The organism is Streptomyces sp. NPDC006691 (assembly GCF_042869955.1).
In the GTDB taxonomy this organism is placed as follows: Bacteria; Actinomycetota; Actinomycetes; order Streptomycetales; family Streptomycetaceae; genus Streptomyces.
Map to the genome: position 1 here is coordinate 170,623 of NZ_JBIAGW010000004.1, position 110,651 is coordinate 281,273.

108 protein-coding genes, 1 pseudogene and 1 riboswitch (1 of these 110 running past the window's edge) are annotated in these 110,651 nt (G+C 71.4%); of the genes and pseudogenes, 55 read left to right on the forward strand and 54 right to left on the reverse strand.

Translation table 11 applies throughout. The features are described from left to right. Window positions 1-130: 130 nt before the first annotated feature. A complete protein-coding gene (locus tag ACFYNP_RS10820) occupies window positions 131-790 on the reverse strand; it encodes a DNA polymerase ligase N-terminal domain-containing protein (RefSeq protein WP_388784594.1) in 660 nt (219 codons plus the stop codon). Between ACFYNP_RS10820 and ACFYNP_RS10825 the strand changes: the two genes are divergently transcribed. The 5 genes from ACFYNP_RS10825 to ACFYNP_RS10845 all read left to right on the forward strand — a co-directional run bounded on the left by ACFYNP_RS10825 (window position 789) and on the right by ACFYNP_RS10845 (window position 5,819). Then, window positions 789-1,025 (forward strand): chaplin, encoded by a 237-nt coding sequence (locus ACFYNP_RS10825; RefSeq protein ID WP_388784598.1) that lies wholly within the window; start codon window positions 789-791, stop codon window positions 1,023-1,025. The genes ACFYNP_RS10820 and ACFYNP_RS10825 overlap by 2 nt on opposite strands. Window positions 1,026-1,259: 234 nt before the next feature. Continuing rightward, a complete protein-coding gene (locus ACFYNP_RS10830) occupies window positions 1,260-2,675 on the forward strand; it encodes an NAD-dependent succinate-semialdehyde dehydrogenase (protein WP_388784601.1) in 1,416 nt (471 codons plus the stop codon). Between the two features lie 134 nt (window positions 2,676-2,809). After that, window positions 2,810-3,637: an aldo/keto reductase gene (locus tag ACFYNP_RS10835; protein ID WP_388784604.1), complete on the forward strand. Its 828-nt coding sequence runs from the start codon at window positions 2,810-2,812 to the stop codon at window positions 3,635-3,637. Window positions 3,638-4,021: 384 nt separating this feature from the next. Then, entirely contained in the window at window positions 4,022-5,302 is a 1,281-nt protein-coding gene (locus ACFYNP_RS10840) for a molybdopterin-dependent oxidoreductase (RefSeq protein WP_388785264.1), read from the forward strand. A gap of 19 nt (window positions 5,303-5,321) precedes the next feature. Beyond that, a complete protein-coding gene (locus ACFYNP_RS10845) occupies window positions 5,322-5,819 on the forward strand; it encodes a hypothetical protein (protein WP_388784606.1) in 498 nt (165 codons plus the stop codon). Window positions 5,820-5,834: 15 nt separating this feature from the next. Here the strand turns inward: ACFYNP_RS10845 and ACFYNP_RS10850 are convergent, their stop codons facing one another. The 3 genes from ACFYNP_RS10850 to ACFYNP_RS10860 all read right to left on the reverse strand — a co-directional run bounded on the left by ACFYNP_RS10850 (window position 5,835) and on the right by ACFYNP_RS10860 (window position 8,630). Continuing rightward, window positions 5,835-6,320: a hypothetical protein gene (locus ACFYNP_RS10850; RefSeq protein ID WP_388784609.1), complete on the reverse strand. Its 486-nt coding sequence runs from the start codon at window positions 6,318-6,320 to the stop codon at window positions 5,835-5,837. 87 nt (window positions 6,321-6,407) lie between these two features. Next, entirely contained in the window at window positions 6,408-6,965 is a 558-nt protein-coding gene (locus tag ACFYNP_RS10855; protein ID WP_388410593.1) for a hypothetical protein, read from the reverse strand. A 360-nt stretch (window positions 6,966-7,325) separates the two neighbouring features. Then, window positions 7,326-8,630: a phosphatase PAP2 family protein gene (locus ACFYNP_RS10860; protein WP_388784612.1), complete on the reverse strand. Its 1,305-nt coding sequence runs from the start codon at window positions 8,628-8,630 to the stop codon at window positions 7,326-7,328. 325 nt (window positions 8,631-8,955) lie between these two features. Here ACFYNP_RS10860 and ACFYNP_RS10865 point away from each other — a divergent pair, with 325 nt between their 5' ends. Together ACFYNP_RS10865 and ACFYNP_RS10870 are read left to right on the forward strand one after the other, a co-directional pair. Continuing rightward, complete coding sequence (locus ACFYNP_RS10865) at window positions 8,956-9,156, forward strand: DUF6229 family protein (protein ID WP_100576164.1); 201 nt, start codon at window positions 8,956-8,958, stop codon at window positions 9,154-9,156. A gap of 132 nt (window positions 9,157-9,288) precedes the next feature. After that, window positions 9,289-12,138, forward strand: coding sequence for a type 2 lanthipeptide synthetase LanM family protein (locus tag ACFYNP_RS10870; protein ID WP_388784614.1), 2,850 nt, complete (start codon window positions 9,289-9,291; stop codon window positions 12,136-12,138). A 34-nt stretch (window positions 12,139-12,172) separates the two neighbouring features. On the opposite strand, the gene ACFYNP_RS10875 is transcribed toward ACFYNP_RS10870, so the two are convergent. Then, window positions 12,173-13,405: an aromatic acid exporter family protein gene (locus tag ACFYNP_RS10875; RefSeq protein WP_388410584.1), complete on the reverse strand. Its 1,233-nt coding sequence runs from the start codon at window positions 13,403-13,405 to the stop codon at window positions 12,173-12,175. A gap of 164 nt (window positions 13,406-13,569) precedes the next feature. On the opposite strand from ACFYNP_RS10875, the gene ACFYNP_RS10880 reads away from it, so the two are divergent. Both ACFYNP_RS10880 and ACFYNP_RS10885 read left to right on the forward strand, forming a co-directional pair. Continuing rightward, window positions 13,570-15,732: a hypothetical protein gene (locus ACFYNP_RS10880; RefSeq protein WP_388784616.1), complete on the forward strand. Its 2,163-nt coding sequence runs from the start codon at window positions 13,570-13,572 to the stop codon at window positions 15,730-15,732. A gap of 198 nt (window positions 15,733-15,930) precedes the next feature. Next, window positions 15,931-16,434, forward strand: a complete 504-nt coding sequence (locus ACFYNP_RS10885; RefSeq protein WP_388784619.1) for a GNAT family N-acetyltransferase — start codon at window positions 15,931-15,933, stop codon at window positions 16,432-16,434. 73 nt (window positions 16,435-16,507) lie between these two features. On the opposite strand, the gene ACFYNP_RS10890 is transcribed toward ACFYNP_RS10885, so the two are convergent. From ACFYNP_RS10890 to ACFYNP_RS10910, 5 genes are all read right to left on the reverse strand, one after another. Then, entirely contained in the window at window positions 16,508-16,747 is a 240-nt protein-coding gene (locus ACFYNP_RS10890; protein ID WP_388410576.1) for a hypothetical protein, read from the reverse strand. A gap of 191 nt (window positions 16,748-16,938) precedes the next feature. Beyond that, the gene (locus tag ACFYNP_RS10895; RefSeq protein WP_388784622.1) at window positions 16,939-19,536 is read right to left on the reverse strand and encodes a hypothetical protein; all 2,598 of its coding nucleotides are present in this window, start codon (window positions 19,534-19,536) and stop codon (window positions 16,939-16,941) included. 250 nt (window positions 19,537-19,786) lie between these two features. Continuing rightward, window positions 19,787-20,224 carry an ATP-binding protein gene (locus ACFYNP_RS10900; RefSeq protein WP_388410571.1) on the reverse strand — a complete coding sequence of 146 codons (438 nt, stop codon included), beginning with the start codon at window positions 20,222-20,224 and terminating at the stop codon, window positions 19,787-19,789. Window positions 20,225-20,317: 93 nt separating this feature from the next. Continuing rightward, window positions 20,318-21,553 (reverse strand): PP2C family protein-serine/threonine phosphatase, encoded by a 1,236-nt coding sequence (locus ACFYNP_RS10905; protein ID WP_388784625.1) that lies wholly within the window; start codon window positions 21,551-21,553, stop codon window positions 20,318-20,320. Beyond that, entirely contained in the window at window positions 21,550-23,157 is a 1,608-nt protein-coding gene (locus ACFYNP_RS10910; RefSeq protein WP_388784628.1) for a CHASE3 domain-containing protein, read from the reverse strand. Before ACFYNP_RS10910 ends, ACFYNP_RS10905 begins: the two co-directional genes overlap by 4 nt. Before the next feature lie 114 nt (window positions 23,158-23,271). Here ACFYNP_RS10910 and ACFYNP_RS10915 point away from each other — a divergent pair, with 114 nt between their 5' ends. Further along, window positions 23,272-24,045: a response regulator gene (locus ACFYNP_RS10915; protein ID WP_388784631.1), complete on the forward strand. Its 774-nt coding sequence runs from the start codon at window positions 23,272-23,274 to the stop codon at window positions 24,043-24,045. A gap of 91 nt (window positions 24,046-24,136) precedes the next feature. On the opposite strand, the gene ACFYNP_RS10920 is transcribed toward ACFYNP_RS10915, so the two are convergent. Next, window positions 24,137-24,883, reverse strand: a complete 747-nt coding sequence (locus tag ACFYNP_RS10920; protein ID WP_388785265.1) for an endonuclease/exonuclease/phosphatase family protein — start codon at window positions 24,881-24,883, stop codon at window positions 24,137-24,139. A gap of 342 nt (window positions 24,884-25,225) precedes the next feature. Here ACFYNP_RS10920 and ACFYNP_RS10925 point away from each other — a divergent pair, with 342 nt between their 5' ends. Then, a complete protein-coding gene (locus ACFYNP_RS10925; RefSeq protein ID WP_388784634.1) occupies window positions 25,226-25,567 on the forward strand; it encodes a cyclic-phosphate processing receiver domain-containing protein in 342 nt (113 codons plus the stop codon). Between the two features lie 47 nt (window positions 25,568-25,614). On the opposite strand, the gene ACFYNP_RS10930 is transcribed toward ACFYNP_RS10925, so the two are convergent. After that, entirely contained in the window at window positions 25,615-26,019 is a 405-nt protein-coding gene (locus ACFYNP_RS10930; RefSeq protein WP_388784637.1) for a hypothetical protein, read from the reverse strand. 190 nt (window positions 26,020-26,209) lie between these two features. Here ACFYNP_RS10930 and ACFYNP_RS10935 point away from each other — a divergent pair, with 190 nt between their 5' ends. Beyond that, on the forward strand, window positions 26,210-26,917 hold the full coding sequence (locus ACFYNP_RS10935; RefSeq protein WP_388784639.1) for a DUF5701 family protein: 708 nt from the start codon (window positions 26,210-26,212) through the stop codon (window positions 26,915-26,917). 111 nt (window positions 26,918-27,028) lie between these two features. On the opposite strand, the gene ACFYNP_RS10940 is transcribed toward ACFYNP_RS10935, so the two are convergent. After that, the gene (locus ACFYNP_RS10940) at window positions 27,029-27,454 is read right to left on the reverse strand and encodes a hypothetical protein (RefSeq protein ID WP_388784642.1); all 426 of its coding nucleotides are present in this window, start codon (window positions 27,452-27,454) and stop codon (window positions 27,029-27,031) included. Between the two features lie 290 nt (window positions 27,455-27,744). Here ACFYNP_RS10940 and ACFYNP_RS10945 point away from each other — a divergent pair, with 290 nt between their 5' ends. Further along, window positions 27,745-28,635, forward strand: coding sequence for a SigB/SigF/SigG family RNA polymerase sigma factor (locus tag ACFYNP_RS10945; protein WP_388410891.1), 891 nt, complete (start codon window positions 27,745-27,747; stop codon window positions 28,633-28,635). Window positions 28,636-28,903: 268 nt separating this feature from the next. Here the strand turns inward: ACFYNP_RS10945 and ACFYNP_RS10950 are convergent, their stop codons facing one another. From ACFYNP_RS10950 to ACFYNP_RS10960, 3 genes are read right to left on the reverse strand one after another with little or no spacing between them, the layout of a single operon-like run. Next, window positions 28,904-29,374: a hypothetical protein gene (locus ACFYNP_RS10950; RefSeq protein WP_388410549.1), complete on the reverse strand. Its 471-nt coding sequence runs from the start codon at window positions 29,372-29,374 to the stop codon at window positions 28,904-28,906. 57 nt (window positions 29,375-29,431) lie between these two features. Continuing rightward, a complete protein-coding gene (locus tag ACFYNP_RS10955; RefSeq protein WP_388784645.1) occupies window positions 29,432-30,193 on the reverse strand; it encodes a polysaccharide deacetylase family protein in 762 nt (253 codons plus the stop codon). Further along, window positions 30,190-31,584: a glycosyltransferase gene (locus ACFYNP_RS10960; RefSeq protein WP_388784648.1), complete on the reverse strand. Its 1,395-nt coding sequence runs from the start codon at window positions 31,582-31,584 to the stop codon at window positions 30,190-30,192. The genes ACFYNP_RS10955 and ACFYNP_RS10960 overlap by 4 nt, the downstream gene beginning before the upstream one ends. 175 nt (window positions 31,585-31,759) lie before the next feature. Between ACFYNP_RS10960 and ACFYNP_RS10965 the strand changes: the two genes are divergently transcribed. Then, window positions 31,760-32,185, forward strand: coding sequence for a BlaI/MecI/CopY family transcriptional regulator (locus ACFYNP_RS10965; protein WP_388784651.1), 426 nt, complete (start codon window positions 31,760-31,762; stop codon window positions 32,183-32,185). Between the two features lie 4 nt (window positions 32,186-32,189). After that, window positions 32,190-33,197 carry a M56 family metallopeptidase gene (locus tag ACFYNP_RS10970; RefSeq protein WP_388784654.1) on the forward strand — a complete coding sequence of 336 codons (1,008 nt, stop codon included), beginning with the start codon at window positions 32,190-32,192 and terminating at the stop codon, window positions 33,195-33,197. A 120-nt stretch (window positions 33,198-33,317) separates the two neighbouring features. On the opposite strand, the gene ACFYNP_RS10975 is transcribed toward ACFYNP_RS10970, so the two are convergent. Together ACFYNP_RS10975 and ACFYNP_RS10980 are read right to left on the reverse strand one after the other, a co-directional pair. Then, window positions 33,318-34,016 (reverse strand): TetR/AcrR family transcriptional regulator, encoded by a 699-nt coding sequence (locus ACFYNP_RS10975; RefSeq protein WP_388784657.1) that lies wholly within the window; start codon window positions 34,014-34,016, stop codon window positions 33,318-33,320. After that, window positions 34,013-34,684, reverse strand: a complete 672-nt coding sequence (locus ACFYNP_RS10980; protein WP_388410531.1) for a DUF998 domain-containing protein — start codon at window positions 34,682-34,684, stop codon at window positions 34,013-34,015. Before ACFYNP_RS10980 ends, ACFYNP_RS10975 begins: the two co-directional genes overlap by 4 nt. 170 nt (window positions 34,685-34,854) lie before the next feature. On the opposite strand from ACFYNP_RS10980, the gene ACFYNP_RS10985 reads away from it, so the two are divergent. Beyond that, on the forward strand, window positions 34,855-35,655 hold the full coding sequence (locus tag ACFYNP_RS10985) for an inositol monophosphatase family protein (protein WP_388784659.1): 801 nt from the start codon (window positions 34,855-34,857) through the stop codon (window positions 35,653-35,655). 24 nt (window positions 35,656-35,679) lie between these two features. On the opposite strand, the gene ACFYNP_RS10990 is transcribed toward ACFYNP_RS10985, so the two are convergent. Then, on the reverse strand, window positions 35,680-36,237 hold the full coding sequence (locus ACFYNP_RS10990; RefSeq protein ID WP_388410526.1) for a quercetin 2,3-dioxygenase: 558 nt from the start codon (window positions 36,235-36,237) through the stop codon (window positions 35,680-35,682). 200 nt (window positions 36,238-36,437) lie between these two features. On the opposite strand from ACFYNP_RS10990, the gene ACFYNP_RS10995 reads away from it, so the two are divergent. Both ACFYNP_RS10995 and ACFYNP_RS11000 read left to right on the forward strand, forming a co-directional pair. Continuing rightward, the gene (locus ACFYNP_RS10995) at window positions 36,438-36,878 is read left to right on the forward strand and encodes a MarR family winged helix-turn-helix transcriptional regulator (protein WP_388410523.1); all 441 of its coding nucleotides are present in this window, start codon (window positions 36,438-36,440) and stop codon (window positions 36,876-36,878) included. A gap of 80 nt (window positions 36,879-36,958) precedes the next feature. Next, window positions 36,959-37,849, forward strand: coding sequence for a YihY/virulence factor BrkB family protein (locus ACFYNP_RS11000; protein ID WP_388410520.1), 891 nt, complete (start codon window positions 36,959-36,961; stop codon window positions 37,847-37,849). 41 nt (window positions 37,850-37,890) lie between these two features. On the opposite strand, the pseudogene ACFYNP_RS11005 reads toward ACFYNP_RS11000, so the two are convergent. The 3 genes and pseudogenes from ACFYNP_RS11005 to ACFYNP_RS11015 all read right to left on the reverse strand — a co-directional run. Beyond that, a pseudogene (locus tag ACFYNP_RS11005) lies at window positions 37,891-38,058 on the reverse strand (MerR family DNA-binding transcriptional regulator); the annotation flags it as partial. A 111-nt stretch (window positions 38,059-38,169) separates the two neighbouring features. Further along, window positions 38,170-38,388, reverse strand: coding sequence for a hypothetical protein (locus tag ACFYNP_RS11010; protein WP_388784662.1), 219 nt, complete (start codon window positions 38,386-38,388; stop codon window positions 38,170-38,172). A 27-nt stretch (window positions 38,389-38,415) separates the two neighbouring features. Beyond that, window positions 38,416-39,642, reverse strand: a complete 1,227-nt coding sequence (locus ACFYNP_RS11015) for an alpha/beta hydrolase family protein (RefSeq protein ID WP_388784664.1) — start codon at window positions 39,640-39,642, stop codon at window positions 38,416-38,418. Window positions 39,643-39,954: 312 nt separating this feature from the next. On the opposite strand from ACFYNP_RS11015, the gene ACFYNP_RS11020 reads away from it, so the two are divergent. Then, on the forward strand, window positions 39,955-41,172 hold the full coding sequence (locus ACFYNP_RS11020) for a low temperature requirement protein A (RefSeq protein WP_388410513.1): 1,218 nt from the start codon (window positions 39,955-39,957) through the stop codon (window positions 41,170-41,172). Between the two features lie 270 nt (window positions 41,173-41,442). Then, entirely contained in the window at window positions 41,443-42,312 is an 870-nt protein-coding gene (locus tag ACFYNP_RS11025; protein WP_388784667.1) for an RNA polymerase sigma factor SigF, read from the forward strand. A gap of 116 nt (window positions 42,313-42,428) precedes the next feature. Here ACFYNP_RS11025 and ACFYNP_RS11030 read toward each other — a convergent pair whose 3' ends face one another. The 3 genes from ACFYNP_RS11030 to ACFYNP_RS11040 form a co-directional block, all read right to left on the reverse strand. Next, a complete protein-coding gene (locus ACFYNP_RS11030) occupies window positions 42,429-42,878 on the reverse strand; it encodes an ATP-binding protein (RefSeq protein ID WP_388410510.1) in 450 nt (149 codons plus the stop codon). 127 nt (window positions 42,879-43,005) lie between these two features. Next, window positions 43,006-43,353 carry an STAS domain-containing protein gene (locus ACFYNP_RS11035; protein WP_388410507.1) on the reverse strand — a complete coding sequence of 116 codons (348 nt, stop codon included), beginning with the start codon at window positions 43,351-43,353 and terminating at the stop codon, window positions 43,006-43,008. A gap of 243 nt (window positions 43,354-43,596) precedes the next feature. After that, window positions 43,597-43,758, reverse strand: coding sequence for a hydrophobic protein (locus tag ACFYNP_RS11040; RefSeq protein WP_100575597.1), 162 nt, complete (start codon window positions 43,756-43,758; stop codon window positions 43,597-43,599). 249 nt (window positions 43,759-44,007) lie between these two features. On the opposite strand from ACFYNP_RS11040, the gene ACFYNP_RS11045 reads away from it, so the two are divergent. The 15 genes from ACFYNP_RS11045 to ACFYNP_RS11115 all read left to right on the forward strand — a co-directional run bounded on the left by ACFYNP_RS11045 (window position 44,008) and on the right by ACFYNP_RS11115 (window position 58,283). Beyond that, complete coding sequence (locus ACFYNP_RS11045; RefSeq protein WP_167151788.1) at window positions 44,008-44,181, forward strand: CsbD family protein; 174 nt, start codon at window positions 44,008-44,010, stop codon at window positions 44,179-44,181. A 226-nt stretch (window positions 44,182-44,407) separates the two neighbouring features. Continuing rightward, window positions 44,408-44,602 carry a hypothetical protein gene (locus ACFYNP_RS11050; protein WP_388784670.1) on the forward strand — a complete coding sequence of 65 codons (195 nt, stop codon included), beginning with the start codon at window positions 44,408-44,410 and terminating at the stop codon, window positions 44,600-44,602. 213 nt (window positions 44,603-44,815) lie between these two features. Continuing rightward, a complete protein-coding gene (locus ACFYNP_RS11055; RefSeq protein WP_388785267.1) occupies window positions 44,816-45,448 on the forward strand; it encodes a transcriptional regulator in 633 nt (210 codons plus the stop codon). A 127-nt stretch (window positions 45,449-45,575) separates the two neighbouring features. Beyond that, window positions 45,576-46,784 carry a DSD1 family PLP-dependent enzyme gene (locus ACFYNP_RS11060; protein ID WP_388784673.1) on the forward strand — a complete coding sequence of 403 codons (1,209 nt, stop codon included), beginning with the start codon at window positions 45,576-45,578 and terminating at the stop codon, window positions 46,782-46,784. 567 nt (window positions 46,785-47,351) lie between these two features. After that, window positions 47,352-48,842, forward strand: a complete 1,491-nt coding sequence (locus ACFYNP_RS11065) for a UDP-N-acetylmuramoyl-L-alanyl-D-glutamate--2,6-diaminopimelate ligase (RefSeq protein WP_388784676.1) — start codon at window positions 47,352-47,354, stop codon at window positions 48,840-48,842. A 387-nt stretch (window positions 48,843-49,229) separates the two neighbouring features. Next, on the forward strand, window positions 49,230-50,618 hold the full coding sequence (locus ACFYNP_RS11070) for an adenylosuccinate lyase family protein (RefSeq protein WP_388784679.1): 1,389 nt from the start codon (window positions 49,230-49,232) through the stop codon (window positions 50,616-50,618). A gap of 127 nt (window positions 50,619-50,745) precedes the next feature. After that, on the forward strand, window positions 50,746-51,219 hold the full coding sequence (locus ACFYNP_RS11075; protein WP_388410887.1) for an ATP-binding protein: 474 nt from the start codon (window positions 50,746-50,748) through the stop codon (window positions 51,217-51,219). 167 nt (window positions 51,220-51,386) lie between these two features. Then, complete coding sequence (locus tag ACFYNP_RS11080; protein ID WP_388784681.1) at window positions 51,387-52,238, forward strand: STAS domain-containing protein; 852 nt, start codon at window positions 51,387-51,389, stop codon at window positions 52,236-52,238. Continuing rightward, window positions 52,235-52,606, forward strand: coding sequence for an STAS domain-containing protein (locus ACFYNP_RS11085; RefSeq protein ID WP_100576132.1), 372 nt, complete (start codon window positions 52,235-52,237; stop codon window positions 52,604-52,606). The genes ACFYNP_RS11080 and ACFYNP_RS11085 overlap by 4 nt, the downstream gene beginning before the upstream one ends. Then, on the forward strand, window positions 52,603-53,025 hold the full coding sequence (locus ACFYNP_RS11090; protein WP_388410491.1) for an anti-sigma regulatory factor: 423 nt from the start codon (window positions 52,603-52,605) through the stop codon (window positions 53,023-53,025). Before ACFYNP_RS11085 ends, ACFYNP_RS11090 begins: the two co-directional genes overlap by 4 nt. Continuing rightward, complete coding sequence (locus ACFYNP_RS11095) at window positions 53,013-54,074, forward strand: ATP-binding SpoIIE family protein phosphatase (RefSeq protein ID WP_388784684.1); 1,062 nt, start codon at window positions 53,013-53,015, stop codon at window positions 54,072-54,074. The genes ACFYNP_RS11090 and ACFYNP_RS11095 overlap by 13 nt, the downstream gene beginning before the upstream one ends. A 78-nt stretch (window positions 54,075-54,152) precedes the next feature. After that, window positions 54,153-55,541, forward strand: coding sequence for a sensor histidine kinase (locus ACFYNP_RS11100; protein WP_388410884.1), 1,389 nt, complete (start codon window positions 54,153-54,155; stop codon window positions 55,539-55,541). Further along, window positions 55,538-57,142 (forward strand): SpoIIE family protein phosphatase, encoded by a 1,605-nt coding sequence (locus tag ACFYNP_RS11105; protein WP_388784687.1) that lies wholly within the window; start codon window positions 55,538-55,540, stop codon window positions 57,140-57,142. The genes ACFYNP_RS11100 and ACFYNP_RS11105 overlap by 4 nt, the downstream gene beginning before the upstream one ends. Window positions 57,143-57,328: 186 nt before the next feature. Beyond that, on the forward strand, window positions 57,329-57,598 hold the full coding sequence (locus tag ACFYNP_RS11110) for a hypothetical protein (RefSeq protein WP_388410483.1): 270 nt from the start codon (window positions 57,329-57,331) through the stop codon (window positions 57,596-57,598). A gap of 286 nt (window positions 57,599-57,884) precedes the next feature. Further along, complete coding sequence (locus ACFYNP_RS11115) at window positions 57,885-58,283, forward strand: peptidase inhibitor family I36 protein (RefSeq protein ID WP_388410480.1); 399 nt, start codon at window positions 57,885-57,887, stop codon at window positions 58,281-58,283. Between the two features lie 131 nt (window positions 58,284-58,414). Here ACFYNP_RS11115 and ACFYNP_RS11120 read toward each other — a convergent pair whose 3' ends face one another. From ACFYNP_RS11120 to ACFYNP_RS11180, 13 genes are all read right to left on the reverse strand, one after another. Further along, window positions 58,415-59,680 carry an MFS transporter gene (locus ACFYNP_RS11120; RefSeq protein ID WP_388784689.1) on the reverse strand — a complete coding sequence of 422 codons (1,266 nt, stop codon included), beginning with the start codon at window positions 59,678-59,680 and terminating at the stop codon, window positions 58,415-58,417. After that, window positions 59,671-60,216: a MarR family winged helix-turn-helix transcriptional regulator gene (locus ACFYNP_RS11125; protein WP_388784692.1), complete on the reverse strand. Its 546-nt coding sequence runs from the start codon at window positions 60,214-60,216 to the stop codon at window positions 59,671-59,673. Before ACFYNP_RS11125 ends, ACFYNP_RS11120 begins: the two co-directional genes overlap by 10 nt. 163 nt (window positions 60,217-60,379) lie before the next feature. After that, a complete protein-coding gene (locus ACFYNP_RS11130; RefSeq protein ID WP_388784695.1) occupies window positions 60,380-62,005 on the reverse strand; it encodes a purple acid phosphatase family protein in 1,626 nt (541 codons plus the stop codon). Between the two features lie 254 nt (window positions 62,006-62,259). Further along, a complete protein-coding gene (locus ACFYNP_RS11135) occupies window positions 62,260-62,646 on the reverse strand; it encodes a WhiB family transcriptional regulator (protein WP_388784699.1) in 387 nt (128 codons plus the stop codon). Between the two features lie 311 nt (window positions 62,647-62,957). Then, on the reverse strand, window positions 62,958-63,119 hold the full coding sequence (locus ACFYNP_RS11140) for a hydrophobic protein (protein WP_100575597.1): 162 nt from the start codon (window positions 63,117-63,119) through the stop codon (window positions 62,958-62,960). Between the two features lie 189 nt (window positions 63,120-63,308). Next, a complete protein-coding gene (locus tag ACFYNP_RS11145; RefSeq protein ID WP_388784702.1) occupies window positions 63,309-65,138 on the reverse strand; it encodes a TOMM precursor leader peptide-binding protein in 1,830 nt (609 codons plus the stop codon). Window positions 65,139-65,283: 145 nt separating this feature from the next. After that, window positions 65,284-66,732 carry a hypothetical protein gene (locus ACFYNP_RS11150; protein ID WP_388784705.1) on the reverse strand — a complete coding sequence of 483 codons (1,449 nt, stop codon included), beginning with the start codon at window positions 66,730-66,732 and terminating at the stop codon, window positions 65,284-65,286. A gap of 49 nt (window positions 66,733-66,781) precedes the next feature. Next, a complete protein-coding gene (locus tag ACFYNP_RS11155; RefSeq protein ID WP_388784707.1) occupies window positions 66,782-68,104 on the reverse strand; it encodes a hypothetical protein in 1,323 nt (440 codons plus the stop codon). Next, window positions 68,101-69,537, reverse strand: coding sequence for a thiopeptide maturation pyridine synthase (locus ACFYNP_RS11160; RefSeq protein ID WP_388784710.1), 1,437 nt, complete (start codon window positions 69,535-69,537; stop codon window positions 68,101-68,103). The genes ACFYNP_RS11155 and ACFYNP_RS11160 overlap by 4 nt, the downstream gene beginning before the upstream one ends. After that, complete coding sequence (locus tag ACFYNP_RS11165) at window positions 69,534-70,541, reverse strand: lantibiotic dehydratase C-terminal domain-containing protein (protein WP_388784713.1); 1,008 nt, start codon at window positions 70,539-70,541, stop codon at window positions 69,534-69,536. Before ACFYNP_RS11165 ends, ACFYNP_RS11160 begins: the two co-directional genes overlap by 4 nt. After that, window positions 70,535-73,228, reverse strand: a complete 2,694-nt coding sequence (locus ACFYNP_RS11170; protein WP_388784715.1) for a lantibiotic dehydratase — start codon at window positions 73,226-73,228, stop codon at window positions 70,535-70,537. Before ACFYNP_RS11170 ends, ACFYNP_RS11165 begins: the two co-directional genes overlap by 7 nt. After that, the gene (locus tag ACFYNP_RS11175; protein ID WP_388784718.1) at window positions 73,228-74,616 is read right to left on the reverse strand and encodes a nitroreductase family protein; all 1,389 of its coding nucleotides are present in this window, start codon (window positions 74,614-74,616) and stop codon (window positions 73,228-73,230) included. Before ACFYNP_RS11175 ends, ACFYNP_RS11170 begins: the two co-directional genes overlap by 1 nt. Next, window positions 74,613-75,623 (reverse strand): hypothetical protein, encoded by a 1,011-nt coding sequence (locus ACFYNP_RS11180; protein WP_388784721.1) that lies wholly within the window; start codon window positions 75,621-75,623, stop codon window positions 74,613-74,615. Before ACFYNP_RS11180 ends, ACFYNP_RS11175 begins: the two co-directional genes overlap by 4 nt. Window positions 75,624-75,884: 261 nt before the next feature. On the opposite strand from ACFYNP_RS11180, the gene ACFYNP_RS11185 reads away from it, so the two are divergent. Then, on the forward strand, window positions 75,885-76,076 hold the full coding sequence (locus ACFYNP_RS11185; protein WP_382584850.1) for a thiomuracin/GE37468 family thiazolyl RiPP peptide: 192 nt from the start codon (window positions 75,885-75,887) through the stop codon (window positions 76,074-76,076). 242 nt (window positions 76,077-76,318) lie between these two features. On the opposite strand, the gene ACFYNP_RS11190 is transcribed toward ACFYNP_RS11185, so the two are convergent. Together ACFYNP_RS11190 and ACFYNP_RS11195 are read right to left on the reverse strand one after the other, a co-directional pair. Next, entirely contained in the window at window positions 76,319-77,260 is a 942-nt protein-coding gene (locus ACFYNP_RS11190) for a phospholipase (protein WP_388784724.1), read from the reverse strand. 350 nt (window positions 77,261-77,610) lie between these two features. Next, entirely contained in the window at window positions 77,611-78,456 is an 846-nt protein-coding gene (locus ACFYNP_RS11195; RefSeq protein ID WP_388784727.1) for a helix-turn-helix transcriptional regulator, read from the reverse strand. Between the two features lie 140 nt (window positions 78,457-78,596). Here ACFYNP_RS11195 and ACFYNP_RS11200 point away from each other — a divergent pair, with 140 nt between their 5' ends. Continuing rightward, window positions 78,597-79,499 carry an MBL fold metallo-hydrolase gene (locus ACFYNP_RS11200; protein WP_388784730.1) on the forward strand — a complete coding sequence of 301 codons (903 nt, stop codon included), beginning with the start codon at window positions 78,597-78,599 and terminating at the stop codon, window positions 79,497-79,499. A 119-nt stretch (window positions 79,500-79,618) separates the two neighbouring features. After that, window positions 79,619-81,055, forward strand: a complete 1,437-nt coding sequence (locus ACFYNP_RS11205; RefSeq protein WP_388784733.1) for a carboxylesterase/lipase family protein — start codon at window positions 79,619-79,621, stop codon at window positions 81,053-81,055. Between the two features lie 18 nt (window positions 81,056-81,073). Here ACFYNP_RS11205 and ACFYNP_RS11210 read toward each other — a convergent pair whose 3' ends face one another. The 6 genes from ACFYNP_RS11210 to ACFYNP_RS11235 form a co-directional block, all read right to left on the reverse strand. Beyond that, window positions 81,074-81,787 carry a family 16 glycosylhydrolase gene (locus ACFYNP_RS11210; protein WP_388410431.1) on the reverse strand — a complete coding sequence of 238 codons (714 nt, stop codon included), beginning with the start codon at window positions 81,785-81,787 and terminating at the stop codon, window positions 81,074-81,076. Window positions 81,788-81,950: 163 nt separating this feature from the next. Then, window positions 81,951-83,426 carry a radical SAM protein gene (locus ACFYNP_RS11215; protein ID WP_388410428.1) on the reverse strand — a complete coding sequence of 492 codons (1,476 nt, stop codon included), beginning with the start codon at window positions 83,424-83,426 and terminating at the stop codon, window positions 81,951-81,953. 153 nt (window positions 83,427-83,579) lie between these two features. Next, window positions 83,580-83,732 carry a hypothetical protein gene (locus ACFYNP_RS11220; protein ID WP_388784736.1) on the reverse strand — a complete coding sequence of 51 codons (153 nt, stop codon included), beginning with the start codon at window positions 83,730-83,732 and terminating at the stop codon, window positions 83,580-83,582. Between the two features lie 123 nt (window positions 83,733-83,855). After that, entirely contained in the window at window positions 83,856-84,860 is a 1,005-nt protein-coding gene (locus tag ACFYNP_RS11225) for an RNA polymerase sigma factor (protein WP_388784739.1), read from the reverse strand. A 163-nt stretch (window positions 84,861-85,023) separates the two neighbouring features. Continuing rightward, entirely contained in the window at window positions 85,024-85,725 is a 702-nt protein-coding gene (locus ACFYNP_RS11230) for an alpha/beta fold hydrolase (protein WP_388784742.1), read from the reverse strand. A 100-nt stretch (window positions 85,726-85,825) separates the two neighbouring features. Then, the gene (locus ACFYNP_RS11235; protein WP_388784744.1) at window positions 85,826-86,764 is read right to left on the reverse strand and encodes a ribosome-inactivating family protein; all 939 of its coding nucleotides are present in this window, start codon (window positions 86,762-86,764) and stop codon (window positions 85,826-85,828) included. Window positions 86,765-87,001: 237 nt separating this feature from the next. On the opposite strand from ACFYNP_RS11235, the gene ACFYNP_RS11240 reads away from it, so the two are divergent. Continuing rightward, complete coding sequence (locus ACFYNP_RS11240; RefSeq protein ID WP_388784747.1) at window positions 87,002-87,514, forward strand: hypothetical protein; 513 nt, start codon at window positions 87,002-87,004, stop codon at window positions 87,512-87,514. 127 nt (window positions 87,515-87,641) lie between these two features. On the opposite strand, the gene ACFYNP_RS11245 is transcribed toward ACFYNP_RS11240, so the two are convergent. Then, window positions 87,642-88,892 (reverse strand): serine hydrolase domain-containing protein, encoded by a 1,251-nt coding sequence (locus ACFYNP_RS11245; protein ID WP_388784749.1) that lies wholly within the window; start codon window positions 88,890-88,892, stop codon window positions 87,642-87,644. A gap of 283 nt (window positions 88,893-89,175) precedes the next feature. Here ACFYNP_RS11245 and ACFYNP_RS11250 point away from each other — a divergent pair, with 283 nt between their 5' ends. Both ACFYNP_RS11250 and ACFYNP_RS11255 read left to right on the forward strand, forming a co-directional pair. After that, on the forward strand, window positions 89,176-89,964 hold the full coding sequence (locus tag ACFYNP_RS11250; protein ID WP_388784752.1) for an isocitrate lyase/phosphoenolpyruvate mutase family protein: 789 nt from the start codon (window positions 89,176-89,178) through the stop codon (window positions 89,962-89,964). Window positions 89,965-90,296: 332 nt separating this feature from the next. Further along, the gene (locus tag ACFYNP_RS11255) at window positions 90,297-92,363 is read left to right on the forward strand and encodes a SpoIIE family protein phosphatase (RefSeq protein ID WP_388784755.1); all 2,067 of its coding nucleotides are present in this window, start codon (window positions 90,297-90,299) and stop codon (window positions 92,361-92,363) included. A 33-nt stretch (window positions 92,364-92,396) separates the two neighbouring features. Here the strand turns inward: ACFYNP_RS11255 and ACFYNP_RS11260 are convergent, their stop codons facing one another. Both ACFYNP_RS11260 and ACFYNP_RS11265 read right to left on the reverse strand, forming a co-directional pair. Further along, window positions 92,397-92,759, reverse strand: coding sequence for an ATP-binding protein (locus tag ACFYNP_RS11260; protein WP_388410412.1), 363 nt, complete (start codon window positions 92,757-92,759; stop codon window positions 92,397-92,399). 200 nt (window positions 92,760-92,959) lie between these two features. Continuing rightward, a complete protein-coding gene (locus tag ACFYNP_RS11265; protein WP_388784758.1) occupies window positions 92,960-93,832 on the reverse strand; it encodes a UbiA family prenyltransferase in 873 nt (290 codons plus the stop codon). An 81-nt stretch (window positions 93,833-93,913) separates the two neighbouring features. On the opposite strand from ACFYNP_RS11265, the gene ACFYNP_RS11270 reads away from it, so the two are divergent. The 8 genes from ACFYNP_RS11270 (at window position 93,914) to ACFYNP_RS11305 (ending at window position 101,071) form a co-directional block, all read left to right on the forward strand. Then, the gene (locus tag ACFYNP_RS11270) at window positions 93,914-94,978 is read left to right on the forward strand and encodes a type III polyketide synthase (RefSeq protein ID WP_388784761.1); all 1,065 of its coding nucleotides are present in this window, start codon (window positions 93,914-93,916) and stop codon (window positions 94,976-94,978) included. A 6-nt stretch (window positions 94,979-94,984) separates the two neighbouring features. After that, window positions 94,985-95,506: an isoprenylcysteine carboxyl methyltransferase family protein gene (locus ACFYNP_RS11275; RefSeq protein ID WP_388784763.1), complete on the forward strand. Its 522-nt coding sequence runs from the start codon at window positions 94,985-94,987 to the stop codon at window positions 95,504-95,506. After that, the gene (locus ACFYNP_RS11280; RefSeq protein WP_388784766.1) at window positions 95,503-96,516 is read left to right on the forward strand and encodes an NAD(P)/FAD-dependent oxidoreductase; all 1,014 of its coding nucleotides are present in this window, start codon (window positions 95,503-95,505) and stop codon (window positions 96,514-96,516) included. Before ACFYNP_RS11275 ends, ACFYNP_RS11280 begins: the two co-directional genes overlap by 4 nt. Window positions 96,517-96,978: 462 nt before the next feature. Continuing rightward, window positions 96,979-98,106, forward strand: coding sequence for a globin domain-containing protein (locus ACFYNP_RS11285; RefSeq protein ID WP_388410397.1), 1,128 nt, complete (start codon window positions 96,979-96,981; stop codon window positions 98,104-98,106). After that, entirely contained in the window at window positions 98,103-98,768 is a 666-nt protein-coding gene (locus tag ACFYNP_RS11290) for a pyridoxamine 5'-phosphate oxidase family protein (RefSeq protein ID WP_388784768.1), read from the forward strand. The genes ACFYNP_RS11285 and ACFYNP_RS11290 overlap by 4 nt, the downstream gene beginning before the upstream one ends. Window positions 98,769-98,885: 117 nt before the next feature. Next, a complete protein-coding gene (locus ACFYNP_RS11295; protein WP_388784770.1) occupies window positions 98,886-99,266 on the forward strand; it encodes a hypothetical protein in 381 nt (126 codons plus the stop codon). A gap of 154 nt (window positions 99,267-99,420) precedes the next feature. Beyond that, window positions 99,421-100,005, forward strand: a complete 585-nt coding sequence (locus ACFYNP_RS11300) for a TerD family protein (protein ID WP_100579078.1) — start codon at window positions 99,421-99,423, stop codon at window positions 100,003-100,005. 250 nt (window positions 100,006-100,255) lie between these two features. Beyond that, entirely contained in the window at window positions 100,256-101,071 is an 816-nt protein-coding gene (locus tag ACFYNP_RS11305; protein WP_388784773.1) for a DUF427 domain-containing protein, read from the forward strand. 52 nt (window positions 101,072-101,123) lie between these two features. Here ACFYNP_RS11305 and ACFYNP_RS11310 read toward each other — a convergent pair whose 3' ends face one another. Both ACFYNP_RS11310 and ACFYNP_RS11315 read right to left on the reverse strand, forming a co-directional pair. Then, the gene (locus ACFYNP_RS11310; protein ID WP_388784775.1) at window positions 101,124-101,795 is read right to left on the reverse strand and encodes a glutathione S-transferase C-terminal domain-containing protein; all 672 of its coding nucleotides are present in this window, start codon (window positions 101,793-101,795) and stop codon (window positions 101,124-101,126) included. A gap of 203 nt (window positions 101,796-101,998) precedes the next feature. Beyond that, window positions 101,999-102,079: a putative leader peptide gene (locus ACFYNP_RS11315; RefSeq protein ID WP_351968519.1), complete on the reverse strand. Its 81-nt coding sequence runs from the start codon at window positions 102,077-102,079 to the stop codon at window positions 101,999-102,001. Window positions 102,080-102,100: 21 nt separating this feature from the next. Continuing rightward, window positions 102,101-102,245, reverse strand: a riboswitch (SAM riboswitch). 187 nt (window positions 102,246-102,432) lie between these two features. Here ACFYNP_RS11315 and ACFYNP_RS11320 point away from each other — a divergent pair. From ACFYNP_RS11320 to ACFYNP_RS11345, 6 genes are all read left to right on the forward strand, one after another. Further along, the gene (locus tag ACFYNP_RS11320; protein ID WP_345254400.1) at window positions 102,433-102,561 is read left to right on the forward strand and encodes a hypothetical protein; all 129 of its coding nucleotides are present in this window, start codon (window positions 102,433-102,435) and stop codon (window positions 102,559-102,561) included. A gap of 169 nt (window positions 102,562-102,730) precedes the next feature. After that, window positions 102,731-103,522 carry a GNAT family N-acetyltransferase gene (locus ACFYNP_RS11325; RefSeq protein ID WP_388784778.1) on the forward strand — a complete coding sequence of 264 codons (792 nt, stop codon included), beginning with the start codon at window positions 102,731-102,733 and terminating at the stop codon, window positions 103,520-103,522. Window positions 103,523-103,629: 107 nt separating this feature from the next. Further along, the gene (locus ACFYNP_RS11330; protein WP_388785269.1) at window positions 103,630-103,743 is read left to right on the forward strand and encodes a putative leader peptide; all 114 of its coding nucleotides are present in this window, start codon (window positions 103,630-103,632) and stop codon (window positions 103,741-103,743) included. 73 nt (window positions 103,744-103,816) lie between these two features. Beyond that, on the forward strand, window positions 103,817-105,028 hold the full coding sequence (locus ACFYNP_RS11335; RefSeq protein ID WP_388784781.1) for an LLM class flavin-dependent oxidoreductase: 1,212 nt from the start codon (window positions 103,817-103,819) through the stop codon (window positions 105,026-105,028). 21 nt (window positions 105,029-105,049) lie between these two features. Next, complete coding sequence (locus tag ACFYNP_RS11340; RefSeq protein WP_388410374.1) at window positions 105,050-106,423, forward strand: NtaA/DmoA family FMN-dependent monooxygenase; 1,374 nt, start codon at window positions 105,050-105,052, stop codon at window positions 106,421-106,423. After that, complete coding sequence (locus tag ACFYNP_RS11345) at window positions 106,420-107,550, forward strand: LLM class flavin-dependent oxidoreductase (protein WP_388410371.1); 1,131 nt, start codon at window positions 106,420-106,422, stop codon at window positions 107,548-107,550. Before ACFYNP_RS11340 ends, ACFYNP_RS11345 begins: the two co-directional genes overlap by 4 nt. Window positions 107,551-107,618: 68 nt before the next feature. Here the strand turns inward: ACFYNP_RS11345 and ACFYNP_RS11350 are convergent, their stop codons facing one another. The 3 genes from ACFYNP_RS11350 to ACFYNP_RS11360 form a co-directional block, all read right to left on the reverse strand. Continuing rightward, the gene (locus tag ACFYNP_RS11350; protein WP_388785270.1) at window positions 107,619-108,761 is read right to left on the reverse strand and encodes a homoserine O-acetyltransferase; all 1,143 of its coding nucleotides are present in this window, start codon (window positions 108,759-108,761) and stop codon (window positions 107,619-107,621) included. Window positions 108,762-108,766: 5 nt separating this feature from the next. Continuing rightward, window positions 108,767-110,128, reverse strand: a complete 1,362-nt coding sequence (locus ACFYNP_RS11355) for a bifunctional o-acetylhomoserine/o-acetylserine sulfhydrylase (RefSeq protein WP_388410368.1) — start codon at window positions 110,126-110,128, stop codon at window positions 108,767-108,769. Between the two features lie 446 nt (window positions 110,129-110,574). Beyond that, window positions 110,575-110,651, reverse strand: the end of a protein-coding gene (locus tag ACFYNP_RS11360) for an FAD-dependent oxidoreductase (RefSeq protein WP_388784784.1). The gene runs 1,060 nt beyond the window's last position; only the last 77 of its 1,137 coding nucleotides appear in the window; its start codon lies off the right edge, out of view; the stop codon is at window positions 110,575-110,577.

Genomic DNA, 110,651 nt, shown 5'->3' on the forward strand with positions numbered 1-110,651 from the left:
CTCCGGACGGCCCTCACGAGAGAGGCCCGGCGTCGGCCGGGGCCGGTCGCGCAGGGCACTCGAACGCCGCGTGCCGGGGGGCCGGGCGGCGAGGAGGCAGGCCTACGCGTGGGTGAACCCGGTATGGGGCTCATCGGCCGTCCTCCGCGACCTGCTTGAGGGTGCGCCCGCTGAGCGCGGACCGGGCGCGGGCGGGATCGGTGGTGGTGTGCGCGGACGCGTGCCGGTCGTCCTCCTTGGCCAGCAGCCAGGCCTCGCGGCCGCCCTCCGCCGAGCCGCGGATCCTGGTCGGCGCATAGCCGCCGTGCAGCTTCGTGCCGTCCATCCAGAACGAGACGTGGCCCTGCCCCAGGGCCTCGGCGAAGGGCACCCCGTGATGGCGGCGGTCGGTGGCCAGGCTTCGACAGGTGCCCGAGTCCCAGACGATCACGGTCCCCGCGCCGTATCCCTCGCCGACGACGCCCTCGAAGTCGGCGTACGCCATCGGATGGTCCTCGGTCGGCATCGCGAGCCGCCTGTCGTGCGGGTCGCTGGAGGGCCCGCGGTCTTCGAGAAGTCGCGTCTGCGGCGGTACTCGCTGAGCCCGTCCTTCGGCTCGCCCTTCTTCGCCACGGTGGGACCCTCCGCGGACCATTTCACACCGGTGCGCGGATACCCGCCAGCCGGCTCCGGAACGGCCGTCCCGTGCCGGGAGCGACACGCGACCGGTGTGGTGAATGCGGCTTTTTCGATCATGCTTCGGGGTCTCATATCGGCTCAGCGTTCTTTCGATCATGTGGGAGACAGACATGCGTATGCGAACCGCGATCGCCGCCGCCGCCCTCGCCGTGGCCGGTGTCCTGGCCGGCAGTGCCAGTGCCGTCGCCGACGCCGGTGCTCAGGGCGTCGCCGCTCACTCTCCTGGCGTCGCCTCCGGCAACCTCGTCCAGATTCCGGTGCACGTGCCGATCAACATCTGCGGCAACACCATCAGCGTGGCCGGCGCCCTCAACCCGGCCGCCGGCACCACCTGCGTCAACTCCTGACGCCGGCCCCGGGCCGGGGTCCGCGCGTAGGACCCCGCTGAGCCCGTAGCCCTCGACCCCGCCCCGGTGCCGGCCGTCTCGTCGGCACCGGGGCGGGGTCCGGGGCGCTCTTTCCACCAGCTTTGCTCCACGGCGATCCGGGACCGTTTGCGCCTGCGCGAGACGGTTACCCGAAGAGGGACGGAACGTGCCATTCCGCAGCACTTCCTCCCCTTTCATCGTTCTGGAGATTGCATGTCAGACCAGCGCAAGAGCCCATTCGCGACCGTGAGTCCGGCCACCGGGGAGACCGTCGCGGAATTCGACGCCATCGAGGGCGAAGAAGTCGACGCCCGGCTCGACGTCGCCAACCGCGCGTTCGAAGCCTGGCGACAGCGGCCGATCGAAGAACGGGCCGCCGTCGTCGGCCGGGCCGGCGCCCTCATGCGGGAACGCAAGGAGGAGCTGGCTCAGCTCATCACCCTGGAGATGGGCAAGCTCATCTCGGAGGCGCGCGGTGAGGTGGACCTCGCCGCGTCGATCCTGGAGTACTACGCGGAGAACGGCCCGGCCTTCGCAGCCGCCGAGCCGCTCGACGTCGACGAGGGCGAGGCGTACCTCCTCAGCGAGCCCCTCGGTGTCCTTCTGGGTGTCATGCCGTGGAACTTCCCGCTCTACCAGGTGGTCCGCTTCGCCGGACCCAACCTGGTGCTGGGCAACACCGTGCTGGTCAAGCACGCCGGGATCTGCCCGCAGTCGGCGCTCGCCCTGGAGTCGTTGTTCTTCGACGCGGGCGCTCCCGAGGGCGTCTACACGAACCTGTTCGCGGGCCACCAGGAGATCTCGCGCATCATCGACAGCCCGGTGGTCCGCGGCGCTTCGCTGACCGGCAGCGAGAAGGCGGGCGCGCAGGTCGCCGAGCGGGCCGGGCGGAACATGAAGCCCAGCCTCCTGGAGCTGGGCGGGAGCGATGTCTTCATCGTTCTCGACGGGGAGCGCCTTGAGCGGACCGTCGGTGCCGCGGTGGCCGGCCGGATGGCCAACACGGGGCAGAGCTGTGTGGCCTCGAAGCGCTTCATCGTCCTCGCGGACGTCTACGAGGACTTCGTGGCCGGTCTGCGCCGGGAGTTCGAGGCCCTGCGACCGGGCGACCCGGCCGACGAGTCGACCACCCTGGGGCCGCTCTCCTCCGAGCGGGCGGCCGCCGATCTCGTCGACCAGATCCGCGAGACGGTCGAGCAGGGCGCGGAACTCGTCACCGGCGGTCACCGGATCGACCGGCCGGGTGCCTTCGTCGAGCCCACCATCCTCACCGGAGTCAAGCCGGGGATGCGTGCCTACGCCGAGGAGCTCTTCGGCCCGGCCGCGGTGGTCTACCGCGTCGCCGACGAGGACGAGGCCGTCGCGCTGGCCAACGACAGCCAGTACGGCCTCGGCGGGACCGTGTTCTGCGCCGACGTGGAGCGCGGCCGCAAGGTTGCGGAGCGGGTGGAGACGGGCATGGTCTGGGTCAACCACCCGACGTCGACCCAGCCCGACCTCCCCTTCGGCGGCATCAAGCGATCCGGCTACGGCCGCGAACTCTCGAAGCTCGGCATGCGGGAGTTCGTGAACCGGAAGCTGGTCCGCGTCCTGCCGCCCGACGCCGAGCTGCGCGGAATCGCCGGCTGACCCGCCTCGGCGACGCCGTACAGCCGTACACGCGAAGACGCCCGAGCGGCGCACACCGGCGAAGACGCCCGAGCGGCGCACCCACGCGACAACACCCGATCGGGCACACCGATCGACGAGATCAGGAGAGCAGCATGACGTCAGTACCCACGATCACCCTCAACAACGGCGTGCGGATCCCGCAGCTCGGCTTCGGGACCTTCCAGATCCCCAAGGACGAGACGCGGGAGACCACGCTGGCCGCACTGGAGGCCGGATACCGGCACATCGACACGGCGCAGATGTACGGGAACGAGAAGGAGGTCGGCCAGGCGGTCCGGGACTCCGGGCTCGACCGCGGCGACGTCTTCGTGACCAGCAAGCTCAACAACGACGCCCACGCGCACGACGACGCGCTCGCCGCGTTCGACCGCACCATGGAGGAGTTGGGCCTCGACCACCTCGACCTCTTCCTCATCCACTGGCCGCTGCCCGGCAAGGGCGACTTCACGGAGACGTGGAAGGCCATGGAGGAGATCTACGGCTCCGGACGCGCCAAGGCCATCGGAGTCTCCAACTTCCAGCCGCACCACCTGCGTCGGCTCATGGAGAACGGCGTGGTCGTGCCCGCGGTCAACCAGATCGAGGTGCACCCCTACCTCACCCAGGACGACGTCAGGGCCTTCGGCGCCGAGCACGGCATCGCGACCGAGGCCTGGTCGCCCATCGCCCAGGGCAAGGTGCTCGACGACCCGGCCATCAACCGCATCGCCGAACGCGTGGGCAAGTCCCCGGCGCAGGTCACGCTGCGCTGGCACATCCAGCGCGGCGACATCGTCTTCCCCAAGTCGGTGACGCGGAAGCGCATCGAGGAGAACGTCGACCTCTTCGAATTCGAACTGACCGAAGGGGATCTCGGCGAGATCTCCGCCCTCAACCGCGACGAGCGGACCGGTCCCGACCCGGACCGCTTCAACGGCTGAGGCCTCAACGCACCGTCCGCCAGGGCAGGTTGAGGCGGATCGCTCAGACCCCCGCCGGGTCCCACCGGGGCCCGGCACCGGTCGGGGCGGGTGTCCGCGCGCGCTCCGGCCGGTTGGGCCGTTCGGCTGCCTCTCCGGTGCGATACGGAGTGTCAGCGCGGCTGGGGGAGCCGGGGGCGGAAGTTTCACCCGAAGTGCGTGGCGCTCGGCCGGCGCCCGGTGGAACAGGGGACTCTCATGAATGGCGGCCCAGGCGAGCAGCCCCTCCCGGAGGGCCCCCACCCCGGGCCCGAGGATCACCACCCCGGGCCGGAGGGGCCCCAAGGTGGGGGTGCTTCAACCAGCCTAGATTCCGGGCCGGTTGGCGATCGTGGATGGCGACGGCTGCGTAGCGTCCTCGCGTCGGGGCCGCCTCCGGGCCCGACGCGGCCGGAGTTCTGGCGCAGTCCCCTCCGCGGGCCGTGGCTGACCGCCGTGTTCGGTCTGACCCTGCTGTGCGGGGTGAGCGTCCTGTTCGTGACCGGGCTGCTCTCGTACGCCGCGTACGACCCCGATCTGGCGCGGATCAACGACCAGACGCCGGACAAGGGGATCCTGGGTTTCTATCTGTTCACCTGGCCCACGTCCCCGCACTGGGGATACCGGCTCAGCCAAGGTGTGCACGTCACGCTCGGGATCGTGCTGATCCCCGTGCTCCTGGGCAAGCTGTGGTCGGTGATCCCCAAGCTCTTCGAGTGGCCGCCGGTGCGCTCGGTCAGCCACGCCGTGGAGCGCCTGTCCCTGCTCCTGCTCGTGGGCGGGGCCGGATTCGAGTTCGCCACCGGCGTTCTCAACGTGCAGCTGCACTACGTCTTCCCGGGCTCCTTCTACGTCCTGCACTTCTACGGGGCGTGGGTGTTCATCGGCGCGTTCGTCGTGCACGTCGTCTTCCGTCTCAGGCGGGCGGTGATCGCGGTCGTCAAGGGCCCGCGCGCCGAAGAAGGGCACCGGGCACGGCCGCTCGGTGTGGACGGGACGGGCCTCGTCACGCCGCGCCCGGCCGAGCCCACGATGTCCCGGCGTGGCGCCGTGCTGCTGGTGGGCGCGGGGTCGGCGGCACTGCTCGTGGTGACGGTGGGCCAGAGCATCGGCGGTTGGCTGCGCCGGACCGCGCTGCTCGCTCCGCACGGCCAGGACCCCGGTGCCGGACCGAACGGGTTCCAGATCAACAAGACCGCCGCCTCGGTCGGGATCAGGCCCAGCGACATCGGGCCCGCCTGGCGCCTGACCGTCCGCGCCGGCGGGCGCCAGACCGTACTGACCCGGGACGAGCTGAACGCGTTGCCGAGGCGGACGTCCCGGCTCCCCATCGCCTGTGTGGAGGGCTGGTCCACTCCCGACCAACAGTGGGGCGGCGTACGGCTCGTCGATCTCGCGGCGCTGGTGGGCCTGACACACGACGTGCCGCGGCTGCTCGTCGAGTCGGTGCAGCGCGGCGGATCCTTCAGCTCCGTGGTCCTGGCCGCCAACCAGGTGCGTGACACCCGCTCGCTCCTCGCCCTGGAGGTCAACGGGGCCGCGCTCTCCCCTGATCACGGCTACCCCGCGCGGGTCATCGTCCCGAACGCCCCCGGGGTCCACAACACCAAGTGGGTCACGCGCCTCACCTTCGGAGAGCCGACGTGAACCGGTTCGGAGAGCTGACGTGAACGGTTTCCGTACCCGCTACGGCGCCTCCCCGCTGCATCTGACGCTGGTCCTGTGCTCCTTCGCGCTCGCCGGGTACGCCGGGGTGCGTCTCCTGCACGGCGACACCCTGGGGGTCATCGTCTGGTTCGTCGGCGCGGCGCTCCTGCACGACCTGGTGCTGCTGCCGCTCTACTCCTCGGCCGACCGCGCTCTCCAACGCCTGCTGCCCGCGACGGGCCGACGCGGGGCGCACGATGCGGGGAGGCGAGTGGCGGGTGTCAACCACGTCAGGGTCCCGGCGTTCGTGTCCGGAGTGCTCCTCCTGGTGTGGTGGCCGCTCGTCCTCGGGCAGGTCGACGGCTTCACCGCCGCCACCGCGCTGCCGGGCGATGTGTTCCTCGGTCGCTGGCTGCTGGTGACGGCGGGACTCTTCGCCGGGTCCGCTCTGTGCGCGCTCGCGCGCGTGGGGCGGCACTCATACCACGAGCGCCGGCTTCGGGACCGGTCCGAGTGATCCGCCGGCCGGCTGTCACGTGCTGAGCAGGCGGTTGAAGAACGAGCGGTACTGCTGGAGGGCGACGCGCAGATCCTCGGTGGCCACCTCCTCACCCCGGTGCCACTGGCCTTCCAGGTCGCGCTTGTGGGCGGAGAAGGTCGTGGCGAGCGCCTGCATCGTCTCGGCGACCAGTTGATCGGCCGCGTTGACGGAATCCCTGGGGTCGTCGACGAATTGGCTCTGGATCCGCTGCCACCGTGCCCGGAACTCCTCCTGCTCCGCGCCGAGGAGCGGTTCGTCCTCCCCGACCGGCTCCGCTTCCGCGCGGCCGTCGCCGGGGCCCCGGCCGCCGGTGTCCTGCGGCCGGTCCGCCCGGTCGGCGGTGGCCTCTCCGGGGTACGTCGGCGAGGCATCGGCGAATCCCGGAGCCTCGTCCTCGGTGTCCTGCTGCCTGGTGGCGGCCAGATCCTCCGTGGACAGCGCGCCCGCGTCGGGTCGGGGTGTCTCCTCGTTGCGCATCTCTTCACTTCCCGTCCGTCATCCGTCATCCGTCGCGGTCGGCGACGGCCTGGCCGGTCCGGCACTCGGCTGCCAGGGGCCGCGCGTTCATGCCGCGCTCCGGCCCGGCCGGTCTCCGTTGTGGAGCAACTCCTCGAACAGCGCGCGGTAGTGCACCATCGCGCCCCGCAGCTCCTCCGTGGTCGCCTCGTGGCGGCTGCTGCGTTCGTTGACGTCGTGGGCCGCGCGGTAGTGCTCCAGGGTTTCTCCGTGCTCGACGGACAGGTCCTTGAGCTGCTGTTCGTACCCTTCCGTCGGGTAGCCGCGCTCGCTCATGAGCGTGGTCACCAGCCGGTCGGCATCGTGGACGGCGTCGTCGGGGCGGTCGACGAACTGCTCCTGCACCCGGCCCCAGTCCTGGGCGTAGCGGTCGCGTGCGGCGGCGGGCAGCGGCTTGATGTCGAGCGCGTCATGACGCTCCTGGCGATCGCGCAGCTCCTGTTCGGCGGCCCGCCGGTCATCCTGCTCCGCCACGGTGCGCTCGTACTCGGGGCCGAACCGCTCTCGCAGCTTGCGGCGGCGCACCGAGACCATGCTTGCTGCCACCGCGCACGCGATGAGGACCACCACGACGGCGATGATGATGACGAGGACGGTGAGGGACATCGAGTCCTCCGCTCGTTGGCCGAGCCCGTACAGGGGCCGGTAGGGGCATGGGCCCGCCACATGGGCTGCCGCGCCCGGCAGGGAGGGGGCCGTGCCCACGGGCGGGATGCTCCCGCTGTCCTGGTGCGGACGAGGGTGGGCGCGGTCATGGCAGTCGTAGTGGTACGCGACCGCGATGGCTGTGCGGCAGTGGCCTCCGACGATGCGGAAGCTCTGCTTCCGTTCTGTCTCCATCGTGCGCCCTGTCGCTCCCGGCGACAAGGGCCTGGCCGCCGGGCGTTGTGCGGGGTGCGCCGCACCGGGGAGCATCCCCGGGGCCCTCCGTATCGGATCCTGCCCGCGACCCGGCTCGGACCTGCTCTAGACCGGCTCGGGCTGAGGATCCCGCAGGAGTGCGGGGGCGGTACTCGGCGCCGCCCAGGCTCTGGTGGTGCGCAGGTAGCCGTGGATGACCGAGCCCATCGCCAGGAGGACCAGCGGTCCGAACAGCCAGGGGTGGGTGGCCATGTCCACCGGGAGCCAGCGGTACGACACCAGGAGCGCGGCGAAGACCGCCGTGCCGTGGGCCACCAGTAGCACCCCCGAGCGGTCCCAGCCGCGGTCGAACGTGCGCAGGGCCGCCTCGACGGTGAGCGAGAACACCACGCCGGCGACCAGGTCCACGCCGTAGTGGTAGCCGAACCCCAGCGTCGCGCTCAACGTGGCGATCAGCCAGAACGTCCCCGCGTAGCGCAGGAGTCGGGGTCCCGTACGGGTGTGTATGAAGATCGCGGTCGCCCAGGCGGTGTGCAGGCTGGGCATGCAGTTGCGCGGGGTGATGCCGTCGTACGGCACCGGGTGGGGCAGCGCGATCGACGGTGGTGTGTGCGGCCACAGGTTGGCCACCGCCCATTCCACACCGCCGGTGCCGGACGCGCCGGGACCGTACGCGAAGACCGGGCCGACCACCGGGAAGACCATGTAGACCGCCGGCCCGAGAAGGCCGATCAGCAGGAAGGTGCGCACCAGGTGGTGGCGGGGGAAGCGGCGCTCGGCCGCCACCTTGCGCAGCTGGTACAGGGCGACCACGATCGCGGCCACCGCGAGCTGGGCGTAGATGAGGCCGAGGGGGTTGGAGGCGACCGGGCCGATGGCGTCGAGTGCGCGGCCCGCCAGCCACGACGGATTGCCCAGAGCGTGGTCGGCCGTCGCCACGTAGGGGTCGAGCACGGTGGGGCGGGTCTTCGAGGTGATGAGCAGCCAGCTGTCACCGACCTTGCGGCCGGTCACCAGGAGCAGCCCCAGGCCGACGCCCTTGAGGAGCAGCGCCCGGTCGCGGCCGGTGCGGCGGGTGAGCGCGAAGACCGCGCAGCCCAGCATCGCCCACAGCGCGCCATTGCCGAAGAGGTGCCCCTCCTCCACCTGGACGCCGCACGCCCACCGGCCGAGCACGAAGACGGCGTCGACACCGATCGCGACACCGGCCGTGATGAACCTCTGCCGCCAGGTGAGCACCACCATCATCAGGGCGAGACCGCCGTACAAGGGCCCCGGTTTTGGCGCGAACACCACCTCGCGCACCTGGGTGGTGAGCGGCCCCGGCACACCCGCGGAGCGGCGCGAGACGATCTCCAGGCCGACGAGGAACGCGATGGCCACCACGCCCGCCGTCGTCCACAGAACCACCCGCGGCCGGCGCCAGGGAGCGGACTCGATGATGCGGCGTATTCGTGCGTTTCTCGGTGAAAGTCCAGATATCAATTGTTCTGCCGATGTGTTGGTTGCCGGAGGGCAGGCTGGGGCGGGCGCATGTCGAGCATCGATCATGCCACCGCCCGATACGGGCGACTTCGCGGGGATCGGGATCCGCTCCGCGGCCACCCCGCCGGTAGGTGTGCCGCGCATCTCCGACCCTCTGACTTTGGCTGGATTCGTCGTCTGCCGGGTGTTCGGGCATGGCCATACTCGGGGCTGGGCGATCCGTCCCGATCCCTCTGTCCGGAGGCCGCTGATGCCGCAGACCAGTGTTCCCGCAAGCACCGTGCTCAACGCCTGGCTCTCGGGTGCCGAAAGCGCTTACGGCCAGCTCAACCCGGCCGGTCCGCTCTACGTCGGCGGCGCTGCCGCCGAGGCGGGGCTCACCGACTCCAGTGACTCCCTCTACGGCTTCTGCTCCAGCCCGAGCGGTTCGCACGGGAGCTGGTGTTGCTGATCGTGGATGACCAAGGGCGGGCCCTTCGTGGAGCGACTTCCGGCGAGGGGCCCGCCGCTTCACCGACCGCCCGCCGCGCGGGCCCTCAGGCGCCCCGGGGCGCGCGAACTCGTGCTGGGACGGGGACGGTTGATGGTGAGCACAGCGGTGCCGGGACCATCGGACGGGACGCAGCACTTCGCTCGGCCCGTACAGAGCATCGCCCGCCCTTGGCGCGACCAACTGGCCCGCAGGCTGGCCGAGTTGACCTCCTTGAGTGCGGCGGAGCGAGACGTCCTGCTCGAAGCGGGCCACACGGCCCTGCTCCGGTCCCTGCACGCGAAGCTCTCCCGGCTGTTCCTGATCGAACTGCACGCGCTGCGCCTCTCCGACCCGGGCGCGGACACCGGGTCCGGTGCCGGTTCTGATGCCGGTGCCGGGTCGGGCCGGGCGACCTGGGACGCCTTCATCGAGCAGGCCTGCGCGGACGGCTACCTCGCCGGGCTGAGCGGCCGGTACCCGAGTCTCGGCGCCCGCATCACGGCCGTGGCACGGCTGGCGGTGGCGGGCACCGCGGACCTCGCCGGGCGGATCGCCGCGGACCGCACCCTGCTCGGCCCGCTCCTCGGGGCGCCCGCCGGGGAGGTACGGGCCGTCGAGTTCGGGGCGGGCGACTCCCACCAGGGAGGTCTGACGGTGAGCCGGGTCGACTTCGCCGGCGGCACCGTGATGTACAAGCCCCGCCCGTCCGAGGCCGACGTGGCGCTGGGCGCGCTCCTGGAGGACCTGTTCCAGGACCTCCCCGGGGCCCCGGCGCCGGACCGCCGGATCCGGGTACCCAGAACACTGGCCCGCGACGGCTACGGATGGGCCGAGTTCATCGGGCACCGCTACTGCGCGGACGAGGCCGAACTGGCCGCGTTCTACCGCAACCTCGGGCACTGGCTCGCCGTCCTCCGGTTCACCGGCGGCACCGACATGCACGCCGAGAACATGATCGCGGCGGGGCCGGTGCCGGTGATCGTGGACGCCGAGACGCTCTTCGACGCCCCCGCCCCCTTCCCGCCAAGCGGCCGGGGCGACGCGGTGGACGCTGCCGCCGCCGCCATCCGCCGCACCGTACTGCGCACCGGCCTCCTTCCCGTGCGCGGCACCGGCTTCGCGCTCGGCGGCGTCGACATCTCCGGGATCGGCGCGCTCCCCGGGCAGCAGCCGTTGATCCCGCACCCGGTGATCGCCGGAGCAGGCACCGCCGCGGCCCGCTTCGAGGTCGACCTGGTGGCCATGCCCGTCGCGGGCAACCACCCCGCCGCCACTCCGGTCCTGAGCGCCTACTGGGACCGGGTGCTCGCCGGCTTCCGCGAGATGACCGCACACCTGCGGCGGCCCGGTCTCGACCCGTACCGTCTCCTCGCCCGCTTCGCAGGGACCCGGGCCCGGCGGATCCTGCGGCCCACCCAGGCGTACGTCGACATCGGCCGCATGCTGTGGCACCCGGCCTCGCTGCACGACGAGCCGGCGGCCATCGAGCGCGCCCGGGACATCCTGCGGCGCAACGCCGACGCGTTGCCCGGCGCGCCGACCGACCGCGTGGCCATCGACGCCGAGATAGCCGACCTGCTGGTGGGTGATGTGCCGATGTTCGGCTTCACGGTCGACGCCCCGGCCGTGCGCGCCACCGTGGCGGACTGGCGCGGTGCGGACCTGGCCTTCGAGGAGTCGGTGATCCAGGACGCGCTGGTCGGGGCCTACCTGAACGAACGCTCGCTGCCCGCCCGGGTGCGGACGGCGGCCCACGGTCCACATGCCCGCGACCGGGAGCGCCGCCGCCGTGAACTGGCCGCGCAGATGGTGCGCAGACTGTGCGACGGCGCGGTGCGCGGCGAGGACGGCACGGTCACCTGGATCAGCCCCGTCTTCACCCCGGCCGGCTGGTCGATCCGGGTGCTGCCCGCCGACCTCTACACCGGGCAGGGCGGAGTGGCGCTCACCCTGGCCGAGTACGACCGCGAGGTGGGAGCCGGGCGGGCCGAGGACGTCCCGGGCGTACGCGAGACGTTCGATGGCGCCCTGCGCGTGCTGATCGGCACCGAGGACCGTACCCCCACGCCGTCGGCCGGGGCCTTCAGCGGCGCGGCCTCACAGGTGTGGACGTGGTTGGCGCTGCACCGGGTGCGCGGCGAGGACTGGTTGCTGAAGCGGGCGGCCGAGCGGGCCCTGCTGCTCACCGACGGGCCACTGGTCGACGAGGACGTGGAGGTGGACCTCCTCAACGGCGCCGCAGGCGCGATCGTCCCGCTGCTCGACCTCGCCGCCGCGACCGGGCAGACCCGCTGGCTGGACGCGGCGGCGCACATCGGCCACCGTCTTGCCCAGTGCGGTGTGTCCGACGCCGGGGGAGTCCGGTGGCCGACCCGGCTCAATCCGGAGGGCATAGGCGGCTTCGCCCACGGCGCCACCGGCATCGGCTGGGCCTTGACCCGGCTCGCGCTCTCGGAGGCGGGCTCGGCGGCCGAGCGCGGTGACTGGCACCGCCTCGGCGAGCGGGCCTTCGCGTTCCAGGAGTCCCTTTACCGCCCCGGCGAAGGCAACTGGCTCGACGTGCGCATCGGCGCCGAGGAGGACTTCTTCACCAGCTGGTGCCACGGCAGCGCGGGCATCGGCATCGGCATGCTGGACCTCCACCGCCGCACCGGCGACCCGGCCCGTCTCGACATGGCCCGGCGGGCCGCGGCAGCGTGCGCCGCGGAGGGCTTCGGGTGGAGCCACACCCTGTGCCACGGTGACCTGGGTCTGTGGGAGTTCCTCACTTCCATCGGATCGGGCGCCCCCGAGGACCTCGACGCCGAGCTCCTCACCGGCCTCGAACAGCGCGGCCCGGTCGGCGGTCTGGCCCGTGAGGCGTTCTCGCCGAGCCTCATGTCCGGTCTGGCCGGAGTCCTCCACACCCTGCTCCGGATGCACCCCGAGGCCGACCTCCCCAACCCGCTGCTGCTCGACTGAGGGAGGACCCGAAGGCCGCGCCGGCCGCTGCGCCTCAGGGCCGCCGGTCCTCGGGTTCCGCAAGGCGCAGGGCCTGCTGGGCCCGGCTGCGGATCCGGCGCAGGACGTGCCACCGCTGCCGCTGTTCCCGCGACAGCCGGTCCAGCTCCTCGACCAGGCGCTGGGACCGCTTCTCCACGTCGAGTTCGTCCAGGATCCGGTCGACCTCGGCGAGCAGCGCCCCGTGCAGTTGCCACTGCCTGGGGTGCCGCTGGACCTCGGCGAGCAGCAGGTCGGCGACCCGGTCCCGGCTGGCGCGGCCCGCCGTCAGCTCATCGGTCAGCCGCTGTTCCGCCTCCTCGGCGTTGGCGCTGACCTGCGTGGTGATGAGGACCGCGAAACTCTCGATGGCCCGGGCGAGATGCTCGAAGACGTCCCGCAGCGCGAGCCCCACGTCCGCGTCGAAGAGATGCTCCTGCGTGCGCTCCTTGGCGAGGTCCGTGAGTGACCGGCACACCACGCGCAGCACCACCGCCGAGATCTCCAGGGTGTCGAGACCGGTGCGCAGCACCACGCGCGACAGCAGCCCCTCCTTGACACGCGGGTTGAGCCTGAGACTGTCCTCGGCCTGCCGCAGGGAGACGTCCACCTGGGCGATGTCGTGGTCGAGCCGCCGTGCCTCGTGCAGCCGGGCGGCCGCCTGTGCCACGGGGGTGTGCCCACCTACCTCGTCCCCGAGGTCCACCAGCAGCCGCCGCATGCGCGCGGCCAGTTCCTCGATGGCGCCTCCCGCGGAATCCACCCACACCGGGGGCGCGAGCAGCATGTTGAACAGCATGCCGACGCCCGCGCCGATCAGCGTCTCCAGGACGCGGTCCCAGGCGGTCGCCGAGACCCGGGTGACACCGAGGACGAGCATCGCGCTGATGGCCACTTCCGGGACGAACTCACCGACCTTGACGAACCGTCCGACCACCAGGGCCGCCAGGATGATCAGCCCCAGGCTCCACCAGGTGAGGCCGACGAGCGAGCTGAACCCGACGGCGAGCAGTACGCCGACCACGACGGAGTTCACTCTGCGCACGGCGGTCACGAGTGTGGTGTAGAGGGTGACCTGCACGACGAGCAGCGCGGTCAGCGGGGCGGTGAGGGGCGCGGGCTCGCTGCTCAGACGCAGGGCCACGACATAGGAGATGACCGCCGCCGCGGTGGATCGCAGGGTCTGCACCACCGCGGGCTCACGACGGCGGCGAGCGAAATCGAACAGAGGATCAGTGAACTCCCACACCTCCCACCCCTTCCCCCACAGCGGGATTCACACGCAGCCGCGTACGGCACCTGGGCGCCCCCGCCCCTCTCCCAGGGGTGGGATCTCCCAGGGGTGGGAGGGGGTGGCAGGGGCTCACGGAAACCCGAATGCGCCGGTTCACGGGGCTCTGGGACCATGCTGTGATGATCCACCCCCTCGAACCCCTGGTCGTCCGGCACACCCACCGTCTTCCCGCCCCCCGCGGAGCCGCCGGGCAAGGCGGCGTCGCCGCGCGGCAGTTCGACGCCGTGCTGATGTCCGTGGGCTTCAAGCTGTCCGCGGAGCTGCTGGAGCACCTCGCGGCGCTGGCGGAGGAAACCGTCATCGACACGGCCGTGCGCACCCTGGACACGGTCCGCACGATGGCCGGCGACCACGTCCGGCACAACACCTACTTCATCGACTTCCCGGCCCATGTGCCGGACACCCACGCCTTCTGGCGGCAGTGCGTCGTCGACGCACTGGGCAGGGGAGCCGACGTCACGCGGCTCGGCGACGGGGTGGTGGACCTGCTGTCCCTTCCGGCGTACGGCACGTACCAGCACACGTACGCCGAAATGCTCGCCGCGCACCGGGAGTTGATCGCCACCGCGGGCGACCGCCTGACCGTCCTGCACCTGGGCGGCGCGCCGGAGGACGAGGTGGCCGCCCTGTACCTCGCCCTGGCGGGGAGCAGCACACCGCTGGGAGACGCGGGCCTGCTCGACCTGGCGGTGCTCGCCGGGCACTGCGTGGACGGGCCGCGGCCGCCGACGATCCCGGTGCGGGAGAACCGTGCCGTGGTGAACCGCGCCCGCATCGAGGCCGGCGCCGCTCCCCTGCTCGACACGGTCACCGACGCGCTCCGGCTCGCGTGCGCCCTGTCGGACGGCGATGTCACGCTGGTGCAGCCGACCCGGTTCCGCTCGCCGTCCCGACGGGTTCGCCGGCTGCTGCTCGCCGGACTCGACGCCGTCGTCTCGGCGAACCCGGCCAAGCTCGCCGACGTATCCGCACATCGCGAGGCGTTCAAACGCCTGGGGGAGCGGCTGCACGCGCACGAATACGCGGCGCGCTGGCCGCACGCCGCCGACGTGTTCGCGGTGGCTCGGGGCGAGAAGCAGGCACGTTCCCTGGACAGCCGGGTTGAGGAAAGGCTCGCGGCCGGCGATGTCCTGGGCGCGGCACGGCTGTTGGAAACCGCACCGGGCAGGCTCTTCCGCGCCCTGGACCGGCTGCTGCGCGCCTGCGCCTCGGACGCCGAGCGTGACGCGCTGGCCGACGCGGTCACCCGGCTCGCTCCGGAGGTGTCGGGCCGGGTCTTGCTGTCGGTGCGCGAGCACTTGCTGAACCGGGCGCGGGGGAGTGGCTCGCGCCGCGTCTTCGTCAACCGGCTCGGCCGCGCCTGGGCCACCGACGACTCGCGCTCCCCGTTGCCCGAGGACGCGCGAGTCCGTCTGATGGCCGCCCTCGACGCTGAGACGAGCCGCCGACTGCCCGACCCCGGACACCTGTTGATCGACCCGGACGTCCTCGATGTCGCGCTCCCGCTCAGCGGCCGGGCGACCGCGGCCGGGCTCGGCGTGCTGCCGCGCGGCTCCCTTTCGCCGGTCGACGGCGAACTGCTGCGGTTCTTCGTCCACTGGAAGCAGACGAAGGAGCCCACCGACTTCGACCTGTCGGCCCTGATGCTCGACTCCGGCCACGAGACCGTCGGTTGGCTCTCCTACACCGCTCTGACCGGGGTCGAGGGCGAGCACTCCGGCGACATCACCGACGCACCCGACGGGGCGTCGGAATTCATCAACCTGCGCCTGGGGGCCGTGCGCGGTACCTACATCGTCCCGCAGGTCAACATCTTCTCCGGGGAGGGCTTCGAGGAGGTCGACGAGTCGTTCTTCGGCTTCATGCTGCGCGACGGGGACCAGCTGGGCCGTCCCTTCGAACCGCGCACCGTCCGCATGAAGTCGGAGCTGCGCGGCCCCGGCCGCGTCGCGCTGCCGTTGGTCTTCATCCGCGGGGATGACGGCACCTGGCGCGCGAAGTGGCTCCACGTGTACCTCAGGGGAACGCCAAGGAGGAACCGGGTGGAGGGAAACAGGGTCTCGGTCGCGGCCCTGGTACGGGGCTTCGTCGAGCGTGACCATCTCACGGTGCGCCACCTCACCGGCCTGATGGCCGACCGGGCCGCCGCCACCACCCGGTGGGACGGCCGGACGGTCCCGGACGGCCCGGTGACGTACATCGGCCTTGAGCGACCGGACGGACTGCACCCCGACTCGTGCGTCGTCACCCCGGAAAACCTGCGCGACCTGATCCCCGGGTGACTGCTACGGTTGAGGCCGGTGAGGCCATGAACGGACTTCCTTCTTCCTCTTCAACGACTCAGTCCGCTCGCTTTCCTCACCGTCGACATGACGTCGGGCTGCCGCAAGGCATCCCGGCGTTCGTCGTTTCGGGCCCGTACCGAAACGTCAGGGCAGTCCGGCCGAGGGCCTGGGGGCGTGATGGTGCACGTGCGGAAGATGAGTGAGAGCGACGTCGAGGCCGTCTCGGCGATCCGGGTGCGGGGCTGGCAGACCGCGTACGCCGGGATCCTCCCCGGGTCCTACCTGGAGGCGATGACGGTCGAGAGCGACGCCGACCAGCGGCGGCAGTGGTTCTCGCTGCCGCATCGGCAGTCGGCCGACCTCGTCGCTGTCGACGCGGGCGTCCCGGTGGGGTGGGTCAACTACGGGCCCTCCCGGAGCGAGGAGCCCGGCGAGCGCGGCGTCCGGACCGGGGAGATCAACGCGTTGTACGTCCGCCCGGACCTCACCGGCCGGGGGATCGGCCGAGCGCTGCTCGGCGAGGCACACGCGCGGTTGCGGAGCCGGGGGTTCGGGGCCGTGGTCCTGTGGGTGCTCGACGGCAACCGGGGCGCCCGGCGGTTCTACGAGCGGGCCGGCTATCGGGCGGACGGGCACACGCGGACCGATGTCTACGACGGCCTCGCCGTCGCCGAACTCCGCTACCGGCACGGGTGGTAGGACGGCCGGTGGGCCGGTGGGGCCGACAGCGGTGTCGGCCCCACCGGCCCGACAGCGGGTCCGCAGGGAGCGGTTAGAACCCGTTCAGCCGGTGGTGGAAGCCACGGCCGGGGTACATGCCCTCCCACTGGGAGTGCATACAGCCGGAGCCCCAGGCGGCGTGGCCCCCGCTCGCGCCGGCGAACGAGCCGCAGGCGCCGGTCTCGCCGCGGGAGTGGTGGTCGTCCCGGTCGTGGGCCAGGGCGGTGCCGGTGCTGCCGAGGATCGCGGCGATGGCGAGAGCGCCGGCGGCGAGGGTGGTGCGCATACGCATGTCTGCTCCTGTCTGGGCGATTGGGAGGGGAACGGGGTGATCAGTCCCCGGTGCCCGCAGGTCGTGAAACCTGTGTCACCCGACCGCCGACACGAGCGGACCCGGGGCCGGCGCCGGCCCTGCCGCACGCACACACCACCCGGTCGCGCACGTGAGGGGCTTGGTCACCATGCCGCTGACGGACCTGGGCGTCAGCCGCTCGGCGACTGCTCGGGGCGGGCCGGCACGACGCAGTTGTCCTCGTGGCCCGGCGCGTGACCGGTCGGCCAGGCCACGCCCTCGAACACCAGCTGTCGCGAGCCGGGATCCAGACGCACCACCGACAGCGCCTTGTTGTACGGGTTTCCCGCGTTCGTCAGGCAGATCCAGCCGCCGGCGCCCCGCACCCGCAGGTCGGAGTTGAGCTTGCCGAGGTCCCTGACCACGCGGTCGGCCGTCGGCACCTCAAGGCCACTGGTGTGGACCGCGCGTGCCAGCGCGCGGCTCGCCGTCAGGACGACGTCGTACGTGACGATGGTCCGCCCGTCGTCGAGGTTCACCGGCCCGATGGGCCCCGACTGGTCCGCGATGCCCCGGCGCAGGGCGTCCATCGAGTCCTGCGCCTCCCGCAGGTACAGCGGAGGGCCCTGCCCCTTCGTCTTCGGGTCGTTCCGCCACTTGGCCAGCTCGGTGCGCCAGGCGTCGGGGTGTGCCGGGGCGGCGTAGCGGATGCTGACGGACGGCTTGCCCGAGCCCGGGTCGCCCCGCAGCAGGGCCCGGTCGTGATCGTCCAGGCGCTCGTCGAGAGTGGTGGCGTCGGACCCGGTGATCACGGTGTACGACGCCTTCTCGCGGCAGTACGTGGTGGCCAGCTTCTCCACGAAGAGCTTGAGGTGGAAGGCCCGCCCGGCGAAGTAGACGACGTGGGTGTTGGAGCGGCAGATGTTCCCCGCGAAGTCCTCGAACTCGTTCGGGGTGACACCCGCTTCCTCGACGCCCGGGGACTCGAAGCGCATGTCCTGAACTCCGCCGCCGCCCTCGTTCTTCCTGGCTTGCGCGAAGGCGTCCCGCAGCGAACGGTCGTAGTCGTCGCCCGGCCGGTCATCGGTGACCAACGCGGTCTGCGATCCTGCCAGTTGGGGATCGAACGCGAGCAGTGCCCGCGCCTGCTCGCGGGAGGTCGACACCACGCGGGCGAGCCCCGGGTAGGGGACGGTGTCCGTGCCCTCGGGGTTGGCGAAGTCGTCGGCCGTCACGACGCTGGCCACCGCCGGAAGGTGCAGCGTGTTGGTCACGTAGGTGAGGGCTTCCTTGGTCTTGTCCAGGCTCAGATTGAAGCCCACGACGACCCGCAAGTCCGGTTCCTGCGAAGTGAGTTGATCAATCGTTCCGCGCCAGCGACCGTAGCCCTCGCCCGGGTTGGCCAGGACCAGCCGGATGGCGGGTTTCACCGAATCGGCACCGTTCGCCGCCATCTGCGCAAGATACGCGCCCTGCACCTCGCTGAGGATCTGCCGCCGCACCGCGGCGTTGGCGGACTGCATCGGGATCAGCAGGGCCACGGTCGCGTGCTTGCGGCCCTCGACCGCCTTGTTCTGCTCGGCGACGCGCTCGAAGACCTCCGGCATTCCCTTGACGTCGGGCATGAACACCCCGGTCCCGTCGGAGACGCCCACGCATTCGCCCCCGTGGATCTCAAGTCCCTTCCCGCAGAAGGCCGGTTCGCGGAAGAAGGAGACATACGCACCGAGTCCCGCGGCGAGGAGCGCGACCGCCGTGACCGTCGCGGTCGCCGGGCCCAGGAGCCGCAGGCCCGGCCGGCGGGGTCCGGGCGCGGAGGCCTCGTCCAGGACGATCTGGACGAGCGGACTCGGCAGCGGTTCGTTCCCGCCGCGGCTCCGCGACGCGGCCACCTCCCTGCCCTCCCGGAAGCGGCGCGGGATCTCCTCGGCGAGGCGGTCCGCCGGCACCGCGGGCCGTCCGCCCACCACCGGGTCCGCCCCGCCCGGCCGCGACGTGGTGACGACCACGGGGTGCACCCGCAGGTCCCGGGCCCTGCCGCCGTACGCCTCCAGGATCCTGTCCCGGATGATGCGCCGCGTCCGTACGGTGTCCACGTCCGGCAGGAGGATGACGGGACGGCGGGCCCGGTTGAGGCGCCGCAGCACGCCGTAGTGTGCGTCCACATCGGCCAGCAGTGCCTCGACGAGCAGCTGTTGCTTCTCGTGTGCGGGCCTGGCGCGCCAGCCGTCCAGTTCCTCGCAGACCGCCTCGAAGGTGCGAAGGCCCGGGAACCTGGACTTGCGGAACCAGCGCTTCGTACGGAGCCACGGGAACCGCAGAGCCTGGGCGATCTTCAGCAACAAGCCCAGCAGGCCGCCCAGTTGCTGGGTGACGTATGCGTCCTGGACCAGTGGGTCGAGCCGGGTACGGGCCTGCGGCATGGTGTGCCGGCGCTCTTGCGCGATCGCGTCCTCGATCTGTCGCTTGAGGGCGCCCATCCGCCGGGCCCGGGAATGGTCGTGCGTCGGTTCCCAGTCGTACAGCGCGGTGCGGGCGGCCGCGAAGCGGGGGAAGACGATCGGCAGCCCGCGGGCCACGACGCCGCCGTAGCCGCAGCCCTCGGCGATCGCCTGCAACTGATCGAGGACCTGTCGCTCCGACTCGTGCTCGGGATCGACATCGCTCGGATGGTTCACCGGGACGATGCCGCGACAGTCCTTGAGCAGCTGGGCGAGCCACTGCCGCACGGGATCGCTCCCGCCCTCGATCTGCAACACCAGCGCCCCGGCGCCCCGTTCGAAGCGCACCCTCTTGCGGGCGAACCTCTCCCTGAACGTGAGTTGCCCAATGACCGCTTCCAGCCGCACCCTTGCTCCCCGTTGCCGTGGTCCCGACGCTGGCCGCGCACCCGGTGGCGGCCGTCGTCGTTGTCGGACGACGTCGAATCGGTGAGCACTATAGGTGTCAATTCCCCGCCATCTACGGTGAGTTGCTCATTCCTCGCCCAAGTGTTCAAGAACGGTCGGTGCTGGACAGGCGGTGCGCACCCGGTCGGTCCTAACCGCCGCCGACCGCCTCGGGGTGGGCGGGCGCGGGCGGCTGGAAGCAGGCGGTGACGTTCTTGCCCCGGGGACACGGATAGGCGTACCAGTCGTCGGCGAGGACGTCGATCAGGAGCAGGCCACGCCCTCCCAGGGCATCGGCCTCGGGGTCGCGTTGCTCGGGCAGCCGCGGTGAGGCGTCGTGCACGGTGACGTGCAGGCACTTCTCGTCCCAGGCGAGGATCAGTTGCGCTGCGCTGCGGGCATGGACATGAGCATTGGTGACCAGCTCGGACACGGTGAGCAGCACCGCGTCGACCACGTCCGGCGCCGTCCGTGACCAGTCCAGCGTCGCGAGATGCTCACGCGTCCAGTCCCTGGCCTCCTTGACGCTGCTGCTCAGCGGAAGGGAGCGCGCCCATCCCACGGCCTTCAACGACGAGTCCTTCGCCACGGTCTCTCCTCGGTTCGACGGACGGCTTCCTGTCCCGTCTGCCCCGAAAACCGAAGAGCACGTGGGCGGAGCAGGCAGGCGGACCGCCTCCCGTCAGGCCGGGACGCTCCCCGCCGGGCTCCCGGGGGCCGGGCGTGCGGGCTGCTTCCAGTCGAGGCGCAGCACGGCGACGTCGTCGGAGTGGCGGCCCGCGTTCAGCGCGGAGGTCTCCTTGATGAGGAGGTCGACGTGGGCGGCGGGGTCCGGTTGCGGCAGCCGGTCGATCAGGGTGACCAGGCCGTCCACGCCGAGCCGGCCCCGCGACGAACCGTTGTGCCCCTCGGTCAGGCCGTCGGTGTACAGGGTCAGCGCCCCGGCGGCCGGGAGCGGGACGACGGTCGGCGGCCAGTTGCTCACCCGGGGGTCGATGCCGAGGGCGATGCCGTGCCGGGCGGTGACTTCGCGGGTTGCCCCGGCCGTGGTGAGCAGGGGCCCGTGGTGGCCGGCCAGATGCAGCTCGGCGGTGGCGGCACCGTGGTCGAGGGTGAGGAGGGCGCAGGTCGCGAAGAGCGGACGGTCGCCGCGTTCGGCGATCAGGATCCGTTCCATCAGCTGGAGGAGCTCCCTGCCGCGGTGGCCGCCGAGGATCAGTGAGCGCCAGGCGATCCGCAGGCACACGCCGAGCGCGGCGGCGTCGGGCCCATGACCGCTGACATCGCCGACGACCGCGTGCAGCAGCCCGTCGTCGCCCTCCACGACGTCGAGGAAGTCCCCGCCGAGCAGGGCCAGTTCGGTGCCCGGGAGATAGCGGGTGGTCACCGTGACGGACGACGTGGACAGGAGCGGTTGGGGCAGCAGCCCGCGCTCAAGACGGGAGTTCTCCTCGGCCCGCAGGGTGGCCGCCTGGGTCTGGGCGTTCGCCCGTTCGGTCTGGCTGCGGTAGACGGCGTAGCGGACCGCCCGGTGCAGCAGATCCGCGTCCACCTTGCCCTTGACCAGGTAGTCCTGCGCGCCGGCGGCCATGGCGTCGCTGCCCGCCCGGGCCTCGGACAGGCCGGTCAGGACGATGACCGCGGTGTGCGGCGCGGCCGCCCGTACCGCCGCGACCGCCTTGGTGCCGGAGACGTCGGGCAGGTGCAGATCGAGCAGGATGCAGTCGGCCGTGCGCAGGGCCGGCTCGGTGCGGGCGTCGGCGAGGCTCGCACACGTGGTGAGCTCGAACCGCAGCCCGGTGTCGAGGAGCAGTTCCTCGACCAGAACGGCGTCCGCCAGATCGTCCTCGATGAGGACGACGCGATAGGTCTGCTGCTCCGGTGTCGCGCCTGCGGGGTCCGTCACGAAGGTGGTCATGACACCGGCACCACCTGCGAGGCGTCGGAGCCGACGACTTCGGCCGGCCCGGGGCGTTCCGGCGGCTCGGGGGCGAGGGTGAACGTGATGCGGGTGCCGTCCGCGCAGGCGGGGTCGATGGCGATGGTGCCGCCGTGGAACTCGACGATCTTCTTGCACATCGCGAGTCCGATGCCGCTGCCGCTGTAGGCGTCCTTGGTGTGCAGCCGCTGGAAGATCACGAAGACCTTGTCGGCGTACTCGGGGGCGATTCCGATGCCGTTGTCGGTGACGGTGAACCGCCACAGCACGTCTTCGCGTACGGCCGACACATGGATGCGTGGCGGCTCGCCGGGGCGGCGGAACTTGACGGCGTTCCCGATCAGGTTCTGCCACAGCATGCCCATCTGGGTGGCATCGGCGACGAGGGTCGGCAGCGGGTCGTACGTGATCTCCGCCTCGGCCTCCTCGATGCTGAGGCTCAGCGAGGACAGGGCCCGGTCCAGCGCCCTGCCCAGGTCGACGGCCTGATGGGTGTTGTGGACCCGGCCCACCCGGGAGAACTCCAGCAGATCGTTGATCAGGGTCTGCATGCGGTTCGCGCCGTCGACGGCGAAATCGATGTACTGGTCGGCCCGTTCGTCGAGCTGACCGCCGTAGCGCCGCTGGAGGAGCTGGGTGAAGCTGGAGACCTTGCGCAGCGGCTCCTGGAGGTCGTGCGAGGCGACGTACGCGAACTGCTCCAGCTCGGTGTTGGACCGCCGCAGATCCGCGGACTGGGCGTCCAGGCGCCGGCGCGCCTCCTCGCTGAACGCGAGCTCGTGCACGAGTCGTCGGCGCATGAGGTCGATCTCGTCGCTCAGCCGTTTCAGGTCGGCCGGGCCGGTGGCCGTGATGGGGTGTGTGAAGTCGCCGCCGGTGATGATGCGCGCCTGGGTACCGAGCCGTTCCAGCGGCTCGTTGATGCCGCGGCGCAGCCCCTCGAAGACCAGCCCGGCCAGGATCAGGATGAACAGGGCGATCGCCGCGAACACCCAGTTCCGCTGGCGCATCATGTCCGCCAGGTCGGCCCGTGCGCGCGCCTGTTCGGCACGCAGGTGGTCCTGCTGGACGCTCACGGCCGACCGCACCCTGTCGAAGGCCCGCTTGCCCTCCGTGGCGCGTTCCGCAGCCAGCGCGGAGGGCGCCCCCGGTGGGGACGCGGCGACCGGCCCCCCGATCCGGGCCCGCCAGGCCTCCATGGCGTCCTGCACGGCCTTGACGTCCCGGAGACCGGCGCTGTCGTCGTGCAGCAGCTTCGACAACTGCGCGACGTCCGCCGCCTGCTCGGCACGGCCCTGCTGGTAGGGGGTCAGGAAGTCCGCGGTGCCGGTGAGACCGTAACCGCGGACGCCGGTCTCCTGGTTCAGGAGGGCCGACTCCAGCCGGATCGCGGTCGTCACCGCGGGAGACTTGACGTCCACCAGGTCCTGGCTGATCGACGCCGTCCGGCCCAGCATCCATGCTCCCGCCACACCGAGCAGGGCGAGGACGGCCAGCGCCCCGGCCATTCCCGTACGGAGCCACTGCCGCGTCGTCCACGCCGAGAGGCCCCGTCCGCCCGCCCGCTGCTCGTTACCAGCCATCCCCTGAACTCCTCGCTGCGACGACCGCATGGAAAGGGTCGCGGCCCGCATACTCTAAAGGCCGATCGACAACCATTGTTGTCGGCTGCCGTACGGGGGCCTAAGGTTCCAGGCATGGCTGGCAAGAACTTCGCATTGCGGACCACACCGCTGGAGACGGCCGCCGTCACGGACGCCGCGATCGGTGCCCTTGCGCGGCGCCTCACACGTCAACTGCTCGACGCCCCATCATGCCCGTCCCCGGCCGGCCCGGAGGAGGCACTGGCGCTGCTGCACGTGCTGGACCAACTGCGAAGATCGGCCGAGCAGCTTCAGCGGGCCGCGGCCACGGCCGCCGCACGCGCGGGCGCCGGCTACCCGCAGATCGGCGAGGCCTGCGGAATGACCCGCCAAGGAGCCCGCCGCCGTTGGCCGGGGCTCTTCCACCACTCCACCGAAGCACCTACGGAGCAACCGACCATGACCACCCCCGCCCGCGCCTTCGATGTCCTGCTCGTCGAGGACGACGTCGCCGACGCCCTGCTCATCGAGGAAGCCCTCTCCGAACGCGGGGCCCGCAATCTGGTCCAGGTCACGGACGGAGTGGCCGCCCTGGAATACCTGCGCGCCCCGGGGAGTGTGCGCCCGGACCTCATCGTGCTCGACCTCAACATGCCGCGCATGAACGGGCGCGACCTGCTGAAGGTGCTCAAGTCCGACAAGGATCTGCACACCATCCCCGTGGTGATCCTCACCACGTCCTCGGCCCCCGACGACGTCTCCGGTGCGTACGACAGCCACGCCAACGCCTATGTCACCAAGCCGGTGAACCTGGAGGACTTCGAGCAGGCGGTGCAGAACATCGACTCCTTCTACCTCGACACCGCGACGCAGCCGCCGCGCGCCTGAGGGCCCCGGACCGGGGGACACGGAGGCGGGGGGGCACCAGTGTCCGGCCGGTCGCGGCCGGGGCGCGTCGGAGAGGCAGGCGGGACCCGTTCTACGAGGCGGGAACCCGCAGTGCGGCCAGTACGGGCAGGTGATCCGTGGCTGCGCGGAGGTCTCGTTCCTCGACGTGGGGGAGCCCCATCGGCACCCCGCAGCCCAGCACTTCCACGCCTTCCGTCGCGAGGACCACGTCGATGCGCTGAAGGGGATCGCCGAGCCGCGTGGTGTGCTCGCGCCCCCAGGGCTTGGTGGCCCAGCCGTCCTGGAGGGCGTCCGCGAGCAGGCCGAAGGTACGCCCGTCGGGCCGGTCGTTGAGGTCGCCCGCGGCGACGGCGTACGGCACGTCCATGGCCGACAACCGGTCGAGAAGCAGCCGCCCCTGCCCGTAACGCTCCCAGTCCTCCACGCTCAAGTGGCAGCTGAGCACGCCGAGTCGGGCCCGGCCGAACCGCAGGACGGCGGTGGCGAAGCCGCGTTGGTGCAGGCCGGGGGTGCGCGGCAGCAGGACGTCCTCGGTGCGCTCGACGTGGGCGCGGAGCGAGGAAAGGATCATGGGCCCGGAGGCGGTGGCGCCGCCCGCGACGTAGACGAGGCCGGACGTCCGGGCGAGCCGGGCGGCGGCCTTGCGCCAGCGGAAGAACCGCGGCGCTTCCTGCACGCAGACGACATCGGGCCGACAGGCCGCGATGACCCGGGCGAGCGCCGCGGTGTCGTCACGCATGGAGCGGATGTTGTAGCTGAGCACGCGAACGATCACGGAGCCATCGGCTTCCGTCGTCGATTCGGGTAGGTCCTGCAAGTCCGGCACGCTGCCCCTCTCCCTGCTTCCCCTTGCCGCCGCGACACCATGACGCGCCGCGGCGCGGTCGGCGGGTCCCAGCCCCGACAAGCAGTCCGGACACCGCCGGAAGGCACCGTAGTGGATTCACGGCGGCTTCACCGGTGCGGGTCCGGTCGCCCCATGGCGTGGTACGGCCTCGTGACGCTTCTCCGGGTCGTGGCCGGGGCCGAGGATCGCGTGGGCCGGTCCGGGCGCGGCCGGCCGCACGGGCGAGCGGAGTCGGACCGGCGCGGCTTCAGGGCTGGTCCGGAGCGCCGAAACCCGTGGTTCTCGTGGCCGCCCCGCTGCGATGATGATCAGGTGACTCACGATTCCACCGTGCGCCGGACGCCCGTCATCCTCGGCATCGACGACCTCCGGGCGCTGCCCTGGGCCACGCGGATCGCCCGTACCAGCCGCGAAGGCGTTCAGCTCCTGCACGAGCACCGCGACTGCTTCGTCGACGAACTCTGGCTCGACCACGATCTCGGCGGCGACGACAGCATCCTGCCCGTGGTGACCGTGCTGGAAGAAGTCGCGTTCCACGGGCGGCCTTTCCACATCGGTACGGTCGTCGTGCACAGCGCCAACCCGATCGGCGCCGAGACCGTCGTTCGGTCGCTCACCCGCTGGAACTACCGAGTCCGGCGGGCAACGGCCTGAGTCCGGCGGCTGCCCCGGGGCGGTGACGGTGACCCGGGGCCGGAGCGCTATCCGGCGGCCATGTCCGGGCCGGGCAGGAGAGTCTCGTCCAAGTGGTAGCCGAGTTGCTGTAGTCCGCGCGCGATGGCGACCGCCCGGCGGTGGCGTTCCGCGAGTTCAGGAGACTGGTCCGTCTTCTCGGCCGGCCCCGCCCCGGGATCGGGCGGAGGCGGAGTGGCTTCCTGCACGGCGTCCCACGCCGCCCGCGCGACATCCTCCGCCGTCCTGTCGTCGATGCGGTCACTGTTCTTCGCGGACTCCGGGCTCGCCGCGGTGTCGAGTTCCCCTTCGGGACTCGTCGAACCGTCCGGCCGTGCGGGCGTCCCCGTACGCCTCACATACTCCGCGATCGCAAGGCGCGCCTCGCGGACGTCGTTCGATTCATCCGTGCCGCGTTCCGGTTCTGACGTCATGGGACGCAAAATATCGGCGACCTCGGCCGGGCGGCGCGCGCCACGCGCGGCCACCTGGTCGGGACCCATGACCCACGGGCCTCCGGCCACCTGGTCGGGACCCATGACCCACGGGCCTCCGTCTGCCGGGAACACTTCGGCGGGCCGTCTCGTTTGATCTCAGGCCCGCTGCCCCGAACCGAGGAGTGCCGTGCCCGATACCACTGCCACCGCCGTCACCGCGTCCCCACTGCCACCGCTCGCGACTCAGGCGGAACGCCTGATTGAGCTCGGGGTGCACGAGCTCGCCGGGATTCCCGCCGACGACCTTCGCAGCTTCGCCGAAGCCGCCTTTCGCGGAGCCGCCGCGCTCGAAGGCGACGGGCTCGGAGGCGACGGGCTCATAGGCTCCGACGCGCTGCTCGCCGTCCACCCGGACCGCGTCCCCGCCTCGGCCCTCGCGCCGCTGCTCCGCCGGGACGGCAAACCCGGGTTCGTGGTCGTCGACATGGCTGACGTCGACCGGTTCGCCCCTTGCGGCGTCGAGTTGCCCGACTCTCCGCTCTACCTCGTCACCGGCCTCGATCGCGGTGACCACCTGGCCAATTGGAGCCCCGAGGAGGCGCTGCCCGCCCTCACCGAGGACGGCCGTACCCCGCTGCTGCTCTCCGAAGGCATCCACTGGTTGCTCCAGCAGCCGGAGGTGCTGGAGCGGAACCGCTGCTTCATGACCATCGGCTCCCGGTTGCGCAAGGCGAACGGCGTCCTGGACGCCCGCACGCCGGCGATCTGGATCAGCAACGGCACGGGGCGGGACGGACGGGAGCGGCGCGACGCCCCGAAGATCGGCTGGTGCTGGTGGGGCAACCGCCACGCCTGGCTGGGCTTCGCGTCCGCTGTGGGACGCGGGGGCCGGTAGCGCTCGGCGACGGGCCCCGATGCGACGGTGGCCCGGGGCCCTGAACACCAGGGCCCCGGGCCACCACCCGCCACCCGCCGCGCGCTGGCGCACGGTGACGCTGAACGCGTGCTACCGCACGGTGACGCTGAAGACGGCGGAGGCCGTGCTGCCACTGACGATGCGCAGCTCGTTCTTGCCCTTGAGGCCCAGCTTGACGCCGAGGGAGTACGAGCCGTTGCGGGAGACGGGCGCGGACGCGGGCAGCGTGACCCACTTGCCGTTCTGCTTCTGCTGAAGCGTCACCTTGCTGCCCGTCTTGAGTCCGGTGGTGGTACCGGTCACGCGGAACAGCTGCCAGGCGCCGACCGACGTGGCCGACGGCTTGGCGGTGATGGCCGCCTTGACGGCAGCGGCCTGCTGAACGGCGGGGGTGGACGCGGCGGGGGAGGTGGCGGGGGAGGTGGCCGCCATCGCGGTGCCCGCCAGTGCGACGCAGGCGGCGCTGAGGGCCCCGACGGTGGCGATGCGAAGGGAGTGTCGCTTGGTGACGTTCATGGTTGTGTCCCTCTCGACATGGAGCATCCGGTTTCGCGCCGAAGGCGAGCTAAGTGATCTAAGTACTCTTGGCGCGGTCTCACCAGGAATGACGGGCCGTTGCCCGAATGCGTTGTCGGCGCTCTGTCACCGTCTCGTAACAGCAGTGCCGCCCGGCTCTCAGGTCGCCGTGACTCCCCCTTCGCGTCTCCCGTCCCCGGCTCGGGGAAAGCCGGCCGCCGGCACATGGATGTCGAGCGAGCGGGCAGGAGGTGCACACATTGATTTCCATCAAAGGCGGCACCGTGACCCTGTCCGTGAGCACCGCTGCAACCGCTTCGACCCGCCGGGCAACGCCCACGGGCCAGGACGAACTGCCGTGGATCGAGGACGGCTCCGCTGTCGCTCCCAAGGACGCCCGAGTGCTGTCCAGGCTGTTCCTGGACCGCCTCCAGGTGCTCGAAGAAGGCACGCGTGAGTACCAGTACGCGCGCAACACGTTGATCGAGATGAACCTGTCCCTCGTACGGTTCGCGGCCGGCCGGTTCCGCAACCGTGGCAGCGGCGAGATGGAGGACGTGGTGCAGGTCGGAACGGTCGGCCTGATCAAGGCGATCGACCGCTTCGACCTGTCCCGCGAGGTCGAGTTCACCTCCTTCGCGATTCCCTACATCGTGGGCGAGATCAAGCGGTTCTTCCGCGACACGACCTGGTCCGTGCACGTGCCGCGCCGGCTCCAGGAGCTCCGGTCGGAGCTGGCCAAGGCCAAGGAGCACCTGGCCGTTGAGCTGGACCGCGACCCGACGCCGCGGGAACTCGCCGCGCACCTGGGCCGGGACGAGGAGGAGATCATCGACGGCATCGTCGCGGCCAACGGGTACACGGCCGGCTCCCTCGACACGTCCGCCGAGAGCCAGGAGTCCGGGCAGACCGCGAGCGGCAAGGCCCGTACGCTCTCGGACTTCATAGGCGCCGAGGATCCCGGCATGGAACGGGTCGAGGACCTGAACTCGCTGGGGCCGCTCATGGAACAACTCAGCGACCGCGAACGCCGCATAGTGAGCATGCGGTTCGGCCAGGAGCTGACGCAGGCGCAGATCGGTACCGAACTCGGCGTCTCCCAGATGCAGGTCTCCCGGCTGCTCAGCAAGATCCTCGCGAAGCTCCGCACGGGCCTGGTCGACGACCCCGCCACCGCGTAGTCCGCCTGGTCCGAGCCGCCTGGCTCAGCATCCACCGGTCGTATCCACCGGTCCAGTGCAGGCGCCAGTACGTCCAGCGGCGTCTCCGCCCCCGCGCTGTCCGCCCGTGCGTACCGTACGTACAGCACGGCGGTCAGCGCTTCTTCACGACCTCGCTTCTTCACGACCTCGTCCCGTACGGAACCCCCAAATGGGGAGGACACGACTGTCGCCCCCGCACGCGCGAACTCGTGTGTGCGTGCGGCCGGCTGCGTCCGGGATGCGGGCGTCACCCCTCACCATGCGCACAGGCACGGTCGGTCCGGCCGGCCGGGATACGCATGCGTCGCAGGAGGTCGCGGCGGCTGCGCAGGGTCCGGTTGCTGCTGCGCCAGGTGATGCCGGGGTGGCGGGATCGCAGGTGGGACAGTGCGCGGGTGTCGAGCCCGGTGCGGTGGAGGTCCTCGTCGATGTCGATGCCGGTGATCATGCCCTCGGCACACTGGCCGCAGGTGCGGTAGTGGATCTGGCCGACGACTCGGCGAATGTGCACCAGGAGCAGCCGTTCCTCGCCGGGGCCCGGCGCGCCCGGGACATGGGTGGAGAGGAACTCGATGTCGCGGTAGGCGAAGAGCCTGCGGCGAAGCCGCCTGCCCAGCCCCCTGCGGCGCCGGTGCCGCCCTGCCTGGGAGGACGCCTCCTCCACCATGGGGGCAGGACGGTGGAGGACGCTCGTAGGACGTGCGTGTAGTCCGGACATGGATTCCGGGTACCCAGCGGACGGAGCCTGATTCGGGGCCACCGTCGAAGGGTGCGTTCAGCGATGCGGCTGCGCCCGGGCGGTACGCCCCGCCGGCATCCCGTGGTCGCTCAGCCTCCCCACCTGGAACCCCCGCTCCTTGCACGTATCGAGGATGCGGGGCAGCGCGCCCAGGGCGGAGCGCCAGGCGCCGGGGGCCGAGGTGCAGTCGGAGTCGTGAAGGAGGACGGTGCCGCCGCCCGTCAGGTCGCGGGTGACGGTGCGGTGGACGGACTCCGGGGTGGCACGAGCCGTCCAGTCCTCGCCCCAGCACGTCCACAGCACCGGTGTGAGGCCGAGCCGCCGGGCGGCGAGGTGTGCCGCACCGGACATGACTCCGTACGGCGGCCGGAAGAGCGTGGGCCGCTGCCCGGTGATCGTCGCCACCGTGTCCCGGGCGCGGACGAGGTCGTCGTACGTGGCGCGTGGGCCGCGCAGAACAAGGGGGCGGTGCCGCCAGCCGTGGATGCCGATCTCGTGGCCCGCGGCCGCCATCTCGCTGACCAGGCCGGGCGAGCGGTGCACCTGAGTGCCGAGCAGGAAGAAGGTGGCATGCGTCTCGCGCCGGGCAAGTAGCCTGAGGAACAGGGGAGTTGAGAGGAAGTCCGGTCCGTCGTCGAAGGTCAGGGCGATGTGGTCCGGGCGGCCCACCCCCGCGAGCCGGGGCAGTACGCGGTTGCGCAGCGGCCCGAACGTCGAGATGACCGGGGCCGTGTGGACGGCGGCGAGGGCGGGCAGCGTGGCCAGGGCGGCCGTGCGCAGGGGGCGGGCGAGGCTCACGAGTGACGGCCTTCCGAGTGGACACCGGGGTGCCGGGCGAAGTCGTCCAGATCGAGGCCGTGCCCGATGGCGCGGGCGAGGACCGGTTCCCCGTACGACGTGGCGACCGCGGTGCCGACGGCACCGGCCCACACGGCACACGCGACCACGCCGGTCACGGCGAGCCGGCGCGACGCGCGGCGCCGACGGCGGGGGGCGGCGGGCGGTACGGCGGCCCGGCTGAGGCCGGCCCGGTACACCCGGGCTATCTCGGCCGCCGGACCTTCGGCCGCCGACCCGGCGAACAGCGCGAGGCCCGCCGCTCGCCGTTCGGGCCCGAGCGCCCCGTCGATCAGATCGTTCAGTACGGTCTTGAGGTCGGCGGGGTTCTCGATCCACACCGCCGCACCCGCCTCGTCCAGGGCCGCGGCATTGGTGAGGCCGTGGCCGGGTATGCAGCGGTAGCTCGCGACCGGCAGGCCCGCGGCGAACGCCTCCAGGGAGGTGAGGCCGCCCGCGTTCTGGACGAGGACGTCGGCGGCGTGCATCAGGCCGGGCATGTCGTCCACCCAGCCGTAGACGTGCTCGATGCCGTCGGCCCGCAGTCGGGCGGCGAGCGTCTCGTTCCGGCCGCAGACCACGACCGGTACCGCGGCGCCGCAGTCGCGCACTTCCCGTGCCACCTGCCGGACCGGGCCGACGCCCCAGGATCCGGCGACCAGCAGGGCGAGCGGGCTGTGCGGCGGGAGTCCGAAGCGGGCCCGCGCCCGAAGGCGTTCCCGGCGGTCGCACGGCCGGAAGCGCGGGTCGGCGACGGGGCCGCTCACCCGCACGTCCAGGGCACCGACGGACCGCGCCTGGAAGGCGGGTACGGCGTGGGCCGCGAGGTGTACGTCCACGCCGTCCGCCACCCACAGGGGGTGCACGGAGAAGTCGGTGAGATAGGTGAGGACCGGGACGTTCAGCCGCCCGGACCGGCGCAGATTGCCCAGCACTCGGCTGGCTCCGGGGTAGGTGGACACGACCGCGCCGGTGTCCGGGTGCAGGGCGCCCAGCACGCGGCTCTCCGCCGTGCGCAGCAGCGCGCGTGCCACCGGACCGCCCCCTCCGGCGCGCTCGGTGCCGGCGTAGATGCGCTGGTAGGCCCACGGCGCCCGGACGAGCAACCGGTGGTACCCCTCCTGGACTGCCAGTCCGAAGCGAGCGGGCAGCAGGTCCAGGAGGTCGTGCCGGTCGACCGTGAAGCCGTCGGCCATGAGGCGGCGGGCCAGCTCGGCGGCCGCGCCGTCATGCCCCGCGCCGATGCTCGCGGAGACGATCGCGATCCGGCCGGAGAGGCTCGCCTCGCCCCGCGGGCGCGGTGGGGGGCCCGCGGGCGCGGGCCGGGTGAGAGTGCGTCCGGCTTGGGGCATGGGTGGTCCTCCGCCCATCGGAAGAGCGCGCCAACTCTACAAGATGTAGTAGGTCGCAGGTCGAAGCCCGGAGCATACCTCCTACAGCTAGTAGGAGGTGCTCGGGGTAGCCTGACGGCTCGATCGAAGACGTGCGGTCGGACAGCGACGGCAAGGGCGACGGGAGGCGGTGGCGGTGAACGGCCCGAAGAGGGACGAGCCTGCCGGGTCCGGCAGGCGGGCGCGCGGCGCGCTGGAGAGCGATGTGCTGGCCGCGCTGTGGGCGGCCGACGGCCCGCTGACAGCCCGCCAGGTCATGGAACGGCTGCCGGGCGAGCTGGCCTACACGACCGTGCTCACCATCCTGTCCCGTCTCCATGACAAGGCCATGCTCGTACGGCAGCGGGAAGGGCGCGGATACGCCTACGCACCCGTCCGGGACGAGGCGACGCACACCGCCCGCCGTATGCGCTCCGTCCTTGAGGAGGGCTCCGACCGCGAGGCGGTACTGGCTCGCTTCGTGTCCGAACTCTCCGCCCAGGACGAGGAGTTGCTACAGCAGCTGCTGTCCGGACACGACGTCGGGGACGCCGGGGGCGAACGCTTCGACGGCGGACGGTGAGCCCGTGCTGATCAGCGTCTACATACCGTTCGTCGTCACGACCGTGCTCACCGTGCTCGCGCCGCCCATGGCGCGCGGGCTCACCCCGCGCCCCGCCGCATGGGCCCTGGCCTGCGCCGCACTCGTCACGGCTGTCGGCTGGGCGGGCTCACTCGCCCTTCTGGCGTTCACCGGCATCGCGCAGATCCCCCAAGTCGCGGCCGAGGGCCACTGGTCGGCGGCCGCGGTACGCGCGCAGGACCCCGTGTACGTCACCGTCGCGGTCGCCGGGGCGCTCGTTCTGGCAGCCGGTGTCGGCAACTTGAGCGTGGCCGCCTTCCGTCAGGTCCGCCAGATCGTACGGTTCCGCAAGGAGTGCGCCGACCTGCCCGGCGACACTGAGCTGAGCGTGCTCGACGACGACGCCCCGCGGGCGTTCGCCCTGCCCGGCGCGCCCGGCCGGATCGTCGTGTCCCGAGGGATGCTCCGTCGGCTCGGCAACGAGGAACGCGCGGCCCTGCTGGCACACGAGCGGGCCCATCTGCGCGGCAGGCACTACCTCTTCCTCGGCCTCTGGCAGCTCACCGCCGCGCTCAACCCCCTGCTGCGCCCGCTGGCCAAGGCCGGCGCCTTCGCCCTGGAACGCTGGGCCGACGAGGAGGCCGCGGTAAGGGTCGGCGACCGGGCGGTCGTGGCCCGAGCCGTGGGGCGCGCCGCCCTCGCGTCCGCCGGCGCGGCGAGCCCCGGAGTCCTCGCGGCCACCGGTGGTGAAGTGCCGCAGCGGGTAAGGGCGTTGCTCGCGCCGCCCCCCGCCCGTCGCAGTCTGCCCTTCGCGGCGGGCGCCCTGCTGCTGGCCGTGTGCTGCGCGAGCCTGGCCAACGCCGCCTCGGACAGCGACGAACTCGTCGACAGCGCGAAGCGGGTGCGGTGCGCGGAACTTCTGGGGGCGACGGCCGCACAGCCCACGGGTGCACCCCGGCCCGCGTCCGCCTTCCACTGCGGCCCCCACCACGAGGGCGAACACCGCTCCTAGCGGCCCACGGCCCACGGCTCCCGGCGGCCGACCGCCCGTCGTGGCCGCCCGCCCGCCTCGGCCGGGCGCCCGTCGTGGCATCCTCCTCCGCCCAGGTGCCGTCGGGGTGGTCCGAGCCGGTTAGGCCCGGCCGCCTCGGCCGGTGTCCTCCGTCGGCCGGGCGGTGGGCTCGGGCCAGGTCCGTCGTACCTGGGCATCGGTCATCGCCGAGGTGTGTGCGACGGGGCCCTGGCGCAGGCCGAAGCCGAGCAACAGGACTTCGGCGTAGCGCCGCCAGGCGTCGGGGGCGATGTCGTGGGTGCGGTCGGCGACGGCGCCGATCATGTACAGGAAGGCGTACACGTCGGCGCTCGCGAAGTCCTCGCGCACCGCGCCCGCCGTGACCGCGTCCCGTACCAGGGCGTCCACATGTCGTCCGAGGTCGTCCCGCATGCGGGCGATCGGCTCCGCGTCGGTGCCCGCGTGCGCGAGGACGGTCTCCAACACCCGGTCCTCGGCCCGCCATTGGGCCGCTTCCAGCAAGTAGTGACGCAATGCCTGTCCCGGATCGGCGTGCTGCCCGGCCGCCGCCGCGAGTCGCAGGAACGTCGTGAACCGTTCCGTGAACAGCGCGTCGATCAGGGCCTGGAGGTCCGGGAAGCGCCGGTACACCGTGCCGACTCCGACGCCGGCCTCGCGCGCGATCTCATTGAGGGTGACGGCCGGCCCCCGTCGCGCGATCAGACGCTCTGCCGTCCGCATGATCAGCCGGCGGTTTCGTTCCGCGTCCGCTCGTAGCGGGCGCTGCGGCTCGGGGGGCTCGGCGGGCTCGGGGGTCACACCGCGACATTCTCCACCACGCCCGACCGGCGCGGCTGCCCGGCCAGGAGCAGGACCCCCGTCACGGAACTCCACAGCAGCCACGAGTACACACCGCCGCGCTCGAACACCCCGGCCGTGCCGGCCGAGGCCCCCACGAACGCCTCGCTGAGCAGTCCCAGCGCCCCGAGCACGATGCTGAAGACGCGGTACGCCCTGGGGAGAGCGAGGGAGCGCAGTGACCCGGCGATGATCGCCAGCGCGTTGGCGCACAGGATGCCGACCGCGGCACCACCACCGTGGATGGCCAGGCCGACGCTCACCCCGCCGCGCGAGCCGTGGAACAGCCCGACCAGCACCATGCCCGCCCCGTGGGCCAGGGCCAGGGCGACGACGAGGCGCCGGGTGCGCCCTGTGACCAGGTGGGCGAGCAGGACGACGCCGAAAGCGAACAGGATTCCTTCGGCGATGAAGGACGTGTTCATCAGCGCGTGGTCCGGCGAGCAGATGTCGCGACCCTGGAACTGCGTGCCGCAGTCGGGCACGCCGAGGTCGCTGATGTAGTTGGCCGCGTAGCTGTACGGAGGATCGCTCCAGGCCGCCGCGGCGACCGCTTCGCTGACCACCCACTGCACGGCATTCACCACTAGGACGGCCGCAGCCAGCGGAAGCCGAACTCTGCGCTGCATGGGCGCTCCACTCCGGGCGTCGGGGCTCTGTCGGCGGACTGGGAAAACTGTAGCACTAAGTGGATAGATTGATCCGGTTAGGAGTCGCGGCGGCCGGGGCCATCGCAGGACGATCGTGAGCGATCCACTGGCCGCCGGCCCCGGTGAGCGGCCTCGATAGTCTGCTCGGCGTGATCAACTCATACGAGAACGCTGACGACGCGGCCGTCGCGACAGCCGGGGCGCGGGCGGGCGCGGACGTGGTCCGCGCGCTGTACGGCCGGCGGCTCGACCGCATCGACAAGGGAGCGGGGGACTTCGCCACCGCCGCCGATGTGGAGGCCGAGCAGGCGATCCTCGCCGTCATCCGTGCCGCACGCCCCGGTGACGCGGTGCTCGGCGAGGAAGGCGGACAGTGGGGCGCCGACGGCGCCGAGCGCCAGTGGTTGGTGGACCCCCTGTGCGGCACGCTCAACTACGCCGTCGGCAACATGCTGGTGGCCGTCAACGTGGCCCTGCGCGGCGGCGCGGCGGCGACGACGGACCCGTTCGGCGGCGAGACCTTCTTCACCGACGGGGAGAGCGCGTGGATGCGTCGGGACGGAGCCGACGACACCCCTCTGACGCCCTCGTCCGCGACGTGCCTCGTGGACGTCAACCTGGATCCGCCGTTCCCAAGTGCGCCCGGATTCCGGGCAGTTGACCTGCTCGCCCACCCCGGATTCATTGAGCGTTTCCGCCCCCGGGTCGTCTCCACGACCCTGGCGCTCGCCTGGGTCGCGGCCGGAAGGCGCGCGGCGTACGTCACCGATGGCGGTGATCTCTCGGGGAGCGTGCACTTCGCGGCCGGGGTGGCGCTGTGCCGGGCCGCCGGGTGCGTCGTCACCGGGATCGACGGCGCCCCGCTCGGTACGGCGGGGCGTGGGTTGCTGGCCGCCGCCGACGAGGAAACCCACGCGCTGCTGATGTCGATGATGCGCGGCCGGACCTGACGGGGTGCCCCCGAAGCGCTCCGGTCAGTGCGTCAGCCAGTGATGGTCCGGCAGGAACCGTACGTCGTACCGCTCGGGAACCGTCGCGAACTTCTCGCGCCCCGGAATGACCGGCTCCGGCGGGAGGCCGTGCTGGGTGGTCGGAGCGCCGAGGTTCTCGAAGAACCGCTCGAACGTGCCGCCTGGGCCCGCCGCGACACCGACGACCTGGCTGTGGTGGCGCTCCATGCGATAGGCGTGGGCGCAGTTCTGCGGCACGAAGCCGAAGTCGCCCGGTGTGAGCAGCTTCTCCTGCTGGTTGCCCTCGGTGTCCTCGACGAACAGCCGGACCGCGCCATGCGTGACGTAGAAGACCTCGTGCGTATCGGGGTGCAGATGGGCCGGGATCAGATCGCCCTTGGGGCCTTCGACGGTGAAGAAGTTGAAGGCGTTGCCGGTCTGCTCCCCGCCCGCGTAGATGGTGATCAGATCACCGAAGAGGTGGGCCCGGTCGCCCTCGCCCTTCTCGATGAAGTACGGCTTGGTCGGATCGTTCGGTATCCGCGAAGCGCTCCGGTAGCGGGTGGTGTACTCGATGGTCATGCCGGCTCCTCGATCGACTGCCCAAAGGAATGTCAGGTAGCCTGACATTAGAAGGGGTGCGCGGGCAAGTGGGACCGCGGCAGGCGGCCGGGTGCGGGCCCCGGGTAGGTGGCCCGGCCGGAGGGCCGACCCGGCCGCCCTTCCAGTACCGCCGTAGCGTCCGTCTCGTCGCCCCGTGTCGCCGAAACCGTGAGGACCCCATGGATTCCACCCGCCGGAGCCTGCCCCAGCTTTTGACCGACGCCAGGCGCTGGTTCGAGGACGGGCTGCTCAGCGCCATGGAGGCGACGGGCGCCACACCGGTGTCGCCGGCCCAGGCGCAACTCTTCGCCGTCCTCGACGACCACGGCACGACCGTCTCCGAACTGGCGCGACGCACAGGGGTGACCCGCCAGACCGCACACCAGGCCGTGCACGGCCTGGTCGAGGCCGGGCTCCTCGTCCAGCTTCCCGATCCGGGCTCTGCCCGGCGGCGGCTGATCCGGCGCACCGCCGAAGGCGAGCGCGCACATCACCGGGCGACCGCCGTCCTCGACCGGCTCGAAGGCCAGCTCGCCGAGCGGATCGGCAAGGACGCGGCCGACGCACTGCGCGCGGCGCTTGAGGCGCCCTGGGGCGAGCCGCCCGCTTCGGTGCGTTGACGCGTCCAACAGCGCATGGAACAGACTGTGGGGGCTACTCGAATGGCCACGCTCCCCTGCATGAAAAGAGAAACAGGCACGTGCCTCCACCGTCCCGTTCAGCCGCCCTCGGTCGCCCTCGCCTCGCCGCCACGGCCAGGCGGCTGCGTACCGCGCTGCGCGACACCGCCGTGGCCGTCTGGAACGACAACCTGTCCGACTGGGCCGCGTCGCTCACCTACTACGCGCTCCTCGCCCTGGTGCCCGCGCTCCTGGTCACGGTTTCGGCGATCGGCCTGGCCGCCCCGCAGGCGACCGGGCAGCTCATCGACGACCTCACCGCCTACGCGCCGGCCCAATCGGCAAGCGCCCTGCGCGACGCGCTCCGGCAGATGACCGCCACCCAGTCCACCGTGTGGGTCCTGGTGGTGACCGGCGCGGTGAGCGCCCTGTGGTCGGCCTCCAGCTACCTCGCGGTGTTCCGGCGGGCGCTGCACGCGATGCACCAGATGCCCGACACCCGGCCCACCCTGCGCAGGGCCCACACCATCGTCGCCACCGCGCTCCTCCTGCTCGCCCTGCTGCTGACCGGCTCGGCGGTGATCGTGCTCTCGGGCCCGGTCGCCCGGCGGGCCGCCTCACTGGTGGGAGTGCACGGGAACGACGCATGGGCCGCGTTGCGTTGGCCCGTGCTGCTGTGCGTCGTGGCGGTCCTGGTGCTCATGCTCTTCCGCACCGGCCCCGCCGAGGCGAGGGGCGTTCGTCGCGGACTGCCCGGGGGAGTGCTGGCCGTGGTCCTCTGGTACACGGCATCCGCGCTCTTCACCCTCTACGCGAGCCACATCGCCTCGTACACCCGGCTCTACGGTTCGCTGGCCGGTGTGGTCGTCTTCCTCATCTGGCTCTGGTTCACCAACCTCGCCCTCCTGATCGGCGCCCAGTTCAACGCGAGCCGCAGCCGACTGCCCCGGGTGGGCCGCGCATCGTCGTGAACCGGTCGGGCATCGGGCTTGTGGGCGGCGGCTGTTGACCCCTTGAGCGCGATGACGCGGTTGAGGCGGGCCAGCTGCCGGCCCGTGTAGCAGCGGTAGCCGGTGGCCGGGTCGACATGGGCGGGGCGCAGCAGACCGGTCGCGTCGTAGTGACGCAGCATCCGGACCGATACGCGGCCGTGCCGGGCGAAGTCTCCGATGGTGAACATGATGTCTCCGAGTTCAGCGCCCGACACGGTGTGGGGCGGTCACCACGATGTGCCCGACCGTACGGACCGTGGGACTGGGTTCGTGACCTGTTTCGGCGCCGGCCGCAGGTGTCAGTGGCGTACCGCGGCGCCCGTGTTCTGGTCGCCCTGCGTGACGTGGTCGGGGTATGTGCGGGAGCAGTGGAGCATGCCGACGATGGCGAGCGCGACCAGGGCCGCGACGGTGCCGGCCAGGGCGGCGTAGCCGAAGTGCTGGGACGGCAGGCTGCGGGCCAGGAACGAGAAGACGGTCAGGGGGAGGAAGGCGAGGACGAGCGCGGACGCCTTCATGGGATCCGCCTCGGAAAGCGCCGGGAATCAGGCGGTGGCGGCCGGAAGGTGGTCGGCGAGGTAGTCGAGCATGGCCGTGTGGGTCAACCGCCGTCCCGTGGGCTGGCAGTGCCAGTTGGTTCCCGAATCGTCGGTGAACTCCATGATCTGCTTCTCGCCGGGCAGCAGGTCGAACAGCTCTCGCGGCTGACCGGGGAAGAACTGCTCGTCCGCCGGGTCCAGGACGAGCAGGGGGGTGGTGATCCGGCCGACGACATCACGGACCTGGTAGGCACGAACTTCGTTGAGCAGGTCGAAGAGGTTGTCCGACACGTAGGGCTTGCTGCGGAAGGCCAGGGTCCGAGCCCGGGCCGGATCGGCGTGCGCGCGCACCGCCGCGTCGAACTCCTCCCGGCGGCCGGCGTCCAGCAGCTTCAGCAGGGGCTCGGGCAGGGCCGCCGTCCACGACGCGCCGACGTCGACCACGCCCGGGTCGGCCACCGCGGCCCGCAGCCGGTGCTCGAACGCGAGCGCACGGGTGAGCCAGTAACCGCCCTGGCTGATGCCGTATCCGACCAGCGCCTCACCGTCGACGTCCGCCCGGCCCACGAGCGTGTCGATGACGGGGGTGAGGACTGCTTCCCAGTCGGGTCGGAACCGTATCTCGTGCTCGAAGAGCATCGACTGCTGACCGGGGCCGTCGAAGAGGAAGGCGTTATAGCCGCGCGCCAGCGCCTCCCCGGCCCCGTAGCTCAGCAGGCTGGGCAGGGTGCCGTCGCTGCCGTTGGTCACCACCAAGGTGGGACGTGCGGCTCCCGAGGCGTCGGGGCGCAGCAGATAGCCGGGCAGTTCACGCCCCTCGTAGGGGATGGAAACCCGGACGTGGTGGCCGTCGGAGGCGTCGACGGCACGGTCCCAGCAGGCACGGTGCGTGCGGAAGGTGGGCAGGAACGCGGACTGGTCGGCCATGCCGTCGATGAAGACCACGGCCTTGCCGTAGTACTGGGAAGCGGCCACCAGTGCCCATCGGGCGGTGTCTGCGTGCCCCGCGGCGAGCGCGGCGTCGCCGCGGGCGGCGAAGTCGGCCGCCAGATCGCTCCAGGCCACGAACCAGCTGTGCGCGTCACCGTCGGCGATACGGTCGATCGTCGCCAGCACCGGTCCGACGTCCCCGGTTCCGCAAGCCGTCGCCCCCAGCATGATGCGCGTCTCGTAATCGAAGTCGGCGTCCTCGAAGAAACCGCCCCGGGCAGTGAGACGCCTCGTCAGTGCCATGGCCGACCCGTATCCCGGGCCGCGCACTCGACACCGTCGTGCCCCGAACACACGCGGTCGGCCGCCCGCCCGTCCTGGAGAAGAGGACGAATATCCCCCATTCAGAGTAGTGCGGGCGGCGACCGAGCGCGCTTCGAGCCGCTCCGAAGACGTCGGCACCGGCAGGGGCGCCGGGGACGCCCGCCGTCGTGTCTCGGAAAAGTCCGGTCGGACCACGAGGCCGTGGGGGCTCCGGCCGAGGTACGGGAGCTGTCGCGCGGGACGGGGCCGCGCTTCGGCGATCGGCGCCCAAGGGGGCACTACGGTCGGAACGTGCACCAACCGACCACTGCACCGCCCGCCCCGCTCCCGGCAGGAGCCCGGCACGCCTCCTGGCTGGAGCTGTTCTTCGACCTGGTAGCGGTCGCCGGTGTCGCACAGCTGGCCCACCTGCTGTACGGCGACCCCGATGCTCACGACATCGCCTTGTATCTCCTGCTCTTCGCAGCCTTCTGGACGGTGTGGATCTCCTACACCCTGTACGGCAACGTGGCGGCGGAACGCACCCGGACCCGCACGCTGCTGCTGGGCATGGCGGCTCTGACGGCCATGGCGGCAGCCGTGCACGGCGTGCAGGAAGGGGACCGGAGCCGTTCCTTCGCCCTCGCCTACGTGCTGGCCCGGCTCTTGGCCGGCCGCGTCTGGCAACACCGCCACCAAAGGGTGCAAGGCTGGCCGGCCGCGCGCTCCACCGCGGGCGTCGCACCCTGGATCGCCTCAATGTGGGCCGAGGAGCCGGCCCGCCTCTGGCTGTGGGCCGCCGGACTGGCGATCGACCTCGCACTCGGCGTAGCGATCGCCGCGCGCCACACTGCCGGGCGATCGTCCGACCGCAGCGAAGACAGGCGGCCGCTTCCCGGCGGCGCCGACGGGAGCGGGGACGACGGCGCGGGTCCGCCGGACGCGGACAACGAGCCGGCGGTCGCCCGGATCGACGCCCCGCACCTCGCCGAGAGGCTGGGGCTCTTCATCCTCATCGTCCTGGGCGAGGGCATCTACCAACTGGTCGACGCTCTCTCCGAGGGCCCAGGGACGCCCGGCCGCCGCCTCAGCGCCTCCGCGGCCTTCCTCACCCTCGTCCTCATGTGGTCGCTCTGCCTGCGACGCGGCCTGGGTGGCATCCCTATGCTCCGCACCGCCCCCACCTTCGGCGCCATACTGGCCCTGCACTGCTGCACGGCGGCGGCCGTCGCCGCGCTGGGCGCCGGACTCGGAGGAGCCGTCGTCGGCCCCGGCAGCACACGACCGGACCAGAGTCTGCTCATGGCAGCGGGTGCTGGTGCCTATGTCGTGATCGCGGCAGGCATGGGCACTCGGCACGCTTCCCGCAAGCGGATCTGGCTCCTGGCAGGAGCCCTCCCCTCCGCCGCGCTGTGCGCCACAGTCGCACTGACCGCACACGACCTGCCTGCCAGACACCAGACCTGGCTGATCATGACATCCATCGCCTGGCTGTCCGCCACCGCCCGCATCATGTCCCGGGAACCATGAAACCGCACCTGCGGGACCCGTTGACTGTTGACCGGCCTGCTCTGGTGGCCAGGGAGGCGCCGACCGCCGCTCTCCGCTCAGGCCTGCGGGTCACGCATGGGAAATGGCGTGACGATCCCGCTGTTCGAACGCACCCAACCCGATCACGCAGGCCCGGCCGTCCTTCCATGGGACTTGGGCATGGATGCAAAATACGGGGGTAATCGGGCCGCGTCGACGGCGGCGCAGGGTCGGCGACGGCAGCCGGCTTCGTAGGGCGGAAGGGGTGTCATGGCGCTCAGCGGCGCGACGGCGACGGCAGGATCCGGGACGAGCATGCGGGTGCGCGAGCCCGCAGAGCTGCCGCTTGTGGCCGATGCCTCCCGCCTGGCCCCGAAGGATGCCCGGGAGATGTCCCGGCTGTTCTTCGACCGGCTCGCGCTCCTGGAGGAGGGGACGCCCGAGTACCAGTACGCGCGGAACACGCTGATCGAGATGAACATGTCCCTGGTCCGCTTCGCGGCCGCCCGCTTCCGCAGCCGCGGTGACCTGGAGATGGACGACATCGTCCAGGTCGGCATGATCGGCCTGATCAAGGCGATCGACCGCTTCGACCTGTCCCGCGAGGCCGAGTTCACCTCGATCGCCGTTCCCTACATCACGGGCGAGATCAAGCGGTTCTTCCGCGACACCACCTGGGCCGTGCACGTACCGCGGCGGTTGCAGGAAGCCCGCGTGCAGCTCGCGCGTGCCACGGAGGAACTGCACAGCAGGCTCGGCCGCACTCCGACGGTGAAGGAACTGTCGGACCTGATGAGCCTTCCCGAGGAAGAGGTGCGCGAGGCGCGCATCGCCTCCAACGGCTACAACGCCGCCTCGCTGGACGCGACCATCGGCGGCAGTGCATCCGGTGAAGCAGTCCTGCGGGACTTCATCGGAGCCGAGGACCAGGCGCTGGAACTGGTCGAGGACGTCCACTCGTTGGCTCCGCTGCTCGCCGAACTCGACGAGCGGGACCGGGAGATCATCCACATGCGGTTCGTCGAAGAGCTCACCCAGGGCCAGATCGGTGAGCGTCTCGGCATCTCGCAGATGCAGGTGTCCCGACTGCTCTCGCGTACTCTCACCCGGCTGCGCGCCGGCATGCTCGCGCCACACTGACGAACCGGCACCGGTGGCCGCCCGATATCGGAACGGGTAGGCGGCGCAGGCAGGTTGACGACTCCGAGAGGTCGCCGGATTTGATGAGGCGGAGTCGGATTCGATGAGGCGGAGGGCTAGGCGGAAGCCGCGCCGAGACGGAGGTGGGCGACGATCTGCTTGCCGTCGTCCAGGGGGACGGTACGCAGCTGCTCGCACAGGCGGGTGACCAGGATGAGGCCGTGCCCGCCGATGCGCCGGGGGTTGGGGGTCCGCGGTTCGGGCGGGTCGAGACAGCCGTCCCGCACGGTGATGCGCAGCAGAGCGGCGTCCGGCAGAACCTCCAGAGCGAGATGTCCCGGGCCCGGCGCGTGGCGCAGCGCGTTCGTCACCAGCTCGCTCACCACGAGCTGGGCGTCCTGGGCCGACCGTCCATCGGGCTCGTGCCCCGCCCGGACCAGCAGGGCGCGTACGGCCGCCCGGGTGTCGGAGATCGACAGCTCTGTCGTGTTCCAGGCCGCGCTGTAACGCAGAGACGCCGTGAAGTCCTCTGTGCCCGATGCGCGATTCCTCAGCGGGGTGACCATAGAGCTCCTCTTACGGGTCGGTCCTCGGTCTTCCATTACGGGACTTCATTACTGGCTGTCGTCACTAATGGTTGTCCTTCGCGCAGGTTCGCTTACCCACTGTCGTCCCATCCATGAGGCCCGGGTGCTAGCTGATCGGAGCGGGGCCGGTGTCGGCGATGGTGAAGTAGTCGTGCATGCCGGTGACGGCGAGCAGCCGGGTGACGGCCGGCTGGAGCGGGCCGACCAGAATGAGGTCGCGGCCGTCGGCCTCGTGCCGGCGCCTGGCGTTGAGCAGCGCTCCCAGAAGCATGCTGTCGCCGAAGGTGACCTGGGTCAGATCCACCGCCGTCGTGGGCAGGGCCGCGAGGTCGGCCGCGTCCCAGGCGGCTTGGAACGCCTCCGCGTCGTCGTAGTCCATCTCGCCGCGCACGGTGATCAGGCAGACCTGCCCATGCTGCGCGACGTGCACTTTCTCCTCGAAGGCCGCATGCATGGTGCCATCCTCACATCAGGGCCAGACATCGGACCAAACCCCTCTCGCCAGCCAGTTTCTGCCTCGGAGTGCCCGGGAATGGACGGCCTATTCCTCCTGAGGGGCGAGGTGACTGCGGGTGACCGCATGTGATCGCTCCGCGTCGTGTCCACGACTCGACATGAGTGTGGGCTCCCCGCCTCTCGATCGGGCGGGGAGCCCACATGTGCCGTGTGTTGGGTTGGTGTGCCGGGTGGCTGGTGCTTACCAGCGGTACCAGCGGCCGCTTCCTCCCTTGGGGCGGGCGACGAAGCCGACCAGCCAGACGACGAGCACGATGATCGCGATCCACCACAGGGCCTTCAGGGCGAAGCCCGCGCCGAAGAGGATCAGAGCCAGCAGAAGAACGAGAAGCAGGGGAACCATGATTATCAACCTCCGAGCCGGCGAATTCCCCCGTGCGACGAGCCCACACGGGCCCAGCGCCTGTTTCGAGAAATTCCTGGCCGGGAATCGCCTTTTCCCTCTTCAGCGAAGTGGCGGGCGGAGTGGATCGCAGGGGCGGCGGGCCCGGTCGCGAAGGGAAGGGGAGCCGCCCCGTTTGCGGCGCTGGATCGGGGACATCCGGCTCCTTGAGCGGAAACCCCCCACCGTGGTTCAAGGGAGTTGATTGTTGTGGCAGGCGACGAGAAGGCGAAGTCCAAGGTCGAGCAGGCCAAGGGCAAGGTCAAGGAGAAGGCCGGAAGCGCGGTCGGCAACGAGCGCCTTGAGGCCGAAGGCCGGGGCGAGCAGGTGAAGGGCGACGCCCGGGGCGCCAAGGAAAAGGTCAAGGACGTCCTGAAGGACTGACGACCGACGGATACCGCTCCGAAAAACATGCATGTGGCCGGGCCCGCGTCGATCGACGCGGGCCCGGCCACATGCATGTTCCGGGAATTCCGCGGATTGCCACCTGGCCGTGTCAAGTTGTGACGAGACGTCAACAGGGCTGTGGGACGAATGCAGTTGGCTTGTACCCCGGTGAAAGACTTCGGACGAGCGAAGACTTCGGACGAGTTCGGATGAGGTGGAGAACATGGTCGGGCTGGTATTGGTCGTCCTGCTGGTGCTCGTCGTCGGCGGGTGCGTCTGTGTGGTGTGGGCGGAGCGCGGCGGGCCCCGGTGGGTTCGCGGAGTGTCGGCGGCGACGCTCGCCGCGGGTCAGCTCGTACGTCACTCGCGGAAGAACCGCCGCCGGGGCTGGAAGGGAACGTCCGGCGAGGGCGACTAGGGACCACGCGGTGATCGGTCCGTCGGTCGGCACCGCCCCGGGGCCGAGTTCCTCCGCGACCTGACGAGCCCCGTCCCCTCCCGGGCTGCGCGCGCTGGACTTGTCGTCTAGAGTTGTGGAAGAAGTCCAGATGGCAGGTTCGAGGGTGGGGGTCTGGTGGCACGCACGGTGAACGGTGGGCCGGAGTCGGGCGGGCGCGAGAGCGCCGTCCCGATGCCGTCCAAGGACGAGGACGAGCACCTCATTCGTGAGGCGGAGGGGATCGCCGTAGCGCTGGGCCGCATGTTCCCGGGCCTGTGCGAGGTGGTGCTGCACGACCTGCGCGATCCGCAGCACGCGATCCGGGTGATCGAGAACAACCTCTCGGGCCGCGAGGTCGGCGACTCCGCCACCGAACTGGGCCTCGCTCGTATCGAGGACCCCGCATACCCCAGCGTGATCCAGAACTACCCCAACCGCTTCCCCGACGGCCGCCCGGCCAAGAGCACGTCCATCGGGATCAAGAACGCCGCCGGTCGGTACATCGCGGCGCTCTGCCTCAATCTCGACGTCTCCGTGCTGTCACCCGTCACGCTCGCGCTGACGAACCTCGTGGCCACGGACACCCAGTACCGCGAGCAGCCCGTGGAGACCCTGCGGGACCGCAACGCCCGGGCGTTGCGCCGGGCGGTGGAGGAACTGGCCGCCGAGCGCGGTGCGACGCCCCGTTCGCTGGGGCGCGAGGACAAGAAGGCGCTGGTGCGGCAGCTGCACCAGGACGGCTATTTCGACTCGCGGGATGCCGCGCAGGCCATCGCGGACCTGCTCGGCGTATCCCGGGCGACCGTCTACAACTACGCCAAGTGAAGGGGCACTTCGTGACCGCCCCAGGACGTACGGACGACAGTGACATCACGGTCTTCGGCAGCTCCGCAACCGGCTGCCAGGACCTGTACTCGGGCCCCGCCCTCCTGAAGAAGACGGACATCTCCCTGTGAACACCCCCGCCCACACGGCCCGTTCCGAAGCTGCCGGCCCCGACTCCGCCGGCTCCCAAGCCGCCAGGACCCTGGCCGATCCCGATACCCCCTTCGCCGTCGTCGATGTGCACAAGATGCGCCGCAACATCGACCGGCTCGCGACTCGGGCCGACGGCTTGGGAGTCGGCCTCCGCCCTCATGTGAAGACGGCCAAGTCCCTCGGCGTGGCTGCCTTCCTGCACCACGGCGCCCCCGGCCCCGTCACCGTCTCCACGCTCGCCGAGGCGGAGGCGTTCGCCGACGGCGGTTACACCGACATCACGTACGCCGTGGGCATCGATCCCCGCAAACTCCCGCGCGTCCTCGCGCTGTTGGGCCGCGGAGTCACGTTGCGCATCCTGCTGGACAGTGCGGAGCAGGCGGAGTCCGTGGCCCGTGCCTCGCACGAGGCCGGCCTTCGCGTCCCCACGCAGATCGAGATCGACTGTGACGGCCATCGTGGTGGCCTCAAGCCCGACGCGCCCGAGCTCATCGAGATCGGGCGCGTCCTGCACGAAATGGGCTGTCTGGACGGGGTGTTGACCCACGCGGGGGAGTCGTATTTCGCCTTCACCGCCGAGGAGCGGCGTCTGGCGGCGAAGAGCGAACGCGACAGCGCCGTCGGCGCGGCAGAGCGGCTGCGGGCGGCCGGTCTGCCCGTGGCCACCGTCAGCGTGGGGTCCACTCCGACCGCGCACGCGGCCGAGGATCTCACCGGCGTCACCGAACTGCGCGCCGGCAACTACGTCTTCTTCGACCTGGTGATGGCCGGCCTCGGTGTCTGCCGTGTCGACGACCTCGCCCTGTCGGTCGTCGTCACCGTCATCGGCCACCGCCCCGAATACGGATGGCTGGTCACGGACGGCGGCTGGATGGCCATGTCCCGCGATCGCGGCACCTCCGCCCAGGCGCAGGACCAGGGCTACGGCCTGGTCGCCGACCTCGACGGCAACCTCATCCCGGACGTGGTCATGACGGCCGCCAGCCAGGAGCACGGCACCCTCACCGCCCGCGACGGCGCCTGCCTGCCCGAGCTGCCCATCGGCACCCGGCTGCGGATCCTGCCCAATCACGCCTGCGCCACCGCCGCCCAGCACCGTGGCTACCACGTCGTTGACAGCACCCGGAGCACGGAAACCGTGCCGGAGATCCAGGACTTCTGGACGCGCGTGACCGGCTGGTGAGCCGCGACCGCCCGAGCGTCCCCGACCGGGTGCGCACGGGTGTTTCCACGCTTCCGGCCCGATGCGTTCCCGGCCCGATGCCGGTGGCCCGTGCCGCACGCGACGCGCACCACCGCACGCGGGCACCACATGGGCCGGGTGCGCCGGCCGGCCTCGGGGGTGGGATCCGGGCGGCCCCCTGGGACGTACACTCCACCCATGGGTTGCACATGCGTGGTGAGGGAGTGCCTGAGTGGCGCCCCGCGCGCGCTGTGCCCCACCGCGCCGCGCATCCGCTGTCGCGCGCTGCACGGCTTTGGCTAGCTTGAGGCAGCCGTTTCCCCACGGACCCGGTTCCGGTCCTCCTTTCCGTACGCAGAGCGCTGTCGGCCCCTCCGGGCCCCCGCTCCCGTACGCGTTCCCTTCTCCGGTTGTTCGCGTGCTTTCCCCGGTCGCTCACACCACCGAGCCGTCCGTCGCGCACCTCCCGCACGCTTCCGCACCGTTCCCGCGGCCCTCGGCGCGTGCCGTCACCGTTGTCGGTGACGGCCGGACGTCCGGCTGGACCGCACCATCGAGAGGACCTCCATGAAGTTGACCGAATTGCTGGCCGGGCACGACCACGAGGTCCTCCTGGGGGATCCGGGGACGCACATCACGGCCGGTACGTGCTTCGACGCGCACCGCGTCTCGCCGGGGGCCCTGTTCATCGCGGTGCCGGGACACCGCGAGGGCGGCCCCGAAGCCGTAGGTCCGGCCCTCGCGCGCGGGGCCGTCGCCGTGCTCGTCGACAGCGCGACCCCGGACCTGCCGGCCTCGGTGTGGGCGACGGAAGCCGCGGTGTGTGTCGTACGGGTGCCCGACGCCCGGACCGCCGCCGCGTTCGTCACCTCCCGCTACTACGGCGAGCCGGGGCGGGACATGGACATGGTGGCCGTCACGGGCACCAACGGGAAGACCTCGGTCTCGTACATGGTCGAGTCCGTGCTCCGGCTCGCGGAAGGCGCGCGGGTGGGGGTGATCGGGACGGCCGGCAACCGGATCGGCGACGCGCTGATCCCCATGCCGCGTTCGGTGCTGACCACTCCGGAGGCACCGGACTTCCAGTACCTGCTGGGCCAGATGCGCGACCGCGAGGTGGGCACCGTGGTCCTGGAGGCCACGTCGATGGGCCTGCTGCACCACCGTGTGGACCATGCCTTCATCGACGTCGGCATCTTCACCAACCTCACCCAGGACCACCTGGACGACCACGGCACGATGGAGAACTACCGGGATGCGAAACTGCGCCTGTTCCAGGGGCTGTGCCGCCGCGCGGTGGTCAACGCCGACGACCCGGTGGGTGCCGGGATCGGAGCGTTGATGCCCGGGGAGGTCACCACGTACGCCCTCGACGCGGACGCGGACTTCCGGGCGACCGAGCTGAACATGGACGCCTTCGGCACGCGCTTCACGTTGCACCACGGCGGGCGCAAGTACCCCGCGGCGATCCCCGTACCGGGGCGCTTCTCGGTGTCCAACGCCCTTGCCACCGTGGCGGCTTGCCATCTCCTGGGACACGACCTGGCGGGTCTGGTGGCCGCGCTGGAGCGGATGCCTCCGGTGCCGGGACGCTTCGAGCGCTTCCAGACTCCGCGCGGCACGTCGGTGATCGTGGACTACGCGCACTCGCCCGACTCCCTGGACAAGGTGCTCACCGCCGTCCGGGAGTTCGCCACCCACCAGGTCATCACCGTCTTCGGCTGCGGCGGCGACCGGGACACCACCAAGCGCGCGCAGATGGGCCGGATCGCCGGCACCCACTCCGACCGGGTCGTCCTCACCTCGGACAACCCCCGGAACGAGGACCCCGAGGCGATCCTGGACCAGATCACGCCGGGCCTGGTGGCGAGCGACACCCGCTTCGAGCGGTGCGCCGACCGGGGCCGGGCCATCGCTCTCGCCCTGTCCGTCGCCGGGCCGGACGACATCGTCCTGATCGCGGGCAAGGGGAGCGAGCCGTACCAGATCGTCGGCGAACAGCTGCTGCCGTTCAGTGACATGGCGACCGTACGCGAACTGGCCTCCGCTCAGGCGTAGTTGACGGCCCGCGTCGTGCGTGCCACCGGGGCCGGCGAGAGCGATCGGGAGTGAACGCCCCGGCGCCGTGGCAGCCGGGCGGTGGCCGGCGACGGGCCTTCGGTCCGCGAAGTCCGGTACGGCCGACGCCGGGAGCCGCTTCGGCGGTGCGCATGCCTGGTGCCGTTTACCGGGCCGCCGGCACCGCGACATGATGCTGATCACCTTCGCGGCCAAGGGCTTGGCGGGGACGGGGATCGCGTAGGACTGTTGGGCCTGTTCGCTACGGTGTCCCCACCGAGGCGGTGCGCCGGGTGACCGCTGCCGGTCGCTCGACCCGGGGTGAACTCGATGGCACTCGCCGGCTCCCGAGCGGTCGGCGACGACCCGTCTGACAGAGGTGATCGTATGACCACGCACATCGACTCCGGGCTGCTCTCTCCGGTGCGGGCCGGAACTCCGGTGGAGGCGGCCGTGGAGGACGGTGCCTGGCTCCAGGCGATGCTCGACGCGGAGGCGGCCCTCGCCCGGGCCCAGGCCCGCATCGGCACGCTTCCGGGGCCGGCCGCCGAGGCGATCACCCGTGCCGCCAGGGCCGAGTGCTTCGACGTCCGGGAGATCGCCCTGGGCTCGCGGGAGACGGCCAACCCCGTGGTCGGCCTGGTCGCGGCGCTCACCCGGGCGGTCGCGGCGGACGATCCGGCCGCGGCCGAGTACGTGCACCGCGGCTCCACCAGCCAGGACATCTTCGACACCGGGGCGATGCTGGTGGCCCAGCGGGCGCTGCGCGTCATCCGGGGCGACCTGGTCCGGACGGCCGCCGCGCTCGCCGAGTCCGCCGTCCGGTACCGCGACACCGTGATGGCCGGGCGCACCCTCGCGCTCCAGGCCGTGCCCACCACCTTCGGCCTGAAGGCCGCGGGCTGGCGCCAGCTGGTCCTCGACGCGGAGCGCAGGGTCGGCCACGTCCTCGACGGCGGTCTGCCCGTCTCGCTGGGCGGCGCGGCCGGCACCCTCGCCGGATACCTTGAGTACGCCCGGCTCGACGGTGAGGAGTCCCTCGACCCCGGAGAGCACCTGGACCGGCTTGTCGAAGCCTTCGCGGCGGAGACGGGCCTGGCCCGGCCCGTACTGCCCTGGCACACCCTGCGCACCCCGATGGCCGATCTGGCAGCCGCGCTGGCGTTCACGGCGGGAGCACTGGGCAAGATCGCGGTCGACGTGCAGTCGCTGACCAGGACCGAGGTCGCCGAAGTGGCCGAGCCGTTCGTGGCCGGGCGTGGCGGCTCCTCGGCGATGCCGCACAAGCGCAACCCGGTGCTCGCCACCCTGATCCGCTCGGCCGCGCTCCAAGTGCCCGCGCTGGCTTCGGCGTTGACGCAGTGCATGCTGTCGGAGGACGAGCGCTCGGGCGGGGCCTGGCACGCGGAGTGGCAGCTGCTCCGCGAGTGCCTCAGGCTCACCGGCGGCGCCGCGCACACGGCGGTCGAGCTGACCGAAGGGCTTGAGGTGCGGCCGGAGCGGATGCTGACCAACCTCGGCCTGACGGGCAGTCAGATCGTCTCGGAGCGCATCGTGGCCGTACTCGCCCCCAAGCTCGGCAAGGTGGTCGCCAAGCGACTCCTCGGCGACGCCTCAGCACTGGCGGGGCGGACCGGAAGGCCGCTGGCCGACGTCCTCGCCGAGACCCCCGAGCTGACCGGCCTGATCGCGGAGAAGGAGCTCGTCGCCCTCTGTGACCCGACGGCGTACACCGGCATGGCGGGCGCGCTCGTCGACCGGGCGGTCGACGCCTGACCCGCGATGGTCCCGGGCGAGAGGGGGCTCCCGACAGAAGGTGGGGTCGGGAGTGTGTGGGGGGCACATATCGGGGTAGCTGGCCAAACCTGGGTATGTGTGGAACGGGGATGGCGGTGTGGATCAGATGGTGGGCAACGACGCGGTCCGGCGCGTGACGGCCGACCGGCCGATATGGTCGGCGGCTACATTCGGTGGTGATGAGCCCATCGCGGAGGCCCGTGATGTGGCACGTCGTTTCCTGGCCGAGGTGCAGGCGGTCCATGGGATCCCGGTGTCCTCCCGTGTCATGGGCACCGTCCAGCTGGTGGTGAGCGAGCTGGTCACGAACGCCTACAAGTACGCGCCGGGTCCCTGTCTGCTCGACCTCCAGGTGAGCGACGGGACCGTCGAGGTCAGCGTCTGGGACAGCGAGTCCACGCTTCCGATGGCCCGCCCGGCGGACCCGGGCCGGGTCGGCCAGCACGGTCTGGAGATCGTGATGGGCGTGTGCCGCAGTTTCGAGGTCAGCCGCGAGCCGGTGGGCAAGCGCGTCACGACCCGGATCGCCCTGTCCGACGACCCCGGAGGCCACCCGGCCGGCGCCGATCGCCTCATCTGAGACCTGGCCGGAAAGCAGGCGCCCGTACCGGCTCCGCCGGGCGCGAACGGGATGTGCAACTCCTGCGGGGGAGCGGTCAGGAGGACCGTGACTCCGCGCGTCATGTGTGCCGTACGCTGCAAGGGTCAGCTCTGACGCGAATATATGAATACCGAAGGAGCGCCTGAATGGTGAAGCGAGACAGCGCTGTGGACCTGGTGGGAATCCTGTCGGTGGAGAACGGGGACCTGGCCTCGTCGTGGATTCGCGAGGTGTCGGGGACGCTGGGCAGTCGCGTGGGCAAGGCCGAGCTCGACCGTGAGCTGCGGGAGCTGTACGAGGCGCTCGTGGAGGCATTGCGACAGGGTGCGACCGACGTTCACTCCGAGCAGATGTCGGAAGTTCGCGCACTGCTGACGGAACTCTCCCGCAATAGAGCGCGTCAGGGTTTTTCTCCGAGCGAGACGGCCATCAGCGTCTTCGCGCTCAAGCGCGTGCTCGAACCGCTCCTGGAGAACGGCAGCGCCGAAGTCGTGCGTGCTTACCTTCAGCTCGGACGCGTTCTGGACGGCCTGGGCCTGTTCACCATCGAGACCTACACGCAGACGCGTGACGAGCTGATCTCCGCGCAGGCGGAGCAGCTCCTGGAACTGTCCACCCCGGTGGTCCGGCTGTGGGACGGCGTCATCGCCGTGCCGCTGGTCGGCACGCTGGACTCGGCGCGTACCCAGGTGGTCATGGAGAAGCTCCTCCAGGCCCTGGTGGACACCGGCTCCGAGCAGGCGATCATCGACATCACGGGCGTGCCCGCCGTGGACACCCAGGTCGCCCAGCACCTGCTCAAGACCATCGTCGCCGCCCGTCTGATGGGCGCCGAGTGCACGGTGTCCGGCATCAGCCCGCAGATCGCGCAGACCATCGTCGCCCTGGGCATCGAGTTCGACGGCATCGTGACGAAGGCCAGCCTGGCGGACGCCCTGAAGCTGGCCCTGCGCCGGTCCGGAGTGGACATGATCGCCCACCAGGGCGGCCAACGATGAGTGAGCGCATCCCGATCCTCCGGATCGGGGACACGTTGATCGTGTCCGTGCAGTTCGACCTGGAGGACCAGACGGTTCTGAACCTCCAGGAGGACCTGGCCGACCAGATCGTCGCGCGGTCGGCCACGGGCGTCATCATCGACATCGGCGCGCTGGAGATCGTCGACTCCTTCGTGGGCCGGATGCTGGCCACGATGGCCTCCATCTCGCGGGTGCTCGACGCCCGGACCGTGGTCGTGGGCATGCGCCCGGCCGTGGCCATCACCCTGGTCGAACTCGGCCTCTCACTCGGTGGGGTCAGCACGGCCCTCGACCTGGAGAAGGGGCTGGCCAAGCTGAACCGGACCGCCAGTTCGGGCTTGCAGTGACAGCGCCTTGGGCGGCGGGGGAGGAGCCGCGGGTCTACCCGATCGAGCGCAGTGGCGATCTCGTACACATCCGCCAGGCCATCCGGACGCTGTCCCAGGAGTGCCGTCTGTCCCTCGTCGACCAGACGAAGATGATCACCGCGGCGAGCGAGCTCGCGCGCAACACCCTCACCTACGGCGGCGGGGGCACGGTCAAGGCCGGCACCGTCAGCAAGGGCGGCAAGCGTGGCGTCGCCGCCATATTCGAGGACTCCGGTCCCGGCATCCCCGATATCGAGCAGGCCATGACGGACGGCTGGACATCGGGCGGCGGCCTCGGACTCGGGCTGTCCGGCGCCCGCCGGCTCGTCGACGACTTCGACCTGAACACCGCGCCCGGCGAGGGCACGGTCGTGACCATCATCAAGTGGGTGCGATGACGACGACGTTCCTGGCGGCCGAGGACGTGGCCTGGTTCCGGGACGGCGAATCCCTCGCGGCCGCCGCACGCGGCGCGGCCGCCGCGCTGGCCCGGCGTATCGGGCTGAACACCCACCGCGCCGCGGAAGTCGCGCTCGCCGTCACCGAGGCGGCCACCAACGTGCACCGGCACGCCGTGGACGGCGCGCTGCTGCTGCGGGTCGTGCGCGAGGCCGGCGAGGCCGGGGTCGAGTTCCTCACCGTCGACTCGGGTCCCGGCATGAAGGACGTGCCCGCCGCCCTCGCCGACGGGGCGTCCAGCGCGGGCACCCTGGGCATCGGCCTGGGCGCGGTCTCCCGGCTCGCCGACCACTTCGACCTGCACTCCGTGCCGGGGCGCGGCACGGTCATGGCCGCACAGTTCTGGCCGCGCTCACTGGACGGCAGGGCGATCATCGCCTCGCCCGGCTCCTCCCACAGCGCGGGCGTCACCCGGCCCATCAGCGGGGAGAGCGTATGCGGGGACGCCTGGGCGGTGCGCGGCATCGACGACGGCGCCGGGCAACGGCCCGTGCTGCTGGTCATGCTCTGTGACGGCCTGGGCCACGGGCCGCTCGCCGCACGGGCGAGCGCGGCCGCGGTCAGGGCGTTCGAGACCACTTCGGAATCCAGCCCGGAAGGCGTCCTCGGTGCCGTGCACCGGGCTCTCCAGGGCACTCGCGGCGGTGCCGTCGCCGTGGCCCGGATCGAACCGGACGCGGGCCGGCTGCTGTACTGCGGCATCGGCAATGTCAGCGGCTTCCTCGTCGGGGAGGACGGGCGCAGGGCCCTGATCTCGGCTCCCGGAATCGTCGGCGCGCACATGCGCCGCCTGCGTACCTTCGAGGAGCCGCTGCCCGCACGCGGCGCCCTGGTCATGCACTCCGACGGTCTGACCGAGCGCTGGGACCCCACGGCGATTCCCGGTCTTCTGCACCACTCCCCGCTCGTCATGGCGGGCCAACTGCTGCGCGAAGCGGCGGTACGGCGCGACGATGCCGGCGTGGTAGTCGTCAAGGGGGCCTGGTGACCGGCGAAAAGCAGGGCGGACATGGCAGCCGACGCGTTTGAACAGGGCCGTCGCACCGGAGTGCTCCACGGCGGCGGTATGCCCGCGGCGCCGCTGGCGTCCTTCGCCCTGGCCTCGGCCCAGGACGTCTTCGGCCTGCGCCGCAGCGCTCAACAGGCCGCGGCGGCACTGGGGTTGGACGGCCAGGATCAGGTCCGGCTCGCCACCGCGCTGAGCGAACTCGGACGGGACCGCCTCGCCTGCACCGACCTCGGAGTCTCCTTCGCTCTGGACCAGTCGGCCCAACAGGGCTTCCTCGTCGTCACGTTCACCTGGATCACCGGGCCGCCGCCCGGCCAGGACACACTGGCCCTGGCCGGAAAGCTCGTACGCGTCGACCACGACGCCGAGGCCGCGCCCCGCCGCATCGTCATCACGCAGCCGCTCCCCGCGGACGGCGCGAGCGGCGGCGAGCAGCGCAGCCGCCTGACCCGGGTGCTGCGGACCGGCGCCCGCCCCACCGAGGCCGACGACCTGCGTGCCCAGACCCGCGACCTGATCGCCACCCTGGAGGAGACCCGGGCCCAGCGCGAGGAACTGCACCGGCTCAACGAAGAGCTGGAGGAGACCAACCGAGGAGTCCTCGCCCTGTACTCCGAGCTGACCCAGGAGCTCGAAGACACCAACAGCGGGGTACTGGCGCTGCACTCGGAACTGGAGGACAAGCGCCACCAGTTGCAGGAGGCCAGCGAGGCCAAGACGCGGTTCTGGACGAACATCAGCCACGAGCTGCGCACCCCGGTCAACTCGGTCGTGGCCCTCTCGACGCTGTTGCTGGCCCCCAGTTCACCGCCGCTCACCGACGAGCAGCACGAGCAGGTCGAACTCATCGCGTCCAGCGGCCACACCCTGCTGTCGCTCGTCAGCGACCTGCTGGACGTCGCGAAGGCCGAGGCGGGACATCTGGAGATCCACCCGGAACCCGTGGACCTGCGGCTGCTCGTCGCTCATCTCAGCAGCCTGATCCTGAGCAGTCACGGCCACGACGAGGTCGCGCTCGTCCTGCCCGACCTCGAACGGCTGCCGGCCCTGGTGACGGACGAGACGCTCCTGGTCCGGATCCTGCGCAACCTCCTGACCAACGCCCTGAAGTTCACCGAGCGCGGCGAAGTGCGCCTCGACATCACCGAGGACCCCGAACCGTCCGTACCCTCACTGCTGTTCACGATCACGGACACGGGAGTAGGCATTCCGGCCGATGAACTCGACCGGGTCTTCGAGGCGTTCTACCAAGTCAGGGGACCGCACCAGAGCGGCCGTCCCGGCACCGGGCTCGGCCTGCCCTACGCCCGCACCCTCGCCGAACTGCTCGGCGGCTCCCTCAGGCTCACCAGCACGGTCGGCGTCGGCACCGAAGTGCGCCTGCGACTGCCGGACCTCAGCCGCACGAACCCCCCGCACCCGGAAGCCAAAGGGGCAGGCCAATGACCGACAGGGCCCCGGACCTTCGACCCGCCACCGTTCTGGTCGTCGACGACAACGAGACCAACCGCTACATCCTCAGCCGCTGGTTGCAGCGCGCCGGCCACACCGTGCTCACGGCCGCCACGGGTGAGCAGGGGCTCGCCCTGCTCGACGCCGCGTCCGCCGAGCTCCCCGACATCGCGATCGTCGACGTCCGGCTCCCCGACATGAGCGGCTTCGAGGTCAGCGAGCGCGTCAAGACCGATCCCCTGACGGCCCATGTGCCGGTGATCCAGATATCCGCGGCCGCCATCAGCCCCGACGATCACGCCGAGGGTCTGCGCCGGGGGGCCGACGCCTATCTCGACCAGCCCATCGACCCCGGTGAGCTCCTCGCCACCGTGACCGCGACCCTGCGCTACGCCCGCGCCCGCCAGCGTGCCGAGCTGCTCGCGCAACGCCTCATCGCGCTCAACAGGGCCACGCTGGACGTCTACAGCGCCGTCGGCTTCCACTCGCTGGCCTCGGCGGCCACCGGCGGCGCGGCCACCGTCCTGTCGTGCGCCGCGAGTGCGGTCTTCCTGTCGCCCCAGACGCAGGCCGTCCACAGCATGATCGCCGGCCCCCGGAGCCCACTGCGTGTCCGGCCCGCCCACCCGGACCTGCTCGACCAGCTGTCGGCCCACGGACTGAACCAGGGCACCGGCGTCACCATCGTGCGGATTCCGCAAGGACAGTGGCGTGCCCTGCTGCCGGGCGACCACCTCGACGGCGACGTCGCCCTCGCGATGTCCCGCACCAAACGCGGACGGCCGCCCATCTGTCTCGCCGTACCCGCCGAAGCCCTGCGCAGCGCCGACGACGAGCAGCTCTTCCAGCAACTGGCCAACGCCAGCGCCCTGGCCCTCGAAGCCCTGCGCACCTACAACGAGGAACACGCCCTGGGCCTTGCCCTCCAGCGCTCGTTCCTGCCCAAGGAACTGCCGACCGTTCCGGGCATCGACCTCGCCTTCCGCTACCTCCCCGCCTCCGAACACGCCGAAATCGGGGGCGACTTCTACGAAGCGGTCCAGACCGTCAACGGTCTGCTGCTCGCCATCGGCGACGTGGTCGGGCACTCGGTGACCGCAGCGACCGTCATGGGCGAGGTACGCCATGCCCTGCGCGCCTACGCCATCGAGGGCCACTCCCCGCACCACATCCTGGAGCGTCTGGAGATACTGCTCGGCCATTCCCAGCCCGGGATCACCGTGACCCTCTGCCTGGTCCTGGTCACCCCCGACGAGCGTCGCCTGCACATCGCCAACGCGGGCCACATTCCCCCGCTGGTGATCGACCCCCGCACGGGCCCGCGCTACCACACCCCGCACGGCCCGCTCCTCGGCCTCGGCCTCACCCATCCGTCACCCACCGAGGTGCCGGTCACGCCCGGGACGCGCCTGCTGATGGTGACCGACGGCCTGGTGGAGGTACGCAACACCGACCTCGATGTCACCCTCGCCGAGTTCCGCGACGCGGTGGCGAACGGGCCCGAGGGCCTGGAGGAGATGTGCGATGTGCTGCTCGCGCGCTTCGGCCAGAACAAGGACGACGACATCGCCCTGATCACAGCACTGTTCACCTGAGGCCCTCGGCTCCGAGCCACGCCCACCCGCCCGGTCCGTCCGGCACGCCCCACCTGCGCGGTCCGTACGGCACTCCCACCTGCCCGGTCCGTACGGGCGCGTCCGGCCGATCCGAGCACGCGAGTCGTCGCGCAGCCGTGCGCGTCGCCGCCGGGGCGCCCCCCGGCCGCCCTATGATCGGCGGCCGTGGCACACACTTTCGAAGAGCTTGTCGCGATGCAGCGTACGGCCGATGCGGCGCACGCCCAGACGGAGCAGCTGCGGGAACAGTACGGGCCCCCGGGCACCCGGCCCTGGTCCGGACAGCAGTCCCAGACCTACGAGACGGCGTGGCGGGCATGGCGGGATCTCGCCCGGGACGTGCACGCGGCGATCACCGCGTACGCGAGGGACCAGGGGGCGGCCTGGCAGGAGATGGAAGCGCGAGTCCGGAAGGCGGCCGAAAAGGCGGGGTAGCGGCCGTACCCGCACGAGCGCCCGGCCTCGCTCACGGGGCGGCCACCGCCTCCCGGGGCGCATCCCGCGGACCGTCTCCGGCGCTGAGGCGTGGCCGCGCTTCGGGGGCGCGCGCAAGGGACTCGCATGCCCCTCAGGAAGGTCCGGCGCCCCCCTGTAAGGGGTGTTTATGGGGTGGTTTCCAGCATGTTGGGGTGTGTAGGTGGTGGACTTGCCGGGCCGGGCGTGATGCGCCCGCGTCGTCGAAGTGAGCCGATTGAAGGGAACGTTCTGTATGCGTGTTCGCATGAGTCTGGCCGCCGTCGTGGCGGGCGTCTGCCTTGCGCTGTCCGGTGCGGCGAGTCCGTCCCAGGCGATCCAGAGCAGTACGGCGGCCTCCGCCCAGGCGCCCGGCGCCGCTGCTCTGCGGCGTGCGGCCGAGCAGTGCGGGGCGGGGGAGGTGTGTTTCTGGCACGACCGTAACTTCTCGGGCACGCCGTGGAGGTGGATGCCGTCCAACGGCTACCGGGACATGCCGCCGAACCTCCATGACCACGTGTACTCGTTCTACGCCAACGTCCGCGCGTGTTTCATCGACTACAAGCCGCGCGAATTCCGTGCGGTCAACATCGGTGACTACGCCAAGGCGTACGACACCAACTTCGGCCGCAGGATCGACGCGGTGGGCATCCGCAGCTCCTGCTGACCCGCCTCGCGCCGAAGGACGGGCCGGTGGCCGGAACTCTCCCCCCGGCCCGTCACCGGCCGCCCGTTACGCCGCCGCGCAGGAGATGGCGCCCGAGCCCAATGGGGCTTTCAGGCAAGCGAGTTGAGGGATCAGGGTGGTACCGAAAGCCCGGAGGCCGGCCCTTCGCGGCATGGCGTCGTCGGGCCTCGCAGTTCCGCTGTCACGGCTCCCACTGCGGCCACGGCGCCGAGACACAGGAGGCCGCCACTCACGAGTGCCGCCGTTCCCGAGGCGGCACCCGCCACGAGGCCGCCGCGGACATTGCCGATGTCGGGCCCGGCCTGACCGACGACCTGTTCCGCCGCACTGACCCGGCCGAGGAGTTCGGGGGGTGTGTGCAGCTGCACGACGGTGCTCCGGGAGACGACGGAGACGGTGTCGGCGGCCCCGGCCACGGCGAGGAAGGCCAGACCGCCCCACCGGTTGGACGACACGCCGAACAGCGCCAGAGCCGTGCCCCAGGCGGCGGAACCGCCGAGCATCACCAGACCGGGGCGGCGTGACCGGGTGAAGGTTCCGGAGAAGAGGGACGCCGTGACCCCGCCCACGGCGATGGCCGTGAGGAACAGTCCGAGCGTGCGGGGGTTGCCGCCGAACCGTTCGGCGTTGATCAAAGGGAACAGGCTGATGGGCATCGACAGCACGGTGGCGGCCAGGTCGGTGAGGAGGGCCCCACGAATGACGGGGGTGCGGCCCAGGAAGGCGAGGCCGTCCATCACGCCGCGCAGTCCGGGCCGCGAGGGCTCGTCACCGGGGTGCATCTTCGGCAGCCCGAACGCGCCGTAGAAGGCGGCGAGGAACGTCAAGGCGTCGATCAGGTAGCAGGCGCCGACTCCCTGGGCGCCCACGATCAATCCACCCAGAGCGGGACCGAGCAGCATGGCTCCCTGGAAGGCGATGCGCCCCAACGCCAGCCCCGCGGAGAGCTGTTGCTGGGGGAGCAGGTGCGGAACGAAGGTGCGCGAGGCCGGTCCGCCACCGGCGACGAAGCACGACTGGAGCGCCACGAGCCCCAGGACGCCGATGGCCGGGACATGTCCCAGGAGGCCCTGCAAGGCCAGGAGAAGGGAACACACCGCTTGCCCGCTGGTGGTGAGCAGGTAGAACTTCCTTCGGTCCACGCGGTCGACGACGGATCCGGCGAAGAGGCCGAGTGCGATGAGCGGGACCGCCTGCGCCAGCCCGACCGCGCCCGCCCACGCGGGGCTCTTCGTCATCTGCCAGATCTGGAACATGACGGCGACGAGCGTCATCTGGCTGCCGAAACCGGACAGCGCCTGGCCGAGCCACAACCGCCTGAAGGGCGGTGAGGTACGTAAGGGAGTCACGTCGATGAGCGTGCGTCTCAGCCCCATGCGGGATCCCTGGCCAGCTTCTCGGCGATCCGGTCGTGGAAGCTCTTGCGCTCCAGGGCCTGCTCGATGTCGCCGACGACCCGGGAGAGCGGGTACGGGATCTCGGCCTCCAGGTCGGCGATGGCCGCCTCGGTGGCCCGCCACTCCGCTGCCAGCCGGTCGACCACCCGGCGGGCCTTGTCGGTGAGCGTCACCCGCCTGGTGCGGGCGTCGTCGCCCACGACGGTCTCGACCCAGCCCGCCGTGCGCATCGCCGCGACCTTCTGGCTCAGCGCCGAATGCGTGCGCTGAACCGACTCGGCCAGTTCCGCGATGGTCATGGGCCCGTCGGCGTGAAGCCGGAGCAACTCCATCACGAAGCTGGACTTGGGCCCCTCGGTCAGCCGCTCCGAATAGATCCGGGCGATGTCGGCGTCCATGGACGCCTGTAGCAGCCGCAGTGGCCGCCAGAGGCTCTGCCGCGTCGGGTCGGGTGGGTCGGGAGTGTCGAGCGGCTCGTCGAGTGGGTCTTGGTCGACTGGGTCGGTGGGGGCCATGGCGGGCATCGTAACAGTGCTTATATAAGTACTGTTGGTTTCGTCCGTGGCCGTCTGTGTGGCTGGCGCGGCCGTACGTTCAGGGCGCCGTGCCCACGCGCCGGCCGCCGCCCGGGGATCCGGCGCTCGACGCGGTGCGGCACAGCTTCACCGTCCACCGAGCTCAGGCGGATCTGACGCCGACCGCGTTCCGGCTGCCGGCTCCGCTCAAGGCCGCGACCCCCGTGCCCGACCCATGGTCGTGGGCGCTCCACCCGTCGCGCCGGTTGCGGTGGACGGTGAAGCGGTCGAAGAGCACGGGCGTGGGGAACGGGTTGGCCGTGGTGGCCTCCTGGGAGTGGTAGTAGCTGACGGTGATGCTGGTACGGCCGCCGGGGAGCCGGCCGGGGTCGACGTCGAAGACGGCCATGCCGTAGGGGTGGGCGGTGTCGGGGTCGCGGACTGCCGACCAGGTGGCCTTCTCCTTGGCGTCCGGGTCGGCCTTGAACGGCAGCCGCTTGGTGCGCACGAAGGCGTCCGGGACACCGCTGCCGTCCGAGTCGCCGAGGTACGTGTCGTCGTGCGAGGCCGTTCCGCCGCCGCCGAGGATCAGGTGCACGGTGCCCTTGGAGGTGTCGATCTCCTTGAGTCCGTCGTCGACGACACTGGGCCGCAGCAGGCTGCCGGGGTCGGTGCCGCGCACCGGGTGAGTCCGCTCGTAGTCGTGGTCGTGGCCGCACAGGACCAGGTCGACCGCGTACCGGTCGAACAACGGAAGCAGCTGTTCACGGATGCCGATGTCGCCGCCGTGGCTCGCCGCCGAGGACGACATCGCGAACTGGTGCATCGACACGACGATCCAGTCCACCTCCCGGCCCGCCCGAGCACGCGCCAACGTCCGCTCCAGCCAGCGCAGTTGGGCGCCCTCGCTGTATCCGCTGATGTAGACGGACCGGCCGGTGGCAGGATCGACACTGGCGTCGTCCTCGATGGCGATGTCGTTGCCGTCGACCGAGAGGAACAGCACCGAACCGACCTGGAAGCTGTACCAGTTGCCGCAGTGGTCCCGGGTGTGGTTGTCCGGCAGGTCGAACCTCGCGTGATACGAGGCGTAGCCCAACTCTCCACCCCCCGCCTCGACTTCGTGGTTGCCGGGCGCCGGCATCCAGGGCCGGTTGCGTGCCGAGACCGACATGTTGTTCATGAACGCGTCCCAGCACTGCGGCTGCCGGTCCTGGTTGTTGTTGGCGTACGCCAGGTCGCCGTTGAGGAGGTGGAACAGGGGGTTGAACTGCTCGACCTGGCGCACCGCGGCCGCTCCGTGGAGCGCGGACTTGCTCCAGGAGGCCGACCCGGTGCCGAGGTCGCCGAAGCTGGTGAACCGGAACGCCGCGCGCTCACGGCCGGGAGCGGTACGGAACGAACCGCGGACCGGGGTGGCACCGTCGTGCACGATCTCGTAGACGTACGAGGTGTCGGGGCGCAGGCCGTGCAGCCTCGTGTGGTGCGTGTACGTCTCGACCTTGTTCAGGCCGTCGACGTAGGTCCGCGTCTCCGCCGGGCAGGTGTGGCCGAATCCGCCGTGCGCGGTGCCGAGGCGGAGCCGAGGCCGGCGCACCGAGGCAGCGCTCGCCCAGGAGACCGTCATCTCGCGCGAAGGCTCGTTGCCGTATTGCAGATGAACCTGCTCGGGTCCCGCGGTGCCGGCGACGGCGGGCCGGCTCCACAGGAGTGCGGAGGCGGGCACCGCGGCGAGGGCGCCGGCTGCCGCCGTGCTCCTGAGCACGGTCCTGCGCGAGGGGTGTGTCACGTGCGGCCTCCTGAAGTCCCGGAAAACGTCCGGAGACTGACAGCGAGGGCCGACGTAGCGGCCAGTGGAGGTGGGCCGTACGGCGAACAGCAGGTGAACGGGTCTGTAGGACGGGGCAATTGACGACGGACCGGGACCCCGGCCTCCCGGCGGCCCCGGACAGGTGGTGGCGGCCAAGGTCCGCCAGGCCGCCCGAGGCCGACCTGCGCGGCGGGTTCAGCGGCGAACCCGGGCTGTCCGTCGTACGGGGACGCTCAGCTCGCGGTGTACACCGCGGTCGCCGTCCTGCCCATGTCCTGGTGGGCCGGTCCGGCTTGCGGCCCGGCTTGCGGTCCGGCTTCGCGCCGGGGAAGAGGTGCGCGGCCCCGTGCGGGGTGGGCGTGTTCGGCGCGGGCGGTTTCGAGCAGGCGGCGCCAGGAGGCGACCTCGGGCCGCCGCCGCAGCAGGGCTCGCCGCTCCCGCTCCGTCATGCCGCCCCAGACCCCGAATTCGATCCGCTGGTCCAGGGCGTGTGCCAGGCACTCCGTCCGGACCGGGCACTTCGTGCAGAGGGCGGTGGCGTCATGTTGCCGCGTTCCCTCGGCGAACAGCGCGTCCGCGTCACCTTGCCCACACGCAGCCCGCTCACTCCAAGCCAGCACGACCACCACGCCCTTCCACTTCTCCGCCGCCCGAGCGACAGCGCCCCGCGCTCCCGGCCCGCAGTGCGGAGGAGTGTTCGGCGACGGTCGTCGGCATATACACCGTTTCGGCCGGACACCTACCCCCGATCGGTGATCTCGCACGGTCAAGTGCGCGGCCGAATATTTCCCCGATTCGACGATTCGACGATTCGACGGTTCGAGGACCCGGCGATTCGAGGTCTCCACATGGGTGTGGGCTCCCCGCCTCTTGATCGGGCGGGGAGCCCACATGTGCCGTGTGTTGGGTTGGTGTGTCGGGTGGCTGGTGCTTACCAGCGGTACCAGCGGCCGCTTCCTCCCTTGGGGCGGGCGACGAAGCCGACCAGCCAGACGACGAGCACGATGATCGCGATCCACCACAGGGCCTTCAGGGCGAAGCCCGCGCCGAAGAGGATCAGAGCCAGCAGAAGAACGAGAAGCAGGGGAACCATAGTTATCAACCTCCGAGCCACCGAATGCCCCGCTCCGGCAGCTCCACACCGCCATGACACGACTGTTTGCGGAATCCGGAGCAGGGCACCCGAGCCCGGCATTCTCGTGGCACGACGGCGTGCGTCCCGCGTCCCCCGCGAAGGGCGTTCCACGCGACGGTGCGCGCGGCGCGTCGGCGCGCGCGGCGGTCAGGGAAACGGATGCGGATGTGGGTTGACCTCCTCGGGGAGGAGGGGACGTGGGCTGTGGCCCAGGACGTGAGGGGCCGTCAGCACCCGGTCCAGGCCGGTGATCCGGCGCAGCCGGTGCCCGAAGGTCATCGGGAGCAGGCCCGGGACGATGGTCTTGACGCAGGAGAGCCCGGAGGCGGTGTGGACCGGGGTGGTCTGGTCCACGACGATCGCTTCGAGGCCGGTCGCGGCGAAACGGCCCGCCAACTCGTCCAGATCCGCGCGCAGATCCGAGTGACGGGGCCACGCGTACTCGGCGATGAGCTCTCGCAGATCCCGCCGCTCCCGCGGCGGCCGGCCGCCGGGAGCGAGCAGGAAGTCGAGTCGGCGGGCGCCGATCGGATCGCAGTAGAGCAGCGCGTGGTCCTCCATCAGACGGACCTGTTCGGGGTCCTCGCGCATCCGGACGGCGTCGTCCGTCCGCTGCGGGTAGATCAACCGGTACGCCTCGATGGCGGTGACCAGTTCGTGCAGGGCGCCGAAGACACCGCGTTCGGGGTCGAGCCCCGAGCCGCCCGCGCACAGCACACCGGGCCGGGGAACGGGAGGCTCGGCACCGGAGGCGGAGTGCGGCCCTTCGTCCACGGCGGCGGCCCAGAAACACGGGATGCCCTCGGCACCGGTCACGTCGAAGACCTCGACGCGATAGCCGGTGCCCTCCCGGATGCGATCGGCGAGCAGGCCGATCCGCCGGTCGCGCGCGGTGCGCAGGTCGATCGCGGGCGCGGGCAGCCGCGCGTACCAGGTGAGCAGGAACGCGTCGCGCTCCGCGAGTTCGAGGAGGCCGTACAGTGCCGCCTCCTCGATACAGCCGCCGAGGGCACAGCCGTTGGAGATCTCGGAGACGAACGGGCGGGCGGTCCCCGGCTGGTGTCGGCCGAGCCGGTAGTACGCCAGGCTTTCGGGCACCAGGACCGGCTGTTCGCGTGTCAGGGAGTAACCCCACACCCAGGGCATGACGAGGCCGGGGTGGTACGGCTGGAAGGGGAAACCGGAATCCTGGTAGCGGTGCGGCTCGTGGCTGCCGGTGGTGGCCGGGTCCAGTACGCCGCCGGGGTGGTGGCGGGCGGCGAGTTCGTCGTAACTGCCGTGGACCACCGTGCGTCGCCCGCCCGGGCGCCCTCCGCCGAGCCGTTCCAGGGCTTCGGCGATCGCGGTGACCCTGGCGCTGCGGAAGTCCAGCGCGCGGCCGTAGCCGCCGTCGACGGACTCGGGCGGCCCGACCTTGGCCTCGGCGAAGGGCAGGGTGTGCAGTCCGCGGGCGCGCAACCCCTTGAGCACGCCGGTCTCGTCGTCCGCGTAGAGGGACTCCAGCTCCGCACGCTCGGCTCGCAGATCCCGGACTCGCACGACCGTGGGGTCCGGCTTGGGCCGGGGCACGCGCGGGATCGTCGCCCGGGACGGTGAGTCGTCGGGCCGGCTGCCGCAGTCGGGGCAGTGCGGGTCGGGCAGGAAACGGTGCCGGGTGATCGCCAGATCGGTCAGGCGGACCATGGTGACCTCGTGCTCGGCAGCGTCCCCGGTGGTCAGCCGGGTCAGGGCGAGGTTGGCCGCGAGGTCGGCGGCGAGCGGGGTGAGCAGCGGGGAGACGGTGTCGGTGAGGCGGCTGCCGTAGGTGGTGTGCAGGGCGGCCTCCTCGGCCGCGTCGGCCCGGGCGCCGGCTCGGCGGGCTGCGAGACAGCGATGGCAGCCCGGCTCGCCGGGGCTGACCAGCGGACCGATGACCATCCGGTCCAGCTCGGCGACCACCAGCAGGAACCGATGTCCATCAACCAGAGCCTGTCGCACGTACTCTGACGCTGCGTCAGGCGTATCGGCCGCGACCAGACCGACCCCGGTGGGGAGCCACGATGGAGCGGCGCGGCGGCGGACGAGACTTTCGCCGAGCAAGCCGCCGTCGTGGTACACGCGGACGGTGGCCGGCAGAAGGTCATCAGTCATCGAAGCGCACCGCTCTCATCAGGTAGGGCAGTATCCCGGTGGCGGCAGGGTCGTGATCGAGCGGGACGAGGAGGTGGCCGCTCGCGTGCCCGCGCCGGTCGCCGAGCGCCGCTGCCACCGCCTCGTCGAAGGTATCGCCCGAACCGAGACCCCTCTGCGACGCGTGCGCACCCCGTGCACGTACCGAGGCTGCGGGAACCAGGTGAGCGGTGCCGCGCGCGGGCGACCAGGCCCAGAGGGAGGGCCCGCCGGGTGCGGGGACGAACCGACGTGGGTCGAGCGCGAGCAGTGCGTAGAGCGCGAGGCCGCGTCGCGCGGTACGCAGGCGGGCTGCGGTGAAGTCCGTTCCGGTGGCGTGGACTTGATGCTCTGCGCGGCCCGTGTACGGATCGCGGACCAGGGCCCTTGAGGCGTGCCGGGGGAACTGTGGCAGCGCGGCCTCGTCCAGTTCCGCGAGGAGGCCGGAGCGCTGGTCGATGCAGTGTGCCGCCCGGCGGGAGAACTCCTCGGCGTCGACGGCCGGCCCCTCGCGGAGAGCGGCGACCTTGGCCAGGAACTCCGCCTCGGATTCCGGCGCCGCCGACAGTGCGGCGGGGTGGGGGCGGTAGGAGTGACGTGTGGTGGTGAGGGTCGAAGCGTCCAGCCGGATGAGCGGATCAGGCTGCCCCGGCGTAGAAGTGGGCGCAGGAGTGGGCGCAGGAGTGGGCGCGCTCAGGAAGCTCTGCTGAAAACCGTGTACGAGCAGCGTGGCCGCCAACTCACCTACGGATGCCGCATGTTGAGGCCGGGTCGGCACGGCTCCCGTGCCCTGTACGCGCAGCCATGCGCCGAGCCAGCCGCCGGTGGTCCGGTGCGGGCCGGGGGCGAATGCGGGGCCCAGCCACCAGGACTCGGCATCGCTCACGGCGGCGGCGAACCACAGTCCGCGGGCACGGCAGTCGTCGTCGAGCCGAGCGACGGACTCGACCTCGTCACCTCCGGCGAGCACGAGCACCGCGTCGTGGCCGCCGGCCGTCACCGCCGTGCGGGCCGCGGTAGCGTCGGCCACCGCCGTCACGGCCGCCAGGCCGGTCAGGCGCAGTGCGTCCGCCAGGGCGGTCGTGGCTGCCGCGGTGCCCACGGCCAGCGCTCTGAGCTGGGGGTAGGCGGCTGCGCGCAGGTCGGGGGACGGGGCCGCCCGGTCCGTCAACAAGCCGTGGCTGTCGATGAGTTGGAGAACCCGTAGCACCGTGTCGCGTCGGGCTGCGTCGAGCCCGTCGACCAGCCGCCCCACGGTTCGGGTGCCGTCAAGGAACGGTGTGAGCCGGTCGAGCCAGCCGGCGATGCCGGGGGCTGCGATCAGGGTGGTGCCTTGGCTGGAGCGTACGTGGAGGGTGCCGTTGCCGCTGGGAGTGAGGAAGACGTCGGGGCGCAGGAGCGGGGCGGAGTCGGAGGTGATCACGGTGTCCTCGGCCGGGGAGGGGGCGCTGCGGTCGGGTTGGCGGAGAGGTTCACGGCGGGCCCGATGCGCCGAGCAGTGGGAAGGCCGGTGTGCCGCTGCCGCGTTCCTGACCCAGCAGGACGGCGAGCAGGGTGGTGCGGTGGGGGTGCGTGCCCAGGACGGCATCGGCGGCCGGGGTGTCGACGTCGCAGCGCAGCCCGGCGCCGAGCCCGGCATCCGCCGCGGCCAGGCCGATCCGCTGGCCGATGACGCCGGCTCGCAGGTTGAGCCTCCGGTACCAACGGTCGCCGTGCCCCGGGTAGCCGGACTCGTAGTCTCCGGTCACCAGGACGGCGCAAGCGGCCTCGAACCCGGCCAGTTCTCCTGGCCCGTTGGGCGGGAACAGGCCTCGGGGAGTGGCATCCCCGGTGACCGGTACGAGGTCCCCCGTGCGACCGTCGCGCCGGTGGCACCCGGGTTCCAGGCCGGTGACCCGATGGGCGACCACGTACAGGGCGCAGTCGACGGGGGCGGCGTGGTCCATGGGGATCGGGCCGGCGGCCTCCTCCAGGACGGAGAGCAGGGCGGGCAGGGGCACCGGCACCGGCTCGAAGCCGGAGCGGGCCGTGCGGCGGCGCAGCAGTGGAGCGCTGGGGGTGATCGCAGCCGGAACCCTGGTGGTGACCGCCGCGTGGACGCGTTCCGCCGTGGAGTTGAGGCCGAGCAGGCGCCCCAGTTCCTCGTCCGAGAAGAGCGCGTGCGCGACCGGCGCCGCACCGGCCGACTCCAGGAGGCTGAGTGCCTGACCGGTCAGTACGCCGGCGTCGAGTGCCTGAAGCCGGTGTCCGAAGGGGCCGTAGCGGGCCAGGTTCGCGTCCAGCCGGCTGGTGATCAGGAGGATCGAATCCGGTGGGTCGAGCGGCGGCCGGTCCAGCGCGCGGACGATGTCGGCGCGCAGGTCGGCGGGGGAGAGGAGTTCGAGGGCGTGGGCCGACGGCAGGTAGTGGCAGAGCCCGAAGGCGGTGGCCGTGTACACCTCGCCCGGGTAGCTGCCGCCACCGGACGGCACCGGCCGGCCGGCCGCGACGCCCGCGCCGGTCCAGTCGACCCGGGTGACTCCGTAGAGCAGGGAGAGGAGGGAGCCCAGACCCTCCATCGCGGCGGCCGGCTCCTCGTCGCCCGGGGAAGACGGGAAGGCGGGCGGGAACGGCAGGGGGATTACGGGCGTGCCCGGATGGTGTTTGGGCGCGGTACTGCCCGCGGCCTGGTCGATGGCAGGCAGCACACTGCCGTGCCGTGCGTGGTAGCGCCGCGCGGCCGCCCCTCCGGTCTCGACGGGTGGGGGGTAGGCATCGGGCACGTCGGGCACGGGAACGGCGGGGGTGGTCCTCATGAGTGCGCCCGCGCCGGGGCGGTGGTGTCCCCGACAGCATGGGCGGCGCGCACCGGGGAGGTCTCGGTCGGTGTGCGGCCGTGGTTCGCGGTGGGGGTGTCCGTAGGTGTGCCGGCATCGCTGGGGGCAGGGCGGGCGTGCGGTGTGCCGGTGCCGCTGCTTGCGGGGCCGTCCTCGGGCACGGCGGACCCGTTGGCCACGGTGGCATGGTCCATCGAACCGGAAGCGGAACCGGACCCGTTGGCGGCGGTGGCATGTTCCGCCGAACCGGAGCCGTCGGCCGCGGTGGCCAGGACCAGTTCGAGTGCGCTGACCCCGTAGACCTCTTCCACCGCGTTGGCCGCGAGATGGCAGAGCAGATAACGGGTCAGGCCCGGCAGGCCGAGACGCGAGAGATGCAGGTAGGTGTAGTTGAGCATCAGGCGGTAGCGCAGGAACCGCGGATCCCGGTACATCATCTCCTTGTACGTGGCGCTCCCGCTGACAGCCCGGTGCAGTGGGCTGGACGCGACCAGATCGCCGATGCCGTTCTCCTCGTCGCTCGGAATCTCCGCCTCGGGAATCTCACCGGCCTCGTACAGCGCGGTCCAGCGCCCGCCCAACGGGTCGATCGCGGCCACCCAGTCATGGAGCGACGCGGCCCAGGCCGGCCCTGCCCCGTCCCCTGCCCCAAGACCCGGCCCGCGCCCCGTCGCAGCCGGGTCGAAGGACTTGACCACCTCGCGCACCTGAGCGGTGAGGACGGCGCGGTTGGCCGTGTACCGCGCCTCGAAGGCGTTCCGCACCTGAGGGCCGGCCGTGCTCAAGTAGCCCTCGGCGTGCGAACGGAAGGAGACGAACCCACGACGGATCGACGGGTCCGACGGGTGCCGGCAGAGCGTGTGGGCGGTGGCGAGCATCAGACGCAGGGCCAGCGTCTCGCGCGGCAGTCCCGCCGCGACGGACTCCAGGTGCTCGAACAGCAGGCCGTTGGTCCGCTCGTAGAAGAGGGCCAGTTCGTCGGCGCCGACCGGGCAGCCCAGGACGTCGATCCGCCGGTCGTGCTCCTCCCAGATGATCGAGTTGTCCGGGTAGAAGGGGGTCAGCGGGCCGGACTCCCGTTCCGCCGCGGCGAGACGGCGGTGCAGCGGAAGGAGGGCGGCCTCGTCCAGCGGCGGCGCGGTGGACGGCCGCTCCCGGAGATGGCCCCCGACGAGTTCGGACACCGCGGGCACCACGAGTTCGTCGAAGACGGCGGCGGTCGCCCGGACCACCAGACGCAGATGGGGGCCACGACGCCAGTGCCGCAGCACATAGGCCGATTCCACCTGACCGGCGCAGCGCTCGATCACCGGCCGTACGGCGTGCAGGATCAGGTGGTCGGTGTCATCACCGAAGTACGCGATGTGGGCCGCGCGCCACTGTGGCTCTTCCAGCTGCGGGATGGCTGTCACCGAAGTCGCTCCTTGGTGGATCTGTGCTGGTCGGGACTACTCGACGGGGCGTTCGGGTCGCGGAGGCCCGGCTTCGCCGCCGTACCGGGTGCGGCCTCCTCCCCACACCCCTTACAGGGCCGACGCTCTCGGTCGTCGGAGGCCAACTCCCTTACGGCCAACAGGGCGAGCCCGCGCAGGGTCGCCTCCTGACCCAGCCGTATGCCGAGTCGGTTGCATGCCAGATGCGTCAGATGGCCGACCGGCGAGGAGGGGAGCCCGGCCTGTCGCTGGACGCCGCGGCAGGCCGCGAGCCACCGGCTCACGGGATCCGTACCGGAGAACGCCTGCGAGGCCGCGCGCGCCGCACGGGCAACGGTGAGCAGGGCGGCCCGCCGGCTTCCGTACTGCACCAGTACGTCAGGGGTGGGCGTGGGTCCTGCCGGCGGTGTGGCGGCGTCCAGGGTGCCGGTGAGCAGGGCGAAACAGTGTGCTGTCCGCCGTGCCGGACTCCACTCGGCAAGCGCGGCGTCGAGGGCCAGTTCGCTGCACGTGGCGAACGCGTCCTCGACGGCGCGCAAGGTGGTGCCGTACCCGTATTTGCCGTGTTCCGGGCGGTAGTCGTGGAAGACGAGGCTGTCAGGGGGCGCCAGGACGCCGGGCTCGCTCTCCGGCTCGCGGGCGCTCAACTCCCGTGCCAGTGACTGGTATTGGTGTGCCGACATGCGCGGCGAGGCAGGCAGCTCGCGGAACAGCGCCTCGGCGTGTGCGTCGAGGGCGGCCCGCACGTCGGTCTCGGCCGCAGGGGTGGTGAGGCGAACCCGCAGCCGCAGGTGCGGGCCGCCCTGCCAGTGGCGGAGGAAGAAGTACCGGTCGGCAAGCCCGCGTTGACGCAGTTCCGCGACGGCTGCCGGGACGAGCCTGCGCAGCACCAGGTCGAGCGGGTGGCCGGTGAACACATGGGCGCTGACCCAGCGATCCAGTGGTGCGGAGTGCGGCACACCTGCCGACGAGTCGTTCAGCATGTGTGCGGCCCTCGGTCCGCCGGGGCGCTCGGGAGCTCGATCACGAACTCGGTCGCGTAGCGGTGGCCGTCCGGGCGGGCCGGTGCGTCGTAGGGGTCGGGCAGCGCCTCGGTGAGCAGCAGTGGTCTGCCCGTGGCCGCCGCGCGCTCGAAGACGCGCAGGAGATGGGCGTGGGCGAAGTCGACGAAGACCGGTTTGCGGTCCTTGTCGTGCAGAGCGGGCCCGGTGAAACCGTCGGCCGGACGCGCGGTGAGGACACGCAGGAAGCAGCGCCGGGGGAGGCCGAGCGCCGCTCGCCAGGTGTGCACCCGGACCAAGTGGGCGGCGTCCGACTCGCCGGTGTCACGCGCCGGAGCCCGGCCGGCGTCGATGAACCAGGTGGCGCGGCGCAGCACCACGGAACCCAGCGCGAGGCGGGGCAGCTTCGTCCACCCGCCGTTGCCGGCTCCCGTGCCAAGGCCCGCGCGGGACTGGTCGATCCGCTCCGGAGGGAGCAGCTGCCACAACTGCGGCCAGTCCGACCAGAAGAGGTACGAGGTCACTCCGAAGGCGCCCACCAACAGCCTTGCCTGGAGCGGAAGTAGGGGCGTGGCGAGCAGCCCCAGGTGAACGGGCCGCGTGACGCGGCCCGTTGGACGGTGGACGAGCAGAAGACGCTCCACGTGAAGGTCATGTACCACGTCCAGTTCGGCCGGCCCGATCAGGTGCTCGGGCGGTCGTTGGGAGGCCGATCCGTCCAGGTCGATCGCGTAACGGGTCGTGGCCGTTCGCTGGTTGAGGGCGCTCCCGAAGACGCCGTCGAGTTCCGCGTAGAGGGGACCGTGCGCCGGATCGTGGTGGTCGGTCCACTCGACCTCGGGCGCGTCGGAAGCGCCCGACGCCTCCAGCAGTCGGGCGATCCGGGTGCGCCCGGTGCCGTGGCCGCCCGTGACCGTGTTGAGCACCAGCCCGGGCCCGGGCCCGGCACTCAGGTCGGGAAGCGTCTGGACGTAATAGGCGTGGCTGTCGCCGGAGGTCTCGGGGCCGGGCCAGCCGCCGCAGAGGTCACGGACGGCGGACGGATCGAGACGGACGGTGCCGTCCGGCGCGGGCCGGGTGCCGGCGATCAGCTGTCGCAGCTCGTCCTGCCGCCGCGCGTCGCGCTCGGCGAAAGCGCCGGACCCGGCGTTGGCCCACCATCCGCCGAAGTTCTGGAGGAAGTGGGTGAACGGTCGCCGGAAACCCGGGCCGCACGTGGTCACCGCGTGCCGCCGAAGGCCGTCGCGCGCCGATGCGAGGGTGTCGAACGGGGCGAGAAGCGCCGGTACGAGAGCGAGGTCCCGCAGGGTCGGCTGCCAGACAGCGGGGTCGAGTGAGGCGGCGGGCCCGGTGGCGACCGTGTGGTGGAAATACGGCGGCCCGATGCTCAACTCCGCGCTCACGGGCTGTAATTGGAGGTAGGTGGACGCTTCCGTGAGGTGGTGCCGAAGACGGCTCGCGATGCGTCGGTGCGAGCCGGGAGCGGCGTCGCGGGCGGCGCCGATCTCGTCGCGGATGGCGCGGAGGCCGGTGAGCAGGGGGCTGGGAGCGCCGCTCTGAGAGGGCAGGTGCCGGTTGAGCCAGTCGCAGAGCGCGGCCGCGTCGAGTCTCTGGTCGGGCAGCCCGAGGCGGACCTCCAGGAGCCCCAGCCGAACGAGCCGCGCGAGGACGGCGTCGGCGCTGTTCCCGGGAGTGGCCGCACCGAGCAAGGTGCGCAGCCGGGCCGGGCTGCCCGCCTCGGTGACCGCCGCCAGGATCGCGGCCAGAGCCGGTGTGGCGGGCAGCGTTCGCACCTCGCCGGACGGGCCGGGCGCGGTGAACAGCCATCGCTCGCCCTCGGGGGAGGGGAGTGCCGTGGCCGACGGGTTCACACGGAGCCGGACCGCCGCGGCCAGTTCGGGCACGTGGGCGAGGGCGGCGGCGATCCGGGCCAGGGGCAGCAGACTCACCTCGGCCACCTCGGCCCGGCCCGAATCCTCCAGGCGTACGGCGACGCCGATGCCCGGCACCCAGTGGCCGAAGCCACTGGCGGCGAAGGTCGTCAACGGGCTGGGCTTGGCCATCGCGCGGCTCGCGTACTTGGCCAGCCGGACGGCCGCCCCGTCCAGCGGTTTCCGTGCGGGTGCGTCGGCCTTGCCCCAGCGCAGCAGGTCCTCGTAGAGGTCCGGGCTGGCATAGCCGAGCCCGGCGGCGAAGGCCGGATCCTGGATGAGCGCGGCCAGGGCCGTCGCCGCCGATCGGGTCTCGGCCGACAGGGCATGACCCAGTTCGGCGAACAAGCCGGCTCGGGAGCGGCGCAGAGCCACGTGCCGGTGGAGTCGCTCGGCGAGATCGGCACCGAGCACGTCCGGCGGCGCGGCCGTGTCGATGAGTGGGGCGATGCGAGTGCCCTGGTGCACCGCCCGGCGCAGTCCCACCAGCCTTGCCTTGAAAGGGCGGGCCGGGGCAGTGCCGATCAGGGCGTACAGCGCATCGCTCAGCTGTGCGGCATCGGCGAGCAGTTGGCGGTCCAACTCGGCTGTTTGCAGGGCGAGTTCGGTGCTGCGGGGGATCATCGAGGCGTCGAGTGCGGTGCTGGGAAGGCCGGCGATCCTTACGCCCACGGGGCCACTGGGTGACGTGGGCCCGGGGACGGTGACCAGGCGTGAAGGCGTCGTGTTCCGGCTCATCAGAACACCACCGGGAGGCGGAAGGATGCCGATGGCCGCGCCGCACCGACCGCCACTTGGAAGATCACCGTCTCCTCGTCGGGGATCAGCCCGAGCAGCCGTTCCGCGGTGGCCGCGTCGAAACCGTTGTGGACTCGGGCGGCCAGCCCATGACGAGCCGCGACCACACAGATCAGGTGTGCCGCCGCCCCCGCGCCGAGGTGCAGTCTGCGGAAGGCGTCGTCGCCGTACCGTGCGACCGCGGTTCCGCGCCGGACGGCGAGGTACGCGACACAGACGGTCGAGCGGAAGTTCATCGACACCCGGCCCTCGCTCTGCCCGATCCGTTCGAGCGAGGCCAGCGGATCGCCCTCGCCGACCTGCCGGAGCCGGCCCTCGCTGTGGATGTAGTGCCCCGGCGCGAGGTTGGTGATGCTCCGTGCCAGGAGGTGGCAGGAGAAGTCGCTGAATGGAGCCGCGGCGAGAGCCGCTTCGAGGTCGCCGGTCAACTCCCGTGCGGCAGAGGCGGGTTCGGGGTCGAAGAGCGTCGCTCCGGAGTGCCGGGCGCGCAGCACCGACGCGAGGTCGGGTGGGGGCCAGGCTTGGCCGGCCGGCCGCTGCGGGCAGGCGTCGACGGGGCCGCCCGACGACGTGGACCGCTCCAGCTCCAGGTAGCCCATCGGATGCTCCCCGGCAGTGGGCAGCCACGGTGCGCAGAGGTCGTTGAGCGTCCTGCGGTCCTGGCCCGGCCGTGTCCGCAGGCCGAGCGCCGAGGCGACCAGATGCACCGCTCCCAGCAGCATGCCCGCCTCCTGGGCGCAGAGCCGGGGAGCGTAGTCGCCATAGAGCCGGGCCGTCCGGGCGAAACGGCTGGTGATCACGACGAAGCGGGACGCCGACTCCGACTCGGCACACTGAATGCCCGTCACCGAGGACGGCAGGAACATGAGTTGATGATGAAGGGGATCGAAGCGAAGTGCTCCGGTGGGTGTGACCAGGGTGAGTTCGCTCGGGTACCGGCACCGGGCCGAGGCCACCGCACGGTGAAGGGGCCAGCCGCCGGGAGTCAGATCGTGCTGGAGCAGTCCGTAGGAATAGTGCAGCAGCGCGGACACGACGGCGGGATCGGACGGATCGGCCGGATCGGCCGGAAACTCGGGAGGGGGTGGCAGATGGAGCGGCGGTGGCATCAGCGGGAAGCGCGATCCGCGGGGGAACGGGTCGATCTCCGCCTCGTTCCGCCCCGGGGCCGCATGTCCTTCGGCGAGCGTGGCCGGGATGGCTCGGCGTGAGTAGACGGCCTCGGCCCAGAGCCCGGCGGGAAACAGGACGTCGCTCGCGGGGCTGCGGGGAATCTCGTGGGTCGGTCCGGTGCCGCGGTGAGGACCGGGAAGTCGCCGGCCGGTCATCCCGACTCCGCGCCCAGGAAGCGTCCGGTGGCCAGGTCGAGCAGCATGGGCTCGGGCGTCGATGACGGTTCGACGGCCCCGTCCGCCTGGTCGAGACCCGCCACCCGGCGCAGGAGGTGCAGGCACAGCTGGTTGGCCGCGAGGGCCGCGACGGGGCCACCGAGGTAGGGGCTCGGCGTGCGCGCGGCAGCCGGATGCGCCGCGTCCGACCGGAGCCGGTCGGCCTCGACAGCACCTCTCACAAGGGGAGTTGGGGCTTGTGATGCGTGCGCGGCAGCCACGTCGCTGATCACTACGTGCCGTCCCCGGCCCACCACCTGCCCGTACCCGAGACCACCGCCCGAGGCCAGGGCGCGGGCGAGCTCCGTGGCCTCGGGGTCGTCCAGGTCCGTACCGAGGAGCACCACGCCTACGCCCGGGGGCAGTTCGCAAGGGGAGCCGTCGCTCAGTTGCTCGTAGTGGAACGAGCCACCTTCATCACGGAGCAGCTCGACGCAGTCGTTGAGCCGGGCCACATCCGTCGTGGGCCCCGACCTCCCCCCGGCTTCGCTCAGCCGAAGGCGGACGTGTGCCACGCCCGAGGCGAGCAGGGCGAGGACCAGAGCACTCGCCAGGCGTCCGGAACCGATCACCAGCGGGGCGCATGCGCGGTAGCGCTCGAAGCGGTACTCGGGCGAGTCGGCGCGGGCGGCGATGAAGTCGATCAGCGCGGCGTGGCGGGTACGGTCGGCCGGGCTCAGGTTGTGGGGGAGATCGGCGGTGGCGTCGCGTACGAAACCCTCCCGGGCCAGGAGCTCGACCAGGGTGCGGACATGGTGTGCGGCCCGGGGTGGCAGGTCGGCGGTCAGCCGGTCCAGGCTGTTGCTCCCGTCGAGGAACGGGCGGAGCCTTTCCAGCCACGGGTGGATTCCTGGCAACGCGAAGGCGGAGGAGCCGCGAGGCCCACTGATCACTACGCCCCGGTCGGACGGCAGCAGATGTGTGTCGGGAAGCAGTCTCGGCCTCATCCGCACCTCCTCGGGATACCTGGACGGAATCGCCCCAACGGAACGCCCGACGACGAGCCTTGCGCAGGAGCTCTCGGGGACCGCGCGTGTAGGTGTGAGGTGCCGGACAGGGACGCGCCGACGGCCTCCGGGCGGCCGACACTAGCGGAGGCGAATGGTCTAGTCCACCCCCTTCACAGTTCACAATCGTCACGCTAGTGTCCCAACTGGACGTCCAAATAAGCCTGTTGATGCTCCATTCGGATCGAAAGGAGGGCTTTGATGAACGAGAACAGCAATGGCTCACCCTCGCTCGCTGCGGCGGTGGCCGACCTCGCGCTGGACCTCGACCTGGACTCGCTGGCCGGGGACGAGCACAGCCAGTCGCTCACCGCAGGGCACGGCATGACGGAGGTGAGCGCGTCCTTCTGCTGCGCTCCGCCGCCGAACTGCTGTAACTGCAGCTGTTCCTGAGTAGGTAGCGCGTGCCGGGCAGACGTCGGCCCGGCACGCGCGTCTGCCCGGCATCCGCCACCCCGGACACGTCCGGCTGACCGGCGCGGGCCCCACCGCCTCGGGCCTCGGCCCCACCTGTTCGCCAGGGCGCGGCAGGAAAACTGTCGGCCGCGACTCCGGCCGACGGCCCCAAGTCACGGCCGACGGCCCCAAGTCACCAACAGATGTGCGGTGGTTCGGATCCGGATCGGATCCGGCCGCTACTTGAAGAGGCGGTCGGAACTGTTGGCCATGCGGTGGGTGGAGCTGTGCTTGTTCACCCAGTCGCGGACGAGGTTGATCGCGTTGGCGCACTGCCAGCTGTCGTCGTACTCACGAACGCCGGTGAAGGCGCCGTAGCCCGCGATGATGCCGTCCACCTGTGCGTCACCCAGCAGCTTGTCCACGTACCACGGATCGTTGTACGTGGTCGTCCACGACAACGTTGCCGCGAGTCGCCCGGCGGACCGGTCCGCGGCGCCCTTCTTGAGCTCGGCGCACGTGTTCCAGGTGGCCTCCGTGCAGTTTCCGAAGCCCTTGGTGATGTCCGAGTCGCCGTAGTCCATCGCCCGACGGCCGTTGGGGAACCCCGAGCCGGACCGGTTGAAGGCGCCCACGACCTGGTCACGGGTCCCGGTCGTCGTGATGCCCTCCAGGGGGCCGAGCTTCCCTTCCAGGCTCTGCCAGCCCCGGCCGCCGACATCGGGGGTGCTGCCGCCGTGGTACTCGAAGAACCCGTAGAGCACCTGGATCCCGGCGGCGGTCAGTCGCTGTGCCTTGTCGCGCAGTCCGGCGACGCTGCACGTGCGGTTGGGTGCTTCTCCGCAGTAGTTGGGGTCCTTGATGTCCAGCCAGACCAGGGAGAGCCGGCGGCCCGCATGGGCGTTGGAGACGATGCGGTCGATCATGCTGTCGAAGCTGGGGCCGTGCCGGGTGTCACCGGCCGAGGAGCAGTCGTGGTACGCACGCCACTCGTTGGGGTTCCACCAGGAACAGACGTCGATCTCGATGCCGTTGGCGCCGTGCTTGAGTGCCGCGTCCACCCCCTCCAGCGTGTCGACGCGGTGCGCGATGGCGTAGATCGCATGGCGTTGGTCGGCCGCCGACGCCGGGGTCGTGCCCAGCGTGGTGACGCCGACGATGCCGCACAGCGCTGCCAGCACGGCCAGTAGTGCGCGAGGACGGGTGCCTCGTCGTAAGTGAGTGGTCAAGGAGACTGCTCCTTCAGGTCGGGATGAGAAGTCAGGCCGGGATGTGAAGTCAGGTCGGGATGTGAAGTCGCCTGTTCGGAACGGGATGTGTCGTCCGGCAGGGCGACGGACGTTGCACGCGCGCTGCCCCGTGTGGGGCTCGACGGACGCACTGCCGACCAGCCAGATGAGCCGGTCGCCCCGCACGTTGCGCGCCGCCCCGCGCCTTCACATATCCATCACAAGTGAGTGGTCGCACCTGCGCTTGGTGCCTGCCTCTGGGGGGCTGCGCCGCAACCGTCTTCCGCTGGTGGGCCGACGGCTCAGAACGCGTACGCGCGCAGAAGCGTGAGCGCGTCCTGGGAGCCGGAATCCTCCTCCGTGGTGACCACTACGAGGGACTGGTCGGGCGATCGGGCGGGGAGCAGGATCTGCTGAGTGATGGTCAGCTCACCCACCAGGGGGTGACGCAGCCGATATCTGTCCGCCTCGCACGGCCGCACCCGGTGATCGCCCCACAGCTCGGCGAAGTCCGGTGCCGTCATGGACAGTTCACCGATCAGCGACGCGAGCAGCGCGTCATCGGGGTGGCGCCCGGCCACCTGCCGCAGGCTGCCCACGACCGCCCGCGCCTTGCGTTCCCAGTCCACGTAGAGCTCTCTGGTGTGCGGGTCGAGGAACAGCATGCGGGAGAGATTGGGCCGGTCCTCGGGGCGTTCGGGCGCGGTGGGGGAGAGGTGCCCGGCCAGCAGACCGTGCGCCGGTGGGTTCCAGGCCAGCACGTCGGAGCGGCGTCCGAGGATGAGCGCCGGGGTGCCTCCCACCGAGCGCAGCAGGTCACGGGTGAGATGGTCCGCACTCTCCGCCGGAGGTCGCCGGAGGGGCCGGCGTGGCTGCGAGGCGAGTTCGCGCAGATGCGCGCGCTCGTGCTCGTCCAGCCGTAGGGCGGTGGCCAGCGCGTTCAGGACGCCGTCGGAGGCGTTGACCGACTGGCCCTGTTCGAGGCGGGTGTAGTAGGAGACGCTCACTCCCGCGAGCTGAGACAGCTCCTCGCGACGCAGCCCCGACACCCGTCGCCTGCCCGGCAGTTCGGGCAGGCCCACGTCCGAAGGCCGCACCTGTGCCCTTCGGGCCCGTAGGAACTCGCTGAGCTGCTGGGAGACCGCCATGGCTCCGAGTATGCCCGCGGCGCCGGCTGACAGCCTGCCCCTGCCATGCATAGGCACGGGCCGGGACTGGTGCCGAAGCCGCGCCGGGGGGAGGTTGGCAGCACCTCCCCAGTTCCCCCCCCCAACGGACAGGATCAGTCATGCGGGAAATCGTTCTCGGCGACGTTTCGATCACACGGGTCGTCGAGTATTACGGATCGGTCGAGTTGGCCCCGGCCACTTTCTTCCCCGATGCGCCGGAACAGGCATGGCGTGAGCACGCGACCTGGCTGGAGCCGGATTTCGTCGACCTGGCCTCGGAGGAGTGCGTCAGCGCGATCCAGACCTGGCTGCTGCGCAGCGAGGGGAAGACCATTCTCGTCGACACCGGTGTCGGCAACGACAAGGAGCGCCCCTACGCGCCGATCTGGAGCCGTCGGCAGACCGATTTCCTGGGTGAACTCGCCAGGGCGGGCGTACAGCCGGGCGATGTCGATCTGGTGGTCAACACGCATCTGCACGTCGATCACGTCGGCTGGAACACCCGTCTGGAAGACCGCACGTGGGTCCCGACGTTCCCGAACGCCACCTATCTGATGCCGGCCCGCGACTTCGAGTTCTGGAACCCCGAAAACGGTCACGTCTCCAGGCTGGGGCGCGGGAACCAGAATGTGTTCGAGGACAGTGTGGCGCCGGTGTACGAGGCGGGGCAGGCACTGCTGTGGGACGACGGCCACGTCATCGACGGCAATCTCCGGCTCGAACTCGCCCCGGGGCACACCCCGGGTTCCTCGGTGCTGGCGCTGGAATCGGGCGGTGACCGCGCGCTGTTCGTCGGGGACCTGCTGCATTCGCCGTTGCAGGCCGTCGCGCCCGACGTCAACAGCTGCTTCTGTGAGGATCCGGCGGAGACCAGGGCGACACGGCGACGGCTGCTCGGTCGGGCCGACGACACCAACTCGCTTGTTCTGCCCGCGCATTGGGGCGGATCCGGCGGCGCTGAGGTCAAGCGAAACGGGGACACCTTCGACATCGCGGCGTGGGCCCCCTTCGCCCGGCTGTGAGGCCTCACGTTCCGGAGCACGCGATCGCACCTCGGCCGTCCCCGACCCCAGTGCCGGACCCCCCCTACCGAAACCCCGGTACCCCGAGCCTTATCCATGTGAAGGAGAGCTGGAGACCCATGCCGGATCCGATCGTGACGACCGCCACCGGACGCGTACGAGGTGGCATCACCGAGTCCGGCGGCAACGAGGTGCGGCGTTTCCACGCCATCCCCTATGCCGCTCCACCGCGCGGCGCCGGCCGCTTCGCGCCGCCCCGCCCCCATCAGCGCTGGACGGAGGTGCGTGACGCCTCGGCCCCCGGGCCCACCGCGCCGCAGCCGCGCCGGGACGCGTTCGGCGCTCTCGACATGTCGCCGTACTTCGGGCCGGGCTGGATCCGGGGCGACGACCACCTCACGGTCAACGTGTGGGCTCCGCCGGAGGCGTACCGCAGCCCGGTGATGGTGTTCGTGCACGGCGGCGGGTTCGTCGCGGGCTCGGGCGGCGCGGACCTCTACGACGGCACCGCGTTCGCCCGTGACGGCGTGGTGCTCGTCACGCTCAACTACCGCCTCGGTATCGCGGGCTTCCTGGACCTCCCCGGCGCGCCCGCCAACCGTGGACTCCTTGACGTGATCGCGGCGCTGCGCTGGGTGCGGGACAACATCGCGGCCTTCGGCGGCGATCCGGGCAACGTCACCCTGTTCGGCCAGTCCGCGGGGGCCACCATCGTGGGTGCCGTGCTCGCGGCGCCCGCCGCGGCGGGACTGGTTCAGCGGGCGATCGCGCAGAGCGGAAACGGGCTGGGTGCGTTCTCTCCCGAGCAGGCGTCACGGGTGACGCGCAAGGCCGCGGCGGTTCTGGGCGTCGCGCCGACGGCCACCGCCTTCGCCGGGGTCCCCGACGAGAGGCTCGTCGGGGCCGTACCCGAGCTTGGCGGCCTCGACCTGCGTACGGCCGACCGGCCGGACCCGCTCGTGGGGCTCAGCCCCTTCAGTCTCGTACTGGACCGACAGCCGGCCGAAAGCCCCCTGGCGGACGTGGATCTGCTGATCGGGACCAACGCCGAGGAGGGGAACCTCTACCTGGCGCCGCAGGGCAGCCTGGCGACCTCCACCGCGGAGGACGTACGCGCGACAGCCGCCGCCCACGGCGCGGCCGAGCCGTTCATCGCCGCGCACCGTGACCGGCATCCGGAAGCGGGTCATGCCGAACTGCGCTCGGCACTGCTCGGCGACGCGTTGTTCGGTGCCGGCAGCCGACGCCTGGCCGAGGCCCATCGCCGCGCCCACGTCTATGAGTTCGCCTGGCGGTCACCCGCCGTGGGCGGCACCCTCGGCGCCGCCCACACGGTGGAACTCCCCTTCGTGTTCGACCGCCTCGCCCTTCCGGCCCTCCGTGGCGAGCAAGGGTTGCTGGGTCGGGCCGAGCCGCCCGCCGCGTTGGCCGAGGAGATGCACGCCGCCTGGGTCGCCTTCGCCCGGACCGGCGATCCCGGCTGGCCGACGCTGACCGAGGGCGGCCCGGTCCGGCGGTTCGGCGGGGTGGGGACAGGGGCGGCGGGCGCGCCGTGACCGATGGTGCCGGCGCGGTCAGGGGTAGTAGGGCGTGTAGGTGATCGAGGAGACCTTGAGGTAGCGGGCGCCATCGGCGGTGGCCCAGGTGGAAGCATTGGGATTGCCGGGCCAGTCGCCCCCCACGGCGGTGTTGACGATGAAGTGCATGCCGGTTCCGGGCGGTGTGGTGTACCACTTCGTGCCGCTGAAGCCCCCGTCCACCCAGAAGTCGATGTGGTCGGGCCACCAGGAGAACGAATAGGTGTGGAAGCTGTTCGTCCACGCCGAGGCGTTGTTCCGGGCCCACTGGGTCTGGCCGTTGTTGGTGTCGTGGAAGGTCTGGTAGACGGCCGTGGGGTTCTGTCCGACGATTTCGGCCGCGTCCATCTCGGGCAACCAGGGGTTCAGATAGGCACCCCAGACCGCGGGAAGCAGCCCCTGCCCGTTCGGCATGCTCGCGGTGAAGCTGTAAGTGCCGTATCCGTAGAGCGACTTGGACTCGACGCGCCCGGAGCGGTACTGGCCGCCACCCGCGTTGTACGTCTTGATGATCAGGGTGCTGCCTTCGTACCAGACGCAGTCCGGCGTGTACGTCTCCAGCTCGTGGTTGGCGGTCCACCGTCCGTTGATGACGTTCCACGAGTTGACCGTCTGCGGCGTGCCCCAGGAGGAGGCGTGCGCGGGCGGCTGCCCCACCAGGACCATCGAGAGGGCGGCGAGCATCACGCCCGCCCAACGGGGGGATCTCACACGTGCAGAGAACATCGCGGCTCCCTTGCTCGGATGACCGGGACCGGGACCAGGACCGTGGGAGCGGTTCCATGGTTGGTTGTGCCACGGACTGTAGGAGTTTGTTCGAAACCTGACAAGACCCTCGTCGATGGGCGGGCGATGGCCGCTGGCCGGGAACGGGTTAGGGCGCCGACGCGACGCGGATCTCGCTCAGGTGGAGGTCGGCCACCTGGCGGTTGTTCACGTTGCGGCGGTCCTCAAGCGCGCCGGCCGCGATCGCGTTCCCCAGGGCGAGGCCTTCGCTGATGTAGTCGTCGACCGCCTTGCGGTTGGCCTCCTTCTTGAGCAGGCGTACCAGGTGGCCCATGAACACCTCACCCAGGACGGTGAGTTCGTATCCCAGCGCCGTGTGCCGCACGAGGCCCTCGTCGCAGAGGGTCTGGAGAGTGCGGACCTGCTCGTCGTCGAGCGCCCCGTTCGCCAGCATCCAGTCGTATCGATGCTGCGGCAGTCCCTCGTGCCGCAGGGGGAAGACCCACAGCGCGGCGTCGGCCTGCGGGACGGTGGCGCACTTGGGCAGGTGCAGCGGGTGCTCCTTGCGCTCGGCGGCGGCCATCCACTGCCCCAGGGAGCTCACTTGCTCAAGGCGGACGCCGGGCATGCTGGAGATCGCGCTGGCGCCGACGCCCAGCAGGAACGCCGCGTGGTGGCTCTGGCCCAGGCACTCGTTGCCACTGATCTTGTCGAGCGTGCGGGCGGGCACGGCGGACGGGTCGATGTACGTGTTGGTGCCGCGCCGCACCCACCCCTCGCGCAACAGGGTGCCGTAGGTGTTGAGTCGCATGAGCGCACGGTCGTGCGGGGACGCCTGCTGCGGCAGGGCTCCGGAGAGGAGCCCTCCGATCAGGGACGGCGAGGCACCTGACGTCAGCAGGTAGGAACTGATCGCGTTGATCGAGGGATGCTCGATGAGGGCTTGCAGATCGTCGAGGGCCATGGCGAGTGACTGCCCCGGCAGGCAGGTGATGAGGTCGGCGTTGACGACGGGAATACGGCCGTCGATCATGTCGAGCACCTTCGACAGGTGCGTGAGCGAGCGCGGCTGGCGCATGTGCGTACGCAGGTCCGGGTCGAGCGTCTGGATTCCGAAGGACGCCTTCGTCACGTCGTGGCGGACCAGCTCCTCGATGAACTCGGGCCGAGTGGTGCTCAGCGTCATCTCGACGGAGAACTCGGTGGTGTCGGTGCAGCCCGGCAGCCCCCTGACGCCTTCCAGGATCCGGCCGACATGGGACCCGAGCAGGTCAGGACTGCCTCCGCCGATGTGTACGGAGCTGATGTGACGGCCCTTCACCTGGACGCGGTCCATGAGGTCCGTCAGCTGCCACATCACCAGCTTGGAATAGCGTTCCGCCATCTTGTAGCTGATGCTGTTCGCGCCGGTGAACGCGCAGAACGTGCAGTTCTGCGCGCAGATCGGTACGTGGATGTAGAGCTGTAGGGAAGCGTCGGGCAGAACGGGTGCCGCCGACACGGCGTCGAGCACACCCTGGTTGGTCAGGGACGGATCGTCCGGCAGCATCCAGTAGTCGATCGTGTTGCTCGCGAGTGCGTCGAACCGGCTCCCCAAGAGCCCCGAATTGCCGACCGCAGACATGTGACGTACCCCCCGGTTACATGGCGAAGGCCAGACGTCCCCGCGGCACGATGTGCGGCCCGGCGTCGACCACGGCTGACGTTAGGCAGGAGGGGGCCCGGGTCACCAGTCCACCTGGCTGTCCTTTGCGCCGACCACTTGAAGCGTGCCAACTCAACTCACTGCAGGCGGAGTTCGGGCCGGGCGGAGCATCGGCCTCAGGGAGGTGCTGGTGGCGTCGGCGGCCACGTGCTGCGCGGCGGGGTCGGACAGGTGCTCCCGAAACGTGGGCAGATCGGTGTCACGCACCTCGCGAAGGGTGATCATCTGGCGGTGGCTCCTGGGGCTCGTCGACAAGGCGCTCGGTGGAGGCCGTGGTTCGTCGCGGATCATGCGAACGGCGAGAGTTCCGCGGTGACGCGGATGCTCGCCGGGCCGAGGAGTGTATCGCTATGGCTGGGCGGGCGCGGCTGTCCGTAGGACGTCGAGGGCGGTGGCCGGCGGGAAGACGACGCGGAGTTTGCGGACTCGCCTGTCTCGGCGGAACATGAGCCACACCAGGCTGGGTGGGCAGATATGGACGGCGCCGGGATGGGTGACGTCCATTTCCCAGATCGCGAGGTCGCGGCCGGCCACCACGTGCCGCAGGTGCTGTCGTACGCCGGCTTCCAGTGTCCGGCGCATGACCGGCACCGGATGGACGTGTTCTCCGGGACGGCCCAGCTTGCCGATCATCTCGGCTTCCGGCGGCCACAGTTCGGAGATGTCCGGGGGCAGGCCCCCGCACTCCCACGCCTCCAGGGTCGCCAAGCCCTCGTGTCTGCTTTCGCTTTCGAGGGCGGACGCGTCGCCGTGTGCCTGCACGGCGGTCGCCGTAAGCGTCCGGGACATCCGCGCTCTGGCCTGATGCAGGCGGCTGCGCACGGTGCCGACGGGGATCTCGCAGGCGGCGGCGATCTCCTGGTACGAGGAAATGCCGCTGAAGTGCCGCAGCATCAGCACCAGCCGGTACTGCTCCGGCAGTTCCTCCACCGCGTCCCAGATCCAGTCGCGCATCGCATGCCGCTCTATGAGCCGCTCGGGGTCCGACGACGGATCCGGGCTGGGCACGAGCCAGGGGGCCAGGGCGTCGAGGCCCGGCCTCTCGCGGGCGGCCCGCAGCCGCATGCGGCAGGCGTTGCGCACGACGGCCCGAAGCCAGGCTCCCCCGGAGGCGGGGTCGCGCACGTCGCCGATACGGAGCAGCGCCGTGAGCGCGGCATCCTGCACCGCGTCCTCCGCTTCGGGTCCATGGCCGAGGAGACTCAGCGCCACCGCGCGCATGGGCGCCTGATGGCGGGCCAGGAGCAGGCCGAGGGCCGCCGTCTCTCCGGACTGGGCCCGGCGGGTGAGTTCCGCATCCGTGGGCGAGTCGAGTACCACCATGCCCGTATGTCCGCCTTCGTGATGGTCCATCAAGAGTGTTGTCGAGGCTGTTGTCACGCATGGTCGTCACCACCCCTGCGGCGGGCGGGGAAAGGCGCGGCGACGCCTGCCCGGCGTGGGCGCCCGGCGGACCGCAGTGAACCGGGACGGTGCTCACTGCGGCGACAGCCGGTCAGGGGTCTGGGAACGGGTCCTACTCCGCGGAGCCCTTCGCCGCCTTCTTGATGAATTCGGCGACCACATCGGGCTTGGACACGTATACGGCATGGCTGCCGCTGGTCTCTGCGACCGTCGCACCGGCCCGCTCGGCCATGGTGCGCTGCGCCGGGGGCGGAATCATCCGGTCCTCGGTCGTGACGAGGTAGGAGCTCGGCTTGCTGCGCCAGGCCGGGTGCGACACGGCGCCGCCCAGTGCTTCGAGGCCCCACGGCACTTGGGAGTCGGCCAGGAACCGGGCCTCGTCCCGCGGCAGGTCCCCGGCGAAGGAGTCGGCGAACTTCTCTCGGTCCAGGAGGAGGTAACCGTCGACGGGCGGCAGGATCGGCGGAACCGGAGCCCCGGGCGGGGGATCGGCGATGAGGGTGCTCACGGACTCGCCCTTGTCCGGGGCGAAGGCCGCGATGTACACGAGCGCGGAGACCTTCTCGTGGTTGCCGGCCTCGGAGATGACCGCGCCGCCGTAGGAGTGGCCGACCAGTACGGTCGGGCCGTCCTGCGCGTCCAGGATCCGCTTGGTCGCGGCGGCGTCACCTTCGAGTGAGACCGTCGGGTTCTGCACCACGGTGACGCGATAGCCGTCCTCGCGCAACCGGTCGTAAACGCCCTTCCAGCCCGAGCCGTCGACGAATCCGCCATGGACCAGAACGACGTTTCTCGCTTGGGGTGCGGTACTCATGTGGCGAGTTCTCCTCTGCTTGACGTACGGGGTGCGGGTGCTTGCGGCGCGGTGGGCCGTGAACTCCGTCCGGGGTGGGGCGAGTTGCCGGGTGAGTCCGTCACAGTTCGTCGCGGCCCGGGTTCGGGTAGTTCCAGCCTGCGTTGAAGGTGTGCAGAACGCGCAGGTAGCGACGGACCTGGTCGGTGTTCTCGATGGTCCCGAGACCCGGGATGTACGGGACGGTGGGGGTGGAGGTGTTCCCGGCTCCCACGAGGTTCCAGTAGAAGTTGGAGACCACGCCCCAGTTGTTCTCCAGATTCTGCTGCCAACCCTCCAGGCCGGTCCGGCCCCAGCTCCAGTCGCCGACCGCGGCGCGGAAGACTCCCTCCAGGTCGTTGAAGCGGGCGGCCTCCGATGTCATCTGGATGAGGAGCATCAGGGAGCGGGCGGTGTTCTGGGTGTTGGTGTTGGCCGAGGTCTGGTTGGCGAGCTGGAGGATGGATGCCCGGATGTCCTGCCACCAGATCGGCATGCTGGAACGGTCACGTCCGGCGGCCTGGACGAGCGCCTGGTAGTTGCCTCCGAACGGCAGGTTGGTGATCGAGGTGTCGATGGGGCGACGGTTGAAGCTGGCGTCGTTGAAGGTGTACGAGACTCCGCTGCCTTGTGGGGAGTAGCCGACGACGTAGAGGTTGTCGGGCTGGACCCACAGGTCGACGGCGCGTCTGCGGCCGCTGTCGTCATTGGCCGACAGCGAGACGCGAACGATCCCCTCGGTCTGGGAGGCGTCCTGCGTGTACTGGGTTCCGTCGCGCCAGGTGTCCGAGACGGCGGCGCGCAGGCTGGCGAGGAACGTGGAGTACGCGATGGTCTGCTGGCTGTTGGGAGCGTCGCCCAGATCCAGCCAGACGTGGTTGATGGATCCCTCGCCGGTGTGGGCCGCGGCCGGCTGGGCGGAGGAGAGCAGTCCCGGCACTACGGCCAGGGACATGGCGAGCGCGAGCACGGCGCGGCGTAAGAGGCCCGGGCGGCCTGCGGTGGTTCCGTGGTGTTGCATGACATCAACTCCCTTTCATTTCAGGCACATTGGTGCTCGACCAGTAGTCCAGCGCCGACCTGCCTTCCGCGTCGAGAGGAAGACAGGCCGTCGCGCGTTCGTTTGATGCCTCGACGCGTACTGGATGCGCGGGCAGCGGCAAAGTTCTCAGAACGGGATGTGACTCCCGTCACGGTCATCCGGGAGGCTGGAGGTCGGCGGGGACCGCCTGGGCCTCCCTGGTTCGAGGAGGCGGCTTTGGTATCGGATCGCGATGTCGTGTGGCGTCAGTGCGTCCGCCTGGGGCGCAGTGTTCTGCCCCTGGTCGATCAGGAACCGTGGCGGGCGACCAAACGGCGGGAGCGACTGGGCGATTGGGGCATCGAGGTGAAGCGAGGCGAGAGCCTCATCGCGACGTTCGCGGGCCTGGCGATCCATTCCGTCGTGGCCGACGCCACCGCCGCGGGCCTCCCCCGAACCGGTGAGACGCTGGGTGGCATTCCCCTGGCCGCGGTGATCGACGCGACCGCCGACAAGCAGAGCTACGAAATCCTGGCCGCCATGCCGACCGAGCACGCGGACGAGGGGGAGAGGGCCTCCCTCAACTGCTTTCGACTGCTCTCTTATCAGGACGGCCGCACCGGTCTATGGCTTCCCCGCCTGCGAACCGAGGTCCGTCATTCGCTGATTACGCTCACCGGACGTGCCCGCCGGTCCGACCCGACCTGCGCGGATCTCGTCCAGTGGGCACAGCGATCCGGGCTGGAGTAGCTCCTCGGCCAAGGCCTCGGCCACGACTCGACTACGAGTACGAGGACGAGGACGAGTACGACCGCAGCTGCGTCTACGTCTGCGAGTACGAGTTGCGAGTACGAGTACGGAGACGGAGCGGGCCGGTTCAGGGCTTGTGGGGGGAGCCGAGCAAGGCGCAGACGAAGTCCTCCTCGACGTCACGCAGGTGCGCCAGCAGGTCGGGGGTGTTGTTCTGGTTCACCTGTGACGTGACGGAGAGGGTGAGGCTGCGGCGGCCGTCCGGTGTGCCCGCGCCGAACTGGGTGTAGCCCGCGGTGTTGCCGGTGTGCCCGTACACGACCCCGCACCGGGTGGTGTACGCGAAGATCCCCAATCCGGCTCGGTTGGTGCCGGGACCGGCCGGCTCGGAGGAGCCTGCGACGAAGGACCGCTGCTGCTTGCGGGTCGCGGCGCCGATCAGCTTGCCGCCCGCGTACCCGGCCATGAACGTGTTGAAGTCCGCGGGAGTGGCGACCATGCCGCCCGAGGCCCAGGACCCGGAGGCGCCGAACAAGGTGGTGACATCCTGCGGTGGACTGCCCGGTTCCACGTCGTAGCCGTGCAGACGAGGACTGGGCAGCTGGTAACCGGCGGGGAGACTGGTGTGGGTGAGCCCCAGGGGCTGATAGACCTTCGCGGCCAGCAGGTCCTCGTAACGCTGTCCGGTCGCCGCCTCGGTCATCAGGGCGACGGCGATGTTGTCGGAGTTCGAGTAGTGGTAGCGGGAGCCGGGGGCGAATTCCAGGTCGTCGTCGGCGACGAAGTCGAGCAGGCGCCGGGAGTCGAAGACCCGGTGCGGTTCGGCCCGGATCAGGTCGATGAAGTCCGGCGCCGCACTGTAGTCCGGCAGGCCGCTGGTGTGGCTGAGCAGCTGACGTAGTGTCACATGCCCCCAGGCCGAGGGGAGTTCGGGCAGTCGACGGGCGATGGTGTCGTCCAGGCCGAGCAGCCCGCAGTCGACGAGGCGCAGCGCGACGGCACCGCTGTACGCCTTGGATGCGCTGGCCAACCGCATGTGGTCGGTGGCGCTGGGGGCACGCCGGGTGCCGACCTCGGCGACCCCGGCCCGGACCACCCGGACCCGACCGCCGTCCCGGAGTACCGCGATGGCACCCGGCGGGCCGTCCGGACGGTCGACCAGTTCCTGGAGGCGGTTTCGGAGCGCCTCGTCTCCGTTGCCGCGCGGGGACGCACCGGCCGGGGCCGCCAGCGCCAGCGAGGCGGCGAGCAACCCGATGAGCGTGCGCCCGCCCCGGCGGGGCAGCGGTGAACGGCGAGAGCGACGTGACACGACGGGCCTCCGATTGATGACGTGGCGGGAGCGGCGACTGTTGATCCGGATGCTCCGGCACGCCATGCATCACCTATCGGCGGCGGGCCGAAACGCTCGGCGGCCCGAGGTGACCCACGCAGCGCAGCCCGCCCCGGCCGGCGCACCCCTCGTCGCCAAGACGTGTTCCGCGCGCGTCGGTCTCCGCGGCCATCCCGTGCGCGTACCGTGCACGTCGGACTCCGGCGCCGACCCCGCACACCGAGTTCGTCGAGGGTCCGCCTCGTTGATCGGCGCGGTGCCGGCGGGTGATCCTGATGGCGCTCGGGGCTCTCCCCGCGCGGTACCTCGTCCGAAAGGCGCCACGGACATGACGTTCGAAGCCCTGCACCACCAAGCCGCCCCGCTCCTGCTGCCCAATGCCTGGGACGTGGCCTCCGCGCTCGCCTTCGCGGAGGCCGGTTTCCCCGCCGTCGGCACCACGAGCTTCGGCGTCGCCGCCGCCAGTGGAAGCCCCGATGGTGGCCGGGCCAGCAGGCAGGCCACGCAGGCGCTGGCCCGGAAACTGAGGAGCGCCCCGTTCCATCTGTCCGCCGACATCGAGGACGGCTACGACGACGACCCCGAGCGGGTGGCGGAGTACGCAGCCGGCCTCGGCGTCGACGGCATCAACATCGAGGACAGCACGGACGAGAGGCTGATCGACCCCGCGCTGCACGCCGCCAAGGTCGCGGCCATCAAGCACGCCTCACCCGAACTCTTCGTGAACGCCCGCATCGACACGTACTGGCTCGACCAGAAGGCCACCGTCGAGGAGACTCTGGCGCGGGCCACCGCCTATGTGGCGGCGGGCGCAGACGGCGTCTTCGTTCCCGGCGCCACCGACCCCTCCGAGCTGCGTGACCTGGTGAACAACATCGCGGCCCCCGTGAACACCCTGGTCCACCCCACGCTCACCATGGCGGAGCTGGCCCGGCTCGGCGTGCGGCGCATCAGCACCGGGTCGCTGCCCTACCGCGCCGCGATGGACGCGGCCGTACGCGCCGCCACGGACGTACGCGACGGCGGCACCCCTCCCGCCGCCACGCCCTACGCCGTGATGCAGGAGCGTCTCCTGCGTCACCGTCGGGCGCGGGAGAAGGGTGGGGAGAAGGGGTGAGGGGACGGGGCGACGACCGCACGGCGCGCGTCCGCCGCGGCGCAGGGGGCCCGTAAGCAGGGCCTGCTCCTACGCAGGGTCCTGCTCCTACGCAGGGTCCTGCTCCTGCGCAGGGTCCTGCCCCTGCGCATGCGCCTGCCCCTGCGCATGCGCGTGCCCCTGCGCATGCGCCTGCCCCTGCGCGGCGCCGCCGAACGCTGACGGCTCGTAGGGGACCTTCGTCCCCCAGGACATGACTTTCGCGGGCGGCGACCTGCGCAGGAGTCGGCTGGGATGGAAGACCCGCCCGCAGGGAGGCTTGCCGCGCCCGTTCGCTCTTGAGGTCGATGTCCATGTGTGTAGACGCCAGCGCCCCCGCCCGCCCCGGCTGCGAGGCGCTCGGCGTCGACGGCATGTGGATGCTGCTCGCCCCCGCGCGCGAGCCCGCCGGGGCGGGAGAGCTCATCCGGGCCAGCCCGCGGGTCCAGGCGGCACTTCTCGACGACGGGACCCCGCTGCGCAGCTTCGCCGATCTGCTCGCCCCGACCAGCGTGGCCATCTCCCGCCAACTGCTCCTCGACGCTCTTGAAGGCGGTGGCCGCGCCTGCCGTCAGCCGCTCGAATACGCCCACGCGGACGGGGCGGTCATCTGCATGACGTCGGCTCGTCGCTTCGACCGGTGCGACGGCCGACACGCGCTCCTGGTGGAGATCGAGGAGGAGGAAGAGGGGGAGTGGCTGCACTGGGAGGCCTTGCGCTCCATGACCGTACTGGCGGACCACTCCCTCTGGGTCTACGACGAGGAGACGGACGAGTTCAGCTGGCTCGACGGTGAGCGCCTGTACAACGGCGTGGGTCCCGGGGACCGGATGCCGCTGGCCGAGCTGCTGGGGCTTGTGTACGCCGATGACGTGGGGCGCGTGGAGGAGGCGTTCTGGGCACTGCGCAAGGGGGAGGCCCGGCAGGTGGACGTCGACTTCCGGATGCCCGACGACCACGGCCGTCCGCACTGGCTGCGCACCCTGGCCCGCCTGGTCCGGTTCGGGTTCGACGGCAGGCGGCGCGTCGTGGGGACGACGATCAACACCACCGCCGCCGTTGAGCGCCACCAGTCGCTCCTCAAGGCGCATGCCGATGCCCGGCGGCGCGGTGACCTCGTACAGCAGCTCGCCGCGGCGTTCGTGTCGGCCGCCACGGAGGACGAGTTGACCACGGCGATCCTGGACCGGGTGGCTCCCGCCTTCGGTGGGAACGGAACGCTGCTGGCCTTCGTGGAGGAGGGCAGACTGCGGGTGACGTTCGGCGCGGGGATCGATCCCGCACTGGCCCGCTCGTTGCACGGTCTGCCGCTGGAGGCCCCGAAGCCCCTGACCGAGGCGATCCGCACGGGCACACCCTTGTTCATCGCCACCCGGGACGACTACCGGCGGTCCTGGCCGCTCGCCCACGGTCTGCTGGACGCCACCGCCGCCGAGTCCTTCATCATGATTCCCCTGCGGGGTCAGGGCGCGTCTCCGCTGGGCGGCTGGGTCGTGACCTTCGACCGGCCGCACAACCTCTCCAGCCATGAGCAGACCCTCGCCGGGGTCATGGCGGACCTCGCGGGCCAGGCGTGGGAGCGCATCCGGTTGCAGTCCGCCCGGGCCGAACTGGCCAGCACCGTACAGCGCAATCTGCTGCCCGCCCTGCTGCCGGTCGCCCCGGGTTTCGAGATCGAGGCCCGGTACAGCCCCGCTCACCACGGCCTGGACGTCGGCGGGGACTGGTACGACGTCATCGCCCTGCCGGACGGCAGCACCGCCTGCATCATCGGTGACGTACAGGGGCACAGTGTGCAGGCCGCGGCGCTGATGGGACAGGTGCGTACCGCGATGCACGCGTACGCCTGGCAGGATCCGGCTCCGGACCGGGTGCTGGCGCGCACCAACGACCTCATGTTGCAGATGCGGCTGCCCGTGTTCGCGACGTGTCTGTACGCCCTGCTCACGCCCGGCGGCCGGGTCATGACAGCCCGGGCCGGACACGTCCCGCTGGTGCACGCGGCCGATGGCGGGGCTCGGGTGCGCGAGTACCCGGGCGGGCCGCCGCTGGGGGTGCTCGCGGCGAGCGACTTCCCCGTCCATGCGCTGGACCTGGCCCCCGGCGACCTGCTTGTCCTGGTCACGGACGGCCTGGTGGAGGGGCCCCGGCTGCCGATCGACGCCGGACTGGCCGGGATCTGTGAGGTCACCGACCGGCGGCGCACCGCGCCGCTCGCGGAGATCGCGAACGTCGTCATGGCGCAGGGCGATTCGCTGACGGGACACGTCGACGACAGGGCGGTGCTCGTGGTCCGCCGGGGAAGGCGCGAGGAGACGGCCGACTCACGGCTCCGCCACGCGTGGGCGGACGCCGACAACCCGGCCGGGACGGCTGGTTGAGGACAGGGGGCGGCCCCGGACGGCAGAGGACGCCTACTGGGGCCGGCTCCAGCTGGCCTGGACGGTCTTGCCCTGCTGGTGGGGTATCACCCTGAAGTCGGTGGCCAGCCGGCGAACGATGCCGAGCCCGAAGCCGCCCCCGCCCTGGGGGTCCCCGGGGCGCGGGACGGGCGCCTCGTTGCTGTGGTCGCGCACCGCGGCCACGAGCTTGCCCTGCCGCTGGTCCAGGGAGAGGTGCCAAGGCCCACGGGTGTGACGTATGGCGTTGCCGAGCAACTCGGCGACCACGAGGACGACTTCGTCGGCGTCCACCCACGGGCACATCGCGCGGCAGTAGTGCGCCGTGGCCTTGCGGGCGGCCGACGGGCCGATCTGTGAAGAGTTGAGGGTCAGCATCGATCCGGAACGCTCCCGTCTGGGCACAGGTCTGTTCGCCTCCCTCTGCCCCGCTCTCGAAGGCGAGAGGCGGCTGTCCCGTCAGTAGGGACGTTTTCGTCCTGAATGGGGACTTAGGTATCCGCCCTCGGTGACCAACGGCAGGGAGTCGGCCCCGCCCGGTCGGTGCGGGCCGAGCGCGCCGGACCGCCGACGACGGGTCAGGTGAGCGCGTTCCCGCGCAGGACGAGCAGGGCCGCATCGAGAACGGCCAGGAGCAGGGTGGCGGTGAACGGCAGGCGACTGCGGGCACCGGAGCGCGGGGGCAGGGCGATGATCGCGGCCAGTGCGGCCGTCACCGCGAGGCCGGTCCACTGCAACGGGCCGGGCGGCGTCGACGGGCCGAGGACGAGGACGGCCGAAGCCGCCAGGAGCGGGACGGCTGCCAGGAGGCGGGCCCGGCGTGCGCCGAGGCGTTGGGGCAGTCCGCGGACTCCGGTGGTGAGGTCGTCCTCGATGTCCGGCAGGACGTTGGAGGCGTGCGCGCCGATGCCGAGCAGAGCTCCGGCCGCCATGGCCCAGGCGGCAGGCCACGGGTGGGTGGGCAGCGCCAGCGTGACGACTGCGGGCAGCAGTCCGAAGGCGGCGGCGTACGGCAGCCAGGACAGCGGAGTGCGTTTGACGCCGAGGTTGTACGACCAGGCCAACGCCACACCGGCCAGATGGACGCCCCCCGCCGCCGGACCGTTGGCCAGCGAGAGCGGAACGCACAGGGCCAGTGCGCAGAGGGCGGCCGTGGCCACCGCGCGGGGCGTCACCGTGCCGGCCGCCAGAGGTTTGTCGCTCCTGCCGGTCGCGATGTCGCGGCGCAGATCGGCGCGGTCGTTGCACCAGCCGACCGACAACTGGCCGGTGAGGACGGCCGACGCGGTCAGGGCCGTGCCACCGGGGCCGCGCCCGGCGCTCGCCGCGAGGACGGTGGCCACCACGGTGACGGTGAGTGCGGGCCCCGGATGCGAGGCCGCCAGCAGCCCGAGGAGGCGGCCACCCGAGCCGGAGCGTCGTGTGGCGGCAGGGGCCGCGGTGGAGTGCACGGCCCGAGCATAGAGGCCGCCCGACCTGCCGCACATCAACCAATTCGTAACTTTTGAGTAGTTCACTCCTATTCTGGCCGAATGACGCAAATCGCCGCTGTCCACGGGGTGCTCCCGCCCCACCGGTACCAGCAGGCCGAGATCACCGAAGCGGTCGCGGCGATGTGCCTGCCGCCGGGCGCCGACCGCGCCGTACTGAGGCGTCTGCACACCAGCGCCGGGGTCTCCACCCGTCATCTGGCGCTGCCTCTCGACCGGTACGCCGGCGTGACCGGGTTCGGTGAGGCCAACGACCTCTTCATCGAGGCGGCCCTCGAACTCGGTGAGCGGGCGATGGTCGCCGCCCTTGCGGAGGCCGGCCTCGCCCCGCAGGACGTGGACCTGGTGATCTCCACCTCCGTGACCGGGCTGGCCGTACCGTCCGTCGAGGCGCGACTGGCCGCCCGGCTCGGGCTGCGCACCGATGTGAAGCGCGTACCCGTCTTCGGGCTCGGCTGTGTCGCCGGCGCCGCCGGTCTGGCGCGGCTGCACGACTACCTGGACAGCAGGCCGGACCAAGTGGCGGTACTGCTCTCGGTCGAACTCTGCTCGCTGACCCTCCAGCGGCGGGACGACTCCGTACCGGGCATGGTGGCGGGCGCGCTCTTCGGGGACGGGGCCGCCGCACTGGTGGCGGTGGGCAAGGACCATCCGCGCGCTCGCGAACAGGCGGGACCGCGGGTGGTCGCCACGCGCAGCCGCCTGTATCCGGGCACCGAGCGCGCTCTGGGCTGGGACATCGGCGACAGCGGCTTCGCCGTCGTGCTCGGCGCCGAACTGCCGGACCTGGTGCGGCTCCACCTCGGCGAGGAAGTACGGTCCTTCCTCGCCGAACACGACCTCAAGCCCCCGGACGTCACCGGATGGGTGTGCCACCCCGGCGGCCCCAAGGTCCTGGAAGCGCTCGACGAGACCCTCGCGCTGGACACCCGCGCTCTGGAGCTCTCCCGTCGATCCCTGGCCGAGGCGGGCAACCTCTCGTCCGCCTCGGTCCTGCACATCCTGCGCGACACGCTCGCGCTGCGTCCGCCGCCGCCGGGCAGCGCCGGACTGCTGCTCGCCCTGGGGCCGGGCCTCTGCTCCGAACTCGTGCTGCTCCGCTGGTAGGCCCACATGAACCCGTACACCGTTCTGATCCTGCTGGTCGCCGCGGAGCGACTGGCCGAACTCGCCGTCGCACGCCGCAACTTGGCGTGGAGCCTCGCACGCGGCGGTGTGGAATCCGGGCGCGGTCACTACCCGACGATGGTCCTGCTCCACACCGGGCTCCTCCTCGGGTGTCTCGCCGAGACCCAGCTCGCCCCTCGCGCGTTCCTGCCGGCCCTCGGTTGGCCGATGCTCACGCTGGCACTCGGCGCGCAGGTGCTTCGGTGGTGGTGCATCACGACCCTGGGACCGCGCTGGAACACCCGTGTCGTCGTGGTACCCGGCCTGCCCCTCGTCACCGCGGGCCCCTACCGTCTGCTCAGGCACCCCAACTACCTCGCGGTCGTCGTCGAAGGCATCGCCCTGCCCCTGGTCCACTCCGCGTGGCTCACCGCCCTGTGCTTCACCCTGCTCAACCTTCCACTGCTCGTGACCCGGCTGCGCTGCGAGACGCTCGCCCTCCGGCGCTGCGTCCCGGAACCGGCGTGATCGACCTGCTGATCGCCGGCGGCGGTCCCGCCGGTCTCGCCACCGCCATCCACGCCGCCTCGTCCGGTCTCGATGTGGTGGTCGCCGAACCCCGAACGGCCCCCATCGACAAGGCGTGCGGGGAGGGCCTGATGCCCGGCGCCGTCCGAGCCCTGCGCGACCTGGGCGTCCAGGTGCCGGGCCGGCCCCTCCACGGCATCCGCTATCTGGACGGTGAACGCCTCGCCGAAGCCAGATTCCGGGAGGGGCCGGGCCTGGGCGTACGGCGAACGGCGCTGCACGAGGCCCTTTCCCGCCGGGCGGCGGATCTCGGAGTGCCCGTCCTTCCCCTCCGGGTCGGCGTGGTGCACCAGGACTCCCACGGCGTCACCGCCGCCGGTCTGACGGCCCGCTACCTCGCCGCCGCCGACGGCCTGCACTCGCCCGTCCGCAGACAGTTCGGCCTGGAGCGCACCGACCCGCGGACGCCTCGCTACGGTCTGCGCCGACACTTCGCGGTGGCGCCCTGGTCCGACTGCGTGGAAGTCCACTGGTCCCCGCGATCCGAGGCCTACGTCACACCGCTGGCCCCCGACCTGGTCGGCGTGGCCATCCTGACGAGTCAACGGGCGCCCTTCGACGAGCAGTTGGGCTCCTTTCCCGCCCTGGCCCGACTGCTCCGCGCACACGCCACGTCGCCCGTGCGGGGCGCCGGGCCACTGCGCCGACGCGTACGGGCCCGAGTCGCGGGCCGCGTGCTGCTGGTCGGAGACGCGGCCGGCTACATCGACGCGCTCACCGGCGAGGGCATCTCCCTGGCGCTGTCCGGCGCGGCCCACCTCGTGCGGTGCGTAGGCGCAGACCGGCCACAGGACTACGAACAGGCCTGGCACCGCGCCTCCCGGCGCTACCGCCTGCTCACCGAGGGACTGCTCCGCGCACGTTCCCACCCACGCCTGGCCCCGCGCATCGTGCCGCTGGCCACCCGCCTGCCCACCGTCTTCTCCCACCTGGTCAACCAGCTCGCGTGAGGTGGTTCGACCGGGAGCGTGGGGGCTTGCGCGGGTGTGCCGCGGAAGCCCCGGGCAGCGGTGTTCACCCCCATATCGGCCCGTGCGCACTGCGTGTGCCGTCGTCAATGCGCAGCGCGTCCGGGTAACGAGTCCGACAGGGCTGACGCAGTAATTCAGGGGAAGACGATCAACGTCATGTCCACGCCCCGTCTGGAAGGTGAGCTGCCCGACCCACTCCGTCCCTGCCCACCCGCCGCTCAGGCTCCCTGGAACGGCGGTCTCTGAGATTGCGACAACTCTGTGTCCCGACGATCGTTGCGCACGGCCCCCACGCCGCCGCTCGACCCCGCCAACCCCACCGCTACCCGGCCGAGCCATGAGCCACACATCCAGGCATCCGAGGCATCAGGGGCATCCGCGACTACCCATGCGCCGCCCCTGAACGAGCGGGAGGTCGCGCTGATACGTGCGGGTCTCGCGGTGGTCGAACCGCAGGCCGGCGAAGTGACGGTGTACTTCTACGCCATCCTCTTCGCCCGCTACCCCGAGGTCCGCGCACTCTTCCCCGCCGACATGGACGTCCAGCGCGACCGTCTGCTGCGAGGGCTGCTGCGCATCATCGAGCTGGTCGACGACCCGGAGAACCTTGTCCGGTTCTGTTCCCTTCTGGGGCGGGATCACCGCAAGTTCGGAGCCCTGGAGGGGCACTATCCGGCGGTGGGGGAATGCCTGCTCGCCGCACTGGCCCGGTACGCCGGCCGCGACTGGACTCCCGAGATGGCCGCCGCCTGGACGAAGGCGTACACCACCGCGGCCGGTGTGATGGTGCAGGCGGCCGAGGAGGACAGCCGGGTGCGCCCCGCCGCCTGGCGGGCGCAGATCGTCAGTCATGTGCCGCGCGGGAACGGCATCGCGGAGATCACGGTGCGGCCGGAATTCGCCTATCCCTACACCGCGGGCCAGTACGTCAGCATGGAGACGCCCTGGAGACCCTTGGCCTGGCGCCATTACTCCGTGGCCAACGCTCCCAGGCCGGACCACACCCTCACCTTCCACGTCCGTGCCGTGCCCGGCGGCGTGGTCAGCAACTCCCTGGTGTACCGCGCGGCCGTCGGTGACATCGTCAAGCTCGGGCCACCGCAGGGGGCCATGTCCCTGGAGGCCGCAGAGGACCGGGACCTCGTGTGCGTGGCCGGCGGCACCGGACTCGCCCCCATCCGCGCCATCCTGGAACAGGCCGCACACACCGGCATACGCCGCTACGTCGATCTCTTCGTCGGCGCCCGCACCGCGGAAGAGCTGTACGGCCTCGACGACATGCTCCGCATGGCGCAGCGCCACCACTGGCTGTCGGTCCGCGCCGCCGTCTCCCACCAGCACATCGTGGGCAGGGAAGGAAGCCTGCCCCAGGTGCTGCGCGAATTCGGGCCCTGGGACCAGCACGAGGCCTTCCTGTGCGGCCCGCCCGACATGGTCACCTCCGCCGCCCACAACCTCATGCGCGGCGGCGTCCCCCCGTTCCGGATCCACCACGACCCGCTCGACGTCCCCGTCCTCAACACCCCTCTCGCCCCAGTGCGCGACCCCCAGGAGAACCCAGCGCTGTGAACAGCCCCCACGCCATACCCTCCCCGGGCGAGCGTGCGCTCCAGGCCCACCTCGGCACCGCGGAGCGTGCGAACTCGTTCTACTCCCGCCAGGTGCATCCCGTACTGACCCCGCCGATGCGGGACTTCATCGCACGCCAGTCCATGGTGTTCCTCTCCACCGCCGACGCGGGCGGCCGCTGCGACTCCAGCTTCAGGGCCGGACCGCCCGGCTTCGTCACCGTCCTCGACGAGCGCACGCTGACCTACCCGGAATACCGCGGCAACGGTGTCCTGGCCAGCGCCGGCAACATCGCGGAGAACCCCCATGTCGGGCTGCTGTTCATGGACTTCACCCACCACCACATAGGGCTGCACGTCAACGGGACGGCCGGCCTGCTCGCCCCCGCCGACCCGCGCATCGCCCACGCCCCCATCCCCTTCGACTCCGCCCCCGGGCGCCAGCCCGAGCTGTGGATCCACATCACGGTGCACGAGGCGTACGTCCACTGCTCGAAGCACATCCCCCACCTCGAACCGGCCGCCCGCCCCCCGCGCGACCCTTCCGACCAACGCCCCAAGGACAGCGACTACTTCGTCGCCCCGGCCGCCGGCCTGCCCGACCTGCTGACCGCGGGCAACCAGAACGGTCCTGTCGCCTACGACCCCCGATACCCGCGATGACGCTCATCCCCGGGACGCAGGACGAACCGGTCCGCCCCGTTGGGGGCTGAAAGGGCGTCGTTGCAAAGGGAGTTGTGTGCAATGATCTCGGCTCGTTCAGGTGCCAAGGGGGGGCTCATGCGTTCGGTGAGGACGATGGGGACGGTCGCGGTGCTGCTGGCCGCGGCATCGGCGTGTGGCGGCGGGGCGGCCTCGGGCCGGTCCACCCCGGCCGCCGCGGCCGCCACGGTGAGCCCGACGGGGGTCGGGGCCGCCGACTGTGCCACCGTGCGCGCGCGTTGGAACCAAGCCCTGGAGGCGGGGCTCACGCCTCCTGCGAAAGGGCCGGCCGCGGTCACCGAGAACACGACGAGGTCCCTGGAAGCGGCATCGAAGATCATGAACGCGCATCCTGCCTGCTTCTCGGACTGGGATTTCGAGGCCCTCCAGCAGACCCTGGAGTACGGAAAGAAGGTGGGAGCCACCATGCCATCGAGGTGGCCCACCCCGTCACCCTGACCTCGCTGGGGCGGGAGTTGCATGGGGCGGTGGTGCGGACGAGGGCGCGGCTGCGAGGGCAGAGCACGGCCGACCCGATGTGCGGAGTCGTCGTAGCATTAGGCACACTTTGCTCTTTATAGACCTATGCGAACTACCAGAGGATGGCTGACGCATGATCACGCTGACGAAGGAAACCGGGCCGGCGGACCTGGACGGAGTTACGCATCTGTCCCTCGGTGTGTCCTGGGACCCCACAGCCGGCAGCAGCGGTGGGGTGGTGGGAATGCTCCGCCGTAAGACGGGCACCGACCTCGACCTCATCGCCATCGCCATGCAGGGCGCGGATCCGGTGCGGCTGGCGGGCCTCGACTCCTTGGACCCCATGGGCAACGGCTCCGTGGTCCACAGCGGCGACAACCAGACCGGTCGCGGCGACGGCGACGACGAGACCGTCACGGTCGAGTTCGCGCGGGTGCCCGCCAACATAACCTCGATCGTGTTCGTCGCCGCCGCCTTCAAGAAGGGCAGCTCCTTCCAGAAGGCCCGCAACATCAGCTTCAAGGTCTACGATGCGACCGGCGGCAGCTCGCAGCAGGTCGCCGACATCTGGCCCAGCCTGCTGACCCAGGACAACGGTTGCGCCGTGGCGAAGGCCACCCGCGACGGCGCCTCCTGGAAGCTCGAAGTGATCAACGTGACGGGCAAGATCAAGCAGGGCGACGAGCACGCGCTGATGCGGTTCGCCGTCAGCAAGTAGTCCGTCAGCACGTAGTCCGTCGGCAGCCGGCTGGCGCTGAAGAACACCAGCGGTCGGCGCGCCGGCGACAAGGGCTCCAGCGGCAAGTGGCTTGTTCTCGCCCGGGTACCGCGACAGTGCCCGGGCGAGGTCGCCCCGGAGGACGGCGGACACGCCTTCGGCGCAGCGCCCTCTTCGGACCCTGGCCAGGAGACACTCGTCCGGCCCGCTCGGACCGGGGCACACGGAGCAAGCCGAGGGAGAGCCGTTCATGACCACGTTCCCCAGCGCGCGAAACGTCAGGACCACACCGGAAGGCCTCCGGTGGGAGGCCGGCGAACGCTGGGTCCGGGGCCGCAAGGGCGAGGTCACCGTTGTCGACAGCCGGCATCCCGTCCTCGTCTGGGAGCCGGACGTCCCCGTGCCGCTGTACGCGTTCCCCCGCGACGAGGTCCGCCAGGATCTGCTCCGCCCGGCGAAGAACCCGCCCACGGGTACGCATACGGGGTCGCGCGTCTTCTACGACCTCGAAGCCGAGGGCCAGTTGACGGAGAACGCGGCCTGGACGTTCCCCGCCGACGACCTCGCCGGGCACATCGCCTTCGAGTGGTTCAGCCGCGTCGGCCGCGGCCTCGACCACTGGTACGAGGAGGAGGAAGAGATCTTCATCCACCCCCGTGACCCGTACAAGCGCGTGGACGCGCTGGCGAGCAGCCGGCATGTGACGGTCGAGATCGACGGCACGGTCGTGGCCGACACCCACCGCCCGGTGCTCGTCTTCGAGACCGGACTTCCCACGCGCTACTACCTTCCGCGTGAGGACGTACGCCTGGACCTCTTCGAACCGACCGACCACAGCACGGGATGCCCCTACAAGGGCACTGCCGAGTACTGGTCGTGGCGCGGCGAGGCCGACGTGCCGCCGAACGTCGTGTGGACCTACCCGGAGCCACTGCCCGCGGTGGGTGCCGTCCAGCGTCTCGTCGCCTTCTACAACGAGGCCGTCGACATCACCGTGGACGGCGAACGACTGGCCCGCCCGGCCACGGTGTTCAGCAGGACACTGTCGTCGCCACCGGCGCCGTGAGCCGGGCGCGCCCGACGGTCACCGTTCCGCGTGCGGCGCGTCCGGGCCCGGCCTAGACCGCGCGCCGGAAGGCGGGATGCTCCCCGAGCCGCCGCACGTAGGCGTCGAGTCGGGGGGCCGCGCCGAGCAACTCGGCCGGGTCGTCGAGATGGACCAGCGCCACCCACAGGTCCACGTCCGCAGCCGTCAACTCCTCGCCCAGCGCATAGGGCCGCCGGGCGAGACGGCGATCCAGCACCCTCAGCGCGGCCTGCCGCGCCGAGGGCTGCGCGTCGGACGTGACGTCGCGGTCGAGCACCGTGCGCAGGGCCTCGATGTCCGCGATCAGATGCGGCGGCCGGAGCGGGGCGGCTTCGCCGCCGTCCTCGCCGGCCAGGGGACCCGCGAGGTCGCGGAGGATGTCGGGCGTGTGATTGCTGACGATCCGGCCGCTCCAACGGTCGCGCAGCGCGGGCGCCGTCAACGGTCCGTCGTAGTGGTACCCCGTGGTCTCGTAGGCGCGGCGCAGTGCGGCGTAGCCGTCGGGGGTCGCGGCGGGGGAGCCCAGGATCGTCGTGGCGACCGAGCCGCGCAGACCGAGCAGGTCGAGGGTGATCGCGATGCGCAGCGAGCGGGGACAACTCCCGCACAGGAACAGGTCGTAGCGCCGTGGTGCGGGGTAGAAGCCACCGGCCGCCCCGGCACCGATCCGGCTGCGGAAGCGACGGGCGTGCTGCGACGCCACCGCCGCCGCCCTGGGGCGCGGCCCCGCAGAGGGGGGCGAGGCCTGACAGCCGGTGGACACGGCAGTGCGGGAACTGCGGGAAAACGTCTCGGGCATGACTCTCCCTGGAATGAGGCGCCACTACGGCATGAGCGCATCAGCGGCTGGATGCGGGGCGGCATCGCTGGTCGGGGACGGTCCGGATCGTGCCGACCGGTCCCGGATCAGTAGGCGCTGGAGACGCGCAGGAGATCGATGTGCAGGCGCCTGGTCAGGCCGCTCCTCGGCATGTCCACCCGCCTCATCCTCGGGGCTCGCGAGACGCGAGACCACGCTTGCCCCGCCGTGCAGGCGGGACCCGGTCGTCACCCGGGGCACCCCGTCGCGGTGGAAGGGTTGCCTGTCAGCGGGCCGGGGCCGATGACCACGGGAGCGGGCGGACCCGCACTGTGGGCGCTGACAATCGTGACCGTCCACGCCAGTTTGGGCGGGCTTCGCGAAGCCGTCAAGAAGGCCGACGAGCGGTCTCAACTGGTGGCCCGTACATTGACATTCCCCAGGAGGCCTGCCTACCTTTCGCGAACGACGTGCTGCCCTCGGGCCCGTGGAAACGGGTCGGCAGAACACCTGCGGGGCCAAAGAAGTGACGGTGACAGTGATGCGCGCAGCTGATGGGACGGCCGCCCGGCGGTGCCCCGGCCGCATCCCGCTGTGCACGGACCGCTGTGTCGACCTGCTGCGCGTCAGCAGCGCGCTGTGTACGGAGCCGAGCAGCGCCCTCCGCTGAGCCCTGGCCGTTCCATCGAGTTCCTGACGCCCACCGCCCACGTGGTGCGGCTGTCCGCGCTCGACGTACCCCTCGGACCACGGACGTCCACGCGTCATCGCAGGTTTCCTCGCCGTGTTCCGCCCGGCAGGGGTCCTGCCGCGATCCCGATACGGAGACCCGCACCGCCATGTCCACCAGCGTGTACCCCGCCCCACCGTCCAGCCCGGAATCCCGGCTGACGGATCCTCATGTCCTGGACAACGCCGCCTGGGCGGCGCTGACGGGCCCGCAGGCCCACCTCGCCGAGCGCCACGGCAGGGCCGCCCGCTTCCCCACGGACGTCTCGCCCTTCACCGCACTGGCGGACCCCACCGACCCCCGTGCCTGGGACGACCTGGCCCTGCTGGTCGGGCCCGGTGCCGTCACGCCGGTGACGGCGGTCCGTACCGTGCCGGACGGCTGGGGGATCGAGCAGAGCGGTGAGGGCGTCCAGATGGTGGCCACCGCGCTGCGCGACGCGCCCGCGCCCGAGGCCGTACGGCTCGGGCTCTGCGACGTACCCGAGATCCTGGAGCTGATCGCGCTGACCAGGCCGGGCCCCTTCCTGCCCCGTACCGTGGAGCTCGGCACCTACCTCGGACTCCGGGAGGACGGTCGGCTGATCGCGCTGGCCGGGGAACGGCTGCGGCCGCCCGGCTGGACCGAGATCAGCGCCGTCTGCACCCACCCGGACCACCGCGGCCGGGGCCTGGCGACCCGGCTCGTCCGCGCCGTGGCGCATGGCATCAGAGAACGCGGCGACACCCCCTTCCTCCACGCCGCCGCGAGCAACACCAACGCCATCCGGCTGTACGAGTCGATCGGCTTCACCCTGCGCCACCGCACCCGGTTCATGCTCGTCCGCGCACCGGGAGGCCCCTTGCGGCCGCACGGACACGACGGACAAGAAAATGCTGAACTCAGGGAAGAAGCAGCGTAGTTGTGTCGTTGGAACCGTTGAAGCGCACGCGGTGGCCCGTCCGGAGACCGTCGGCGCGAGACCGGCGAGGAACCCGGGTCCACCGGGCGGAGGGGGCGGTGAGTCAGGTGGGTACGCCGTCCCGTCGCCCTGCCGCCGCGCCGGCCCCGCGCCGTCTCCATCTCTACTCCCGGCACCACATCGACCTGCTGCGCGTCGCCGGCGCGCTCTGTCGCCCCTGACGTTCCCCCGCTGCCACGCCCCGCGTACCGGGGCGGGCTTCCTCGTACGGATCTTCAGGAAGGCGTCACCGCCGTGACCGCAACTCCCTCTCCCCTGCACCTCGCCGTCGCGCTCGACGGCACCGGCTGGCACCCGGCGTCCTGGCGGGAGCCGGTGTCCCGGCCCAGGGACCTGCTCACCGCCGGATATTGGGCCGACCTCGTCGCGGAGGCCGAACACGGGCTGCTCGACCTGGTGACCATCGAGGACGGTCTGGGGCTCCAGTCGTCGAAGCCCACCGGGCCCGATGACCGCACCGATCAGGTGCGGGGCCGCCTGGACGCCGTGCTCATCGCCGCCCGCGTCGCGCCACTGACCCGGCACATCGGCGTCGTGCCGACGGTGGTGACCACCCACACCGAGCCGTTCCACATCTCCAAGGCGATCGCCACGCTCGACTACGTGAGCACCGGCCGTGCGGGCGTACGCGTGCAGATCGGCCCGCGCCCCAACGAGGCCGCGCACTTCGGCCGCCGGACCGTCCCGTCGCTGCCGGCCGGGGGTTACAACACCCCCGAAGGGCAAGAAGTGGTGCGCGGGCACTTCGACGAGGCGGCCGATTACGTGGAGGTGGTCCGCAGGCTCTGGGACAGCTGGGAGGACGACGCGGAGATCCGGGACGCGGCCACCGGGCGCTTCATCGACCGCGACAAGGTGCACTACATCGACTTCGAGGGCGAGCACTTCCGTGTGAAGGGCCCCTCGATCACCCCGCGCCCGCCGCAGGGGCAGCCGATCGTCAGCGCGCTGGCCCACGGGACCATCCCGAACCGCCTGGTGGCCAGGGCGGCCGACATCGGTTTCGTCACCCCGCACGACAGCGACCAGGCCCGCGCGATCGTCGCGGAGATCCGCGCCGAGCAGGCGGCCGCGGGACGCGCGGACGAGACCGTCCACGTCTTCGGCGACCTGGTGGTCTTCCTCGACGAGGACCCCTCGGTGGCCGCTGCCCGCCGGGAGCGGCTCGACGCCCTGGCGGGCGCGCCGTACACGAGCGACGCGCGCATCTTCACCGGAACGGCTTCCCAACTGGCCGATCTCATCCAGGAGTTGCAGGAGGCGGGGCTGTCCGGCTTCCGGCTGCGTCCGGCCGTCGTCGCTCACGACCTCCCCGCGATCACCCGGGGTCTGGTGCCCGAGCTCCAGCGCCGCGGTGCCTTCCGCGGTGCCTACGAGGCCGACACCCTGCGGGGACTGCTCGGGCTCGCCCGTCCCGCCAACCGCTACGCCGCCACCAACGCCTGAGCCGGACGGAGACCGCACGACATGAGCAAGCCCCTGAAGCAGATCCATCTGGCCGCCCACTTCCCCGGCGTCAACAACACGACCGTGTGGAGCGATCCGGCCGCCGGCAGCCATATCGAGTTCAGCTCGTTCGCACACTTCGCGCGGACCGCCGAACGCGCCAAGTTCGACTTCCTCTTCCTCGCCGAAGGGCTGAGGCTGCGTGAACAGGGCGGCAAAATATACGACTTGGATGTGGTGGGGCGCCCCGACACGTTCACCGTGCTGGCCGCACTGGCCGCCGTCACCGACCGCCTCGGCCTGACCGGCACCATCAACTCCACCTTCAACGAGCCCTACGAGGTGGCCCGCCAGTTCGCCAGCCTCGACCACCTCTCCGGCGGTCGCTCGGCCTGGAACGTGGTCACGTCCTGGGACGCCTTCACCGGCGAGAACTTCCGCCGCGGCGGCTTCCTGCCGCAACAGGAGCGCTACTCGCGGGCTAAGGAGTTCCTGGAGACCACCAACGAGCTCTTCGACTCCTGGCGCGGTGACGAGATTCTCGCCGACCCGTCCACCGGATCCTTCCTGAGCGACGCGAAGGCGGGATCCTTCGTCCACTCGGGCCAACACTTCGACATCCAGGGTCAGTTCAACGTGCCGCGCTCCCCGCAGGGCCGCCCGGTGATCTTCCAGGCGGGAGACTCCGACGAGGGCCGCGAGTTCGCCGCGTCGAGCGCCGACGCCATCTTCAGCCGGTACGCCACGCTGAAGGAGGGCCAGGCCTTCTACACCGACGTCAAGGGGCGCCTGCCGCGCTACGGCCGCGAGCACGACCAGCTGCTGATCCTCCCCGCCGCGAGCTTCGTCCTCGGCGACACCGACGCCGAGGCCGAGGAGATCGCCCGCGAGGTACGCCGTCAGCAGGTGAGCGGGGCCACGGCGATCAAGCACCTGGAATTCGTGTGGAACCGGGACCTGTCCGGGTACGACCCGGAGGGCCCGCTCCCCGACGTCGACCCCGACCTCGGCGAGCACACCGTCGCCCGGGGACGTGCCCAAGTCCGCATGTACCGCGACCCGTTGGCCACGGCCCGCGAATGGCGCGAGCTGGCCGAAGCCAACAAGTGGTCGATCCGTGACCTGGTCATCGAGACCGGCAACCGGCAGACCTTCGTCGGTTCGCCCGCCACCGTGGCGGCCACCATCAACGACTTCGTGCAGGCGGACGCGAGCGACGGCTTCATCCTCGTCCCGCACATCACCCCGGGCGGTCTGGACGCCTTCGCCGACCAGGTCGTCCCCCTGCTCCAGGAGCGGGGCGTCCACCGTACCGAATACGAGGGCGCCACCCTGCGCGACCACCTCGGCCTGGCCCACCCCGACGGCCGGCCCGACGTTCGGCGGGCGTCATGAGCTCCGACATCCCCCTCGGCATTCTCGACCTGGTCCCGATATCGTCCGGGTCCACGGCCACCGAGGCGCTGCACAACTCCATCGACCTGGCGCGTCAGGCCGAGCGGCTCGGCTACGCCCGCTACTGGTACGCCGAGCACCACCTCAACCCGGGTGTCGCCGGCACCTCGCCCGCGGTCGTCCTCGCCCTCACCGCCGCCGCGACCTCGACCATCCGGATCGGCTCCGGGGCCGTCCAACTCGGCCATCGCACAGCTTTGTCCACGGTCGAGGAGTTCGGCCTCATCGACGCGCTGCACCCCGGCCGGCTCGACCTCGGGCTCGGCCGCTCCGGCGGCCGCCCACCGGGGGCTCCTGCCGCTCCCGTCCCCGGCGCGACCCCGGTGACCGACGGCCACGCCCCGAACGGACTGCGGATCCCGCCCCGGTTCTCGTTCGAGCACCTCCTGGGCTCACCCCGGGTCGCGCTCCAGCGCAAGCTGCTCCTGCTGCCGAGCGCGGAATCCCAGCCGTACGGGGAACAGATCGACGACGTCCTCGCCCTGCTCGCGGGCACCTACCGCTCCGCCGACGGCGTCGAGGCGCACGTGGTGCCGGGAGAGGGCGCCGACGTCCAGGTGTGGATCCTGGGCAGCAGCGGTGGGGAGAGCGCCGAGGCCGCGGGCCGCAACGGCCTGCGGTTCGCGGCGAACTACCACGTCAGTCCCGGCACGGTCCTGGAGGCGGCCGAGGGGTACCGGGCCGCGTTCCAGCCGTCCGACGCCCTGGACTCGCCGTACGTCACGGTGTCGGCCGATGTCGTCGTCGCCGAGGACGAGGAGACCGCCCGTGAACTCGCCACAGGCTACGGGCTGTGGGTCCGCAGCATCCGGACGGCGGAGGGCGCCATCCCGTTCCCCACACCCGACGAGGCGCGAGCCCACACGTGGTCGGACGCGGACCGGGCGCTGGTGCGCGACCGGATCGAAACGCAGTTCGTGGGCTCCCCGGGCAGCGTCGCCGACCAGCTCGCCCAGCTCCAGGAGGCCACCGGTGCGGACGAATTGCTGATCACCACCATCACCCACGACCACAAGGACCGGGTCCGCTCGTACGAGCTGCTGGCCGAGGAGTGGCGCAAGAGGTGAGTCCGCCGTGCTAGCCCCGGGCCGGCGGCAACGCCTCCGACCCGGGGCGGACTTGGGCGCGTACGCGCCTAGCCGACGAGTTCCCGCACCAGCGCCGCGACCTGCCCGGCCTCGATGAGGAATCCGTCGTGCCCGTACGGTGACTCGATGACGCGAGCGTGGTCCGCACCAGGGATCAACGCCGCCAACTCGGCCTGCTGCGAGGGCGGATAGAGACGGTCCGAGTCCACCCCCGCCACGAGGGTCCGGGCGGTCACACGCGCCAGGGCGCGGCGCGTGCCACCCCGGCCACGGCCGATGTCGTGGCTGTTCATGGCGTCCACCAGCGTTACGTAGCTGCCCGCGTCGAAGCGCCCCACCAGCTTCTCGGCATGGTGATCGAGATAGGACTCGACCTGGTAGCGGCCGCCTGCCCACGGATCCTCGCGCCCCTGGGGCGCCCGGCCGAAGCGGGCCGCCAACTCCGGCTCGCTGCGATAGGTGACGTGGGCGAGGCGGCGGGCCAGGCCGAGCCCCGCGTGCGGACCGTGTCCGCGACCCGCTTCGTAGTAGTCGCCGCCGCGCCAGCCGGGATCCGAGCGGATGGCGTGGAGCTGGATGTTCGCCCAGGCGATCTGCTCGGCGCTCGCGGCGGCAGTGGTCGTGAGCAACAGCAGCGTCCCCGTCCGCAGCGGATACGACACCGCCCACTCCAGGGCCCGCATGCCGCCCATGGAGCCACCGACCACCAACGCCCATCGCCCTACGCCCAGTTCGTCGGCGAGTGCGGCCTCCGCGACCACCTGGTCGCGCTGGGTGAGGAACGGGAAGGCTCCGCCCCATCGCTTGCCGTCGGGGCGCGTCGAGGAGGGGCCGGTGCTGCCCTGGCATCCGCCGAGCACGTTCGGGGCGACGACGAACCAGCGGTCCGTGTCCAACGCGCGTCCCGGGCCGATCAGCGCGTCCCACCAGCCGGGGGAGGGGTGGCCGGGCTCGGCCGGGCCCGCGGCGTGGCTGTCCCCGGTGAGGGCGTGCAGCACGAGGACCGCGTTGGAGCGGTCGGGGGCGAGCTGCCCCCACGTCTCGAACGCGAGCCGCACGGCCGGCAGTTCACCTCCTGCTTCGAGCAGGAGCGGACCTGACCGGGTGTGCCATTGGCGTCGCCCGGGCGGGCCTCCCTCCCGCCAGGCCCCGGAGGCAGGCGGAAGGGAGAGCCGGGACCGGCCGGGCAGGATGCTCAGGACGCACCCTTGGCCGCGCGGAACCCCGCCTCCAGGTCGGCCTTGAGATCGGCCACGTTCTCGATGCCGACCGAAAGGCGCACGAGGCCGGCCGCCGTGCCGGTCGCGGTCAACTGGGCCTCGTCCAGCTGGCTGTGGGTCGTCGACGCCGGGTGGATGATGAGGCTGCGTACGTCACCGATGTTGGCGAGGTGGCTGAACAGCTCGACGGCGTCCACGAAGCGCTTCCCCGCCTCGACCCCGTCCCGCAGCTCGAAGGCGAGCACCGCACCGGCGCCGTTCGGGAGGTAGCGCTGCCCCGCCGCGTACCACCGGTTCGATTCGAGGCCCGGATAGTGGACGGCGGCCACTTCGTCGCGTTGCTCCAGCCACTCCGCGAGGGCCTGCGCGTTGGAGGAATGGCGCTCGATGCGCAGGCTGAGCGTCTCCACGCCCTGGAGGAGCAGGAACGCGGAGTGCGGGGAGAGTGCGGGACCGAGGTCGCGCAGCAACTGGACGCGCAGCTTGACGGCGAAGGCCCCCGGCCCGAGCGCGGGCCAGTACCGCAGGCCGTGGTAGCTGGGGTCCGGCTCGCTGAAGCCGGGGAACCGCTCGGCGTGGGCGCCGAAGTCGAAGGAGCCGCCGTCGACGACGACACCGGCGATGGTGGTGCCGTGGCCGCCGAGGAACTTGGTCGCGGAGTGCACGACGATGTCGGCGCCGTGCTCGATGGGCCGCAGCAGGTACGGGGTCGGCACCGTGTTGTCGACGATCAGCGGCACACCGGCGGCGTGCGCGACATCCGCCACGGCACGCACGTCGAGCACGTTGCCGCGCGGATTGCCCAGCGTCTCGGCGAACAGGGCCTTGGTGTCGGGCCGGATCGCCGCCCGCCAGGCGTCGAGGTCGTCCGGGTCGTCGACGAAGGACACCTCGATCCCGAACCTGGGGAGGGTGTGGCGGAAGAGGTTGTACGTCCCGCCGTACAGGGAGGTACTGGAGACGATGTGGTCACCGGCGGACGCCAGCGTGAGGATGGCCAGGGTCTCGGCTGCCTGCCCCGAGGCGAGGGCCACGGCGGCGACTCCGCCCTCCAGCGCCGCGATGCGCTGCTCGAAGACGTCCTGGGTGGGGTTGTGGATGCGGGTGTAGATGTTGCCGGGTTCGGCCAGCGAGAAGAGGTCCGCGGCGTGCTGGGTGTCGCGGAAGACGAACGAGCTCGTCTGGTAGATCGGCACGGCCCGTGCCCCGGTCGTCGGGTCCGGTACGGCACCGGCGTGGATCTGCTTGGTCTCGAACGACCACGCCGAGGTGTCGGGGCCGACGGGCTCCTCGTCGGGGGTATGGCCCGCGGTGACGGCGTCGATGGGCTGGCTCATGGTTCTCCCTTGTGCGGCGGGCGGGTGCGCGGATGGCGCGGCGGTCGTCAGGAGTGCGTGCACCGCGGGGCTGTGCGCCGTACCCCGCAGGGCGGGGCGGCGGGCAGCACGGTGTGGGGGAAGGGCGCGCGGGGGCTGGAGCGGGGTGTCAGCTCACGGCGGGACAAGCCGTGGTGGTGACACGCACGTAGTCGACGTGGCGGCGGGTCACGAGCACGGTCATGCGGTGAGCGAACCACATCTGTGACGCCAACGCCCGCCAGTTCATGCGGAGTTGACAATCCCGCCAACTCGCTGTGGTCCCCGTGCCATGATCGGCCCACAGATGACTCGGACATGCCTCGTGATCGCCTGGCGACTCCCCGCCACGAGCCGCCGCCCGGACAGTCCCGAGGGAGTCGGGTCCTACGGGGACCGCCGCCCGGACGGCCCGGGGGAGTTGACTCCTACGGGGACTGCTCCTCCCGGGCGACCGCCGCCAGCAGATCGCGCAGGGCGTCGTTGTCGCCGTCGTCCCCGTGGG

What these genes read in the sequence shown, in the direction of transcription:
- ACFYNP_RS10825 (WP_388784598.1), top strand. Translation starts at nt 789, where the DNA reads ATGCGTATGCGAACCGCGATCGCCGCCGCCGCCCTCGCCGTGGCCGGT.
- ACFYNP_RS10820 (WP_388784594.1), bottom strand. Translation starts at nt 790, where the DNA reads ATGTCTGTCTCCCACATGATCGAAAGAACGCTGAGCCGATATGAGACC.
- ACFYNP_RS10830 (WP_388784601.1), top strand. Translation starts at nt 1,260, where the DNA reads ATGTCAGACCAGCGCAAGAGCCCATTCGCGACCGTGAGTCCGGCCACC.
- ACFYNP_RS10835 (WP_388784604.1), top strand. Translation starts at nt 2,810, where the DNA reads ATGACGTCAGTACCCACGATCACCCTCAACAACGGCGTGCGGATCCCG.
- ACFYNP_RS10850 (WP_388784609.1), bottom strand. Translation starts at nt 6,320, where the DNA reads ATGCGCAACGAGGAGACACCCCGACCCGACGCGGGCGCGCTGTCCACG.
- ACFYNP_RS10855 (WP_388410593.1), bottom strand. Translation starts at nt 6,965, where the DNA reads ATGTCCCTCACCGTCCTCGTCATCATCATCGCCGTCGTGGTGGTCCTC.
- ACFYNP_RS10865 (WP_100576164.1), top strand. Translation starts at nt 8,956, where the DNA reads ATGCCGCAGACCAGTGTTCCCGCAAGCACCGTGCTCAACGCCTGGCTC.
- ACFYNP_RS10870 (WP_388784614.1), top strand. Translation starts at nt 9,289, where the DNA reads ATGGTGAGCACAGCGGTGCCGGGACCATCGGACGGGACGCAGCACTTC.
- ACFYNP_RS10880 (WP_388784616.1), top strand. Translation starts at nt 13,570, where the DNA reads ATGATCCACCCCCTCGAACCCCTGGTCGTCCGGCACACCCACCGTCTT.
- ACFYNP_RS10885 (WP_388784619.1), top strand. Translation starts at nt 15,931, where the DNA reads ATGAGTGAGAGCGACGTCGAGGCCGTCTCGGCGATCCGGGTGCGGGGC.
- ACFYNP_RS10890 (WP_388410576.1), bottom strand. Translation starts at nt 16,747, where the DNA reads ATGCGTATGCGCACCACCCTCGCCGCCGGCGCTCTCGCCATCGCCGCG.
- ACFYNP_RS10905 (WP_388784625.1), bottom strand. Translation starts at nt 21,553, where the DNA reads ATGACCACCTTCGTGACGGACCCCGCAGGCGCGACACCGGAGCAGCAG.
- ACFYNP_RS10910 (WP_388784628.1), bottom strand. Translation starts at nt 23,157, where the DNA reads ATGGCTGGTAACGAGCAGCGGGCGGGCGGACGGGGCCTCTCGGCGTGG.
- ACFYNP_RS10915 (WP_388784631.1), top strand. Translation starts at nt 23,272, where the DNA reads ATGGCTGGCAAGAACTTCGCATTGCGGACCACACCGCTGGAGACGGCC.
- ACFYNP_RS10930 (WP_388784637.1), bottom strand. Translation starts at nt 26,019, where the DNA reads ATGACGTCAGAACCGGAACGCGGCACGGATGAATCGAACGACGTCCGC.
- ACFYNP_RS10940 (WP_388784642.1), bottom strand. Translation starts at nt 27,454, where the DNA reads ATGAACGTCACCAAGCGACACTCCCTTCGCATCGCCACCGTCGGGGCC.
- ACFYNP_RS10950 (WP_388410549.1), bottom strand. Translation starts at nt 29,374, where the DNA reads ATGTCCGGACTACACGCACGTCCTACGAGCGTCCTCCACCGTCCTGCC.
- ACFYNP_RS10960 (WP_388784648.1), bottom strand. Translation starts at nt 31,584, where the DNA reads ATGCCCCAAGCCGGACGCACTCTCACCCGGCCCGCGCCCGCGGGCCCC.
- ACFYNP_RS10980 (WP_388410531.1), bottom strand. Translation starts at nt 34,684, where the DNA reads ATGCAGCGCAGAGTTCGGCTTCCGCTGGCTGCGGCCGTCCTAGTGGTG.
- ACFYNP_RS10990 (WP_388410526.1), bottom strand. Translation starts at nt 36,237, where the DNA reads ATGACCATCGAGTACACCACCCGCTACCGGAGCGCTTCGCGGATACCG.
- ACFYNP_RS10995 (WP_388410523.1), top strand. Translation starts at nt 36,438, where the DNA reads ATGGATTCCACCCGCCGGAGCCTGCCCCAGCTTTTGACCGACGCCAGG.
- ACFYNP_RS11010 (WP_388784662.1), bottom strand. Translation starts at nt 38,388, where the DNA reads ATGAAGGCGTCCGCGCTCGTCCTCGCCTTCCTCCCCCTGACCGTCTTC.
- ACFYNP_RS11015 (WP_388784664.1), bottom strand. Translation starts at nt 39,642, where the DNA reads ATGGCACTGACGAGGCGTCTCACTGCCCGGGGCGGTTTCTTCGAGGAC.
- ACFYNP_RS11025 (WP_388784667.1), top strand. Translation starts at nt 41,443, where the DNA reads ATGGCGCTCAGCGGCGCGACGGCGACGGCAGGATCCGGGACGAGCATG.
- ACFYNP_RS11030 (WP_388410510.1), bottom strand. Translation starts at nt 42,878, where the DNA reads ATGGTCACCCCGCTGAGGAATCGCGCATCGGGCACAGAGGACTTCACG.
- ACFYNP_RS11035 (WP_388410507.1), bottom strand. Translation starts at nt 43,353, where the DNA reads ATGCATGCGGCCTTCGAGGAGAAAGTGCACGTCGCGCAGCATGGGCAG.
- ACFYNP_RS11040 (WP_100575597.1), bottom strand. Translation starts at nt 43,758, where the DNA reads ATGGTTCCCCTGCTTCTCGTTCTTCTGCTGGCTCTGATCCTCTTCGGC.
- ACFYNP_RS11050 (WP_388784670.1), top strand. Translation starts at nt 44,408, where the DNA reads ATGGTCGGGCTGGTATTGGTCGTCCTGCTGGTGCTCGTCGTCGGCGGG.
- ACFYNP_RS11055 (WP_388785267.1), top strand. Translation starts at nt 44,816, where the DNA reads ATGCCGTCCAAGGACGAGGACGAGCACCTCATTCGTGAGGCGGAGGGG.
- ACFYNP_RS11065 (WP_388784676.1), top strand. Translation starts at nt 47,352, where the DNA reads ATGAAGTTGACCGAATTGCTGGCCGGGCACGACCACGAGGTCCTCCTG.
- ACFYNP_RS11070 (WP_388784679.1), top strand. Translation starts at nt 49,230, where the DNA reads ATGACCACGCACATCGACTCCGGGCTGCTCTCTCCGGTGCGGGCCGGA.
- ACFYNP_RS11075 (WP_388410887.1), top strand. Translation starts at nt 50,746, where the DNA reads ATGGTGGGCAACGACGCGGTCCGGCGCGTGACGGCCGACCGGCCGATA.
- ACFYNP_RS11080 (WP_388784681.1), top strand. Translation starts at nt 51,387, where the DNA reads ATGGTGAAGCGAGACAGCGCTGTGGACCTGGTGGGAATCCTGTCGGTG.
- ACFYNP_RS11085 (WP_100576132.1), top strand. Translation starts at nt 52,235, where the DNA reads ATGAGTGAGCGCATCCCGATCCTCCGGATCGGGGACACGTTGATCGTG.
- ACFYNP_RS11100 (WP_388410884.1), top strand. Translation starts at nt 54,153, where the DNA reads ATGCCCGCGGCGCCGCTGGCGTCCTTCGCCCTGGCCTCGGCCCAGGAC.
- ACFYNP_RS11105 (WP_388784687.1), top strand. Translation starts at nt 55,538, where the DNA reads ATGACCGACAGGGCCCCGGACCTTCGACCCGCCACCGTTCTGGTCGTC.
- ACFYNP_RS11115 (WP_388410480.1), top strand. Translation starts at nt 57,885, where the DNA reads ATGAGTCTGGCCGCCGTCGTGGCGGGCGTCTGCCTTGCGCTGTCCGGT.
- ACFYNP_RS11120 (WP_388784689.1), bottom strand. Translation starts at nt 59,680, where the DNA reads ATGGGGCTGAGACGCACGCTCATCGACGTGACTCCCTTACGTACCTCA.
- ACFYNP_RS11125 (WP_388784692.1), bottom strand. Translation starts at nt 60,216, where the DNA reads ATGGCCCCCACCGACCCAGTCGACCAAGACCCACTCGACGAGCCGCTC.
- ACFYNP_RS11140 (WP_100575597.1), bottom strand. Translation starts at nt 63,119, where the DNA reads ATGGTTCCCCTGCTTCTCGTTCTTCTGCTGGCTCTGATCCTCTTCGGC.
- ACFYNP_RS11155 (WP_388784707.1), bottom strand. Translation starts at nt 68,104, where the DNA reads ATGAGGACCACCCCCGCCGTTCCCGTGCCCGACGTGCCCGATGCCTAC.
- ACFYNP_RS11165 (WP_388784713.1), bottom strand. Translation starts at nt 70,541, where the DNA reads ATGCTGAACGACTCGTCGGCAGGTGTGCCGCACTCCGCACCACTGGAT.
- ACFYNP_RS11170 (WP_388784715.1), bottom strand. Translation starts at nt 73,228, where the DNA reads ATGAGCCGGAACACGACGCCTTCACGCCTGGTCACCGTCCCCGGGCCC.
- ACFYNP_RS11175 (WP_388784718.1), bottom strand. Translation starts at nt 74,616, where the DNA reads ATGACCGGCCGGCGACTTCCCGGTCCTCACCGCGGCACCGGACCGACC.
- ACFYNP_RS11180 (WP_388784721.1), bottom strand. Translation starts at nt 75,623, where the DNA reads ATGAGGCCGAGACTGCTTCCCGACACACATCTGCTGCCGTCCGACCGG.
- ACFYNP_RS11185 (WP_382584850.1), top strand. Translation starts at nt 75,885, where the DNA reads ATGAACGAGAACAGCAATGGCTCACCCTCGCTCGCTGCGGCGGTGGCC.
- ACFYNP_RS11195 (WP_388784727.1), bottom strand. Translation starts at nt 78,456, where the DNA reads ATGGCGGTCTCCCAGCAGCTCAGCGAGTTCCTACGGGCCCGAAGGGCA.
- ACFYNP_RS11200 (WP_388784730.1), top strand. Translation starts at nt 78,597, where the DNA reads ATGCGGGAAATCGTTCTCGGCGACGTTTCGATCACACGGGTCGTCGAG.
- ACFYNP_RS11205 (WP_388784733.1), top strand. Translation starts at nt 79,619, where the DNA reads ATGCCGGATCCGATCGTGACGACCGCCACCGGACGCGTACGAGGTGGC.
- ACFYNP_RS11215 (WP_388410428.1), bottom strand. Translation starts at nt 83,426, where the DNA reads ATGTCTGCGGTCGGCAATTCGGGGCTCTTGGGGAGCCGGTTCGACGCA.
- ACFYNP_RS11220 (WP_388784736.1), bottom strand. Translation starts at nt 83,732, where the DNA reads ATGATCACCCTTCGCGAGGTGCGTGACACCGATCTGCCCACGTTTCGG.
- ACFYNP_RS11225 (WP_388784739.1), bottom strand. Translation starts at nt 84,860, where the DNA reads ATGGACCATCACGAAGGCGGACATACGGGCATGGTGGTACTCGACTCG.
- ACFYNP_RS11230 (WP_388784742.1), bottom strand. Translation starts at nt 85,725, where the DNA reads ATGAGTACCGCACCCCAAGCGAGAAACGTCGTTCTGGTCCATGGCGGA.
- ACFYNP_RS11235 (WP_388784744.1), bottom strand. Translation starts at nt 86,764, where the DNA reads ATGCAACACCACGGAACCACCGCAGGCCGCCCGGGCCTCTTACGCCGC.
- ACFYNP_RS11245 (WP_388784749.1), bottom strand. Translation starts at nt 88,892, where the DNA reads ATGGCGTGCCGGAGCATCCGGATCAACAGTCGCCGCTCCCGCCACGTC.
- ACFYNP_RS11250 (WP_388784752.1), top strand. Translation starts at nt 89,176, where the DNA reads ATGACGTTCGAAGCCCTGCACCACCAAGCCGCCCCGCTCCTGCTGCCC.
- ACFYNP_RS11255 (WP_388784755.1), top strand. Translation starts at nt 90,297, where the DNA reads ATGTGTGTAGACGCCAGCGCCCCCGCCCGCCCCGGCTGCGAGGCGCTC.
- ACFYNP_RS11260 (WP_388410412.1), bottom strand. Translation starts at nt 92,759, where the DNA reads ATGCTGACCCTCAACTCTTCACAGATCGGCCCGTCGGCCGCCCGCAAG.
- ACFYNP_RS11270 (WP_388784761.1), top strand. Translation starts at nt 93,914, where the DNA reads ATGACGCAAATCGCCGCTGTCCACGGGGTGCTCCCGCCCCACCGGTAC.
- ACFYNP_RS11275 (WP_388784763.1), top strand. Translation starts at nt 94,985, where the DNA reads ATGAACCCGTACACCGTTCTGATCCTGCTGGTCGCCGCGGAGCGACTG.
- ACFYNP_RS11295 (WP_388784770.1), top strand. Translation starts at nt 98,886, where the DNA reads ATGCGTTCGGTGAGGACGATGGGGACGGTCGCGGTGCTGCTGGCCGCG.
- ACFYNP_RS11300 (WP_100579078.1), top strand. Translation starts at nt 99,421, where the DNA reads ATGATCACGCTGACGAAGGAAACCGGGCCGGCGGACCTGGACGGAGTT.
- ACFYNP_RS11305 (WP_388784773.1), top strand. Translation starts at nt 100,256, where the DNA reads ATGACCACGTTCCCCAGCGCGCGAAACGTCAGGACCACACCGGAAGGC.
- ACFYNP_RS11315 (WP_351968519.1), bottom strand. Translation starts at nt 102,079, where the DNA reads ATGAGGCGGGTGGACATGCCGAGGAGCGGCCTGACCAGGCGCCTGCAC.
- ACFYNP_RS11320 (WP_345254400.1), top strand. Translation starts at nt 102,433, where the DNA reads ATGCGCGCAGCTGATGGGACGGCCGCCCGGCGGTGCCCCGGCCGCATC.
- ACFYNP_RS11325 (WP_388784778.1), top strand. Translation starts at nt 102,731, where the DNA reads ATGTCCACCAGCGTGTACCCCGCCCCACCGTCCAGCCCGGAATCCCGG.
- ACFYNP_RS11340 (WP_388410374.1), top strand. Translation starts at nt 105,050, where the DNA reads ATGAGCAAGCCCCTGAAGCAGATCCATCTGGCCGCCCACTTCCCCGGC.
- ACFYNP_RS11345 (WP_388410371.1), top strand. Translation starts at nt 106,420, where the DNA reads ATGAGCTCCGACATCCCCCTCGGCATTCTCGACCTGGTCCCGATATCG.
- ACFYNP_RS11355 (WP_388410368.1), bottom strand. Translation starts at nt 110,128, where the DNA reads ATGAGCCAGCCCATCGACGCCGTCACCGCGGGCCATACCCCCGACGAG.